The sequence below is a fragment of the Pseudoxanthomonas sangjuensis genome, assembly GCF_010211755.1.
In the GTDB taxonomy this organism is placed as follows: domain Bacteria; phylum Pseudomonadota; class Gammaproteobacteria; order Xanthomonadales; family Xanthomonadaceae; genus Pseudoxanthomonas_A; species Pseudoxanthomonas_A sangjuensis.
The window spans coordinates 1-81,232 of record NZ_PDWR01000015.1 but is presented as its reverse complement, the minus strand read 5'-3'; the positions used below and the strand labels follow the sequence as shown (position 1 = coordinate 81,232).

Below are 81,232 nucleotides of genomic sequence, written 5' to 3'. Positions count from 1 at the left end.
TATACATGCACATGCATTAAGATACACATCTGAGTATCATTTCACTGTCCACATGTGTGACTGGAGTCACTCTCACTGATACTCAAGCGTCTGGTTCTTTAATAAAGGCTCCGGCGCCAAAGTTGCTCTATCCTATCCTCTTCGGCGGCGTCGTCAGATGGTTTTAAGAGACAGCATCAAGACCCGCAAGTACGCGCCACGACGCACCGCCTCCCCGCTTTCCACCGCCACCCTCGCCGCCGGCCTGGCGCTGGCCCTGCCCGCCGCCGCCGCGGAGAACAGCGCCGCCACCGATGCCGATGCCGAGCCGCAGGCCAAGGAGCTGGACAAGGTCGAAGTGCGCGGCCTGCGCAGCTTCATCGTCTCGCCCAAGTTCACCCAGACCCTGCAGGACACGCCGCAGACCATCCAGGTCATCGACAAGGAGCTGTTCACCCAGCAGGGCGCCACCACCCTGACCGAGGCGCTGCGCAACAGCGCCGGCGTCGGCACCTTCTACGCCGGCGAGAACGGCGCCACCAGCACCGGCGACGCGCTGTACATGCGCGGCTTCGACAGCTCGTCGAGCCTCTTCGTCGACGGCGTGCGCGACCTCGGTTCGGTGTCGCGCGACCTGTTCAACATCGACCAGGTCGAAGTGGTGAAGGGCCCGGCCAGCACCGACACCGGCCGCACCGCGCCGACCGGCGCGATCAACATGGTCAGCAAGCAGGCGAACCTGCGCGCCGCGGCGTCCGGCAGCGCTTCCGTCGGCAGCGACGGCCAGCAGCGCGCCACCGCCGACTGGAACCAGGCGCTCGGCGACGCCAGCGCGTTGCGCCTGAACGCGATGTGGCAGGACAGCGACGTCGCCGGCCGCGACCATGTCGGCAACGGCCGCTGGGGCATCGCCCCGTCGCTGGGCTTCGGCCTGGGCGGCGACACCCGCTTCTTCGTCAACCTGCTGTACGTGGAGCAGGACAACGTGCCCGACGGCTTCGTGCCGACGATCGGCCTGCCCGGCTGGTCGCCGCAGCCCGGCCTGGAACAGCTGGCCGGCCATCCGGTCGACCCGGGGAACTTCTACGGCACCACCGCCGACCACGACGACGTGACCGCGCAGATGGCGACGCTGCGCTTCGAGCACGATTTCTCCGACACGCTGAAGCTGAGCAACACCCTGCGCTGGGGCAAGACCGAGCAGGACTACCTGCTGACGTCGTTCCGCTCCATGGCCGGCGAGATCGCCTGGACCGATCCGGCCGACCTTTCCACCTACACGGTCGCGCGCGGCCTGCCGACCTTCAAGGACCAGCGCAACGAGATCCTGACCGACCAGCTGAACCTGCGCGCCGACTTCGCCACCGGCGACGTGCTGCATTTCGTCAGCGCCGGCCTGGAATTCTCCCGCGAGGAATACGACTTCTACGGCCAGGCCGCGACCGACGGCAGTGCGTGGACGCCGGCCAACCTGTACGACCCGGACTGGAACGCGACCGGCCTGGCCTGGGCGCACAACGGCGCCGACCGCCACGGCCGGACCGACACGGTGGCCGCGTACGCGTTCGACACGCTGAAGTTCGGCGAAAGCTTCCTGCTGACCGCCGGCCTGCGCGCCGACCGCTACGAAACGCAGTTCCGCAGCGCGGCGGTGTGCAACAGCAATCCGAGCCGCGGCCCCGATTGCGCCGGCAACCCGGCCGGCACGGTGCTGCCGTTCCTCGACCTCGATGCCGAGGACACCCTGGTCAGCGGCAAGCTCGGCGCGGTGTACAAGTTCGGCGACGCGGTCAGCCTGTACGCGAACTGGGCGGTTTCGCAGCAGCCGCCGGGCGGCGCCACGATGGAACTCAGCGGCGCGGCGAACAACGCCAACAACCCGAAGTTCGATCCGCAAGTGGCCCGGACCCTCGAGGTCGGCACCAAGTGGAACCTGATCGACGAAGCGCTGGCGTTGAACCTGGCGCTGTTCCGGACCGAAGTCAGCAACGAGATCAACACCCAGTTGCTGGACGACGACGGCAACCCGACCCAGACCGGCGAGAAGCGGGTCGAAGGCATCGAGATCTCGGCGGTGGGCAACCTCACCGACAACTGGTCGGTTTCCGCCGGCTTCAGCCACCTCGATACCCGGGTCGTCGAAGGCGCCCCGGCCGCCGCCGACGGCACGCCCAACCTGACCTACACGCCCGACGACGCCTTCACCGGCTGGACCACCTACCGCTTCCCGTTCGGCCTGAACGTCGGTGGCGGCCTGCGCTACACCGCCGGCATGCACCGCGGCACCGACGGCGCGGTCGGCACGCCGGCGTTCACCAAGTCGTGGACGGTGTGGGACGCGGTGGCGTCGTACGCGATCAACGACCAGCTGACCCTGCGGTTGAACGGCTACAACCTGTTCGACAAGCGCTACGTCGCCGCGATCAACAAGAGCGGCTACCGCTACACGCCGGGGCAGCCGCGCACCTTCCTGCTCAGCGCCGACTTCCGCTTCTGAGGTTCCGTCTGTTGTAGGAGCTGCGCGAGCAGCGACGCTTTTCGCGGCTTACGCCGTTCCTACAATAGCACCGCCATCCTGCGAGACATCCCCATGCTGCTGCACATCCCCGAAGTGCTGACCCGCGACGAACTGGCGCGCATCCGTCGGGCGCTCGACGCCGCGGACTGGACCGACGGCCGCGAGACCGTCGGCGTGCAGGGCGCGCAGGTCAAGCGCAACGAACAACTGCCCGACGCCTCGCCGCTGAAGGCCGAGCTCGGCAAGATCGTGCTCGCGGCACTGGAACGCAACCCGCTGTTCTTCGCCGCGGCGTTGCCGCTGAAGATCCTGCCGCCGCGCTTCAACCGCTACGCCGGCGGCGGCGAGTACGGCTTCCATGTCGACGGCGCGGTCATGCGCCTCGGCGGCAGGGAGCAGCTGCGTTCGGACGTGTCGTGCACCCTGTTCCTCGCCGAACCGGACGAATACGACGGCGGCGAACTGATCGTCAGCGACACCTACGGCGAGCACGAGGCGAAGCTGCCGGCCGGCGACCTGATCGTCTACCCGTCCAGCAGCCTGCACCGGGTCGCGCCGGTGACGCGCGGCGCGCGGCTGGCTTCGTTCTTCTGGGTGCAGAGCATGGTCCGCGACGACGCGCGCCGGCGGATGCTGTTCGAAATGGATACCGCGATCGAAACCCTGCGCCGCGACGGCGCCGATGCGCAGGCCGTGCTGCAGCTCACCGGCGTGTACCACAACCTGCTGCGGCAATGGTCCGAAGTCTGAGTCAACCCGCGCGCCGCACAGGCGTTCCCTTTCCGCCCTCCCCCCACCACCACCACCGCACGTCCGCATGAACGCAACCGCCAACCGCCCGTTCTTCCGGTTTCCCCGCACCACTTACGCCTGGGTCCGGCAAATCCACCTGTGGATCGGCGCGTGGGGTGCATTGGCCACGATCGTGTACGGCTTCACCGGGCTGCTGCTGAACCATCGCACGGGCGAAAACCCGTGGCCGCAGGGCAAGACCACGCCGATCGGCGAGAACGTGGTGCAGATCCCGGCCGACGCCCGCGCCACGCCCGAAGCGCTCTCGCTGTGGTTGCAGCAGGCGCAGAAGCTCGAAGTCACCATGATCCGCAAGGGCGGTCCCGGCGGTCCCGGCGGCAAGGCCCCGCCGCGCGGCGAAGGCCGCGGCGAAGGCGGCCCGCGTGGCGAAACCGCGCGCGGCCCGGGCGGAGGCGGCGAACGCTGGACCCTCAGCGGCGGCACGCCCGGCAATTCGTGGTCGATGGCCTACACGCCGGGCAGCGACAGCGCCGAAATCAAGTACACGAAGTCCGATTTCCTCGCCGCGCTCAACAAGCTGCACAAGGGCATCGGCGGCGGCTGGTGGGTATTCCTGGCCGACACGCTGGCCATCGGCATGCTGTTGCTGGGCATCTCCGGCATCTGGATGTGGGCCAAGGGCCGCAGCCGGAGGGAGTTGCTGGTCAGCGTGATGAGCATCGGCACCCTCGTTTTCGCCATCACCATCGGCCTGCTCAGCTTCGGCTGAACCACCCGCCAGCCGGGACCAGGAACGCCGGGGCCTCCCGGCGTTTTTGTTTCCGTCGCCGCTCAGGGCAATGGGCTTGTCGCGTCGATGGCAGCGGTATAACATCGGTTATAACGTCAACCAGCCCCCGAGACCGCCATGAAGCTGAAGATCACCGCCATCGGCAATTCCGCCGGCGTCATCCTGCCCAAGGAGTTGCTGGCGCGCCTGCGCGTGGACAAGGGCGACGAGCTGTACGCGCTGGAAACCCCGGACGGCATCCGCCTGACCACCTACGACCCGAAGCTGGCCGCACAGATGGAAGTGGCGGAGAAGATCATGCGCGACCGCCGCGATCTGCTGCGCAAGCTGGCCGAATAGGGCGTTCCAATGATCGTCTGGATCGAACGCGCGCTCGCGCTAGCCATCCACGAGCGCCAATTGGCCGAGCACGGCGGCGGCATTGGCGTGCGCGACGAAACCTTGCTGGAATCCGCGCTCGCACGACCACAACAGTTGTGGGCCTGCGGCGATCCGCCGCCCGATCTGGCGGCGTTGGCCGCTAGCCTGGCCTTCGGCTTGGCACGCAACCATCCCTTCGTCGACGGCAACAAGCGCACCGCTGCCGTGGCCTGCGAACTTTTCCTCGCCCTGAACAGCGCAACACTGCAGGCCAGCAACATCGAGCTGTACCCGGTCTACCTGTCGCTGGCCGAAGGCTCGCTGGCCGAAGCCGACTTCGCCGACTGGCTGCGCCCGCACCTGCGTCTGGAACCCGGCGACGCGGTGAACGAACCACGGGCGAAGTACCGCCGCGCCCGATGATCCCTGTCCGGTACCGTTCGCCCTGAGCGTAGGGCCGACGGCCCGGAGTCGAAGGGCCCCAGGCCAGTCCTTCGACTCCGCTTCGCTACGCTCAGGCCAAGCGGGGAAATTTCACTTGTCGCCGCCCTGCCCCAACGCGGCAACCACTTCCCCGACCAGTTCCCTCCGCTTGGGCGGCAGCGCCAGGAAAGCATCGATGACCTGCCGCTCGCGTGCGCCCACGCCGGCGGGCCAGGCGGCCTGTGCTTCGCCGATCCTGCCCTTCCCTGCCTTGCCGTAACGCAGGGCGTGCGGCTCCACGCCGAACAGGTCGGCCAACACCTGCAACTTGTCCTGCGCGGGGATCGCCTTGCCGCTGAGCCAGCGCGAGGCAGTCATTTCCGAAACGGAAGCGCCGTTGTACTTGCTGTTGAACACCTTGTGCAGCTCGCCGGGCCGGGGCTTGTAGCCGGCCCTTTCCATGGCGTCGGCCAGTCTTTGCGAAAACGCTTGGCGCTCGTCGTTCATGGCCCGGGAAGTTACGTAGGCCGCCGGCGCTCTATTAACGTTTTGGGTTCATTGTGTTTAACTTATCGGGTTAGTTTCAAACCCGATACGTTAGATGCCCACGCCAGCGCTGGACGCCCTGCCCTACAACGCCCCGGCCGTCGGTCGGACGGCGTGGCGCGTGGGGCAATCGTGCGAGCACGTGGAGCGGCGCTAGATGCCGCTGCTGTCGTGGTTCAACCGGGAGGCGGACCTGACACGGGCGGCGTTGGCGCCGTATCGGTTGCTGGAGCCGGTGGCCGGGCTGTCGTACGGCGAAGCCGATTCCCCGAACATGCTGATCGAGGGCGACAACCTCGAGGCGCTGAAGGCGTTGCTGCCGTACTACGCGGGCCAGGTGAAGTGCATCTTCATCGATCCGCCGTACAACACGGGCAGTGCGTTCGAGCATTACGACGACAACGTCGAGCATTCGCAGTGGCTGTCGTTAATGTATCCGCGGCTGGAACTGCTGCGCGAGCTGCTGGCCGAGGACGGATCGCTCTGGGTCACGCTCGACGACAACGAGGCACACTACTTCAAGGTCGTCTGCGACGAGATATTCGGCCGCAAGAACTTCGTCGCCAATGCTCTGTGGCAGAAGCGGACATCACCAGATGCACGCATCCAGATGGGTGCAGCTCATGATCATCTCATTATCTACGGCAAGAACTCAGAGAAGTTAGCGTTAAACCTCCTGCCGGTCAGCGAGGAACAGCGCAGCCGCTATAAGAATCCTGACAACGATCCTCGTGGTCCTTGGGTCTCGTCCGACTTCTCCGCACAGGGTTATCGACCCAACCAGATGTATGCAATCACCTCGCCGTCGGGGAAGGTTCATCTCCCTCCTACGGGAATGTGCTGGAAAAACACGGAGGAAAAGTTTCTTCAGCAAGTCGCCGAAGGACGCTTCTGGTTTGGCAAGAACGGAGACGGCGTTCCACGACGGAAAAACTACCTGTCGGAAACAGATGGACGCAGTTCGTGGACGTGGTGGACGAACGCCGAGGTCGGCCACAACCAGGAAGCCAAGAAAGAGATCAATGTGTTATTCGGCGCCGAAAACGCTTTTGATACGCCGAAACCGGAACGACTACTCCAACGAGTGCTCCAGATTTCGACCAACTCCGGCGACCTCATCCTCGACAGCTTCCTCGGCAGCGGCACGACGGCGGCGGTCGCCCACAAGATGGGCCGCCGCTGGATCGGCATCGAGATGGGCGAACACGCCCGCAGCCACTGCCAACCGCGCCTGAAGAAAGTCGTCGACGGCGAACAGGGCGGCATCTCCGAAGCCGTCGGCTGGCAGGGCGGTGGCGGCTTCCGCTACTACAAACTCGGCGTGCCTGTCTTCGATGAAAACGGCCATATCCGCGATGGCATCAAGTTCGAACACCTCGCCGCCCACGTCTGGTTCGCCGAAACCGGCACCGCCCGTTCGACGCGCGCGAAGAAAGAGGCCTTCCTCGGCGAACACAACGGCATCGGCTACTACCTGCTCTACAACGGCATCCTCGGCGATGACAGCAAGGCCGGCGGCAACGTCCTTACCCGCCGCATCCTGCGCTCGCTGCCGAAGTTCGACGGCCCCAAGGTGATCTACGGCGAAGCCTGCGCACTGCCCGAAGAACAACTGCGCGAACTCGACATCACCTTCCGGCAAACGCCTTACGACCTCAAGGCACGCTGACATGGCCCTCGCCCTCAAGCTCTACCAGCGCCGCGCACTCGAAAGCCTCGAGCGCTTCCTCGACGCCGCGCGACTGGGCAACCCGGACGAAGCCTTCGCCAAGACCGTCGACAAGGGACTGTTCGACCAATACAAGCCGATGCCCGGCTTGCCGCACGTTCCCTACGCCTGCCTGCGCATCCCCACCGGCGGTGGCAAGACCGTGATGGGCGCGCACATCATCCAGGCCGCCGGCCGCACCCTGCTCGACCGCGAATTCCCGCTGGTCATGTGGATGGTGCCGACCACGCAGATCAAGACGCAGACGCTGGAAGCCTTCCGCGACCCGCGCCACCCGTACCGGCAGGAACTGGACGACGCCTTCAACGGCCAGGTCGCCGTGTTCGACGTCGCCGACTTCGCGCAAATCCGCCCTGCCGACCTCGGCACCAAGGTCTGCATCGTCATTTCCACCGTCGCCGCCCTGCGCGTGGAGAACCAGGAAGGCCGCAAGGTCTACGAACACCATGAAGACATGGAGCCGCACTTCGCCGGCAGCACGAAGGAGCTCGACTACCTGGAGAAAGGCGCCGACGGCAAGGCGCTCGCATCCTTCGCCAACCTGCTGAAACTGCATGGCCCGCTGGTGATCATGGACGAGGCGCACAATGCGACCACGCCGTTGTCCTACACCGTGTACGAGCGGCTCGGCCCGCGCGCCGTGGTCGAACTCACCGCCACGCCCGACACCACCAGCTCCAACGTGCTGGTCAGCGTCTCCGCCTTCGAGCTGAAGGCCGAGAACATGATCAAGTTCCCGGTGGTACTGAAGGAACACAACGGCGAATGGCAAGCCGCGGTCAGCAGCGCGGTGGCGCGGCGCAAGTCGCTGGCGCAGACCGCGCTGGGCGAACCGGAATACATCCGGCCGATCCTGCTCGTCCAGGCCGAGAACGCCCGCGGTGTCGCCACGGTCGAGGAAGTGAAGCGCCATTTGATCGACGTCGACGGCATCGACCCGAAGGCGATAGCCATCGCCACCGGCGACGCCCGCGAGATCGACGGCATCGACCTGTTCGCCAAGGATTGCCCCATCGAGGCGATCATCACCAAGCAGGCGCTGAAGGAAGGCTGGGACTGTTCCTTCGCCTACGTGTTCTGCTCGGTGGCGCAGGTGCACAGCGACAAGGACATCCAGCAGCTGCTCGGCCGCGTGCTGCGCATGCCCTACGCGAGCCCGCGCCGGCAGGGGGCGATGAACAAGGCGTACGCCCACGTCGTCACCGACAGTTTCGGCCGCGCCGCGGGCGAACTGACCCAATCGCTGGTCAACATCGGCTTCAACCCAATGGAAGCCGCCAACGCGATTCGCCGCGAAAATGCGGAAACCGAACCGCTGCCGCTCCAGGGCGGCGGCATCGTTGCGCCGGAACTGCCGAAGACGCGCATCGAGGTGCGCAAGGCGCCGGACTTCACGGATGCGCCCGAACGCGACAAGGAACGGGTGGCATTCATTCCCGATCCCGAAGGCGGGCCGGGCGGCACCGTGGAGATCTCCGACGAGATCGACGTCGCCACGGTCGAAGCCATCGTCCTCACCGCGCCGCCGAGCAAGCGCGACGAGATCGCGGGGCAGGTGGAACGACACCAGCTTGCGGTCGTCGCGGCCAAGGCACCGAGCGAGCGTGGCGTCGCGTTCCGGGTGCCGCGCCTTTGCCTGATGGAACAGGGCGAATTGGAGCTGATCGACCGCGGCATGGTTTCCGCCGACTTCAAGTGGGACCTGCTGGCAAGTCCGCCGGATTTGTCGAGCTTCCGCGCCAGCGACGACAGCATGACTTTCGAGGTCTATCTCGAGGACCACACGGTGCAGTACCACCACGTCAAGGACGACGTAGCGACCTATTTGCCGGGTTTCGCCCAGGACCGTACCGTGACCGACCTCATCGGCTGGCTCGACCACGAAATCCGCGACCCGTCGGTCAAGCAGCCGGTGCTGCGCGAATGGGTGCGGCGCGCGGTCGACAGCCTCCTGAACGATCGCGGCTTCTCGCTGGCGCAGTTGCTGCGCGGGCAGTTCGTCCTCCGCCGCAAGCTGGAGGAACAACTGCTGCTCGCCAAGGACAATGCCTACCGGGGCGGCTTCGAGCAGTTGCTGTTCGGGCAAGGCAACGACATCGTCGCCAGCGACGCACCCGACCACACCTTCACCTACCCGGCCGACATGTCGCGCTATCCGGCGCACTGGTATTACCGGGGCGCGTACCGTTTCCGCAAGCACTACTACCCGGTACCGGGCGACCTCAGCTGGAAAACGCCCGGCGGCGCCGTCACCGAAGAATTCGAATGCGCGCAGGCCATCGACACGCTGGACGAAGTCGAGTTCTGGGTGCGCAACCTCGTCCATCCCACCCAGTTCTGGATGCCAACCTCCAGCCAGCGCACCTATCCCGACTTCGTCGCGAAGCTGAAGGATGGCCGCCTGCTGGTCGTCGAATACAAGGGCGGCGACCGCTTCACTGCCGATCAGGAAAAGGAGAAGCGCATGGTCGGCGAGCTATGGGCGAAGCGCAGCGGGGGCAAGGGGCTGTACCTCATGGCACGCAAAATCGACGACAGCGGCCACAACGTGCGCGAACAATTGTCGGCCGTGCTTTCGTAGAAGCGAAATCGGGCGCTCCTACACACCTACAGGGCTGACAGCTTCACCGCCAGCAACTCCCCGCCCCCGTCCAGCGCATAACGCCTGCGACCTTCTTCGCCGCACAGGATCGCGGTATCGCCGGCGAACAACGGCGGCAGTCCGCTTTCCGCATCGAACGTCGCCTGGCCGGCGAGCAGGTGGATGGCCCATTGCGTGCCCGGTTCGGCGAAGAACACCATCGAGCCGACCAGCGGGCGGTGCAGCAGTTCGGCGCTGATCGCATCACGCCGCCACATCAGGTTGAAGTCGTGGGTGGGTCCGTCGATCAGCTCGCCGACCAGGGCGCGTTCGCCGGCGAAGCGATGGCGCGCACAAGGCTGGTCCAGTTCGCGTACCTCGCCGTCGTCGAAGCGCAGGCGCAGGCCGTTGCCGCGCAGCAGCACCAGTTCGCGCTCGACGCCGGGGAACGACGAGAACGCCGCGTCCTGTTCGACTTCGGCGATCGACAGGCGCCAGTTCCAATCGTCGCTGTCCGGGGTGCGCAGAATCTCGCGCGTCCAGCCGAGGCGGTTCTTCCAGCGCACGCGCCGGTATTCGTTGGCCGGGATGACCCGTGAGACGTCGTCCACTGGTGGCACGCTTCCGCCGCGAGGATATCGCGCGGAGTTTAACCATCCGGGGAAAACCCGGGAACACGTGGGGACCGCTTGCCCTGAGCGTAGCCCGCGCCGCGGGCGGAGTCGAAGGGCGCCCTTCGACTCCGGCGCTACGCGCCTACGCTCAGGACGAACGGTGGCTGGTTGGACGAAATCGCCCGGCCGCATCGCTGCGGCCGGGCGGCGTGCCCACTGGCGGACGCGATCAGCGGCGCGCGACCGGCTTCGGCGCGGCGGCGGCGGCCGGCTTCTTCGCCGCCGGCGCGGTGCCGCGGCCCAGCTCGATGCGGCCGCGGTTCTTCTCCACGGTCTTCAGGCCGATGCCCTTGACCATGGCCAGTTCCTCGGCGCTCTTGAACGGGCCGTGGGCCTTGCGGTATTCGACGATGGCCGCGGCCTTGGCCGGGCCGACGTTGAGCAGCGCTTCGTCGATCGCGGCGGCGCTGGCGGTGTTGATGTTGACCTTGTCGGCGGCGAAGGCGCTGCCGGCGAGCAGCAACGACAGGGCGGCGGACTTCAGGACGGTGGCGAAAATCTTCATGGTCGGTGCTCCTTGGTTGGCGAAGTTCGGTGGTGGGTCCGGGCCGTCGCGGACGTCGCGTCCCGGTGTGCACAGTCTCCGCAGCCGGGCCGGGCCGGGTTATCGCCGCGATGCCCGCCGCGATGCGGGGGAAAACCGCCGCAGCCTGTAGGAAAAGCCCTATCCCGCCGCCGGGGGTAAAATGGCGGGCACGAATTCCCCCGGAGCCGCCATGGACAACGCACGCATCGACCGCTACGTATCGGAGAAATGGGACGACGACATCGTCCCGCAGCTGGTCGAATACATCCGCATCCCGAACAAGTCGCCGATGTTCGACGCCGACTGGGTCGCGCACGGCTACATGGACGCGGCGGTGAAGCTGATGGAAGACTGGGCGCGCGCGCAGCCGATCAAGGGCCTGCAGGTCGAAGTGGTGCGGCTGGAAGGCCGCACGCCGCTGATCTACCTCGAAATCCCCGCGACCGACGCCGCCACCGGCGAGGACACCGTGCTGCTGTACGGCCACCTCGACAAGCAGCCGGAGATGACCGGCTGGGACGACGACCTGGGCCCGTGGACGCCGGTGCTGCGCGGCGACAAGCTGTTCGGCCGCGGCGGCGCCGACGACGGCTATGCGATCTTCGGCTCGCTGGCCGCGATCCAGGCGCTGCAGGACCAGGGCATCCCGCACGCGCGCTGCGTGGTGCTGATCGAGGCCTGCGAGGAATCCGGCAGCTACGACCTGCCCGCCTACGTCGACCACCTGGCCGCGCGCATCGGCAAGCCCTCGCTGGTGGTGTGCCTGGATTCGGGCTGCGGCAACTACGAGCAGCTGTGGTGCACCACCTCGCTGCGCGGCCTCGCCGGCGGCAACTTCAGCGTCAAGGTGTTTAGCGAAGGCGTGCATTCCGGCGACGCGTCCGGCATCGTGCCGTCGAGCTTCCGCGTGCTGCGCCAGCTGCTGTCGCGGCTGGAGGACGAGAACACCGGCAGGATCAAGGTCGACGGCCTGCACGCCGACATTCCCGCCGAACGCCTCGAACAGGCGAAGAAGGTCGCCGGCGTGCTCGGCAGCGCGGTCTACGACAAGTTCCCGTTCCTGCCCGGCATGCGGCCGATGAACGACGACCTGGCCGAACTGGTGCTCAACCGCACCTGGCGCCCGGCGCTGTCGGTGCCCGGCGTCGACGGCATGCCGCCGCTGTCGTCGGCCGGCAACGTGTTGCGCCCGCACACCGCGGTGAAGCTGTCGCTGCGCCTGCCGCCGACGCTGGACGGCAAGCAGGCCGGCGAACTGCTGCAGGAAACGCTGCTGCGCGACCCGCCGTGCGGCGCGCAGGTCGAATTGAAGCTGGAAAAGGCCTCGACCGGCTGGAACGCGCCGGCGCAGTCGCCGTGGCTGTCCCGGGCGATCGAGGACGCTTCGCAGGCCGCGTTCGGCAAGCCGGCGATGTACATGGGCGAAGGCGGCACGATCCCGTTCATGGGCATGCTCGGCGAGAAGTTCCCCGGCGCGCAGTTCATGATCACCGGCGTGCTCGGCCCGCACTCCAACGCGCACGGCCCGAACGAGTTCCTGCACATCCCGATGGGCAAGCGCGTGACCGCCTGCGTGGCGCACGTGATCGCCGAACACCGCGCCGCCAGCCTGCGCGGCGAGACCACCGGCGTGGCCGCGGCGGCCGGCGGCGAGCACCACGGCGAGCACGGCTGCTGCTGAGGCCGCCTGCGACTCCGGCGGATCCTTCGACTCCGGGCCTGTGGCCCTACGCCCAGGACGAACGGTTGCGACTGATCCCGTTCGCCCTGGGCGCAGGCGCGCAGCGCCGCAGTCGAAGGGCCGGCCCGCCGGCATGCGATGCTGCTAGGATGGGCCTTCCCCCGCACCACCAGACAGAGGCAGAACGTATGGTTCTCAGCGGAATCTTCGGTTATCTGATCGGCGGTGCCGTGATCGGCATCCTCGCCCGCTTCCTCAAGCCGGGCGCCGACCCGATGGGCTGGATCCTGACCATCGTGCTCGGCATCGCCGGCGCTTTCGTCGGCAGCTGGATCTCGACCACGCTCGGCATCGCCAGCGGCTGGCTGAAGTGGGTCGTCGCCATCGCCGCCGCGGTCGTGCTGTTGTTCATCTACGAAGCGCTGCGCAAGAAGAAGTCCTGACGCTTCCCGTTCCCATGCAACGAAAAACGCCCCGGCAACGGGGCGTTTTTCGTGCTCCCGTCCCCGTCCGCAGCGGTGGAGACGGCGGGTAAACCCCGAAGGGGCGGCGTACATGGACGTACGCCGCTTACGTAGCCGCAGGATGCGGCTTACGAAAGTTCCCGCCGGCTCCACGAACCCGCTGCGAAGCAGCGGGCGCGAGGAAGGGCGTGCCTTCTTTTGCTTACTTTTCTTTGCACAAGCAAAGAAAAGCAAGTCGCTGCAGGCGAAATGCCTTCATGGCAGCAGCAAGAGAAGAAGCAGATCCCTCACTGCATTCGGGGTGACAAACAACAACTAGAGCTGGTTCCAGCTCAGCACCAGGAGCTCGCTTCAACTATCGCCCGTACACGTCCTCGAAGCGGACGATGTCGTCCTCGCCCAGGTAGCTGCCGGACTGCACCTCGATCAGTTCCAGCGGCACCTTGCCGGGATTCTCCAGGCGATGGGTCACGCCCAGCGGGATGTAGGTGCTCTGGTTCTCCGACAGCAGCAGCGTCTCGTCGCCGCGCGTCACCTTCGCGGTGCCGCTGACCACGATCCAGTGCTCGGCGCGGTGGTGGTGCATCTGCAGGCTCAGCGCCGCGCCCGGCTTCACGGTGATGCGCTTGACCTGGAAGCGCTCGCCCATGTCGATCGAATCGTAGGCGCCCCACGGCCGGTAGACCTTGCGGTGCAGGACCGCCTGGCTGCGCCGGTCGCCCTTCAGCCTGGCGACGACCTGTTTCACTTCCTGCACCTGGTCCTTGGCCGCGACCAGCACCGCGTCGTCGGTTTCGACCACGACCAGGTTGTCCACGCCGACCAGCGCGACCAGGCGCTGCGCGTAGGCGTAGCTGTTGCGCGAATCGACCGCGATCACGTCGCCGTGGTGCGCGTTGCCGTTGCCGTCCTGCTCGCTCACCTGCCACAGCGCCGACCACGAGCCGACGTCGTTCCAGCCGATGTCGACCGGCAGCACCTTCGCGTGCTGCGTCTTCTCCATCACCGCGTAGTCGATGGAATCGGACGGGCTGGCGGCGAACGCTTCCCTGTCCAGGCGAACGAAGTCGCCGTCGCGCCTGGCCGCGTCGAAGGCCTTCTTCGTCGCTTCGAGGATGTCGGGGCGGAACCGCTGCAGTTCCTCGAGGTAGCGGCTGGCGCGGAACAGGAACATGCCGCTGTTCCAGTAATAGCCGCCGGCGTCGAGGTACGACTGCGCGGTGGCGGCGCCCGGCTTCTCGACGAAGCGCAGCACCTTGCGGATGCCGTCGCCTGCCTCCGCCTGGATGTAGCCGAAGCCGGTCTCCGGCGCATCGGGAACGATGCCGAAGGTGACGAGGGCGCCCGCGTCGGCGGCCTCCGACGCCGCCAGCACCGCCTTGCGGAAGCCTTCGGCATCGCGCACCACGTGGTCGGAAGGCAACACCAGCAGCAGCGGGTCTTCCCCGCCGGCGGCGGCCTGCAGCGCGGCGGCGGCGATGGCCGGCGCGGTATTGCGGCCGACCGGTTCCAGCACGATGGCCGGGGTCGGCGCGCCGATTTCGCGGAGCTGCTCGCCGACCAGGAAACGGTGGTCCTCGTTCGCCACCACGATCGGCGCGGCGCCGGCGATCGGCGCGACGCGCAACCAGGTGGCCTGGACCATGGTGTCGTCGCCGGCCAGCGGCAGGAACTGCTTCGGGTAGGCCTCGCGCGACAGCGGCCACAGCCGGGTGCCGGAGCCGCCAGACAGCAGGACGGGCTGCAGTTTCGACATGCCTTCCTCGCAATTGAATCGGGCGGCAGTTTAACCTGTCCGGCGCAATCGACCCGCCCAGGGCCTGTTAACGCTATTGGGACAGGCCACGCCGTGCTTGGGTACGTGCGGGGCAAGGAAGTAAGGAGAGAGCTTATGTCGATAAGTGACCGAGTGATGACGCCGCACCGCGCGCACCCAGGCGCGGCCTTCCGGGTTACCGCGTCCGGCCGGCTGGCGGCCGCACGCGGCTTGGACAGGCGGCCAGCCTGCCGCTGCGCCACGCACTACCCCCTGGCGGCCGGGCACGGCAACGTGGTCTGTCCCAATAGCGTTAACAGGCCCTAGAGACGCATGACCCCCGACGTTCAGGACGCCCCCCGTGCCACCGCCCGCCTCGACTGGACCCGCCGGGTTCTCGGCGATCCGTCGGCACGGCTGGTGCGCGCCTCGGTCGACGCCGGCTTCCGCAGCTACTGGCGCAGCGCCGGCGGCGGCCCGAGCCGGATCGTCATGGACTCGCCGCCGGGACTGGAAGACGTGCGTCCGTGGCTGCGCATCCGCGACCTGCTCGAAGGCGGCGGCGTGCGCGTGCCGGCGGTGCTGGCGCGCGACGTCGATGCCGGTTTCCTGCTGCTGGAGGACCTCGGCGGGCCGACGCTGGCGCAGGTCATCGACGCGGACAGCGCCGATGCGCATTTCGAGGCCGCCATCGGCCAGTTGCTGAAACTGCAGCGGATCGCGCCGCCGGAAGGCATGGGCGAATTCGGCGAGGCGCTGCTGCAACGCGACGCCGGCCTGTTCGAGGAATGGTTCCTGCGCCGCCACCTCGGCATCGAACCCGATTGCGGGATGAGCGACCGGCTCGAACTCGTGCAGCGGCGGCTGATGGACAACGCGCTGTCGCAGAAGAAGGTGCTGACCCACCGCGACTTCATGCCGCGCAACCTGATGCCGGTGGCGGACGGCCCGGCGGTGCTCGACTTCCAGGACTGCGTGCGCGGCCCGGTCGCCTACGACGCGGTCAGCCTGTTCAAGGACGCGTTCCTCAGCTGGCCGCTGGCACGCGTCGACGGCTGGCTGGCGCAATACCATCGCCGCGCGCTGGATGCGGGGCTGCCGGTTCCGCCATTCGCGACGTTCCTGCGCGACGCCGACTGGCTGGGCGTGCAGCGGCACCTGAAGATCCTCGGCATCTTCTGCCGCCTGCACTATCGCGACGGCAAGAGCCGGTACATCGCCGACCTGCCGCGCTTCATCGCCTACCTCGACGAAGTGCTGCCGCGCCACCGCGAACTCGAGCCGCTCGCCGGGCTGCTCGAGAACGCGATCAAGCCGGCGCTGCGCGCGAAGGAGTCCGCGTGAAAGCCCTGATCTTCGCCGCGGGCCTGGGCGAGCGCATGCGCCCGCTGACCGACCGCACGCCGAAGCCGCTGCTCGTCGCCGGCGGCAAGCCGCTGATCGCGTGGCACCTGGAGAAGCTCGCGGCGATCGGCGTGAAGGAAGTCGTGGTCAACACGTCGTGGCTGGCGGAGCAGTTTCCGCAGGCGCTCGGCGATGGCGGGCGCTGGGGCCTGAAGATCCGTTATTCCCACGAAGGCCCGTTTCCGCTGGAAACCGGCGGCGGCATGTGGAACGCGCTGCCGCTGCTGGAAGACGCGCTCGGCGCCGACGAGCCCTTCATCGCGGTCAACGGCGACATCTGGACCGACTACGATTTCGCGCGACTGCCGCGCGATCCGGTCGGCGACGCGCACCTGGTGCTGGTGGACAACCCGGCGCACCATCCGGAGGGGGATTTTGTCTTCAAGTCCCTCTCCCTCCGGGAGAGGGGTCGGGGTGAGGGTTCGGCGAAGCCAGCCGCGGTTGAACCATTGCGAACTTCGCCGAACCCTCATCCGCCCTTCGGGCACCTTCTCCCGGAGGGAGAAGGAGAAAAACTGACCTTCAGCGGCATCGGCGTCTACCGCCCAGCGCTGTTCGACGACTGGCGCGACATCGTCGGCAACGCGCCCGGCACCAACGAAACCCCGCCGCGCTTCAAGCTGGCGCCGTTGCTGCGCGCGGCGATGGCGCGCGGCGAGGTGACCGGCGAGCACCATCGCGGCGCGTGGACGGACGTGGGGACGCCGGAGCGGCTGGCCCGGCTGAACGACGCGTTGCTGTGAAACTCTCCGCCGTCATCTCCGATTGCGGGCGATACCGCTACGAACTCCGGCGAGCGTGGGATCCATCGAAACCTGCCGTGGCGTTCATCGGGCTGAACCCCTCCACCGCGGATGCGGAAGTCGAGGACAACACGTCCCGCGTGTGCATCAACTATGCAAGACGCTGGGGCTTCGGCAGCCTCCTTCTCGCGAATCTGTTCGCCTACAGATCGACCGACCCGTCCCTCCTGCGCCAGGTCGCCGATCCGGTGGGCCCGGGCAATGACCGGTGGCTCGAGCGCATGGCGTCGGAGGCCGAATTGGTCGTGTGCGCATGGGGCGATGCCGGCGCACTGAATGGCCGCGACCTCGAGGTGCTCTCGATCCTCAAGAATCCACACTGCCTGACCAGGCTGAAAAGCGGGCGCACGGGCCATCCCCTGTACAAGCCCGCCAATCTCCGTCCCGTCCCGCTCCGCTAGGCAAAACGCCGCGGCCCGGTCAGGTTCCCGTCTCGATCACCTTGCGCAGGAACGGCACGGTCCCCCGCCGCTGCGCCGCCAGCGAAGCGCGGTCGAGCTTGTCGAGCAGGCCGACCAGTGCGCCGAGGTCGCGGTCGGTGCGCGTGAGCAACCAGTCGATCGCCGCGTCTTCCAGCACCAGCCCGCGCCGCTGCGCGCGGTCGCGCAGCACCTCGGCGCGGCCGGCGTCGTCCAGCGGCGACAACGCGATGCGCGCGCATTGCTGCAGGCGCGAGCGCAAATCCGGCAGCGCCAGCGCCAGTTCGTCCGGCGCCGCCTGCGCCGTGTACAGGACGCCCAGGCCGAGGCTGCGCGCGCGATTGTGGAAATCGAACAGCGCGATTTCCTCGTCGCGGTCGCCCGCGATCCTTTCCACGCCGTCCAGCGCGACCACGTCGTTGCCGTCCAGCGCATCGAGCGCCTCGCGCAGGCGCCCCGCGGCGGCGGCCAGCGGCAGGAGCGCGGCGCGGCGACCCGCCTGTTCCGCCGCCGCGCACAGCGCCAGCGCAAGATGGGTCTTGCCGGTCCTGCCCGCGCCGGCGAGGAACAGCCAGTCCGCGCCCGGCCGTTCCGCCAGCGCGCGCAATCGCGCCAGTGCGCCGGCGGGCGCGGCGACGTAGCTTTCGAAGCGCTGGTCGGGCGGATAGCGCAGCGCCAGCGGCATCTGCGGCGTAAGACCGGCGGGCGGGGAAGGATTGCTCACGAAGACAGGCTCAACGGGTCGGTGCGGGACATTGTAGGAGCGGCGTGTGCCGCGACCGGGAACCATCCGGCTGGCGGAATTGCCGGCGGGCACTGGAGGATGGCGGTCGCGGCTCGCGCCGTTCCTACGAATCGGTGCTGTTCGACGGCTCTTCCGCCACGTCCTTGTCGATGAAGCCGTCTAGCAGGATCGCCGGGCGTTCGCCCGCGTACAGGTGGCTTTGCGTGTAGCGCTCGTGCGCGTAGCGCAGCAGCACGTTGGACACCGCCGCCAGCGGCAGCGCCAGCAGCATGCCGAGGAAGCCGAACAACTGGCCGCCGGCCAGCACCGCGAAGATCACCGCCACCGGGTGCAGGCCGATGCGGTCGCCGACCAGCTTCGGCGTCAGCCAGTAGCTTTCGATCACCTGGCCGATGCCGAACACCGCCAGCACGCCGGCGACGTGCTTCCAGTCGCCGTACTGGAACAGCGCCGCCAGCACGCCCAGCACCACGCCGCTGGCCGGGCCCAGGTAGGGCACGAAGGTCAGCAGGCCGGCGATGATGCCGATCAGGATGCCCAGGTCCAGCCCCACCGCCCACAGGCCGAGGCCGTAGAGCACGCCCAGCACGATCATCACCAGCAGCTGCCCGCGCAGGAAGCCGCCGAGCACGTCGCTGGATTCGCGCGCCAGCCGGTTGATCGTGGCGACATGGTCGCGCGGCACGATCGACTGCACGCGCGCGACCAGCAGGTCCCAGTCGCGCAGGAAGTAGAAGGTGATGATCGGGATCAGCAGCACGTTGGCGACCCAGCCGAACACCGCGAAACCCGAGCGCGAGACGTAGCCGAGCACGGTGGTGGCGACGCCGCTGGCGCCCTGCCAGTGGCCGCGCAGGAATTCGACCGCGCGGTCCATGTCCAGCCATTCGCGCAATTGCAGGCCGCTGCGCTGCTCGAACCACGGCAGCGCGACGCCGAGCAGCCAGTCGCGGTAGCGCGGCAGCGAACTGACCAGGGTGGCGATCTGGCTTTCGATCAACGGCACCAGGATCAGCGCCACCAGCACCACCACCAGCACCATCAGGGTGAACACCAGGGTCACCGCGACATTGCGCGAACGCCCCTTGGCCTGCAGCCAGTCCACCAGCGGATCGCCCAGCCAGCCCAGCAACGCGGCGCAGACGAACGGGGTCAGCACCGGCGCCAGCAGCCACAGCAGCCAGCACGCGCCCAGGCCCAGCGCCGCCCATTGCAGGCGGCGCAGGAACCTGGCGATTTCGCGCTGCGCTTCGTCCTGTCCGGTCGACGTACCCATCGTCATCGCCTCACTTCATCCGGTACAACGGCGCGTCGCCTTCGACGCGGGCGAAGGGGGCATCGTCGCCGGCCAGGCGCTCGAAACCGGGCAGGCCGCTGAGCAGGTCCAGGTCGACCTCGTAGCTGTCCCCGGCCACGCGCACCGGCACGATCTTGCGCACCACCGACATCTTCTGCAGCGCCGCGGACAGGCGCAGGTAGTCGTCGGTGTTGCGGATGCCGGTGAAGGTGACCCGGTAGGTCCCCGCCTCGCCCAGCGTCGCGCCGGCCTTGGCGTAGCGCTTGACCAGCGCGTCGGCGGCGCCGTCGGCGCCCGCGGCCATCGCCTGGCGCGCGTCGGCGTGGCTGTTGGACCAGGTCGACAGCACCTTGCCGCGGTCGACGAACGTCCAGTCCGCCTTCCAGCCGCCGCCGCTGCGGTACAGCTTGCCGACCAGTTGCATCGGCGGCTGGTAGCGCGACGAGGCGCGCGCCACCGCGGCGACGTCCTGGCGCCAGATCGCGCCGACCAGCGCCTGTTCGGCGGCATTGCCGGCAGGCAGGCCGAGCTTGTAGCCGCGTTCGACCGCGCGGTTCAGCAGCGGACGCGCCGCATTGACCTGCGCCAGGCCGACCAGGCGCGGGCCGCTGCCGTCGTCGATCGCCAGCCACACCACCGGTTTCGGCCGCGGTTGCGGCCATACCGGCAGGCCCAGCACCGAGGCGAGCGCATCGACCTCGGCCGGCCGGAAACGCGCCACCAGCATGGTGCGGAAGGTCGGCGCGCCGCCCGGCGACGTGCCCTGGTCCTGGCGATAGTCGTAACTGGCCGCGTAGTCCTTGGCCTTGCGCAGCTCGGCCAGCACGCCGGGGCGGTTCATCACGTCGCGGTCGCCACTGAGTTGCGCCAGCACCTTGCCCAGGGCGCGGGCCAGGCCGGCGTTGCGGTCGGCCTCGGACTGGCTGTTGACCGGCACTTCGGCCTCGTAGATGCCGCGCGCGCCGGCCACGTCGCCCTCGGTGCGCAGGCCGGACTGGGCCGCGGCCGGCAGGGCCAGCAACGCCAGCAGCGCGCCGCAGAGGAAAGCGTGGATCCTGCGCATCGATCGTCCTTCGGAAAGCCCGGCAATGGGCGAATTGTTGCCCGAACCGGCCGCGGGCGCCAATCCGCCGCTGCCTGAACGCGCGGCACGGGGCCGTATTCCTTTAAAATCGCGCGCTCCGTCCCGCACCGGCCCGCCCGTGACCACTACCCCCCTCACCTACCGCGACGCGGGCGTCGACATCGACGCCGGCAACGAAGTCGTCGAGCGCATCAAGCCGGCGGTCAAGCGCACCCTGCGCCCGGAAGTACTGGGCGGCGTGGGCCTGTTCGGCGGCCTGTTCGACCTGTCCGGCAAGTACCGGGAGCCGGTGCTGGTCTCCGGCACCGACGGCGTCGGCACCAAGCTGATCCTGGCCAAGCAGCTGGACCGCCACGACAGCATCGGCATCGACCTGGTCGCGATGTGCGTCAACGACGTGCTGGTGCAGGGCGCCGAGCCGCTGTTCTTCCTCGACTACTTCGCCACCGGCAAGCTCGACGTGGTCACCACGGTGGACGTGGTCGCCGGCATCGCCAGGGGCTGCGAGATCGCCGGCTGCGCGCTGATCGGCGGCGAGACCGCGGAGATGCCCGACATGTACCCGCCGGGCGAATACGACCTGGCCGGCTTCACCGTCGGCGCGGTGGAGAAGTCGCGGCTCATCGACGGCAGCAAGGTGCGCGCAGGCGATGTGCTGGTCGGCATCGCCTCCAGCGGCCCGCATTCGAACGGCTATTCGCTGATCCGCAAGATCCTGGCGCGCGCCGGCAACCCGCTGGACCTCGACCTCGGCGGCGTCAAGCTGGCCGACGCGCTGATGGAGCCGACCCGCATCTACGTCAAGCCGGTGCTGGAACTGCTGGCCGCGCACGACATCCACGCGATGGCCCACGTCACCGGCGGCGCGCTGGTCGAGAAGATCATCCGCGTGGTGCCGAAGGAACTGGGCCTGGAAATCGACGTTTCGTCGTGGCCGCTGCCGCCGGTGTTCGACTGGCTGCAGCGCGAAGGCAAGGTGCCGCGCCACGAGATGTGGCGCACCTTCAACTGCGGCATCGGCTTCGTGCTGATGCTGGCGCCTGCCGACGTCGCCGCGGTCGAAGCCGACCTCGACCGGCTGCAACTCGCGCACTGGCGCATCGGCCAGGTGGTGAAGCCGGACGGCGAAGAACGGCTGAAGATCGGCTGAGCCCGCCTTGTCGCCAGCCAAGAAGCTCGCGTTCCTGTCCACGCTGGCCGTGTTCGCGGCATCGTGGATCCACCCGCGCTGGCCGCTGGAACAGGCCATGCACAGCAGCCTGACCGTGCTCGGCCTGGCCTGGCTGTACCTGCACGACCGGCGCTGGCCGCTGCGCGGCATCCACTTCGCGCTGGTCTGCGGCTTCATCGTCATGCACAGCATCGGCGCGCGCTGGCTGTATTCCAACGTGCCGTACGAGGAATGGTTCCAGCGCCTGCTGGGCTGGTCGCCGGGCGCGGCCTTCGGCTGGCGGCGCAACCATTTCGACCGCCTGATCCACCTGCTCTACGGCCTGTGCCTGGCTCCGGCGGCCTGGCACTGGCTGCGCCAGCGCTGGCCGCTGGGCGCGCGGCAGTCGTTCGCCATCGCGCTGATGCTGGTCATGTGCAGCAGCCTGCTTTACGAATGGATGGAATGGGGCATCGCGCTGGCGCTGTCGCCGCAGGCGGCCGAGTCGTACAACGGCCAGCAGGGCGACGTCTGGGATGCGCACGCGGACATGTTGCTGGCCACGCTCGGCGCGCTGCTGGTGTGGCCGCTTTCGCCGGGCGAACGCAGGTGGCGGCCATGAGCGGACGCCTGGCGATCCTGGCTTCCGGGCGCGGCAGCAACCTGCAAGCCATCCTCGACGCGATCGCCGACGGTTCGCTCGGCGCCGGGATCGTCGGCGTGTTCTCCGACAGGCCGGATGCGGCCGCGTTGCAACGCGTGGCCGGGCCGTTGCGCTGGAGCGCCGACGCGAAATCCTTTCCCGACCGCGCCGGCTTCGACGCCGCGCTCGCCGACGCCGTCGACGCGCTGCGCCCCGACTGGGTGGTCTGCGCCGGCTACATGCGCATCCTCGGCGCCCCCTTCGTCGAGCGCTTCCGCGGCCGCCTGCTCAACATCCACCCGTCGCTGCTGCCGAAATACCGCGGCCTGCGCACCCACGCGCGCGCGCTGGCGGCCGGCGACGCCGAACACGGCGCCAGCGTCCATTTCGTCGTACCTGAACTGGATGCCGGCACGGTCATCGCCCAGGCGCGCATCCCGATCGAGCCCGGCGATACCCCGGAAAGCCTTGCGCACCGCCTGTTGCCGCGCGAACACGCCCTGTATCTCGCCGTGCTGCGACTGGCCGCGGCCGGCCGCCTGGCTGAACGCGACGGCCACGTCGTCCTCGACGGTCAGCCGATATTTAGCCCGCTGCTTCTAGATTCCACCGGGAAACTGCTGCCCGTCCCCACGGAACCGAAATGACCTTTCCGACGACCCGCCTCGCGCTGGCCGTATTCCTTGCCGCGACCGCCCTGCCGGCGATGGCGCTGGAGCCGTTCGTCGCCAGCTACCAGGCCTACAGCAAGGGCAAGCTGGTCGGCACCGCGAAGATGCAGGTGGCGGCGACCGAGGGCGGCCGCTGGCGCATGGACCTGGGCATCAAGGCCGACCGCGGTTTCGCCGGCCTGCTCGGCCTGAACGTCGACCAGAGCACGGTGTTCGCGGTCGAAGGCGACCACTACCGCCCGCTCAGCCAGAGCACGGTCAAGCACGCCCTGTTCACCGGCAAGAAGGCCGTCGGCACCTACGACTGGAACGCGCTGGCCGCGCGCTGGCAGGGCGACGTGAAGAAGGAGCGCCGCGCGCCCGTGCCGTTGCGCGAAGGCGACCTCAGCGCCCTGCTGGTCGACCTGGCGGTGATCCGCGACGCCGAACCGGGCAAGGACCTGAGCTACCGCGTGGTCGACGGCGGCCGCGCGCGCGAACATCGGTATACGGTGGCCGCGCAGACCGAGGTCGTCGACGTCGACGACCTCAGCTACGATGCCATGCGCGTGCAGCGCAGCAACGGCGGCAACGACGAGACCATCCTCTGGGTGGCCGGCGGCGTGCCGACGCCGGTGCGCATCCTGCAGCGCGAGGACGGCCAGGACGGCATCGATCTGAGACTGGTCGAATACCAGGGAGTGCAACGACAATGAACGAACGAACCACGGATTTCCGCAAACTCGCCGTTCGCTCGTTCGGCGCCGCCATCGCCGCGCTGGCCGTCGTCGCGCCGGCGCAGGCGATCGAAGCCTTCACCGCCCACTACCAGGCCAGCGCGCTGGGCATGCAGGGCGAAGGCCAGATGGTGCTGGCCCGGCAGGCCGGCAACCGCTGGCAGTACAGCCTGAGCATCCGCAACTCGCTGGTCGACTTGAGCCAGCAGACCGTGTTCGACGTGCAGGGCGACTGGCTGCGCCCGCTGTCCAGCAGCGACGTCAGCCGCATGCTGGTCAAGCGCAAGTCGGTCAACACCAGCTACGACTGGGACAAGCGTCAGGCGCGCTGGAGCGGCGACGTCAAGCCCGGGCGCGCCGGCCCGGCCGCGATTCGGGAAGGCGACATGGACGCGCTGCTGCTCAACCTGGCCATCGTCCAGGACGTGGCCGCCGGCAAGACGCCGAGCTACCGCCTGGTCGAGAACGGCGAAGTGAAGATGCTGAACTACAAGCTGGCCGGCAAGGAAAAGATCACCGTCGCCGGCAAGACCTACAACGCCACCAAGGCGATCCGCGACACCGGCAAGCGCCAGATGATCGTCTGGATCGTCCCGGAGATGCCGGTGCCGGCGCGCATCCTGCAGCGCGAGAACGGCCGGGACGCGATCGACCTGCAGATCAAGTCGTGGCGCTGAGCGCGACCGACCTGCGCCGCCCCCGACGAAAAACCCGGCAACGCCGGGTTTTTCGTCATTTCGCTTCCGCCGGCTGGAACTCGGTGCGGCAGTCCACGCGGATCGATTCGCCGGTATGCCAGGCGTATTCGGTGCAGGTGCGGTTGCCCGCCACGGTCTTCACCGCCTCCACCGCATAGAACGCCTGCGCGATCTCGCGGCCGCTGACCGTGCCGTCGCCGTCCCAGTCCATTTCCTTCACCTGCATGCCGCTGATCGCCGCGGCCTTGGTGACGTACAGCCAGCCCAGGACCAGCAACAGGGCGAAGACCAGGCCCAGCGCGCTGCGGCGGGTCGAGGAGAACTTGCCGGTCTTGTTCTGCAGCAGCGCCATCACGCTACCCTCCTGATCTTCGCGCCGAGCGCGCCGAGCTTCTCCTCGATGTTCTCGTAGCCGCGGTCGAGGTGGTAGATGCGGTCGACGGTGGTCTCGCCCTCCGCGACCAGGCCGGCGAGGATCAGCGACGCCGACGCGCGCAGGTCGGTGGCCATCACCGGCGCGCCGCCCAGCTTCTCCACGCCGCGGACGATCGCGGTGTGGCCTTCGACGCGGATGTCGGCGCCCAGGCGCAGCAGTTCGTTGACGTGCATGAAGCGGTTTTCGAAGATCGTCTCGTTGATCACGCCGACGCCATCGGCGATGCAGTTCATCGCCATGAATTGCGCCTGCATGTCGGTGGGGAACGCCGGGTGCGGCGCGGTGGTGATGTTCACCGCCTTCGGCCGCTTGCCCTGCATGTCGAGGACGATGCTGTCCTCGGCGATCTCGACCGCGGCGCCGGCTTCGCGCAGCTTTTCCAGCACCGCGTCCAGCGTGTCCGGCCGGGCCTTGCGCGCGACCACGCGGCCGCCGGTCATCGCCGCGGCGACGAGGAAGGTGCCGGTTTCGATGCGGTCCGGCACCACCGAATGGCGGCCGCCGCCCAGGCGCTCGACGCCGTGGATGACGATGCGCGAGGTGCCGGCGCCTTCGATCCTGGCGCCCAGCGCGTTGAGGCATTCGGCCAGGTCGGTGACTTCCGGCTCCATCGCGGCGTTCTCGAGGATCGTGGTGCCTTCGGCCAGCGTGGCCGCGGCCATGACGTTCTCGGTGCCGGTCACGGTGACCATGTCGAACACGAAGCGCGCGCCCTTCAGCCGCGCGGCGCGGGCCTTGATGTAGCCGTTCTCGACCGTGATGTCCGCGCCGAGCGCCTGCAGGCCCTTGATGTGCTGGTCGACCGGGCGCGAGCCGATCGCGCAGCCTCCGGGCAGCGACACCACCGCGGCGCCGTGGCGGGCGACCAGCGGGCCGAGCACGAGGATCGAGGCGCGCATGGTCTTGACCAGTTCGTACGGCGCGACGAAGCGGCTGACCGTGGTCGGGTCGACGGTGATGCCGCGGCCCTTGGCCAGCGTGCCTTCGTCGATGGTGATGCCGGCGCCGAGCTCGCCCAGCAGCTTCACCGTGGTGATCACATCGTGCAGGTGCGGCACGTTGACGATCTCCACCGGCGCATCGGCCAGCAGCGTGGCGCACAGGATCGGCAGCACCGCGTTCTTGGCGCCGGAGATGACGACTTCGCCGTTGAGGGTCTGGCCGCCGGTGACGATGATTTTCTGCATGTTCTTCTTCTGGTCTTGGGTGGGTGGCTGGCAGTCGATGGAAACGGAAGCCGCTGATCCGCCTTGCGCGAACCTCGACCGCCAGCTACGAACCGGCTTCTTCCGGCGTCACCGTCTTCAGCTGCAAGGCATGGATCGCGCCGCCCATCAGCTCGCCGAGGGTCGCATAGACCAGCCGGTGCCGGGCCAGCGGCAGCTTGCCGCGGAAGGCATCGCTGACCACGGTGGCCTCGAAATGCACGCCGTCGTCGCCCCGTACCTGCGCGGTGGCGCCGGGCAGGCCGGCTTTTTCGAAGCCGGTTTCGATCAATTTACGGATGGTTTCGGCGTCCACCGGGCTTTCCTAATAAAATGCCCGGTCATTCTACCTTGCGCCCGGCGCCCCCGATGTCCCGTCCGCTCCCCAAAACCCATGCGCCCAGCGACGCCGCCCTGGCCGACAGCGGCCGGCGCACGATCGGGATCGAAGCCGCCGGCCTGCAGGCGCTGGCCGAGCGCGTCGGCGGCGCATTCTCGGCGGCGTGCCGGCTGATCCTCGGCTCGCGCGGCCGCGTGGTCGCCACCGGCATGGGCAAGTCCGGGCACGTCGCGCGCAAGATCGCCGCGACCCTGGCCTCGACCGGCACCCCGGCCTTCTACGTGCACCCGGGTGAAGCCGGCCACGGCGACCTCGGCATGATCACCGACGCCGACGTGGTGCTGGCGCTGTCGTACTCGGGCGAATCCGACGAAGTGCTGACCCTGCTGCCGGTGCTGCGCCGCCAGGGCAACAAGCTGATCGCGATGACCGGCCGGCCGAATTCCAGCCTGGCGCGCGAGGCCGACGTGCACCTCGACGTCAGCGTGCCGGCCGAAGCCTGTCCGCTGGATCTGGCGCCGACCAGCAGCACCACGGCATCGCTGGCGATGGGCGACGCGCTGGCGGTGGCGTTGCTGGAAGCGCGCGGTTTCACCGCCGACGATTTCGCCCGCTCGCATCCGGCCGGCAGCCTCGGCCGCCGGCTGCTGCTGCACGTGTCCGACGTGATGCACGCCGGCGACGGCATCCCGGCCGTGCGCTCCGGCGCGATGCTGGCCGAGGCGCTGGTCGAAATGAGCCGCAAGCGCCTTGGCCTGACCGCGGTCGTCGATGCGGACAACCGCCTGATCGGCATCTTCACCGACGGCGACCTGCGCCGCACCCTCGACGCCGGCAACGTCGACGTGCGCGCCACCGCGATCGACGCGGTGATGACCCGCGATCCGGTCACGATTTCCGCCCGCGCCCTCGCCGCCGAGGCCGCGCACCTGCTCGAGGAGCGCAAGATCGGCAGCGGCCTGGTCGTGGTCGACGATGAAGGCAAGGTGATCGGCGCGCTCAACGTTCACGACCTGTTGCGCGCGAGAGTGGTGTAAAAGCTCCAGGTTCCTGGTTGTTGGATCTTGGTTGTTGGAACAGACCACCGGGCGCCTTTCCACGGACCAACAACCCAGAACCCGCAACCACCAACCGGCCCCATGCCCCACGCCCATCTCGCCAACCTGACCGACGACCTGCTTGCCCGCGCCGCCGGCATCCGCCTGGCCTGCTTCGACGTCGACGGCACGCTGACCGACGGCCGCCTGTACTTCGACAGCGAGGGGCGCGAGAGCAAGACCTTCCACGTGCGCGACGGGCTGGGCATCAGCCTGCTGCGCAAGTCCGGCGTGCACGTGGTCTTCATCACCGCGCGCGCCGGCAGCGTCGCCGAGCACCGCGGCCGCGACCTCGGCGTCGACGTGCACATCACCAAGGACAAGCTGGGCAAGGTGCACGAACTGTGCGCGGCGCTCGGCATCGGCCTGCCGCAGGTCGCCTTCATGGGCGACGACCTCGCCGACCTGCCGGCGTTCCGCGCAGTCGGGCTGGCGGCGGCCCCGGCCGACGCGCATCCGTGGACCGCGCGCTTCGCGCACTGGCGGACGCAACACGCCGGCGGCAAGGGCGCGGCGCGCGAGCTGTGCGACCTGCTGCTTTCGGCGCAGGGCCATGCCGAAGCCTTGCTCGAACGCGGCCTGATGGGGCCCAGCCCGTGAACTGGCGCACAGGCCTGGGCGCGGGGCTGGCAGTGGCGGCCGCGCTGTTCGGCTGGTCGGCGTGGCGCCAGCGCGACACCGGCCCGGCGCCGGCGGGGAACGGGCTGCGCCCGGACTACGTGATGCGCGACTTCGAACTGATCGGGCTGGACGACGATGGCAAGGAATCGCTGGCGTTGCGCGCGCCGATGCTGGAACGCAGCGCCACCGACCAGACCATGACCGTGACCACGCCGCTGTTCCTGCTGCCCGATGCCGACGGCAATTACTGGCAACTGCGTTCGAAAACCGGCTGGATCGACGCCAGGGGCGACGAACTGCGGCTGCGCGACGACGTGGTCGGCACCAGCCCGGAAGGCATCGGCGTGCCGACCCGCTTCGAAACCACCCGCCTGAACGTATTCCCCGACCGCAACCTCGCCAGCAGCGACGCCAGGGTCACCATCACCCAGCCGGGTTCTATACTCAGCGGGGTCGGCTTCGAAACCAACACCAAGACCAAGCACTACGTCTTCAAATCGCAGGTCAAATCCCGCTATGTACCCAAATCCGCGCGCTAGCGCCCTGCTCGTCCTGACGCTGGTCGCGGCGTCCGCCGCCTGGGCGAAGACGTCGGACCGCAACCAGGAAATGATCATCGACGCGGGCCACCAGGAAGCCGACTACAGCGACAACGGCCAGGTCGTGTGGACCCAGGGCGTCGTGGTCAAGCAGGGCACCCTGACCATCAGCGCCGACGGCGGCACCCTGCGCATGCGCAACGGCGACCCGTCGCAGGCCAGCTTCACCGGCAAGCCGGTCAAGCTGCGCCAGCAGCTCGACGACGGCACCTGGATGGACGCGCAGGCCGACCGCATCGACTACGACATGTCGAACGAAACGCTCACCCTGACCGGCAACTACACGGTCACTTCGCCGAAGGGCTCCAACAGCGGGCAGAAGATGGTCTACAACACCAAGACCGGCGGCATGCAGGCCGGCGGCGACGGCAGCCGCGTGCGCACCGTGATCAAGCCCAAGTCCGCGCAAGGCAACGCCGCGCCGGCCGCATCCAACGAATCGGACGAACGCTGATGCTGGTCGCCCGGGGACTGCGCAAGCGCTACAGGCAACGCGAGGTGGTGAAGGACTTCGGCCTGAGCCTGCAGGCGGGCGAAGTGGTCGGCCTGCTCGGCCCCAACGGCGCCGGCAAGACCACCTGCTTCTACATGATCGTCGGCCTGGTCTCGGCCGACGCCGGCGCGATCGAGCTGGACGGCCAGGACATCACCGCCGAACCGATGTACCGCCGCGCCAAGCTCGGCGTCGGCTACCTGCCGCAGGAACCGTCGGTGTTCCGCAAGCTGAGCGTGGCCGACAACATCCGCCTGGTGCTGGAGCTGCGCGACGACCTCTCCGACGCCGGCGCGGAAAAGGAACTGGACTCGCTGCTGGACGAACTGCAGATCGGCCACGTCGCCGACCAGATCGGCGCCAGCCTCTCGGGCGGCGAGCGGCGCCGGGTCGAGATCGCCCGCGCGCTGGCCGCCAAGCCGCGGCTGATGCTGCTGGACGAACCCTTCGCCGGCGTCGACCCGATTTCGGTCGGCGAGATCCAGCGGATCGTGAAGCACCTCAAGGATCGCGGCATCGGCGTGCTGATTACCGACCACAACGTGCGCGAAACCTTGGGAATTTGCGACCGGGCGTATATCCTCAACGAAGGCAGCGTGCTCGCGCAGGGGGCTCCGGACGCGCTGCTGGCCAATCCGGACGTGCGCCGCGTGTACCTGGGGGAAACCTTCCGTCTCTGATACGCGGCGGCGCGTGGCCGGCGGCCACGTCCATTTGCGTTTATCCGGACACGGAATGAAGCCTCGCCTGCAGACATCGCTGGGTCAGCAGTTGGTGATGACGCCACAGTTGCGTCAGGCCATCCGCCTGCTGCAGATGTCGGCCGCGGAACTCGAGACCGAGATCGCCGAGGCGGTGGAAACCAACCCCCTGCTGGACTGGGCCGACGACGCGGCCGGCGGCGACCCGGCTGCCACCGACGCCGCGCCCGGCGACGAGCCGCGCGAAGTCGATCCCGACGCGTCCGGCGCCGACGACACCTGGGCGCCGGACGGCGAATCCTGGGCCATGGAAGGCGGCCGCAGCGGCTCCTTCGACGACGAGGACGACGCCGGCAGCGCCGCGGAGCGCGTCGCCGAAGCCGAGACGCTGCAGGACCACCTGCTGTGGCAGTTGCACCTGTCGCACCTGTCGCCGCGCGACCGCCGCATCGGCGCGGCGCTGATCGACGCGCTGGACGACGACGGCTACCTGCGCGAGCCGCTGTCCGGCATCGCCGAAACCCTGCGTCCGGACATCGAGGCCGGCGAGGAGGAAATCCTCACCGTGCTGCACCAGTTGCAGCGCTTCGACCCGGTCGGCGTGGCCGCGCGCGACCTCGGCGAATGCCTGCGACTGCAGTTGGAGACGCTGTCCGACGACACCGCCGGCAAGACCCTCGCGCTGCGCATCGCCGCCGATACCGCGATCCTGGAACGCCTGCCGCGCAGCGGCGCGACGGGGCTGGCCGCCGAATTCAGGCGTCCGGTCGCGGAACTGGAGGCAGCGATCCAGCTGTTGCGCACCCTCGACCCCCGCCCCGGCGCCCAGATCGGCGAACTGGGCCACGACACCTACGTCGTGCCGGACTGCGTGGTGTGGCGCCAGCGCGGGGTCTGGCGCGTGGCCCTGTCCGGCAACGCGGTGCCGAAGGTCGGCATCCACCGCGGCTACGAACGGATGATCCGCCAGTGCGGCGAAAGCGACGCCGGCTACCTGCGCGGCCAGCTCCAGGAAGCCCGCTGGCTGCTGAAGAGCCTGGAAGCGCGCGGCGACACCCTGCTCAAGGTCGTGCGCTGCCTGCTGCGCCAGCAGGCGGCCTTCCTCGAGTTCGGCGAACAGGCCCTGCGCCCGCTGACCCTGCGCGAGGTCGCGGTCGAGGTCGGCCTGCACGAATCGACGGTTTCACGCGCCATCGCCCGCAAATACGTGCGCACCCCGCGTGGAACCCTGCCACTGCGCGACTTCTTCGCTTCCGGGGTGGGCACCGAGGGCGGCGGCGAGGCCTCCAGCACCGCCATCCAGTCGATGATCCGCAAGCTGATCGAAGGCGAAAACCCGCGCAAGCCCCTGTCCGACGCCAAGCTGGCCGACCTGCTCAAGGCCAGCGGCATACCGGTGGCGCGGCGTACCGTGGCGAAGTATCGTGAGGCCATGGACATCCTGTCCTCGCACGAACGCGTGCGGATGGGCTGACGCCCCCGGCGGCCGGTTTCCGCGGCAGCGGAACCGGCCCCGCCCAGACATTCCGTATCCCTGCCACGAGGAGAAGCCCGGAACCCACGCCCAGAACCGTTGTCCCAGACCATACCGCGCCCTGCGCGCGGCCGTTCACCCGTCAGGAGACATAGCAATGCGCATCGAGACCCATGGCCAGCAAATCGAAGTCACCCCCGCGCTGCGGGAATACGTGGAGACCAAGTTCCAGCGCCTCGGAAGGCATTTCGATCAGCCGCTCGATGTGCGCACGCAACTGGGCGTGCGCAAACCGGACTACGTGGCCGAAGCCACGGTCTCGCTCGCCGGCCGCACCCTGCACGCCGACGCCGGCGCGCAGACCATGTACGCGGCGATCGACATCCTCGCCGACAAGCTCGACCGGCTGGTGCTGAAGCACAAGGGCAAGCGGATCGCCCAGCGCACTTCGCACGAGGACGAGTAGGCGCGCGGCGCCGGCCTTCCCGCTCGCGCCGGGAAGGCCGGGAAACGACGCGGGCTGGCGACGGAACGGCCGCGCTCCGGCGCCCGGCCCGCGCGCGGGATCCTCGTTCTGCCCCATACTTGTCGCATCGACGCCGACGTCGCCGAAGCGCAGCCACGATGAGTACCCGCATCTCCGCCCGCGAACTGTTCGAACAACAGAAGGAAAAACTGGCCCTGCGCTGGCTGGCCGGGCAGAAGGGCGCCAGCCGCGAGATCGAGGCCGGCGACACCCGTTCGCGCCGCCCCTCGCTGGCCGGCTACCTCAACGTCATCTATCCCAACCGCGTGCAGATCCTCGGCACCGAGGAACTGGCCTGGCTGGACACGCTGGATTCGCGCCAGCGCTGGGAAACCATCGAAAAGGTCATCGACAACCGCCCGCTGGCGCTGGTGATCAGCAAGAACCAGAGCTGCCCGGAAGACCTGCGCGCCGCCGCCGAGGAAACCGATACCCCGCTATGGGTTTCGCCCAAGCGCGGCCACGAGCTGTTCAACCACCTTTCCTACCACCTCGCCCGCACCCTCGCGCCCAGCGTGACCCTGCACGGGGTGTTCATGGAGATCTACTCGATCGGCGTGCTGATCACCGGCGAGGCCGGGTCGGGCAAGAGCGAGCTGGCGCTGGAACTGCTCAGCCGCGGCCACCGCCTGGTGGCCGACGACGCGCCGGAGTTCACCCAGATCGCGCCGGACGTGCTCGACGGCACCTGTCCCGAACTGCTGCAGGACCTGCTGGAAGTGCGCGGCCTGGGCGTGCTGAACGTGCGCGAGATGTTCGGCGACACCGCGGTGAAGAAGAACAAGTACCTGCGCCTGATCGTGCACCTGACCCGGCCGATGACCGAGCCGACCGCGCACGGCTACGAACGCCTGACCGGCGATTCCGGCACTCGCCACGTGCTCGACCTGGACGTGCCGCTGATCACCCTGCCGGTGATGCCCGGCCGCAACCTCGCGGTGCTGACCGAGGCGGCGACGCGCCTGCACATCCTGCGCACCAAGGGGATCGATCCGGCGGCGATGTTCATCGCCCGCCACAGCAACCTGCTCGAGCGCAGCACGCCATGAGCCCGCCCCCCGGCCACCACGACGACCCTGCGCCGAGCGTGGTCATCGTCAGCGGCCTGTCCGGTTCGGGCAAGTCGGTGGTGCTGAAGACGTTCGAGGACCTGGACTACTACTGCATCGACAACCTGCCGGTGGAACTGCTGCCGGTCTTCGTCCGCAGCCAGCTGCGCGACGGCAACCTGCCGTCGAAGATCGCCATCGGCATCGACGTGCGCAGCCGCCGCAGCGACCTGAGCAAGCTGGCCGAATGGCGCGCCGCCGCCGAGGCCGAACTGGGCGTGCGCGGCCAGCTGCTTTTCTTCGAGGCCGACGACGAAACCCTGCTGCGGCGCTTCTCCGACACCCGCCGCAAGCATCCGCTGAGCCACCAGAAGCTGGCGCTGGCCGACGCCATCGCGCTGGAACGCAGGCTGGTGCAGCCGCTGCGCGATGCCGCCGACGTCATCATCGACACCAGCCACCTCAACGTGCACCAGCTGCGGCGGCGGATCCTGGGCGAATTCGTCCGCGACGGGCACCCCGCCCTGTCGCTGCTGTTCGAATCCTTCGCCTACAAGCGCGGCGTGCCGGCCGATGCCGACTTCGTGTTCGACGCACGGGTCCTGCCGAACCCGCACTGGCTGCCTGAGCTGCGCCCGCTGACCGGCCGCGACGCCGCGGTGCGCAGGCATCTGGAAGCGCAGCCGGAAGTGGCCGAGTACGTGCGCCAGGTCAGCGCCTTCCTCGACACCTGGCTGCCGAAGCTGCGCGGCGAGACCCGCAGCTACGTGACCATCGCCTTCGGCTGCACCGGCGGCAAGCACCGCTCGGTGTACCTGGCCGAAACCCTGGCCGGCCACGCGCGCGAGCAGGGCTGGGAGGACGTCTCGACCTTCCACCGCGAACTGGAATGAACCCGCCGGCGCGACGGGCCGTTGCGCCGGCGCGCTTCCGGGTCGTCATGCCGGTCTGCTAACTTCTACGGCATGGCCTGTGGCATCCTGCTCATCACCCACCCCGGCGTGGGCGCGTCGATCCTCGGCGTCGCCGGCAGCCTGCTGCGCACGTTGCCCCTGAAGGCCGAGGCCTTCGAGGTGCCGCTGGACGCCGAGCTGGACGCGCTGCTGCCGCAAGCCTCCGCGGCGCTGCGGCGCGTCGACGGCGGCGACGGCGTGCTGGTGCTGACCGACCTGTACGGCGCCAGCCCCAGCAACCTGGCCAGGCGACTGGCCCAGCTGGGCACGCCGGTGCGGCGCGTGTCGGCGCTGAGTTTGCCGATGCTGCTGCGGGTGATGAACTATCCGGAACAGGGACTGGACCAATTGCCGGCCACCGCCGCGGCCGGCACGCGCAATGGGGCGATCATCGACGATGCTTGAACGCGAACTCACCGTTTCCAACCGCCTGGGACTGCACGCCCGCGCCACCGCCAAGCTGGTGCAGGTGCTGGCGCCGTTCCGCTGCAACGCCACGCTGGCGGCGAAGGGGCGCGAGGTCAACGCCAAGAGCATCATGGGGGTGATGCTGCTGGCCGCCGGCCAGGGCACGCCGGTGACGATGCGCATCGACGGCGACGACGAGCAGGCGGCGATGGACGCGGTCGCGGCGCTGTTCGAGCGACGATTCGACGAGGACAGTTGATGAGGACGCTGCTCGCCGGCCATGGCGCATCGCGCGGCAGCGCACTGGGACGCGCCCGGGTTCGCCTGCCGCACGCGCTGGACGTCGCCGAGCAGCGCATCACCGCCGCCGAGGTCGAAGCCGAACTGCAGCGCCTGCACGCCGCGGTCGACGCCACCCGCGCCGAGATGCACGACCTGCGCACGCGCCTGCACGGCGCGCTGGCCAGGGAAGTCGGCGAATTCCTCGACCTGCATGCGCTGCTGCTGGACGACCCCGAACTGCTGCACGGCCTCGACGAACTGATCCGGGTCGCCCGTTACGGCGCCGACTATGCGCTGCGCCTGCAGCGCGACCGCCTGGCCGCGGTGTTCGAGGGCATGGACGACGCCTACCTGAAGAGCCGCCTGGACGACCTCGACCACGTGATCGGCCGCATCCACGCGCACCTGCACAAGCGCGCGACGGCGCCGAAGGGCGTGGCCGGCGAGATCCTGGTCAGCGACAACGTGGCGCCGTCGGAAATGGCGCAGCTGCAGGCGCAGGGCGTGGTCGCGATCGTCACCGCCGGCGGCAGCGCGCTGTCGCACAGCGCGATCCTCGCGCGCAGCCTGCACCTGCCGCTGGTGGTCGGCGCCGCGCACGTGCTGCAGAAGATCAACGACGGCGACGTGCTGATCGTCGACGGCGACAGCGGCGAGATCGTGGTCGAGCCGAGCGCCGAGGACCTGCGCGCCTACCGGTCGCGCAAGCGCGAGGCGGCGAAGGAGCAGCGCGAGCTGGGCCGCCTGCGCAGCAAGCCCACCCGCACCCGCGACGGCGAGGACATCGTGCTGCTGGCCAACGCCGAGTCGCGCGAGGACATCGCCCGCGCGCATGCGCTCGGCGCCGCCGGGCTGGGCCTGTTCCGCACCGAATTCCTGTTCCTGCAGCGCCGGGAGCTGCCGGACGAGGAAGAGCAGTTCCGCGTCTACCGCGACGCGGTGCTGGGCATGAGCGGGCGGCCGGTGACGATCCGCACGCTCGACCTGGGCGCGGACAAGGCCGATCGCACCGGCCTGGCCCTGGACAACGAGGACAACCCGGCGCTGGGCCTGCGCGGCGTGCGCCTGTCGCTGGTCCGCGACGGCATTTTCGACACCCAGTTGCGCGCGATCGCCCGCGCCTCCGGCTACGGCCCGGTGCGCGTGCTGGTGCCGATGGTCAGCGGCCGCGAGGAAATCCTCGCGGTGCGGCGCCGGCTCAAGCGCGTGGTCGGGCAGTTGCGCAAGCAGAAGCGCGAGGTCGCCGACGAAATCCCGTTCGGGGTGATGATCGAGGTTCCCGCCGCCGCGTTCGCGGTGCACGGCTTCGTCGACCTGGTCGACTTCCTGTCGATCGGCACCAACGACCTGGTGCAGTACCTGCTCGCCGCCGATCGCAACAACGAGGCATTGGGCGAACTGTATTCGCCGCTGCACCCGGGCGTGCTGCGGCTGCTGCACAGCGTGATCGAGACCGGCTGGCAGGCGCGGAAGCCGGTGGCGGTATGCGGCGAGATCGCCGCCGATCCGCGTTTCGTCCCACTGCTGCTGGCGCTGGGGCTGAACGAGTTCAGCCTGCACCCGTCGACCTTGCTGGAAGTGCGCCGCGCCATCCGCAACAGCGACCGCGCCGCCCTGCTGTCGCAGACCTACAAGCTGCTGCAGGCGCGCGACCGCGCCGGCATCGAACGCTGGATGGAATCGGCGTCGTAGTACGCGGGGTACTCATCGCCCCGCCCGCGGGACATAATCCGTGGCCATCGGGCGAACCGCAGTCCCGTCCCCATCGACACGACAGAGCGAGCCGCCGCATGGACTTGATCGCGCGCGAAGTGCAGGAACGCAGGAAGCAGTACAACGCCGGGTTCGAATCGGCCCTGCCGTTCCGCCATTGCGTCATCGACGGCTTCCTCGCGCCCGACTTCGCCGCGCGCCTGCTCGCGCAGTTCCCGCCCTTCGAGCGGGGCGACTACCTCAACGAGGACGGCAAGCCCGGCGGCAAATCCACCATCGAACGGCTGCGCGGGTTGGGCGACGCCTACCGGCAGCTGGACGATCTGGTGCAGTCGCCGGAATTCCTGCGCCTGATCGGCGACATCACCGGCATCCCCGGCCTGCTGTACGACCCGATGTATTTCGGCGGCGGCACCCACGAGAACCGCAGCGGGCAAGGCCTCGACAACCACATCGATTTCAACTACCACCCCGCCACGCTCTGGCACCGCCGGCTGAACCTCATCGTGTACCTGAACCCGGAATGGGAAACGGCCTGGGGCGGTTCGCTGGAACTGCACCGCGACCCCTACGATCCGGAGAACGACGAGACGGTCGTCGTGCCGCCGCTGTTCAACCGCTGCGTGATCTTCGAAACCACCGAGCACAGCTGGCACGGCTTCGGCAAGATCAGCCTGCCGGCCGCGAAGGCGCACTTGAGCCGCAAGTCGATCGCGCTGTACTTCTACACGGAAACGCGGCCCGAGGCCCAGACCGCGCGTACCCACTCGACGGTGTACGTGGATCGGCAGCTGCCCGCCCACCTCCGGCCCGGCCACGTGCTGACCGAACAGGACTGCACCGAGCTGCGCGAGCTGTTTTCCAGCCGCGCCGACCACAACCGCCGCCTCTATGCCGAAATCGAGCGCCTGCAGGCCGACCTCGAAATGACCGCGCTCGGCCGGGTCGTGAACATCATCCGCCGGCGCATCGCCCGTTTCCGCCTGCGTCGCGCTTCGGCAGGGTAGGCATTGCCCGTTCCGCGGGCGATAATGCCGCGATGAACGCCTGACCCGCCGCGGCTCACTGGGCCCATGCCCACGGACGCGGCTCACGCCACCACCGGAGCCGCGCATGGCCGAAGCCGCCCGCCACGACAAGACCGCGCGCCAACTGCGGCTGCTGTCCGATGCGCTGGACAGCGGCCGGCTCGGCCCCGTGCGCCGCCTGGTCAACACGCTGTCGCCGGCGGAAATCGGCAACCTGCTCGAGTCGCTGCCGCCGGGCAAGCGCGAGGTGGTGTGGGGGCTGGTCGACGCCGAGGACGACGGCGAGGTGCTGGTGCACGTCGGCGACGAGGTGCGCGAGAGCCTGCTCGCCGACATGGACCCCGACGAGATCGTGGCGGCGGTCGAGGACCTCGACATCGACGACCTCGCCGACCTGGTCGAGGACCTGCCGGACACGGTCATCGACGAAGTGCTCAAGTCGATGGACCGCGAGAACCGCGAGCGGCTGGAGCAGGTGCTGTCGTATCCGGAGGATACCGCCGGCCGCCTGATGAACCCCGACGTGGTGACGGTGCGCGGCGACGTCACCGTCGACGTGGTGCTGCGCTTCCTGCGCCTGCGCGGCGAACTGCCCGACCACACCGACCACCTGTACGTGGTCAGCCGCCGCCACCAGTACCTGGGCCGGGTGTCGCTGGCCGCGCTGGTGACCCACGAGGACGGCACGCCGATCAACAAGCTGGTCGACGACCAGCAACCGGCGATCGACGTCGGCGAGAGCGCCGACGAGGTCGCGCGCCAGTTCTCCGACCACGACTGGATCTCGGCGCCGGTGGTCGACGGGAACAACATTCTGCTCGGCCGCATCACCGTCGACGACGTGGTCGACATCATCCGCGGCCAGGCCGAGCACCAGGCGCTGGGCGCGGCCGGCCTCGACGAGGACGAGGACCTGTTCTCGCCGGTGCGGCGCGCGTTCCGCCGCCGCCTGATCTGGCTCTCGGTCAACCTCGCCACCGCCTTCCTCGCCGCCAGCGTGGTCGGCCAGTTCGAGGGCACCATCGACAAGCTGGTGGCGCTGGCGGTGCTGATGCCGATCGTCGCCGGCATGGGCGGCAACGCCGGCACCCAGGTGCTGGCGCTGATGGTGCGCGGCCTGGCGCTGGGCCAGGTCGGCGCGTCGAACGCGCGCACGCTGCTGTGGAAGGAAGTGCGCGTGGCGCTGTTCAACGGCGTGGTGCTGGGCGCGATCCTGGGGCTGATCGTGCTGCTGTGGTTCCACAACCCCGGCCTGTCGCTGGTCATCGCGATCGCGCTGACCTGCAACCTGCTGTTCGCCGCGCTGTCCGGGGTACTGGTGCCGCTGACGCTGAAGCGCTTCGGCTTCGACCCGGCGCTGGCCAGCGGCATCTTCCTGACCACCGTCACCGACGTGATGGGCTTCTTCACCTTCCTCGGCCTGGCAACGCTGGTGTTGCTGCGCTGATCGCGGAGGCACCGATGAAAACCGCGCCCGCCATCCTGTTCGCCCTGCTGTCGTTGCTGGCAACGGCCTGCTCGACCGTTTCGCCGCTGCGCGGCACGAGCGGCCGGTTCGTGCCGCGCGAGATCGTGGTCAATGGCGCGTCGCACCGTTACCAGGTGTTCGTGCCGGCGAAGGACGCGGGCGGGGACCATCCGCCGGTGATCCTGTTCCTGCACGGCGCCGGCGAACGCGGCGGCGACAACCGGGCGCAATTGAGCGCCGGCCTGGGGCCCTACCTGCGCGCGCATGCGAACGACTTCCCGGCGATCGTGGTGTTGCCGCAGGTGCCTGCAGGCGAATTCTGGCTGGAGGCCAACCCGCGCATCGCGCTGGCGGCGCTCGACGCAGCCTCGCGCGAGTTCCGTGGCGATCCGAAGCGCACCTACCTGACGGGCTTGTCGATGGGCGGCTACGGCACGTGGGAAACCGCGCTGGCCAATCCGCGGAAATCCGCCGCGCTGGTGCCGATCTGCGGCGCGATCGAGCCGCCGCCGAACCCCGAGTACGCGCGCCTGCGGGTCGCCGGCGTGGCGGACGCGCCCGATCCGTATGCCGCACCCGCCGCGCGGTTGCGCGACAAGCCGATCTGGATGTTCCATGGCGCCAGGGACGACGTCGTGCCGCCCGGCGACGACCGCAAGATCTTCGCGGCACTGAAGGCCGCCGGCGCCGACGTGCGCTACACGGAGTTCCCGGACGCCAACCACAACGCGTGGGACCCGGCTTACAACACGCCGGAATTGTGGGTCTGGCTGTTCGCGCAGAAGCTGCGCTGAGCGCGCCTGCCGGGCAGATCGACCAAAGAAGCAATCCGGCCGGCATACGAATCACGCGACCAATGGACACGAGGAATCCGCGGACGTGAAGACATTATTGCTTTCCGGCCTGGTCCTGCTGGCTTGCGCCCCGATGACGAACGAGGCGTTCGCCCAGTCCACCGTGACCGAAACTTTCTATGCGATCCCTCCGATGGAGCGGAAAGTCGGCCACCAGTACCGGGAAGACCTCGATGCGATCTGGCTGGAGATGCAACGGGGCGACACCGATTCCGCCGACGAACGACTGGAGCCGGTACTCGCATATTGCGAGGCCCAGCACCGCCAAGGCCTCCGCCTGGTCAGTGTCGCCACCGTGCAGGAATACGAACAGTACATGGCCGAAAACGCCGATGGCGAGCCGACAGAATGGATCGACGTTGCCTGCCCGATGGCTTACAAGTTGAAAGGTTTCCTGCTGGCCGGAGCAAAAGACAACGCCGAAGCCATCCGCTGGCTCGACAAAGCCATCGCGCTGGCCCCGTATTTCGCCGACGCCCATGTCGAACGCGGCTTCGCCTTGGGTCAGAGTGGCAATCTTGACGGGGCCCTGGCCGCGTACCAGCGCGCATTGGCACTTGCGAACGAGCACCCAAGCGCAGCGCACGCCAAACCGCTTGCGCTGCGCGGTACCGGTTGGGTACTGGTGGAAATGGGCGACCTGGACGGTGCGCAGCACGCCTACGAGGCGTCGCTTGAAGTCGATCCCGGCAGCAATCTCGCGAAGAGCGAGCTCGAATACATCGCCCAGTTGCGCAAAGCCGGCCGCTAGGCCAGCAACGTCTCCAGCACCGCCATGCGCACCGCCACGCCGTTGCTGACCTGTCGCAATACCAGCGACCACGGGCCGTCGGCGACCTCGTCGGTCATTTCCACGCCGCGGTTGATCGGGCCGGGGTGCAGCACCACCGCGTCCGGCGCGGCGCGGCGCAGGCGCGCGGCGGTCAGGCCGTAGTCGCGGTGGTAGTCGTCGAGCGACGCCACCAACCCCTCCTCCATGCGTTCGCGTTGCAGGCGCAGCATCATCACCACGTCGACGCCCTCGAGCATCGCGTCGAAATCGGCGCCAACCTCGCAGCCCGCCAGCGTACCGTCGCCGGGCAGCAGTGCATCCGGCCCGCAGACGCGCACCTCGCCCGCGCCCAGCGTGTGCAGCGCGTGCAGGTCGCTGCGCGCCACGCGCGAATGCTTGACGTCGCCGACGATCAGGAACTTCAGCCTCGAGAAGTCCGGGCCCTTGGCCTGGCGCACGGTCAGCATGTCGAGCAGGCCCTGGGTCGGATGCGCGCTGCGGCCGTCGCCGGCGTTGATCACCGTGGTGCCTTCGCCGGTGTGCTCGGCCAGCATCTCCGCGGCGCCGTCCTCGGGGTGGCGCACGACGAAACCGCGCACGCCCATGGCCTCCAGGTTCCTCATCGTGTCCAGCGCGGTCTCGCCCTTGCGCGCCGACGAGGTCGACGCATCGAAATTGACCACGTCGGCGCCGAGCCGCTGCGCGGCGATCTGGAACGAGCTGCGCGTGCGCGTCGAAGGCTCGAAGAACAGCGTGCAGATCGTGGTGCCGACCAGCGAATCGCGCTTGTGCGTGCGCCCCAGCGCAGCGTCGCGGATCTGCCCGGCGCGGTCGAGCAGGCGGCACAGGGTTTCCTTCGGCAACCCGTCGAGGGTCAGCAGGTGGTGCAGGCGTCCGTTCGAATCGAGTTGCAGGCTCATGCGTTTCCCAAGGCGAGTTTGGTGAATTGTCGTGCTTGGATCCCCCTCCCCGCTAGCGGGCAGAAGGCGTCTTCGTTCTTCAAATGCGCGTCGCGTCCTGCGGCGCCGCCAGCCAGCGCTCGATGATGACCGCCGCGGCCACCGCGTCGAGCGCGGCGGCGTCGCGGCGGCGCTTGCGGCCTTCGGCGCGGTCCAGCGCGAAACGCTGCGCGGCCTCGACCGAACTGGAGCGCTCGTCCACCAGCACCACCGGCAGCTTGTAGCGCGCCTGCAACGCGCGGGCGAAGGCGTGCGCGCGCTTGCGCGCCGGCTGGTCGTCGCCTTCCAGCGTCATCGGATCGCCGACCACCAGGCCGTCGGGCCGCCATTCGTCGCGCAGCTTGTCGAGCGCCGGCCAGTCGGGCGTGTTGCCGTGCACGTCGACCACCGCCAGGGCGCGCGCGCCGCTGCCGAACGCGCTGCCGACCGCGACGCCGATGCGCCGCGCACCGACGTCGAAACCCAGCACGGTGCCGTCGAGCTTCATGTCAGGCGTGGCCGCTGTAGTCGGTCAGCCGGCTCATGTCCACGCCGATGCGCCCGCCCGCGGCCTGCCAGCGCTGCTCCAGCGGCAGCGCGAACAGCAGTTCGGCATCGGCCGGCGCGGTCAGCCAGCTGTTCTCGCCCAGTTCGTATTCCAGCTGGCCGGCGCCCCAGCCGGCGCAACCCAGCGCGACGACCGCGTGACGCGGCCCTGTGCCGGCGGCCATCGCCTCGAGCACGTCGCGCGACGTGGTCAGGTACAGGCCGTCGCCGATTTCCAGGGTGGACTCCCATTCGCCGCCGCCGTCGTGCAGCACGAAGCCGCGCTCCGGGTGCACCGGCCCGCCCGACAGCACGATCCGGTTGCGCAGTTCCTCGTTGCCGGTCTCCAGCTGCATCTGCTGCAGCACCTCGCCCAGCGTGTAGTCGGAGGCGCGGTTGACCACCACGCCCATCGCCCCGTCCTCGTCGTGCTGGCAGATCAGGGCCACGCTGCGGGCGAAATTCGGATCGTCCAGCGCGGGCAGCGCGATCAGCAGCTGGTTGGTCAGGTTGGGGGATGGCTGCGGCATGCGGTCATTCTAGGGCCTGTCGCCGACGGTGGCAGGCCGGCCGCTTCCTTCCGGCATTCGCGTTGTTTCAAGCGACGGCCGGAAATGCGCAAGCCTCGCGCCGGACGCGCGGGGACGGACCGGAATCGGGATCCAGCCACCGACCGTCCTGGCAGGAGCGCGGCGGGCCCTCGCCGGCAACGGCCCGTCGCGCTGCCGCGAACACTGGGTTGCGCGAACTCGCCCGATGAACGGCAAGCGGTTTATTTATTCCAGGGAAAACAGTCGTTTGCGAATGGAAGCTGACGACGCATGAGTCACGTTCAGATTTAATCGAATGTGAATTACGCACGTTTTTCACGTGATCGCCGCCATCCACCGTCGTATGTTTGCGCTGCACGTTCGCGGTGACCCGGACCCGCCCCCGGCGAACCCGCGGACCTGCCTTGGGAGGACACCGGAAGCAGTAGCAGTCCCACATCGGAACGGAGGATTAGGTCATGAATCTGCTGCATCTCTCATTCACCGGCGGCCTGAAGCCCCACCAGTCTCCGCCGATCCCGCCGACCGCCGAAGAACGGCTCAGTGCATTCCGCGCGGTTTACCCGTCGGTCCGTGGCAACAGCTACCAGTGGAAGTGGCTGGACGATCCGATGGCCGCCGAGCGCGAGGCCGAGCGTCGCGCCGCGGCCCTGCCCAGCATCGCGGCCGTGCGCCTGTCGCGCGAGATGCTGCACCGGATCGCCGACGGCACGCGCCCGGCGCCGAGGATCGCCGCCTGATCCGGCGCAGGTCCCGGCAGGGACCTGGCGAGGCCAGGACGAAGCCCGGCCAGCGGCCGGGCTTTTTCTTTCGCCCCGGCCGCGCCGGGGACATGGAAAAGGGCGGGACGACCCGCCCTTTCCGGTTCCCGCCGGCAGCGTGGCAGAACGGAACGGTCAGTGCGCTTCCGCGACTTCCACGCCGTCCAGGCCCTGCGCCAGGGTCTTGGCGTCGCCGCCCTGCGCCAGCTTGATCTTCAGGCGCACCTCGTTCTGCGAGTCGGCGTAGCGCAGCGCGTCCTCGTAGCTGATCTCGCCGGCCTGGTACAGCTCGAACAGCGCCTGGTCGAAGGTCTTCATGCCCAGGTTGGTCGATTCCTTCATCACTTCCTTGAGCTTGTGGATCTCGCCGTCGCGGATGTAGTCCTGCACCAGCGGCGTGCCGAGCAGGATTTCCATCGCCACGCGGCGGCCCTTGCCGTCCGGGGTCGGGATCAGCTGCTGCGCGACCACGCCCTTCAGGTTCAGCGACAGGTCCATCAGCAGCTGGCCGCGGCGGTCTTCCGGGAAGAAGTTGATGATGCGGTCCATCGCCTGGTTGGCGTTGTTGGCGTGCAGCGTGCACAGCACCAGGTGGCCGGTTTCGGCGAACGAGATTGCGTAGTCCATGCCCTCGCGGGTGCGCACCTCGCCGATCATGATCACGTCCGGCGCCTGGCGCAGGGTGTTCTTCAGCGCGTTCTCCCAGCTGTCGGTGTCGATGCCGACCTCGCGCTGGGTGATGATGCAGCCCTCGTGCTTGTGCACGAACTCGATCGGGTCCTCGATGGTGATGATGTGGCCGGTCGAATTCTGGTTGCGGTAGCCGATCATCGCCGCCAGCGAGGTCGACTTGCCGGTGCCGGTGGCGCCGACGAAGATGATGATGCCGCGCTTGGTCATCGCCAGGGTCTTGATGATCGGCGGCAGGTTCAGCTCTTCGATGGTCGGGATGCGCGCCTCGATCCGGCGCAGCACCATGCCCACCTGGTTGCGCTGGTAGAAGCACGACACGCGGAAGCGGCCCACGCCGGCGACGCCGATCGCGAAATTGCACTCGTGGGTCTTCTCGAATTCCTCGCGCTGCGACGGAGTCATCACGTTCAGCACCAGGTCGCGCGACTGCTGGCCGGTGAGCGGCGTCTGCGTGATCGGCGAGAGCTTGCCGTGCACTTTCATCGCCGGCGGCATGCCCGCGGTGATGAACAGGTCCGACGCCTTCTGGTGCGCCATCAGTTTGAGGAAGCTGGTGAAGTCGATGCTGCTCATGGCTGAACTCCGGGGGACTGGAGGCGGGAGGCAGGAGACGCTGGTCGCGGAAACCGGGGATGCCGGCCCCGCGCCGTCCGCCTGCCTTTCCCGAAATTACTCGAACAACCGCTTGTCCTTCGCGTACTCCCTGGCCTGCTGGCGGCTGACCAGGTTGCGCTTGACCATGTCCTGCAGGTGCTGGTCCAGCGTCATCATGCCCAGTTGCTGGCCGGTCTGGATGGCCGAATACATCTGCGCGACCTTGTCCTCGCGGATCAGGTTGCGGATGGCGGGCGTGCCGACCATGATCTCCCACGCCGCCGTGCGGCCGCCGCCGACCTTCTTCAGCAGCGCCTGCGAGATCACCGCGCGCAGCGATTCGGACAGCATCGAGCGCACCATCGGCTTCTCGCCGGCGGGGAACACGTCGATGATGCGGTCGATGGTCTTGGCCGCCGAGCTGGTGTGCAGGGTGCCGAACACCAGGTGGCCGGTTTCCGCCGCGGTCAGCGCCAGGCGGATGGTCTCGAGGTCGCGCAACTCGCCGACCAGGATGTAGTCGGGGTCCTCGCGCAGCGCCGAGCGCAGCGCCTCGTTGAAGCCGTGGGTGTCGCGGTGCACCTCGCGCTGGTTGATCAGGCACTTCTGCGAGGTGTGGACGAACTCGATCGGGTCCTCGACCGAGAGGATGTGCGCGTATTCGTTCTTGTTGATGTGGTCGAGCATCGCCGCCAGGGTGGTCGACTTGCCCGAACCGGTCGGACCGGTGACCAGGATCAGGCCCTGCGGCTGCTGGATCAGTTCGCGGAAGATCGGCGGGCAGTTCAGGTCCTCGAGGGTCAGCACTTCCGACGGAATGGTGCGGAACACCGCGCCGGCGCCGCGGTTCTGGTTGAACGCGTTGACGCGGAAGCGCGCCAGCGACGGGATCTCGAACGAGAAGTCGACCTCGAGGAATTCCTCGTAATCGCGGCGCTGCTTGTCCGACATGATGTCGTAGATCAGCGCATGCACCTGCTTGTGGTCGAGCGCGGGGATGTTGATCCGGCGCACGTCGCCGTCCACCCGGATCATCGGCGGCAACCCGGCCGACAGGTGGAGGTCGGAGGCCTTGTTCTTGACCGAGAACGCCAGTAGTTCGGCGATATCCATAACGCTGCTTCCCCACGAAGATGTGCTGCGACTGGAACGATACTTCCCCTGCAGGCAGTATAGCGCGCCATCAGCAGTCGCCAATGGTTGGACGATGATCCTCGCCAGCACCCTCAGCGAGACCCTGCAACGCATTGAAAACGCAGCCAAAGCCGCGGGGCGGCCAGTGCCGCGCCTGCTTGCGGTGTCCAAGTTGCAACCGTCCGCGGCCATCGCGCAACTCGCCGCGGACGGACAGCACGCTTTCGGCGAGAACTACGTCCAGGAAGCGCAGGCCAAGGCGCGCGAGCTGGCCGGGCTGGGCCTGGAATGGCACCTGATCGGGCACCTGCAATCGAACAAGGCCGAGGCCGCCGCGACCTTGTTCGATTGGGTGCAGACCGTCGACCGGGGCAAGCTGGTGGCGGCGCTGGCGCGATTCCGGCCGGCCGGCCGGCCGCCGCTGAACGTACTGGTGCAGGTCAACGTCGACGACGAAACCAGCAAGCACGGCTGCCGCCCGGGCGAGGTCGACGCACTCGCCGCCGCCATCGCCGCCGAGCCGGGCCTGGCACTGCGCGGGCTGATGGCGATCCCGACGCCGCACGCGGACATCGAACTGCGCCGCCCGGCGTTCCGGCGCATGCGCGAACTGTTCGACGGCCTCGCCGCCCGCTACCCGTCGGTCGATACCCTGTCGATGGGCATGAGCGACGACTTCGCCCTCGCGATCGGGGAAGGCGCGACCATGGTGCGCATCGGCACCGCGCTGTTCGGCGCGCGCCCACCCAAAACCTGAGGACACATCGATGGATGCAACACGGCACATCGCCTTCGTCGGCGGCGGCAACATGGCGCGCAGCCTGATCGGCGGGCTGGTCGGCCGCGGCTACGAGCCGTCGCAATTGCACGTGGCCGAACCGGTCGAAGCGCTGCGCGAGGCGCTGGCGCGCGATTTCGGCGTGAACACCTACGCCGACGCGACGCAGGCCGTCGCGCGGGCCCCGTTGTGGCTGTTCGCGGTCAAACCGCAGGTGCTGCACAGCGTCTGCGAATCGCTGGCGGATGCGGCACGGGAACGGAACCCGCTGGTCGTCTCCATCGCCGCCGGCATCACGTCCGCGCAACTGCAGCGTTGGCTCGGCGCGGAACCGCCGGTGATCCGCGCGATGCCGAACACCCCCGCCCTGCTCGGCGCCGGCGTGACCGGGCTGTTCGCGACCGGCAACGTCGACGCCGGCGGACGCGAACGCGCGGAGCAGTTGCTCGCCGCCGCCGGCCCGACCGTGTGGGTCGCCGACGAAACGCTGATGGATTCGGTCACCGCGGTCTCCGGCAGCGGTCCGGCCTACGTGTTCCTGCTGGCCGAGGCGATGGAAACGGCCGCCATCGCCGAAGGCCTGCCCGCCGATGCGGCCCGCACGCTGGTCCTGCAAACCCTCCTCGGCGCGGCGCGGATGCTGACCGAAACCGGCGAAGTGCCGGCCGAACTGCGCCGCCGCGTCACCTCGCCGAACGGCACCACGCAGGCGGCGATCGAAACCTTCCAGGCCGGCGGCTTCGAAGCGCTGGTCGGCAAGGCGATCCATGCCGCGCGCATGCGCGGCGCGGCGCTGTCCGCCGCCAACGACTGACGCTACGCGTGGAGTAGAGCCTGCCCCCGCTGCCTGCCGGCATCGGCGGGAGTGCCTTCAGAGCAAGCCGCCGCCTAGCGCGCCGGCAACGCCAGCTTCGCGCAATCGGCCGCGGGGCGCGCCTTCGCCGCTTCCACTTCCCCGCGCGTGCGCAACAGCTGTTCGCGCCACGTCGACGTTCCGTCGTCGCGCACGCCGTCCAGCGCCCGCAAGGCCTGCGCCCGGCAACCCAGTTCGCCCATCACCGACGCGTAGTTGTTCGCCAGCACCGGATCCCCGGGCGCATGCGCCAGCCCCTCGCGGTAGTGCGCGACGGCGGCACGCTTGTCGCCGCCGGCATAGGCCTGGTTGCCCAGCGCCATGTGCACCCGGCCGTCTTCCGGCCAGCGCCGCTGTGCGGCCAGGTACGCGGGCCGCGCGGCCGCGGCGCCGGCGACCGCCTCGAAATCGGCCACGGCGGCCAGGTACGCGGCCGGATCGGCGGCGCTGGCCGGCAATTCGCCGGGCTTCAGCGCCACCAGTGCCCAGCGCCCACCCCAGTCCCAGGTGCGCATGAACTTCGGCGCCGGCATTGGCAGGCCGCGCCTGTCGCCGCTGTTCAGGCGGATGCGATTGCGGCCGGCATCGGCGCCGACGAGCACGGCGTAGTGCCATTTCGGCACGCTGCGGACCAGCAGGTTCTGCAGCACCAGCACCGGGCGCCCGGCCTGCAGTTCGGCGAACAGCGCCTCGGGCTCGCGTGGCAGGAGGTACGGAATGCGGCCGGCGCGGCGGGTGGCGCCGATCAGTTCGACCTGCAGGCTGCCATGGCGCCCCGGCAGGTAGACCTGCGGCGCCAGGCTTTCCGGTGTGGCGGGCACGCCGCTGCTGCCAAGCACCGTGGCCAGCGCGGCCGGGCCGCACTGGTACTCCGTTTGCGGATGGAATGGCACGCGCCGGGTCAGGTCGATGCCCGCGGCGGGAACCATGCCGTCCACCCGCAGCGGCGGATTGATCGCGCAGCCGGCGCACGCCATGGCGCCCCCCGCGAGGATCGCCCGGCGCAGCAGGTGGCGCGCGGTCACACGCGGTTGAAGATGTTGGTGACGCCTACCAGTTCCAGGATCAGCAGCACCAGGAACACGACGCCGATCACCGCCAGGGCACCGCCGCCCGCCGGCAGGCGGTCGACTTCGCCCTGCAGGCGCAGCAGTTCGGCGTCGCTCAGCGAGGCGATACGCGCGTCGACGTCGGCCGGGGCCACGCCGTAGCTCTGCATGGCCTTGCGCACATCCTCGCGTGCCAGTGCGGTCCGGATCTGTTGCTCGGTGGTGGCGCGCGCTTCGGCGGACAGCGCCTGCTGCGTGGTGATGACGCCGGCATAGGCGCTGGTGCAGGTACCGGACACCAGGGCGACGGCGAGCGTGGCGGCAAGAATCTGCTTCAGCAACATGAAGGCACCCTCACGAAAGTTTATGGGACTCACGCGGACTTGCCGCCGGACTATGCCATGCGCGGGCGTTTACGGCCGATGAAGGGTCACGCGTTGCGTGCCGCCCACGCGCGGACGATCCGCGCGATCCCGTCCACGCCGTCGGTCAGCGCCGCCGGGCCCGGCTGCAGGATCAGCGGCGACTTGATTTCGTGCAGTTCGCCGGCGCGCACCGCCGGGATCGCGTCCCAGCCGGCGCGGGCCGCGACCCTGTCGGGGCGGAATTTCTTGCCGCACCACGAGCCCAGGATGATGTCCGGCGCGCGCCGCACCACTTCGCACGGATCGGCAAGGATGCGCCGCTTCGCCAGCGGCTCGGCCGCGAGCTCGGGGAACACGTCGTCGCCGCCGGCAATGCGGATCAGTTCGGCGACCCAGCGGATGCCGCTGATCTGCGGCTCATCCCATTCCTCGAAATAGACGCGCGGCCGCCTCGGCAGCTTTGCCGATTCGCGCTCGATCCCGTCGAGCCCGCGGCGCAATCCGTCGGCATAGGCATTCGCCTTGCCGGCGACGCCGACCAGCGCGCCGAGGCGACGGATATAGTCGAGGATGCCGTCGACGCTGCGGTGGTTGGCGATCCACACTTCGACGCCGCGACCGATCAGTTCGGCCGCGATTTCCGCCTGGATGTCGGAGAAGCCGACGACGAAATCGGGGTCGAGCTTCAGGATCTCGTCGATCCTGGCGCTGGTGAAGGCGCTGACCTTCGGTTTTTCCTTGCGCGCGACGGCGGGACGCACGGTGAAGCCGCTGATGCCGACGATGCGGTCCTGCTCGCCGAGCGCGTACAGCGTTTCGGTCGGTTCCTCGGTCAGGCAGACGATGCGGCGCGGGCCGATCACGATGCCGCTTCCCGCGGGAGCGGCGCAAGCCGCGGCCGGACTTTCACGGGATGGCCCTGTCGCGGCTTACGCCGCTCCTACAGACGGGCAACGGCATGCTCACGGATACAGCATCCGCTTCGTCCAGCCACCGTCCGCTCCACGCTCGTAGCGCCAGCGCTCGTGCAGGCGGAACTGCGCGCCGTACCAGAATTCGAAGGCTTCGGGGACTACGCGGTAGCCGCTCCAGCCGTCCGGGCGCGGCACCTCGCGGCCCTCGAATTCGGCCTCGACCTGGGCGATGCGGTCCTCGAAATCCTCGCGCGTGGCCAGCGTGCGCGACTGCGCCGAAGCCCACGCGCCGATCTGGCTCAGGCGCGGGCGGCTGGCGAAGTAGGCGTCCGCCTCGGCGTCGGCGACGACTTCGACCGCCCCTTCGATCCGCACCTGCACCCCCGCTTCGCGCAGGCTGCGCCACAGGAACAGCAGCGCCGCGTGCGGGTTGGCCGCCAGTTCCCCGCCCTTGCGGCTGTCGAGGTGCGTGTAGAACACGAAGCCGCGCTCGTCGAACGACTTCAGCAGCACGATGCGCGCCGACGGCCGGCCGTCCGCCGTCGCCGTGGCCACGGTCATCGCATTGGCTTCCAGTTCCGCGGCGCTGGCCCTGGCTTCGTCGAACAGCGTGGCGAACGTGGAAAGGGCTTCGGCGTAGAGGTCGGTCATGGCATCACGGGCGGCACGGGCGTGCGCATCATTATGCCCGTTCATCCTGAGCGTAGCGCCGCAGGCGCGAAGTCGAAGGACCACGTGCGTCGCTTCGACTTCGCCCGCTGCGCGGGCTACGCTCAGCACGAACGGTTCCCGATATTTCCATGAACGAACTTCAGTCCCCCGGTTTCCCGGACGCACTCGTTGCCGAGGCGCTGGACGCGGCGCTTTCGATCCGGAACGGCCCTGTGCCGGCGTTCGGCATCAGCGGGCTGCAGGGCACGGGGAAGTCGACGCTGGCCGCGCAGGTCGCCGCGCTGGCGCGCTCGCGCGGGCTGCGCGCGGCCGTCGTCTCGATCGACGACTTCTACCTGCGCAAGGCCGAGCGCGAGACGCTGGCACGCGACGTGCACCCGCTGCTGGCCACGCGCGGCCCGCCGGGCACGCACGACATGGCGCTGGCGCTGCGCACGCTGGATGCGCTGCGCGCCGGCGAACCGGCCACCCTGCCCCGCTTCGACAAGCTGGGCGACGACCGCCTGCCGGAATCGCGTTGGGAGCGGATCGACGGACCCGCCGACGTCGTGGTTTTCGAAGGCTGGTTCCTGGCAACGCCGGCGGAGGACGAAGCCGCCCTGGCCGTACCGGTCAATGCGCTGGAACGCGGCGAGGACGCCGGCGGCACGTGGCGGCGCTGGTGCAACGCCGCGCTGGCGCGCGACTATCCGGCGCTGTGGTCGCGCATCGACGCATTGTGGTTCCTGCAGCCGCCCGGTTTCGAAGTGGTGCCGCAGTGGCGCTGGGAACAGGAGCAAGCGCTGCAGGCCGGCGATCCGTCGCGCAAGGCGATGGATCGCGCGCAGGTCGAACGCTTTGTTCAACACTACGAACGGACCAGCCGGCAGGCCCTGCGGACGCTGCCGGCGATCGCGGACCGGGTGGTGCCGCTGGACGCGCGGCGCCGGCCGTTTGCGTAGGGGCGGGCCCCGCCCCTGCGAAATCAAGCGACGACGAAGCTGATGCGCAGGTTGACCCGCCACTCGGTGATGTTGCCGCTGTCGTCGGTCACCACCTTGGTTTCGTTGACCCAAGCGCCCTTGATGTTCTTCACCGTCTCGGCGGTCTTCTTCAGCCCGACCTTGACCGCGTCCTCGACGCTGACCTTGGAGGAAGCGGTGACCTCGATGACTTTGGCGACGGACATGGGAACTCCTTTCTCACGTGATGGCGCGGCGCGCCGGGACCCGCAGACTAGGCCCGCCCGCGTTAAGTCTTCGCTATGAAGTGGTAGCATCGAACCCGATGAATCCCGCCGCAAACCTGATCCTGGTCGGCCCGATGGGCGCCGGCAAAACCTCGATCGGCAAGCGCCTGGCCGAGCGCTTCGGCCTGCGCTTCGTCGACGTGGACCACGCCATCGTCGAGCACAGCGGCGCCAGCATCCCGATGCTGTTCGAGCACGTCGGCGAGGCCGGCTTCCGCCAGCGCGAGCGCGAGATGCTGGCGCAGGTGCTCGCCGGCGAAGGCCAGCTGGTCGCCACCGGTGGCGGCGCGGTGCTCGACGCCGACAACCGCCGGCGCATGCGCGAACGCGGCTTCGTCGTGTACCTGCGGGTCGGCGTCGAATCCCAGCTCAAGCGCGTCGGCCGCGACCGCAACCGCCCGCTGCTGCAGGCCGCCGACCGCGAGCAGGTCCTGCGCGACCTGTCCGCGGCGCGCGAGCCGCTGTATCGCGAGATCGCCGACCTGACCCTGGACACCGACGGCCTGAACCCGCACGAAGCGACCTGCGCGCTGGTCGGGCAACTGGCGGCGCAGTGGCAGCGCGGCGGGCACGCCGCCGGGGAGCATGCCGCATGAACGCGGCGATGCGGCACGAAGCGATCCGCAGCGTCGAGGTCGGCGGCGCCGCGCCGTATCGCATCGACATCGGCCCCGGCCTGGTTTACGACGGCGCGCTGCTGGCGCAGCGGGTCCGCGGCCGCCACGTGCTGTTGGCCAGCGACTCCAACGTCGCCCCGCTGTACGCCGCCGGCGTGCGCGAAGCGCTGCACGCGGTGCGCCCGGAACTGCAGATCGGCACCTTCGTGCTGCCAGCCGGCGAGGAATCGAAGACGCTGGCGCACTTCGGCGACGCGATCGAAGCGCTGGCCGCACTCGGCGCCACCCGCGACGCCTGCGTGTTCGCGCTCGGCGGCGGCGTGGTCGGCGACCTCGCCGGCTTCGCCGCGGCGTGCTGGATGCGCGGTGTCGACTGCGTGCAACTGCCGACCACGCTGCTGGCGATGGTCGATTCGTCGGTCGGCGGCAAGACCGCGGTCGACATCCCGCAGGGCAAGAATCTGGTCGGCGCCTTCCATCCGCCGCGCGCGGTGCTGGCCGACACCGACCTGCTGCGCACGCTGCCGCCGCGCGAACTGCGCGCCGGGCTGGCCGAGGTAGCCAAGTACGGCGCGATCCGCGATCCGCTGTTCTTCGAATGGCTGCACGCCGAGCGCGCCGCGCTGCTGGCCGGCGACCCCGCGGCGCTGGCGCAGGCCATCGCCCGCAGCTGCGAGCACAAGGCCGAGATCGTCGAGCGCGACCCGCTGGAAAAGGGCGAGCGCGCCCTGCTCAACCTCGGCCACACCTTCGGCCACGCGATCGAGGCCGAGCAGGGCTACGGCGGCATGGGCAACGACAACCTCAACCACGGCGAAGCGGTGGCGGTGGGCATGGTGCTGGCGGCGAAGCTGTCCGCCGACCTGGGCCTGGCTTCCGCCGAAGACGCGGCGCGGCTCGCCGCATTGCTGGGCGCCTACGGCCTGCCGACGCGCATTCCCGCGGGCCTGGCGCCGGAAGCCCTGCTGGCGCGGATGCGGCTGGACAAGAAGAACGTCGCCGGCCGCCTGCGCCTGGTGCTGTGGCGGGGCATCGGCCGCGCCGAAGTGGTGCCGGACGTGGACGAGGCGGCGGTGCTGGCGGTGCTGAAAAACTGAGCCCCCTCCCCCTCGACGGGGGAGGGCCGGGATGGGGGTGAAGCGGAGCCGGCAATCATTCCGCTGTTGTACCAACGTCGAGCGCGACAACGCTGCACTCGAAATGATGCAGGTACTTTCTTGTTCGCCAGCTCCATCGCACCCCCATCCCAACCCTTCCCCCGCCAAAGGGGGAAGGGCTCAAAACCGCTACAATTCGCCCCATGCGCGTCTTCCTGCAACAACGCCCGGCGGCCGGCGAATCGCCCCGCTACCTCCAGCTGACCCTGCAGCCCGACCTGTTCGGCGGCTGGGAGCTGTTGCGCGAGAGCGGGCAGATCGGCGGCCGTTCGCAGTTCAAGCGCGAGCAGTACCTGCTGCAGGACGAAGCGACGGCGGCGTTCGAGAAGGTCCGCGATACGCACCTGAAGCGCGGGTTCCAGATGACTTTCGTGCAGGGTGCGGAGCCGCCGAAGGGCTGACTATGCCTCTCTACCGATGCTTCATCCGTGGTGACAACTTTCCCGGCAAACTGGCTGGCCAAAAAAAGGCCGTCGGTTTTTATACAACCCGCTTCGTTGAAGCAGATTCGCCAGAACAAGCCGAATTGCTTGCAGTAGAACTCCTGCGCAACGATCCGGACTTGGAAGTGACACCAAAATACCGAACACCAGAGGCAAGGGTTATCTTCGAGGATATTGACGAAGTTCCTGCCGAAACGAAGAGAGTGCCCAATAAGGGATTCACTTTCTTCACGATGGGCACCTAAAGACTTTACTCGAAGAGAACCTCCTTTTGTCCGCTACTCTCAAAAACGACCGCTTCCTCCGCGCCCTGCGCCGCGAACCCACCGACTGCACGCCCGTGTGGCTGATGCGCCAGGCCGGTCGCTACCTGCCGGAATACCGCGCCACGCGCGCCAGGGCCGGCAGCTTCCTCGGCATGGCCAAGAACCCCGAGATCGCCTGCGAAGTGACGCTGCAGCCGCTGCGCCGCTTCGACCTGGACGCCGCGATCCTGTTTTCCGACATCCTCACCGTGCCCGACGCGATGGGCCTGGGCCTGTACTTCGTCGAAGGCGAAGGCCCGAAGTTCGAGCGCACCGTGCGCACGATGGCCGACGCGGAAAAACTGGCCGTGCCGGACATGGAAACCGAACTGCGCTACGTGATGGACGCGGTGCGGCTGATCCGCAAGGAACTGGACGGCAAGGCGCCGCTGATCGGCTTCTCCGGCAGCCCGTGGACGCTGGCCTGCTACATGGTCGAAGGCGGCGGCAGCGACAACTACGCGAAGATCAAGGCGCTGGCGCTCAACGACCCGGCCACGCTGCACCGGCTGCTGTCGGTCAACACCGATGCGGTGATCGCCTACCTGTCGGCGCAGCGCGCCGCCGGCGCGCAGGCGTTGCAGGTATTCGACACCTGGGGCGGCGTGCTGTCGCCGGCGATGTACCGCGAATTCTCGCTGCCCTACCTGCAGCGCATCGCGAAGGAACTCGACCGCGGCAACGGCGACGAACGCACGCCGCTGATCCTGTTCGGCAAGGGCAACGCGCCGCACCTGGAAGAACTGGCCGCCTCCGGCACCGATGCGGTCGGCGTCGACTGGCTGGTCGAACTGTCCGAAGCGGCGCGCCACACGGGCGGCAAGGTCGCGCTGCAGGGCAACCTGGACCCGGCGACCCTGTACGGTTCGCCCGATGCGATCCGCGCGCAGGTCAGGGCCGCGCTGGACAGCTATGCCGCGGGCAACGGCGGCTCGCGCGACGGCCACGTGTTCAACCTCGGCCACGGCATGTCGCCGGACATGAACCCCGACCACGTCGCCGTGCTGGTCGACGCGGTGCACGAATACAGCCGACGCTGAGCGAAGTTGCGCCCTTGCTGCGGCGGGGCTAGTCTCGCCGCATCAAGTCGGGGGGGCGCTGCGATGAAACGTTGGCTGCTTCTGGTTCTGGCCCTGCTGGCGGGCAGCCCCGTCCATGCGGGCGACACGAAGGCGCAATACTTCGACAACACCGGGCGCGACGACGTGCTGTCCGGCGGCGTCAGGATGATCCCCATCCACACCCCGTCGGGCGATTTCCGCGTGTGGACCAAGCGCGTCGGCAACAACCCGAAGCTCAAGGTGTTGCTGCTGCACGGCGGGCCGGGCGCGACACACGAATACTTCGAGGCGTTCGACAGCTGGTTCCCCGGCGCCGGCATCGAGTACTACTACTACGACCAGCTCGGCTCGGCCTACAGCGACCAGCCCGAGGACATGACGCCGTTCCTCAGCATCGACCACTACGTCGACGAGGTGGAGCAGGTCCGCCAGGCATTGCGCCTGGACAAGGAGAACTTCTGCCTGCTCGGCCATTCCTGGGGCGGCATCCTCGCGATCGAATACGCACTGAAATACCAGCAGAACCTCAAGTGCCTGGTGATCTCGAACATGATGTCGAGCATCCCGGCCTACAACGACTACGCGCACGAGGTCCTGATGCCGCGGATGGACCCGGCCGCACTGCGGGAAATCCTCGCACTGGAAGCGGCGAAGCGATACGACGACCCGCGCTACGAGGAACTGCTGCTGCCGTACTACGAGGCGCACATCCTGCACATGCCGGCGGCGCAATGGCCCGACCCCGTGCTGCGCGCCTTCGCCAGGATCAACAAGAAGGTCTACGTGCCGATGCAGGGCCCCAGCGAGATGGGCGCCAGCGGCATCCTCGAACACTGGGACCGCACCGACGACCTTGCGAGGATCGCCGTGCCGACGCTGGTGATCGGCGCGGGGCGCGACACGATGGACCCGGCGTTCATGGAGAAGATGTCGAAGCTGCTGCCGCACGGGCAATACCTGTACTGCCCGGACGGCGGCCACATGGCGATGTACGACGACCAGGCCACCTACATGCGCGGCCTGATCGATTTCCTCGCCGCCGCCGGCAAGACCGCCGACTGAGCCGCGCGGCGTTCACGCGGCCGGCCCGGCGGCGAGCGCCTGTTCGATCGCCTCGGCCAGCATCGCGCCGGTCACCGGTTTGCGCAGGAACCCGTCGAAGCCGGCCGCGCGCGCGGCCGGTTCGGCATCGGCGTCGGCGCGCGCGGTGACCGCCAGCAGCGGCGCGGCGAAACCCTGCGCACGCAGTTGCCGCGCCAGCGCCAGGCCGTCGAGGCCCGGCAGGTCGAGGTCGAGCAAGGCGATGTCGAACCCGTCGCCGGACACTTCGGCCAGCGCCGCCAGGCCGTGCGGCGCATGGCGCACCGCGTGGCCCTGCGCCTGCAGCAGGCCGGCCATCACTTCGGCCACGGTGGGATCGTCCTCGACCAGCAGGACCGACAACGCGCGCGACGCCGGCGCGGCGACGGTGGCCGTCGCGGCCTCGGGCACCGCCGCCGCATGCGTCGCTTCCGGCAACGGCAAGTCGACGATGAAGCGCGTCCCCGCGCCCGGCGCGCTGTCGATGCGGACGCTCCCGCCCATCGCCAGCGCCAGCTCCTGGCAAATCGCCAGGCCCAAGCCGCTGCCGCCGTAGCGTGCCGTGGTGCGCGCGCCGTCGGCCTGCTCGAAGCGTTGGAACAACCGCGCCTGCTGCTCGACGCTGATGCCCGGCCCGGTATCGCTGACCACGAAGCGCACGCCGCCGCCTTCGCGCGGCTGCGCCCGCAGGCCGATGCCGCCGCGTTCGGTGAACTTGACCGCGTTGTTGAGCAGGTTCAGCAGGATCTGCCGCACCCGCATCGGGTCGCCGCGCAGCATGCGCGGCGACCCGGCGGCGCTGTCGCTGTCGAAGCGCAAGCCCCGCCGTTGCGCGTTCGGCGCGACCAGCGCGGCCACGCCGGCGACCAGTTCGCGCAGGTCGAATTCCTGCTCGTCCAGTTCCAGCTTGCCGGCCTCGATGCGCGCCAGGTCCAGCGCGTCGTTGACCAGGCGCAGCAGGTGCTTGCCGGCCCCCTGGATCGCGGCGGTGTAGCCGCGCTGCTTCTCGTCCAGGTCCGTCCCCAGCAGCAGTTCGCTCATGCCCAGCACCCCGGTCATCGGCGTGCGCACTTCGTGCCCGAGCGTGGCGAGGAAGCGGGTCTTGGCCAGCGAAGCCTGTTCGGCCAGCTCGCGCTTGTGCTCGGCCAGTTGCCACGCGGCACGACGCCGAATCCGGCGCCGGTACGCGGCGGCGGCGGCCCAGGCCAGCAACACGGCAAGCACGGCGAAGCCCGCCAGCGCCCACCATGTCCGCCACCACGGCGGCGCGACCTCGAACGCGACGATCCGGGTCCGCGACCACACGTCGTCGGCGGTGCGTCCGGCGATTTCCAGCCGGTAACGGCCCGGCGCCAGCCGCGCGAAACTGCGCTCGCCCTTGGCGCCGACTTCCACCCAGTCGTCGTCGAAGCCGGAAAGCCGGAAGCGGTAGCGGTTGCCGGCGACGTTGTCGAACGCCAGCAGGCGCGCGACCACGCGCAGGTCGCGGTTGCCGTGGTCGATGCGGAACGCCGCATCGGTCGGCAACGCCACCGCGCCGGCGCCGTGCCCGAGGGTGATCGAATCGATGGCCAGCCGCGGCTGCGCGGTCGAAGGCCGGACCACCACCGGATCGAACACCGCCAGGCCGTGCGAAGCGCTGACGATCAGCCGTCCGTCCTGCGGGCGCGGCACCGGCGGCAACTGGATTTCCTGCCCCGGCAGGCCGTCGTTGATGCCGTAGACGCGCGCCGCGCCCTGTTGCGGATCCACCCGCACCAGTCCGCGATTGCTGGCCAGCCACAGAATGCCGTGGCGGTCGGCGGTGATGCCGCGGAACGCCACCTGCGGCATGCCTTGCGCCGGTACGCGCCGCAGCAGGCGCAGTCCGCCGCGCTCGAAACGATAGGCTTCGACCGTGCCGAAACGGGCCAGCCACAGCGTGCCGTCCGGGGCCAGGTCGAAGCCGTCCACGGCGCCGTCCGGTGCGCCCGGCACCGGCGCGAAGCGCCGCGCCTGCGGATCCCAGCCCAGCAGTCCCTGGCTGCCGGCCAGCCAGATGCGCCCTTCCGGCCCCGGCTGCAATTGCCTGACGTTGAGACTGGACTCCAGCCCGCGCCCGTCGTCCAGGCGGATGGTGTCGACGACCCTGCCCGCCGCGGTGCGCACCTGCACGCCCGAACCGACCGACCACGTCCACAGCAGCCCGTCGCGGTCCTGCGCGATCCATTGCAGGTCGTCGGCGAGCACCGCGTCCGCGCCGCTGTCCAGCCCCCATTCGCGGATCTCGCCGCTGGCCGGATCGAAACGCGCCAGCCGATCGCTGGAGCCCATCCACACCTTGCCGTCGGCGCTCTCCAGCACCGAGTTGATCACCCGCCTGGGCACCGTGGAATAGGCGTGGCGGATTTCCCCGGTTTCCGGATCCAGCTCGTCGAGCACGCAACCGGTGCCGACCAGCCACATGCTGCCGCTGGCCGAAGGCGCGATGCCGAATACCTGCGGATTGCCCTGCGATGCCGGATCGGTCGCGTCGTGCATCAGCACCGAGAAGCGCCGCCAGTTCGACGGCAGGTGCCAGACCCCGGCATCCTGGCTGGTGAACCACAACCCGCCATCGCTGCCGAGCAGCGAACGCTCGAATTGCGGTATCACCGAGCCGCGGGTCAGGTTGCTGTACAACGAAGCCGGATGGGTGGCGCCGTCCTCGGCATGGGCCAGGCCCTTGGCCATGCTCAGCCAGTAGCTGCCGTCGCGGTCCTGCAGCAGCGCGCCGTAGGTCGGCGTATCCGCGGGCAGCCCGGCCGGCAGCGGCAGGCGGCGGCCATCCGGGCCGAAGTAACGGCCGCGGGTGATCGTGCGCGTCCACGCGTTGCCCGCGCGGTCGGCCAGTAGGCCGACCGTGTATTCGCTGTCCGGCATGCGCAGGAAATCCTTGCCGGTCCAGCGTGCCGCGCCGCCGCTGGTGGCGATCCACAGGCTGCCGTCGGCGCCCAGTTCCAGCCCGGTCACGATCAGCCCCGGCAGGCTGCGCGGATCGCCCTCCTTCGGCAGGAACTGGTCGAGCTTGCCGTCGGTACGCAGGCGGTACAGGCCCGCGCCCGCGGTGCCGAACCAGTACGCGCCATCCGCCGTGCGGACGATGTCCCACACCGGGCTGGCGTCGAGGCGCACGCCGCCGACCTGGCGCAGCGACTGGAACCGCCGTCGCGCGGCGTCCAGCACCACCACGCCCGCGGTTTCGGTGCCGATCCACAGGCGGTTGTCGGTGTCGACGAACAGCGCATCGATTTCGTTGTCGCCCAGCCCGTCCTCGCGCCGCCAGATGCGGAAATCGAGGCCGTCGTAGCGCGCCAGCCCGTCCAGCGTGGCGAACCACAGGTAGCCATCGGCGTCCTCGGCGACGTCGTAGACGATGTTCGTGGGCAGGCCATTGGCGACCGACAACTGGTTCAGCCGCGGGATTTCCGGCAGGCCCGCCCATGCCGGAACGCAGGCCAACGCCGACAGCACCGCGATGCAGCGCCACCAGAAGCATCGCACCGTCAAGAATCGCACCGTCCCGCCCCCGAGCTTCCCTGTGCCGCCCGGAATCGTCGCAACGGACCGTTGCGGACGCAAGCGGCGTATCTTCAGCCAGCCTTGCCTAGAATCCACGGCCATGATTGCTTCCGCCCGACTGCTGTCCCTGTTGCTGGTTGCCGCCGCTGCGCCGGCGTCCGCGGGCACGGCGCATTACGCCCTGGACCCGGTGCACACGCGGGTCGTGTTCGCGATCGACCATGCCGGCTACTCGAAGTCGCTGGGCAGCGTGTCCGGCAGCAGCGGCACGCTGGAATTCGATCCGGACGACTGGACCACGGCGAAGCTGGAGGCGACGGTGCCGCTGCAGCGCCTGGACCTGGGCGACGCCGACTGGAACCGCGCCGCGCTGGACATGCTCGACGCGAAGGAATTCCCCGAGGCGCGCTTCGTTTCCACCCGCGTCGAACCGGTCGACGCGGAGCACGCCAGCGTGTTCGGCGACCTGACCCTGCACGGGGTGACGCGGGAAGTGAAGCTGGACGTGGCCTTCAACCAGCTCAAGCGCCTCGGCCTGCCGCCGTTCCACCGCATCGCCGGCTTTTCCGCGACCGCCACGCTCAGCCGCGCCGAATTCGGCATCGACGCCTGGAAGTCGATGGTCGGCGACGAGGTGCAGCTGCGATTCGAAGTGGAAGCGGTGCGCAAGCGCCGCAACGGCGACGGGACGCCGGCGGAGGATGCGGAACCAGCCGCCCCCGAAACACCCGAACCCGCCGACCCCACGATGCCGGAGCCGACCCCATGACCCTGAAGAACACCACCGAGCGCTGGGGCGGGGTCAGCCAGAGCCTGCACTGGCTGATCGCGCTGCTGATCCTCGGCATGGGCACGGTCGGCCTGGTGATGGGCGAGCTGCCGCGCACGCCGAAATACTTCTGGGTGTACACGCTGCACAAGTCGCTCGGCGTCACCGTGCTCGCGCTGATGCTGCTGCGCCTGGGCTGGCGCGCGTACGCCGGCGCGCCGGCGCCGCTGCCCGGCCCGCGCTGGCAGCGATGGGCCGCCAATGCCACGCACGCGCTGATCTACGTGCTGGCCTTCGCGATTCCGCTGTCGGGCTGGCTGTACGACTCGGCCAGCGGCCTGCGCCCGTTCAAGTTCTTCGGCCTGTTCAATATGCCCAAGCTGGTGGCGCCGGACGATGCGCTGAAGGCGCTGACCCACGAACTGCACGAGTGGGGTTTCTGGGCGCTGATCGCGCTGGTGCTGGTGCATGCCGGCGCCGCGCTCTGGCACCACCTGTTCCGGCGCGACGACACGCTGGCGCGGATGCTGCCGCGCGGCTGGCTGAAGAACACCGCCTGACCCCCCCGGATCCACACGAGGAACCACGCATGTCCCGTCCCTTCCTTCCCCCCGCGTTGACCGCCGCCGCGCTGGTCGCCGCCTTTTCCGCCGCTCCCGTCCGCGCCGCCGATTACGTGCAGGCGCCCGGCTCCACGCTGGTCTTCGCCAGCAGCTACGACGGCGAAGTCTTCACCGGCAAGTTCGGCAGCTTCGCGACCACGCTCAGCTTCGACCCGGCCAGGCTGGACGCCGCGAAGCTCGACGTGACCATCAACCTGGCCGGCACCGCGACCGGCAACAACGATCGCGATTCGACGCTTTCCAGCAGCGACTTCTTCAACGTCGCGAAGTTCGCGCAGGCGACCTACACCGCCACCAGGTTCCGCGCGCTCGGCGACAACCGCTACGCCGCCGACGGCAGCCTGACCCTGCGCGGCGTGACCCGGCCGGTCACGCTGACCTTCACCTGGACTCCGGGCGCGCAACCGGTGTTGAGCGGCAAGGCCACGGTGAAACGCCTCGACTTCGGCGTCGGCGGCGGCGACTGGGCCGACACCAAGACGCTCCCGAACGAGGTGGCGGTCAGCACCAGGGTCGTGTTCAAGGCGAAGTGACGCCTCCCTCCCTCACCCCGGCGGGGGAAGGGCCAGAAGGCGCCGCACCCCGTCCACGTCGAACGGCCAGTCGAGTTCCGCCCCGCCGGCCGTTCGGCGCAGCACCGGCACGCGCGCCCCGTAGCGCTCCTCCAGCCGTTCGTCGCCGTCGATGAAAACGCTGTCGAACTCCGGCACGCGCGCCGCCGCCAGCACTTCCAGTGCCAGGTCGCACAGGTGGCAGTCGTCGCGCTGGTAAAGGATCAGGCCCAAAAATCCGCTCCCGTATCGTTGCGTCGCGCAACGGCGAAAACCGGCGCGCGAGTAGAATACGCAAATGTCAGTCAGCGTATTCGACCTGTTCAAGATCGGCATCGGGCCGAGCTCCTCCCACACCGTCGGGCCGATGCGCGCGGCCGAGCGTTTCGTGCACCGGCGCCTGCTCGACGCCGGCCTGCTGGAAAAGACCGCGCGCGTCCGCGCCGAAGTGTTCGGCTCGCTGGCGCTGACCGGGCGCGGCCACGGCACCGACAAAGCGGTGCTGCTCGGCCTCGAGGGCCAGCGCCCGAACCTGATCGACCCCGACATCATCCCCGCCGCGCTGGAACGCATCCGCGGCAGCAAGCGCATCAGCCTGATGGGCCGGCACGAAATCGGCTTCGACGAGAAACGCGACCTGCTGATGAACAAGCGGCAGAAGCTGCCCTACCACACCAACGGCATGCGCTTCACCGCCTACGACGCGAACGACGAAGTCGTCGCCACGCGCGACTACTACTCGGTCGGCGGCGGCTTCGTGGTCAACCAGGACGACGCGGCGGAAGACCGCATCGTCGCCGACACCACGCCCCTTCCCCACCCGTTCCGCAGCGGCGAGGAAATGCTGGCGCGCTGCGCGGCAACCGGGCTGAGCATCGCCCAACTGATGTTCGAGAACGAGAAGGCGTGGCGCGACGAAGGGGAAATCCACGCCGGCCTGCGCGAGATCTGGAACGCGATGCAGAGCTGCGTCGCGCGCGGCATCCGCGAGGAAGGCACCCTGCCCGGCGGCCTGCATGTGGCGCGGCGCGCGCCGGCGCTGCACCACGAACTGTCGGCGCGGCCGGAAGCCGCCATGCGCGATCCGCTGACCGTGCTCGACTGGGTCAACCTGTACGCGCTGGCGGTCAACGAGGAAAACGCCGCCGGCGGGCGCGTGGTCACCGCGCCGACCAACGGCGCCGCCGGCATCATCCCGGCGGTGCTGCACTACTACGACCGGTTCTGCGCCGGTGCGAGCGAAGCGAAGGTGTTCGACTTCCTGCTGACCGCGGCGGCAGTCGGCATCCTCTACAAGGAAAACGCATCGATTTCCGGCGCCGAAGTCGGTTGCCAGGGCGAAGTCGGCGTGGCCTGCTCGATGGCGGCGGCGGGCCTGGTCGCGGCACTCGGCGGCACGTCGAGCCAGGTCGAGAACGCGGCCGAGATCGGCATGGAACACAACCTGGGCCTGACCTGCGACCCGATCGGCGGGCTGGTGCAGATCCCGTGCATCGAACGCAACGCGATGGGCGCGGTGAAGGCGATCAACGCCGCGCGCATGGCGATGCGCGGCGACGGCAAGCACAAGGTATCGCTGGACAAGGTCATCAAGACCATGCGCGACACCGGCCGCGACATGCAGGACAAATACAAGGAAACCAGCCGCGGCGGGCTGGCGGTGAACGTCATCGAGTGCTGAGCCGGTGCGCGCCCTGATCCTTCCGGGACTGGACGGAACGGGCGAGCTGCTGGCCGAATTCGTCGGGGCGTTGGAACCCGGCATCCTGGCGGATGTCGTCGCCTACCCGTCCGTCACCCGCATGGATTACGACGAACTGGCGGAATTCGTCGAAAGATCGTTGCCGGACGAAAGGCTCCTGCTGGTCGCCGAGTCGTTTTCGGGACCGGTCGCCATCAAGCTCGCCGCGAAGGCCCCCGGCAGGTTCGTCGGCCTGGTTTTGTGCGCATCCTTCGCGGCGCCGCCGCGCGCGCCGCTCAGCCTGTTCCGTCGCTTCCTGCGCTTGCCCTTACCCGTGCCGGGCAGCGGCCTGGTCGGCCGCGTCGCGATGGGCCGCTGGCTCACGGAACCCTGGAAAGACCGGATCGAATCCGTCATCCGCAAGCTCCGACCGGAAGTGGCGCGACATCGCCTTCATGCAATAGCGGGTATCGATGTCTCGGGAGAACTGCGAAGGATCCGCTGTCCGATCCTGTACCTGCAGGCGACCGGCGATCGGCTGGTTCCGGCAGGCGCATGGGCGCGCATCCAGGCCTGTGCGCCGGATGCGCGGCTGGCAATCATCGATGGCCCGCATTTCCTGCTGCAGGCAAATCCGCGCCTTGCGGCCGCAGCCATCGCGGAGTTCGCCCGCGGGATCGCGCATTGATTCCCGACAAGCGCTCGACCCGCAATGCGAAAACGCCGCCACTGCTGCATCTTTCGCGCCGCAGCATGTAATCGTTTACACATCGGACTAAGGTTCGGGCTCGCGATTCGTCTTCCCGGAGACAGGTCGCCGATTCCGTCGAACTTCAGGAGGACTCCTGATGAGCACGCGCATCGACCGTCGCCGCGCCCTGCAACTGCTCGGTGCCAGCGCCGCCGGCCTTTCGCTGCCGCCCGCCCTCGCCCGCATCGCCCGGGAAGGCGCCGGGCCGGTCGGCAAGGCGCGCAAGGACGCGCCGAACATCCTGTTCATCATGCCCGACGACCAGGCCAGGAGCACGCTGAGCATCTACGGCAACACCATTCTCAAGACCCCGAACATGGACCGGGTCGGCAACGAAGGCCTGCGCTTCGACCAGGCCTTCGTCACCACGTCGGTGTGCGCGCCCAGCCGCGCCAGCTTCCTCACCGGCCTCTACGCGCACAGCCACGGCGTCACCAGCAACGGCGAGGAACCGGGCTGGTACCAGCAGATGGGCCTGCGCCACGACCAGATCACCTATCCGATCCTGCTGCGGCAGGCCGGCTACCACACCGCCGTGGTCGGCAAGTGGCACATCAAGTCCGACCCGACCGGTTTCGACCACTGGGCGATCCTGCGCGGCCAGGGCAGCTATTTCGATCCGGAATTCATCGTCAACGGCGCGCCGGTGCGCTTCCGCGGCCACACCGACGACGTGATCGGCGACCAGGCCATGACCTACCTGCGGCAGCGGCCGAAGGACCGGCCGTTCTGCCTGTGCTACCAGTTCAAGGCGCCGCATGGCCCCTGGGAACCGGCCCCGCGCTTCAACGATGCGTTCAAGGACGTCGAGATCCCGTTGCCGCCGGGATTCGGCCAGCCGCAGCCGGAAGACGCGCCGGTCGCGTTCTCGAAGACCACGCAGGAAATCGCCAACATGCGCGATTTCTTCCACAAGGCCGAACGCCGCCCGCCGCAGGTCGACGAATCGCTGCCGGAGGACGAGCGCCTGCGCGCGGTCTACCAGGCCTTCGTCCGCAACTACTACCGCGTGCTGCTGGGCGTGGACGAGAACATCGGCCGCGTGCTCGACTTCCTCGACAAGCCGGGCCTGGCCGAGAACACCATCGTCGTCTACACCTCGGACAACGGCGCGTTCATGGGCGAGCACGGTTTCTACGACAAGCGCCTGATGCTGGAACCCTCGATCCGCATACCGATGCTGCTGCGCTGGCCCGGGCGCATCGAGCCCGGCCGCGTCGACGCGGACAACATGGTGTTGAACATCGACGTCGCGCCGACCTTCCTGGAGCTGGCCGGCGTCGCGGTACCGGACTGGATGCAGGGCCGCAGCTGGAAGCCCCTGCTCGACGGCAGGAACAAGGACTGGCGCGAGGATTTCCTCTACGAGTGGTACGAGTACCCCGCGGTCCACTGCGCGCGCAAGCACCACGGCGTGCGCACCAAGCGCTGGAAGCTGATCCACTTCTGGCAGGAGCCGGACGAATGGGCGCTGTACGACCTGGAGAACGATCCCGGCGAGACCGACAACCTGGTCGACGACCCGCGGCACGCCGACACCGTCGCGCGGCTGAAGCGCCGCATCGACGAACTGCGCGCCGAGACCGGCGACAGCGGCGAGCCGGAGCCGGGCAAGCCGTTGCCGAAACTGGAACCGGGCAAGTGTCCGGCTTGAGCGTCCACTACATGCAAGGAGGCTGCCGGTGAGCGCGCGCCTGCCGCGACGGACGCTGCTGAAGGGCCTGGCGGCCGGCGCCGCGGCCACGACGCTGCCGGGGCTGTTCGGCGGTTGCACGCGGCCGGGATCGCGCAACCGCGCCGCGCGCCGTCCGAACATCGTCTTCATCATGACCGACGACCATGCGCGTTCGGCGATGAGCCTGTACGGCAACCGCATCCTGCAAACGCCGAACCTGGACCGGATCGGCAACGAGGGCCTGCGCTTCGACCAGGCCTTCGTCACCAATGCGTTGTGCCTGCCCAGCCGCGCGACGTTCCTGACCGGCCAGTACTCGCACACCCACGGCATGCGCACCAACGGCGAGGAATCCGGATTCACCCGCGAGCCGCCGCTGCGCAACGCGCAGACCTGGCCGGTGCTGCTGCGCGCGCGCGGCTACCACACCGGCATGGTCGGCAAGTGGCACATCAACACCCTGCCCGAGGGCTACGACTACACGGCGATGATCAAGGGCCAGGGCACCTACTTCGATCCGCCGATGTGGGTGCAGGGCGAATGGCGCGCGCAGAAGGGCCACACCGACGACGTGATCGGCGAGCACGCACTGCACTTCCTGCGCAGCGCGCCGCGCGCCCGCCCCTTCGCCCTGCTCTACCAGTTCAAGGCCCCGCACCGCGAATGGCGCCCGGCGCCGCGCTTCCGCCAGCGCTTCGAGGACGTGGAGATCCCGCTGCCGCCGGACTTCGACGAGCCGCTGGCGGCGCGTTCGCGGGCGGTGCAGGGCACGATGATGCGCATCGCCGAGATGCCCGACTTCCGCAAGGGCGGCAAGCTCGGCGACGCCGAGGGCGAAGCGCTGGCGAAGGCGAACTTCCAGCAGTTCATGCGCAACTACTACCGCGTGCTGCTGGGCGTGGACGAGAACGTCGGCCGCGTGCTGGATTACCTGCAGCAGGCCGGACTGGCCGAGGACACGCTGGTGGTCTACACCACCGACAACGGCTTCTTCCTCGGCGAACACGGCCTGTTCGACAAGCGCCTGATGTACGAGCCGGCGATCCGCATCCCGCTGCTGTTGCGCTGGCCGGCCGGCATCGCCGCGGGACGCGTCGACGACGCGCACTTCGCGCTCAACATCGACCTGGCGCCGACCCTGCTGGAGCTTGGCGGCGCCGACGTGCCGGATGCGATGCAGGGCGAAAGCTGGAAACCGTTGATCGAAGACCGGCCGACGCGCTGGCGCGAGGATTTCCTGTACGAGTACTACGAATACCCGAGCGTGCACTGCGTGCGCCCGCATCGCGGCGTGCGCAACGCGCGCTGGAAGCTGATCGAGTTCTGGCGCGAGCCGCGCGAGTACGAACTGTACGACCTTGCCAACGACCCGCAGGAACGCCGCAACCTGGCCGCCGACCCGGCGCACGCGCCACGGCTGGCGCAACTGCGCCAGCGCCTGGCCGAACTGCGCACGCAGTACGGCGACCACGACCCCGACGACTACCTGCCGGAACAGCAGGTGCCGCAGAAGTGCAATTACGGCGGCTGAGCGCGTCCGGCGGCGTCAGGCGATCTTCAGCACGTCGTCCAGCAACGCCGCCGCGGTGACCTCCGCGCCGGCGCCGGGCCCCTGGATGACCAGCGGACTGGCGTCGTAGCGGTCGCTGAAGATCGCGACCTTGTTGTCGGTGCCGCTGCCGCCGCACAACGGATGGTCGGCAGGCAGCGAGGCCACGCCGACGCTGGCGTTGCCTTCGCAGTCGAAGCGGCCGAGGAAGCGCAGTTTCTCGCCGTTCCTGTACGCCGCACGGAAACGTTCGCCCAGCGGCGCGTCGAGCTGGCCGAGTTGCGCATCGACGCCATCCAGCGGCAGCGCGGCCAGTGACGTCGGCACCAGCGATTCGACGCGGATGTCCGCCGCCTGCAGCGGCAGGCCGGCGGCGCGGGCGAGGATCAGCAGCTTGCGGCGCACGTCCTCGCCGGACAGGTCGATGCGCGGGTCGGGCTCGGTGTAGCCGGCTTCGCGCGCCTGGCGCACGAAGCCGGAGAACGGGCGCATGCCGTCGTAGTGGTTGAACAGCCAGGCCAGCGAACCGGACAGCACGCCCTCGACGCGGCGGATGCGGTCGCCGCCGCGCACCAGTTCGCGGATCGAGCGGATCAGCGGCAGGCCGGCGCCGACCGTGGCGCTGTCGCCGTAGCACGCCCCGCCCTGCTCGCCTGCATCGCGGATCGCCTGCGCGCGCAGCCAGTCGGCGCCGTTGCCCAGCTTGTTCGCGGTGACCACGTGCACGCCGCGCAGCAGCCAGTTGGCGTGCTGGTCGGCCACCGCTTCGCTGGCGGTGGCGTCGACGACGATGTCGCCGGCGCGCAATGCGGTCGCTTCCGCCCATGGCGGCAATTCGGCATCGCGCGGGCCGGCCGCGCGCGCCTGCGCGAGCGCGTCGTGCTCGGTGCCGTCGCAATCGACCAGTACGCGCGAGTTGGACAGCCAGGCGATTTCCGGCAGACGCACGCCGCGTTCGCGCAAGCGCGCGTAGCGCGCGACGAAGGCGCTGCCGACCACGCCGGTGCCGAGCAACGCGATCCGCGCCGGCGCGGTTTCATGTGCGTTTGCAAGTTTGACCACTGCATTCATGCAACCACTCCAACCGTTCGTCCTGAGCGTAGGCGCGAAGCGCCGGAGTCGAAGGACATGCTTCGACTTCGCCCGCCACGCGGGCTACGCTCAGCACGAACGGGATATTTGTTCGATCATGCGTCGGCGAGCTTGCGTTTCGATGCGTCGGCCACCGCCTGCGCGCGTTGCAGCGCGGCGGACAGGTCGGCAAGCAGGTCTTCGGCGGATTCGATGCCGACCGACAGGCGCAGCAGGCCGTCGGAGATGCCGGCCTTGGCGCGCGCTTCCGCGGTCATCGCCGCGTGGGTCATCGACGCCGGGTGCGCGACCAGGCTTTCGACGCCGCCCAGCGACTCGGCCAGGGTGAAGTAGCGCAGGCCGTCGACGAAGGCGCGCACTTCGGCTTCGCCGCCATCGAGCTCGAAGCTGATCATCGCGCCGAAGCCCTTCTGCTGGCGCGCGGCGACGGCGTGGCCCGGGTGCGACTCCAGGCCGGGGAAATAGACCCTGGCGACGGCCGGATGGCTGTCGAGCAGGTTCGCGATCGCGGTCGCGTTCTCCTGGTGCACGCGCAGCCGCGCGTCGAGCGTGCGCAGGCCGCGCAGCGTGAGGAAGCTGTCGAACGGCGAGCCGGTCAGGCCCAGCGCGTTCGCCCACCACACCAGCTGCTCGTGGTGCTCCCGGGCCTTCGCCACGACCGCGCCGCCGACCACGTCGCTGTGGCCGTTGACGTACTTGGTGGTCGAATGCACGACGAAGTCGGCGCCGAACGCGATCGGCGTCTGCAGCGCCGGCGACAGGAAGGTGTTGTCGACCACGGCCAGCGCGCCGGCCTTGTGCGCGGCGTCGATGACGAAGCGCAGGTCGGTGATGCGCAGCAGCGGGTTCGACGGGGTTTCGACCAGCACCACGGCCGGCGACTGCGCCAGCGCGTCGGTCAGCGACTGCGGGTTGGTCAGGTCGGCGGTGATCAGTTCGAAATGTCCCTTCTTCGCCAGCGCGTTGAACAGGCGCCAGCTGCCGCCGTAAGCGTCGTGCGGCACCACCAGCCTGTCGCCCGGCTGCAGCAACGCATTGAGGATCAGGGTGATCGCGCCCATGCCGGTGGCGGTGACCACCGCGCCGGCGCCGCCCTCGAGTTCGGCCAGCGCCTCGGCCAGCAGGTCGCGGGTCGGGTTGCCGCTGCGGGTGTAGTCGTAGGGGCGCTTGTTGCCGAAGCCGTCGAAGCTGAAGTTCGACGACAGCACGATCGGCGGCGTGACCGCGCCGTAGGCGCTGTCGCGGTCGATGCCGGCGCGCACGGCGGCGGTGGCGGGGCTACACGAAGCGTCGGTGTTGTTGCTCATGGGGTTTCTCCGGCGTGGGGCGGGTCTGGACCCGCCATCGAATTCGTCTGGATGTCGCGGAAGGCGGGTCGGGGCCCGCCCTACTTCAGGGCGCTGGCGAGGATGGCGTCGATCTTGTCGGTTTCCTTCAAGAAGGCGTCGTGGCCGTACGGCGAGCGCACGATACGCAGGCTGCCGCGCGTGCCGAGGCCCTCGACCAGCGCGACGTGGTCGGCCAGCGGCACCAGGCGGTCGCCTTCCACCGCGACCACGACGGTCGGCACCGCGACCTGCGCCGGGTCGACGTTGTGCAGGTCGATCGATTCGGACAGGCGCAGGAAGGCGGTGACCGGGGTGCGCGCGACGTATTGCGCGCCGGCGGCGTCGAGGTAGTCCTCGGCGGCGACGCGGACCCGGCCGTTGACCACTTCCGGCAGCGCGTCGAAGCGTTCGCCGAATTCCTCCGGCGTGCGGTAGCTGAGCATCGCGAACTGGCGCGCCAGCGATAGGCCCTGCGCGTCGGCGCACTGCAGCTGGCCCAGCGCCACCGCCTTGCGCTGCAGCGCACGCCACGCGGCGGCATACGGATGCGGCTTGTGCGCGCCGCTGGCGACGACCAGCTTGCGCAGGCGCCGTGGGTGGCGCACGGCAAGGTGCAGGCCGACCAGCGCGCCGTAGGAATAGCCGACGAAGGCGTGCAGCGCGTCGATGTCGAGCGCGTCGAGCAACGCGACGATGGCGTCGGCCTGGTCGGCCGGATCGATCGGCGCGTCGAGCGTGCCGTCGGCGCCGACGAAATCGAACGCGAGGATGCGGCGCTTCGACGGATCCAGCGTGCGGCCTGCGGCGACCAGTTCGTTGGCCCAGCCCTTTTCCGGGAATTCGGTGCTGGCCGAAGCGTGGCGGTGCGCGGAAATGCCGCCGGCGATGAACACCACCGGCGCGTCGGCCGGGCCCTGCACTTCGTAGCGCAGCGTCAAGGTGCGGGTGCCGGCGTGGCGCAGCGCGAGGACGATCGGGAACTCTCCGCGAACGGTGCGCGCGAGGGCGGTCGCATCGGCACGGGCGGACGTCTGGGGGAGGGTCTGCGGCTTTTCGTTCACGAGGCTCATGGCATTCGACGGCGACGAAGAAACGGCCATCGAGCTTCGCGGAGCCCGCGTTCGCCACACCCGGGGGGCGTGCTGCGAACCATCTTTCGAAGACGCTGTCGGTCTCCGCAGGATTTGGCACCAATCACGGACGCTTGCGCATCCGCTGGTTGCCCCGGCTTCAAAGGGCCTGTCCCTCAGCCGGTCTCGATGGTGCGGGCATGATGCGCCCGGCCGCGGGCGATGTCAATCGCTTTATTCGGATAGAGCGATGGATTATTCCGAATCGCCATAAGACCTTGATCCGGAATTCGTTTCCATTGAAAACAAGCGCTGTTACCACCTTTTTCCGAATCCCGTTCCCGCATAATTCGCGGATGACAAGGAATCCGATGATCGGCGCGGTATGCGCCGGCCTGCTGGCGGCCTGCGCCAGCGTCCCCCGCCCGGATACGGGTACCCCCGCCGCCACGGCCAACCTGGACGACGCCGTGGTGGCCGAAACCTGGGTCTCGGACGGTGACCCCGCCGACGAAATCGATTCGCTGGCGGTGTGGCCGACCGAGGACGGCCAGGCCTGGCTGATCGCCACGGCCAAGGCCACGCACCGGCTGATCGTGTTCGACGCCGCCAGCGGCCGGCGCCTGCGCACGGTCGGCGAACGCGGCGACGGCCCGGGCCGGTTCAACCGGCCCAACGGCATCGCCGTGTTCGGCGACCTGCTGTTCGTGGTCGAACGCGACAACCATCGCGTGCAGGCGCTGCACCTGCCCGACTTCGCCCCGCTCGGCACCTTCGGCGCGGACGTGCTGCGCTCGCCGTACGGGCTGTGGGTCGACGAAACCTCGCCGCAGCAGCTGCAATTGTTCGTCACCGACAGTTTCATGGCCGACTACCGCACCGGCACGCTGCCGCCCGTGGAGGAAATGAGCCAGCGGGTGAAGCGCTTCCGCGTCGACCTCGACGAACAGGGACGGCCGCACGCGCAATACCAGGGCGCCTTCGGCGACACCTCGGCCGCCGGCATGCTGCGCATCGTCGAATCGATCGCCGGCGATCCGGCGCACGACCGCCTGCTGATCGCCGACGAGGACCGCCGCGTCGGCTCGACGCTGCGCGACTACGCGCTGGACGGCAAGTACCGCGACCGCGACCTGCCGGCGTTCGATGCCGAGGCCGAGGGCGTGTCGCTGTGGGCCTGCGACGCCGACACCGGCTACTGGATCGCCACCGACCAGGAGCGGCCGACCCGGTTCCGCGTGTTCGACCGCGAAACCCTGCAGCCGCGCGGGGTGTTCAGCGGCCGCACCGTCGCCAACACCGACGGCCAGGCGCTGTACGCCGCCGCGCTGCCGAACTTCCCGGCCGGCGCGCTGTTCGTGCAGCACGACGACCGCGCGGTGGCGGCGTTCGACCTGCGCGACATCGCGCAGGCGCTGCGGCTGGACCCCGGCTGCGTGGAATGAACGCAGCGCGCGCCATCGCCGTTTTCGCGGGCACGCTGCTGCTGGCGCTGGCGGCGTCCAGCGACGCGGGGCGGCTGTTCCGCTGGAAGGACCGCAACGGCGTCACCCATTACGGCGACCAGTTGCCGCCGGGGCAACGGGCCGAGGGCGAGATCGAGACGATCCACTTCCGCAATCCGTCCGGCGCGCCGGTGCGGCTGCGCGTGCAGCGGATGCAGACCAGCTACCAGGCCTGGGCCGACAACCAGTTGCCCGGGCCGATGGAAGTGCAGCTGTCGTTCAAGCGCAGCGAGAACGTGCTGGCCGCGCCGGCGCTGCCGAAGCGGGTGCTGGTGCCGGCGCGCGGCAGCCTGCTGGTGGCCACCCTGTACGCCAGCGACCCCTCGCGCGGCGGCGACTTCGAGCTGCTGATGGACGCGATCCCGGGCGACCCGCAGGCGCGGCCGTTCGACTACGCCTACCGGCTGCCGTTCGACGCCGACCGCGTGCGCGTCGACCAGGGCCCCGGCGGCAGCTTCAGCCACGCCGACGCGCAGAACCGCGACGCGATCGACTTCGCCATTCCCGAAGGCACGCCGGTACTGGCCGCGCGCGCCGGCGTGGTGATGCAGGTCGAGTCGGATTTCGACAAGGCCGGGCTGAACCGCGAGAAGTTCGGCGGCCGCGCCAATTTCGTCCGCATCCTGCACGACGACGGCAGCATGGCCGTGTACGCGCACCTGCAGCCGGATGGCGCGCAGGTGCGCGTGGGCCAGCGCGTGCGCCAGGGCGACCGGATCGGCCTGTCCGGCAACACCGGCTTCTCGACCGCGCCGCACCTGCACTTCGTCGTGCAGGTCAACCGCGGCATGCAACTGCGCTCGATCCCGGTGCGGGTGGTCGGGCCGCTCGGCGAGCTGAAGTTTCCCCGGCCCCGTTGACCGCAGGCGCGCACGCGGGGGGCGCGACGAGGCCCCGCCGGGAACGCCCCGTCGCCCCCGGCGATGCCGTGTCCCAGCGGTGCGCCCCTGCCGGGGCGGCTATAATTCGCCCATCCCCTCGCCTTCCCACGCCCACGCGGGCGCGTTTTCCATGTCCGAAGTCTCCACCGAAGCCGCGCGCCGCCGCACCTTCGCGATCATCTCCCACCCCGACGCCGGCAAGACCACGCTGACCGAGAAGCTGCTGCTGTTCGGCGGCGCGATCCAGATGGCCGGCTCGGTCAAGGGCCGCAAGGCCGCGCGCCATGCGACCTCGGACTGGATGGCGCTGGAAAAGGAGCGCGGCATCTCGGTGACCTCGTCGGTGATGCAGTTCCCGTACGAAGGCAAGATCGTCAACCTGCTCGACACCCCCGGCCACGCCGACTTCGGCGAGGACACCTACCGCGTGCTTACCGCGGTCGACAGCGCGCTGATGGTCATCGACGTCGCCAAGGGCGTCGAGGAGCGCACGATCAAGCTGATGGAAGTGTGCCGCCTGCGCGACACGCCGATCATGACCTTCATCAACAAGCTCGACCGCGAGGGCCGCGAGCCGATCGAACTGCTCGACGAGGTCGAGAGCGTGCTGAAGATCCAGTGCGCGCCGGTGACCTGGCCGATCGGCATGGGCTCGCGGCTGAAGGGCGTGGTCCACCTGATCAGCGGCGAGGTGCACCTGTACGAGGCCGGGCGCAACTTCACCCGCCAGGACTCGACGATCTTCGCGTCGATCGGCGATCCGGAACTGGAGAAGCGCATCGGCACCGACATGCTGTCGAACCTGCGGGACGAGCTGGAACTGGTGCAGGGCGCGAGCCATCCGTTCGACCTGCAGAAGTACCTGCGCGGCGAGCAGACCCCGGTGTTCTTCGGCTCGGCGGTCAACAACTTCGGCGTGCAGCCGCTGCTCGACTTCTTCGTCGAACACGCGCCGGCGCCGCAGCCGCGCGCGACCACCACGCGCGAAGTGCGGCCGACCGAAGAGAAGCTGAGCGGCTTCGTGTTCAAGATCCAGGCCAACATGGACCCGCAGCACCGCGACCGCGTCGCGTTCATGCGCGTGTGCTCGGGCGAGTTCACCGCCGGCATGAAGGCCTTCCACGTGCGCAGCGGCAAGGAGATGAAGCTGGCGAACGCGCTGACCTTCATGGCCAGCGACCGCGAGCTCGCCGAATCCGCCTTCCCCGGCGACGTGATCGGCATCCACAACCACGGCACGATCAGCATCGGCGACACCTTCACCGAGGGCGAATCGGTTTCCTTCACCGGCATCCCGAACTTCGCCCCGGAGCTGTTCCGCCGCGCACGCCTGCGCGATCCGCTGAAGCTCAAGCAACTGCAGAAGGGCCTGGCGCAGTTGTCGGAGGAAGGCGCGACCCAGTTCTTCCGCCCGCTGCTGAGCAACGACCTGATCCTCGGCGCGGTCGGCATGCTGCAGTTCGACGTGGTGGCGTACCGGCTGAAGGACGAATACGGCGTCGACGCGACGTTCGAACCGGTCGGCGTCGTGACCGCGCGCTGGGTCGGCTGCGACAACCCGAAGAAGCTGGAGGAGTTCCGCGAGAAGAACGCCAACAACCTCGCGGTCGACGCCGCCGGCGAGCTGGTCTACCTGGCCCCGACCCGGGTCAACCTGCAGCTGGCGGAAGAACGCGCGCCTGACGTAAAGTTCCGCGCAACGCGCGAGCATGCGCACAGCGTGGCGGTGGACTGAAATGGCACAAGCTCCGCAGGTCGCGACGCAAGCCGCCACGCGGTGGTACCTGCGCTCGCCGATGCGGATCCTGTATTTCGTCCTGCTGCTGGTCGCCTTCCATCTGCTGGCGCGGCTGGCCGGGCACGGCTTGGGCATCGTGCCGGACGACCTGAAGGCGATGCGGGTCAATCTCCCGTCCACCCTGCTCCGCCTGCTGCCGTTCGTGCTGGCCTACTGGGTGCTGGTGCGCCTGATCGAGCGCCGTCCGGTCGCCGAATTGTCCTGGCGCAAGCTGCCGCACCTGCTGTGGGGCCTGCTCGGCGCGCTGCTGCTGTTCTGCGTGGTGACCCTGGAATTGTGGGGCGCCGGAGCGTATCGGATCACCGGTTTCGGCGATTCGCCGCTATGGACGCTGTTCCTGCTCACCGCGGTGGTGCCCGGCGTCACCGAGGAAATCGTCACCCGCGGCGTCCTGTTCCGTCTGGTCGAGGAAGGCCTGGGCACGTGGATCGCGCTGGCGGTGTCGGCACTGCTCTTCGGCTTCGGCCACGCCGCCAACCCCGGCGCCAGCGCCTGGAGTTCGATCGCGATCGCGATCGAGGCCGGCCTGCTGTTCGGCCTGCTGTACCACGTGACCCGCTCGCTGTGGTGGTGCATCGGCCTGCACGCCGGCTGGAACTTCGTCCAGGGCGCGGTGTTCGGCATCCCGGTGTCCGGCATCGCCGTGGACGGCCTGGTCGATGCACAGCTGCAGGGACCGGACTGGCTGGATGGTGGCGGTTTCGGCGCGGAAGCGTCGGCGCTGACCGTACTTACCTGCAGCATCGTGACGCTGCTCCTGCTGCGCCGCATGTTGCGCGAGCGCAGTGTCATCGCTCCGTTCTGGAAGCGCGCAAGGCGTACGGAAGCAGCGGCTTGAGCGACCGGCCGCGGCCGGCGTCGTGACTGCGTTCTGAACATCGACCGCCTGCCGGGTGCGCCGGCGCACTCCGTACGCTAACGTACGCGCATGGAAACTTCCCCCTCCTCGTTCCGCGCCCTGCGCGAACGCCGTCGCGCCGACCACCTGATCGACATGCGCGACGAGATCGCCAGCGCGCTGACCCACGGCCTCGGCGCGGTGGCGGCGCTGGCCGGCGGCGCGGTGTTGATCACGCTGGCGGCGCTGTACGGCGACGGCTGGCAGTTGAGCGCGTCGATCGTGTTCGGCACGACGCTGCTGCTGCTGTACCTGGCCTCGACGCTGTACCACGCGGTCCAGCACCCGGTCGCGAAGGGCCGGCTGAAGGTGTTCGACCATTGCGCGATCTACCTGCTGATCGCCGGCACCTACACGCCGTTCACCCTGGTCGGCCTGCGCGGGCCGTGGGGCTGGGGGCTGTTCGCGGCGATCTGGACGCTGGCCGTCGCCGGCGTGGTGTTCAAGCTGTTCTACACCGGCCGCTTCAAGCTGCTGTCGACCGCGATCTACATCGCGATGGGCTGGCTGGTGGTCGTGGCGTTCAAGCCGATGCTGTCGTCGCTGGACGGCTGGACCATCGGCTGGTTGCTCGCGGGCGGCGTGTTCTACACGCTGGGCACGTATTTCTACCACCGCGAGAACATCCGCTACTCGCACGCGATCTGGCACATGTTCGTGATCGGCGGCAGCGTATGCCACTACGTCGCGGTGATGCGGCAGGTGCTGCCATAGGCACGAGCGCGGGGCGCCCGATGTCCCCCGCCTGCATGCCGCCCCTCGCGCTGGCCGCTGCCGCTACCGTCCTAACTGGCGATATACCGCTGCAACTGGTCCAGTTCGACCTGCTGGTCCTCGATCACCGCCTTGACCAGGTCGCCGATCGAGACCACGCCGACCACGTTGCCGCCGTCGAGCACCGGCAGGTGGCGAATGCGGTGCTCGGTGACCACCTGCATGCAATGCTGGGCCGTGTCGTTCGGGCCGACCGTGATCACCTTCGACGTCATGATCTCGCGCACCGGCGTGTCGCGCGACGACTTGTCGTGCAGCACCACCTTGCGCGCGTAGTCGCGTTCGGAAACGATGCCCGCCAGCCGCGGGCCTTCCATCACCAGCGTCGCGCCGATGCCCTTCTCGGCCATCAGGCGGATCGCCTGGTACACCGAATCGTCCGGCGCCACCGCGAAGATCTCAGGCGCCTTCGCCCCCAACAGCTGCCGCACCGTGCGCATGGCCGTCCTCCTCCGTGCCGGGATGCGGCAAGGATACTCTTCCCGCCGCGGGTTGCCACACGTCGACCAGGTACAGCGGACGCTGCTTCGCTTCTTCGTAGAGTCGCCCCAGGTATTCGCCGATCAACCCGAGCGCGACCAGCTGGATGCCACCGAGAAACAGAATCACCACCATCATCGTCGGCCAGCCCGCGACCGGGTCGCCCCACAGCAAGGCCTTGACGACGATGTAGACCGCGTATGCGAAAGCCAGCAGCGCGGTCAGCACGCCCAGGTAGGTGGCGACGCGCAGCGGCGCGGTGGAAAAGCTGGTAATGCCCTCCAGCGCGAAGTTCCACAATTTCCACAAACCGAACTTGCTGTGTCCGGCCAGTCGCGCCTCGCGGTGGTACGGGATCGCGACCTGGTTGAAGCCGACCCAGCCGAACAGGCCCTTCATGAAGCGGTGGCGCTCGCGCAGCTGTTTCAGCGCGGCCAGCGCGCGCGGCGACAACAGGCGGAAATCGCCGGTGTCGGCCGGGATCGGCGTCTTCGACAGGCGGCCGATGACGCGGTAGAACGCGTGCGCGGTGGCGCGCTTGACCCAGCCTTCGCCGTCGCGCTCGATGCGCGTCCCGTGCACGTCGTCGTAGCCTTCGCGCCACTTGTCGACGAACTGCGGGATCAGTTCCGGCGGGTCCTGGCCGTCGGCATCGAGGATCAGCACCGCGCCCTCGTCGACCTGGTCGAGGCCGGCGGTCAGCGCCAGTTCCTTGCCGAAGTTGCGCGACAGCTTCAGCAGCGACACGCGCGCGTCGGCTTGCGCCAGCCGCTGCATGACCGCCCAGGTCGCATCGGTGCTGCCGTCGTCGACGTACAGCACGCGGCCGTCGATGCCGTGCAGCCGGCGCAGCGCCGCGTCGAGGCGCGGATGCAGCTTCGGCAGCGCCTCGGCCTCGTTGCGCGCGGCCACCACCACGGTCAGTCGCTGCTGGGTTGCGTTCAATCGAGCCTCTCCAGGTAGGCGGGGCCGCCGATCTGGCGCGCCTGCCGCTGTATCCAGTTGGCGCGGCGCTGCACGAACGGACCGGGCCGCGCCGCACTGTAGCGCCTCGGCGCCGGCAGCACCGCGGCGAGGCGCGCGCTTTCGGCGGCGGTCAGCCGGCTGGCGTCCTTGCCCCAGTATTGCCGCGCCGCCGCCTGCGCGCCGTACACGCCGTCGCCGAGCTCGGCGACGTTGGCGTAGACCTCGAGGATGCGCCGCTTCGGCCACAGGGTTTCGATCAGCAGCGTGTACCAGACTTCGGCGCCCTTGCGCAGCGCGCGCGACGGCAGGCTGCGGCCCTGCCACAGGAACAGGTTCTTCGCGGTCTGCTGGCTGATGGTGCTGGCCCCGCGCAGCCTGCGCACCGGCGTGCCGCGCTTCTCCGCACGCTCGATCATGCGCTCGTTGTGCCGCTGCGCCTTCTCGATCGCGCGGAAATCGAAGCCGTCGTGCACGGCGAAGTTCTGGTCCTCGGCGGCGACCATCGACAGCGGCAACCACGGCGAGATCGCGTCGAGGTCGCGCCAGTCGTAGCGCGGATGGAACCTCCATTCGCCTTCGCCCCACGCTTCGAACTGCCGCCAGGCCATGAACGCGCTGAACGGCGGGTCGACGAAGCGCAGCGCCAGCACCTGCAGCGCGCTGCCGGCGGCGAACAGGAACGGGAACGCCAGCAGCCAACGCCACCAGCGGCGGCGCCTGGCCGGCGCGGCCACGGCGCCTGCGGCGGCGGCCGCGGACGGGAGTTCGCCAGGATTCGCTGAATCGATCTGGTTCATGTTTCCCCGGGCGGCTTGCGCAAGGCGCCGGCCGACCCCATCTGCATGGCTTCGAACAAGGGCGCATTATGCCAATTGCGCGGCGCCGCCCCGGGCAACGCCGGATTAGCCAGGCACTGCCCCGACTTCCCGACAGGATCCCGCCATGCCGAACCCCGCTTCCGACACGCAACTGCCGGATGTCCAACTGAGATTCCTGCTGCCCCACGCCGGCGTGCGCGGCATCCATGTGCGGCTGGAAGGCGCCTGGCGCGAGATCCTGTCGCATGCGCACTACCCGCCGGCGGCGCAGCAGTTGCTCGGCGAAGCCAGCGTGGCTGCCGCGCTGTTCACCGGCCACGTCAAGGTCGGCGGCCGCCTCTCGCTGCAGCTGCGCGCGGCCGGCCCGTTGCGCACCCTGTTCGCCGAATGCACCGCCGCGCACACCCTGCGCGGCATCGTGCGCTGGGACGACGGCACCGCACTGACCCGCGACCTGACCCGACTCGGCGACGACGCCGTGCTGGCGATCACCATCGAAAACCCCGGCCTGGACCCGCGCGAACCGCAGCGCTACCAGAGCCTGGTCGCGCTGCGCGCGCCGACCCTGGCCGAGGCCTTCGAGGATTACTTCCGCCAGTCCGAACAGTTGCCCACCCGCCTGCTGCTGGTCGCCGACGGCGAGGCCGCGGCCGGGCTGATGCTGCAAAAGCTGCCCGGCGATGCCGGCGACGACGACGGCTGGAACCGGATCGGCGCGCTGTTCGACACCCTGGGCGAGGCCGAGCTGCTGGCCACCCCGGCCGCGACCCTGCTGCAGCGACTGTTCCACGAGGAGGGCTTCGAGGTGCTGGCCGGGCAGCCGCTGCGCTTCGCCTGCTCGTGCTCGCGCGAGCGGGTGGCCGGGATGCTGCGCTCGCTGGGCCGCGCGGAAGCCGAAGCCGCGGCGATCGACGGCACGGCCGAAGTGCGTTGCGAGTTCTGCGGCCGCCGCTATCTGTTCAGCGAGACGGAAATCGTGGAACTTTTCGCCCCGGCCCCTGTCCAAGCCCAAGCTCCGGCCCACTTGCAATGAGCACCGGCCGGCACTTTCCCCCGCGGGAAGCGCCGATCGTCGTAAATGCCAAGCGGGTCACTTCCAAGCTGCCGTCGAACTTGTTAAATAGTCGTCAATTGGCTATTGTTCACGGCCCTCTGGGGGGAGGGGGAAATTGCCTCTGTAGTCGGGACATCCCAAGCCGGCCATGAAACTGCGTCGCCTCACATTGCCGTTCGCCCTGCTGCTGGCCCTCGCGCCCGCTGCCGGGGCCTTTGCGCAGGCCAAGCCGCAGTCTTCCGCGAAGAACGACACCACCGTACTCCCGGTCTGGAACAACGATGGCAAGGTCGAGGCCCTGCTGTTGCTGGATCCCACCGGCGAGGCGAGCGCCGGCGCCAAGTGGCGCCTCGGCAGCAATACCCTCAGCGCCGCCTTCGGCCTCGATGCCGGCGACTCCCTCGGCCTGGTCTGCAACCGCCAGACCGGCATCGCCAGCAGCATCGGCAGCCTGATCAGCCACTGCAACGTGGCCGCCTTCGACAATGATCGCGACCATGCCGGCCAGCACATTTCCGCCGGCGCCAGCCTGGGCCGCGGCGACAGCCGCATCGGCCTGGCCGCCGGCAGCGGCCGCGGCACCCTGCCCGCCTGGCTGACCCCGGGCAAGGGCAACACCCAGATCGAGCAGAACGACTTGGCCGTATTCGGCGAAAGCAGCGTCGGCCGGGAAGGCTTCGTCCGCATCGGCGGCACCGTGGCCCGTGCCCGCCTGGTGCCGGCCACCGACCTGTCGCCGGCCATCACCGACCATTGGGACAGCCGCAGCCTCAGCGTCGGCGGCGGCTACGGCCCGTTCAGCGCCGACATCATCGGCCGCGTGATCGACGTCCCCGGTCAGCCCGCGTGGAAGGGACTGGGCCTCGGCCTGACCTGGCGCACGCCGTGGAGCGGCCAGCTCACCGTCGGCGCCGAGAATGTCGTCACCCGCGGCAAGAACCCGTTCTCGCCCAACAACGACGGCACCGACGACGGCGCGGTGCCCTACGTTCGCTACGAGCAGGATCTCTAGGCGCGCCGCCGGCACGGCCGTCGCGCGGTCCGCATCCGGCCGGCAACCCGCCCATTTCCCCTAGCAAAAATATCGGGCTCCGCGCGGCCGCGCCTTGCCGTCATGCGTTCGGCAACGCGCGGATCAGCGGCTGCAGCCAGGTTTCGTACGGCGCCCACTTCGGCCGCTCGCGCCGCACCACTTCGCCGCGCACCTGGACCGCGCTGGCCGTGGCCACCGCGCGCGTGCTGGCGGCGGTGCTGCGCATGC

The 81,232-nt window shown here is 69.1% G+C and carries 85 protein-coding genes and 1 riboswitch; of the genes, 57 read left to right on the top strand and 28 right to left on the bottom strand.

Annotated features, from left to right (window positions below):
- Positions 1-157: 157 nt before the first annotated feature.
- From CSC71_RS09595 to CSC71_RS09575, 5 genes are all read left to right on the top strand, one after another.
- Positions 158-2,476 (top strand): catecholate siderophore receptor Fiu, encoded by a 2,319-nt coding sequence (locus CSC71_RS09595; RefSeq protein ID WP_162374146.1) that lies wholly within the window; start codon positions 158-160, stop codon positions 2,474-2,476.
- A 93-nt stretch (positions 2,477-2,569) separates the two neighbouring features.
- A complete protein-coding gene (locus CSC71_RS09590) occupies positions 2,570-3,247 on the top strand; it encodes a Fe2+-dependent dioxygenase (protein ID WP_162374145.1) in 678 nt (225 codons plus the stop codon).
- Between the two features lie 67 nt (positions 3,248-3,314).
- Positions 3,315-4,019, top strand: coding sequence for a PepSY-associated TM helix domain-containing protein (locus CSC71_RS09585; RefSeq protein WP_162374144.1), 705 nt, complete (start codon positions 3,315-3,317; stop codon positions 4,017-4,019).
- Positions 4,020-4,157: 138 nt separating this feature from the next.
- Positions 4,158-4,379, top strand: coding sequence for an AbrB/MazE/SpoVT family DNA-binding domain-containing protein (locus tag CSC71_RS09580; RefSeq protein ID WP_162374143.1), 222 nt, complete (start codon positions 4,158-4,160; stop codon positions 4,377-4,379).
- A gap of 9 nt (positions 4,380-4,388) precedes the next feature.
- Positions 4,389-4,823 carry a type II toxin-antitoxin system death-on-curing family toxin gene (locus CSC71_RS09575; RefSeq protein ID WP_162374142.1) on the top strand — a complete coding sequence of 145 codons (435 nt, stop codon included), beginning with the start codon at positions 4,389-4,391 and terminating at the stop codon, positions 4,821-4,823.
- A 111-nt stretch (positions 4,824-4,934) separates the two neighbouring features.
- On the opposite strand, the gene CSC71_RS09570 is transcribed toward CSC71_RS09575, so the two are convergent.
- Entirely contained in the window at positions 4,935-5,330 is a 396-nt protein-coding gene (locus CSC71_RS09570) for a transcriptional regulator (protein WP_162374141.1), read from the bottom strand.
- Positions 5,331-5,526: 196 nt separating this feature from the next.
- On the opposite strand from CSC71_RS09570, the gene CSC71_RS09565 reads away from it, so the two are divergent.
- Both CSC71_RS09565 and CSC71_RS09560 read left to right on the top strand, forming a co-directional pair.
- Entirely contained in the window at positions 5,527-7,038 is a 1,512-nt protein-coding gene (locus tag CSC71_RS09565) for a site-specific DNA-methyltransferase (protein ID WP_162374140.1), read from the top strand.
- A gap of 1 nt (position 7,039) precedes the next feature.
- A complete protein-coding gene (locus CSC71_RS09560) occupies positions 7,040-9,679 on the top strand; it encodes a DEAD/DEAH box helicase (RefSeq protein WP_162374139.1) in 2,640 nt (879 codons plus the stop codon).
- Positions 9,680-9,705: 26 nt separating this feature from the next.
- Here CSC71_RS09560 and CSC71_RS09555 read toward each other — a convergent pair whose 3' ends face one another.
- Together CSC71_RS09555 and CSC71_RS09550 are read right to left on the bottom strand one after the other, a co-directional pair.
- Positions 9,706-10,290 (bottom strand): HutD/Ves family protein, encoded by a 585-nt coding sequence (locus CSC71_RS09555; protein ID WP_246192125.1) that lies wholly within the window; start codon positions 10,288-10,290, stop codon positions 9,706-9,708.
- 232 nt (positions 10,291-10,522) lie between these two features.
- Entirely contained in the window at positions 10,523-10,858 is a 336-nt protein-coding gene (locus tag CSC71_RS09550; protein WP_162374137.1) for a ComEA family DNA-binding protein, read from the bottom strand.
- A gap of 211 nt (positions 10,859-11,069) precedes the next feature.
- On the opposite strand from CSC71_RS09550, the gene CSC71_RS09545 reads away from it, so the two are divergent.
- Together CSC71_RS09545 and CSC71_RS09540 are read left to right on the top strand one after the other, a co-directional pair.
- Positions 11,070-12,560 (top strand): M20 family metallopeptidase, encoded by a 1,491-nt coding sequence (locus CSC71_RS09545; protein ID WP_162374136.1) that lies wholly within the window; start codon positions 11,070-11,072, stop codon positions 12,558-12,560.
- 188 nt (positions 12,561-12,748) lie between these two features.
- Complete coding sequence (locus CSC71_RS09540; RefSeq protein WP_162374135.1) at positions 12,749-13,003, top strand: GlsB/YeaQ/YmgE family stress response membrane protein; 255 nt, start codon at positions 12,749-12,751, stop codon at positions 13,001-13,003.
- Between the two features lie 376 nt (positions 13,004-13,379).
- Here the strand turns inward: CSC71_RS09540 and CSC71_RS09535 are convergent, their stop codons facing one another.
- The gene (locus CSC71_RS09535; protein WP_162374134.1) at positions 13,380-14,780 is read right to left on the bottom strand and encodes a mannose-1-phosphate guanylyltransferase/mannose-6-phosphate isomerase; all 1,401 of its coding nucleotides are present in this window, start codon (positions 14,778-14,780) and stop codon (positions 13,380-13,382) included.
- A 333-nt stretch (positions 14,781-15,113) separates the two neighbouring features.
- Here CSC71_RS09535 and CSC71_RS09530 point away from each other — a divergent pair, with 333 nt between their 5' ends.
- From CSC71_RS09530 to CSC71_RS09520, 3 genes are read left to right on the top strand one after another with little or no spacing between them, the layout of a single operon-like run.
- Positions 15,114-16,124 (top strand): aminoglycoside phosphotransferase family protein, encoded by a 1,011-nt coding sequence (locus CSC71_RS09530; protein WP_162374133.1) that lies wholly within the window; start codon positions 15,114-15,116, stop codon positions 16,122-16,124.
- Positions 16,121-16,927 (top strand): nucleotidyltransferase family protein, encoded by an 807-nt coding sequence (locus CSC71_RS09525; protein ID WP_162374132.1) that lies wholly within the window; start codon positions 16,121-16,123, stop codon positions 16,925-16,927. Before CSC71_RS09530 ends, CSC71_RS09525 begins: the two co-directional genes overlap by 4 nt.
- A complete protein-coding gene (locus CSC71_RS09520; RefSeq protein ID WP_162374131.1) occupies positions 16,924-17,388 on the top strand; it encodes a DUF1643 domain-containing protein in 465 nt (154 codons plus the stop codon). Before CSC71_RS09525 ends, CSC71_RS09520 begins: the two co-directional genes overlap by 4 nt.
- 19 nt (positions 17,389-17,407) lie before the next feature.
- Here CSC71_RS09520 and hda read toward each other — a convergent pair whose 3' ends face one another.
- The 3 genes from hda to CSC71_RS09505 all read right to left on the bottom strand — a co-directional run bounded on the left by hda (position 17,408) and on the right by CSC71_RS09505 (position 20,574).
- Positions 17,408-18,091: a DnaA regulatory inactivator Hda gene (gene hda / locus CSC71_RS09515; RefSeq protein WP_162374154.1), complete on the bottom strand. Its 684-nt coding sequence runs from the start codon at positions 18,089-18,091 to the stop codon at positions 17,408-17,410.
- 163 nt (positions 18,092-18,254) lie between these two features.
- Positions 18,255-19,427, bottom strand: a complete 1,173-nt coding sequence (locus tag CSC71_RS09510; RefSeq protein ID WP_162374153.1) for an AI-2E family transporter — start codon at positions 19,425-19,427, stop codon at positions 18,255-18,257.
- A 10-nt stretch (positions 19,428-19,437) separates the two neighbouring features.
- On the bottom strand, positions 19,438-20,574 hold the full coding sequence (locus CSC71_RS09505) for a DUF2066 domain-containing protein (RefSeq protein WP_425501942.1): 1,137 nt from the start codon (positions 20,572-20,574) through the stop codon (positions 19,438-19,440).
- Between CSC71_RS09505 and purM the strand changes: the two genes are divergently transcribed.
- Genes purM through CSC71_RS09480 form a run of 5 tightly spaced genes read left to right on the top strand, consistent with a single transcriptional unit; the run spans position 20,537 to position 24,389 of the window.
- Positions 20,537-21,682: a phosphoribosylformylglycinamidine cyclo-ligase gene (purM, locus tag CSC71_RS09500; RefSeq protein ID WP_162374129.1), complete on the top strand. Its 1,146-nt coding sequence runs from the start codon at positions 20,537-20,539 to the stop codon at positions 21,680-21,682. The two genes, CSC71_RS09505 and purM, sit on opposite strands and share 38 nt — an antisense overlap.
- 7 nt (positions 21,683-21,689) lie before the next feature.
- Positions 21,690-22,304 carry a DUF2238 domain-containing protein gene (locus CSC71_RS09495; RefSeq protein WP_246192121.1) on the top strand — a complete coding sequence of 205 codons (615 nt, stop codon included), beginning with the start codon at positions 21,690-21,692 and terminating at the stop codon, positions 22,302-22,304.
- A complete protein-coding gene (gene purN, locus CSC71_RS09490) occupies positions 22,301-22,972 on the top strand; it encodes a phosphoribosylglycinamide formyltransferase (RefSeq protein ID WP_162374128.1) in 672 nt (223 codons plus the stop codon). Before CSC71_RS09495 ends, purN begins: the two co-directional genes overlap by 4 nt.
- On the top strand, positions 22,969-23,691 hold the full coding sequence (locus CSC71_RS09485; protein WP_162374127.1) for a DUF3108 domain-containing protein: 723 nt from the start codon (positions 22,969-22,971) through the stop codon (positions 23,689-23,691). The genes purN and CSC71_RS09485 overlap by 4 nt, the downstream gene beginning before the upstream one ends.
- Positions 23,688-24,389, top strand: a complete 702-nt coding sequence (locus CSC71_RS09480) for a DUF3108 domain-containing protein (protein ID WP_162374126.1) — start codon at positions 23,688-23,690, stop codon at positions 24,387-24,389. Before CSC71_RS09485 ends, CSC71_RS09480 begins: the two co-directional genes overlap by 4 nt.
- 55 nt (positions 24,390-24,444) lie before the next feature.
- Here the strand turns inward: CSC71_RS09480 and CSC71_RS09475 are convergent, their stop codons facing one another.
- From CSC71_RS09475 to CSC71_RS09465, 3 genes are all read right to left on the bottom strand, one after another.
- Entirely contained in the window at positions 24,445-24,762 is a 318-nt protein-coding gene (locus CSC71_RS09475) for a hypothetical protein (RefSeq protein WP_162374125.1), read from the bottom strand.
- Positions 24,762-26,033 carry a UDP-N-acetylglucosamine 1-carboxyvinyltransferase gene (gene murA / locus CSC71_RS09470; RefSeq protein ID WP_162374124.1) on the bottom strand — a complete coding sequence of 424 codons (1,272 nt, stop codon included), beginning with the start codon at positions 26,031-26,033 and terminating at the stop codon, positions 24,762-24,764. The genes CSC71_RS09475 and murA overlap by 1 nt, the downstream gene beginning before the upstream one ends.
- Before the next feature lie 85 nt (positions 26,034-26,118).
- Positions 26,119-26,367, bottom strand: coding sequence for a BolA family protein (locus CSC71_RS09465; RefSeq protein WP_162374123.1), 249 nt, complete (start codon positions 26,365-26,367; stop codon positions 26,119-26,121).
- Positions 26,368-26,420: 53 nt separating this feature from the next.
- Here CSC71_RS09465 and CSC71_RS09460 point away from each other — a divergent pair, with 53 nt between their 5' ends.
- The 16 genes from CSC71_RS09460 (at position 26,421) to CSC71_RS09385 (ending at position 40,408) form a co-directional block, all read left to right on the top strand.
- Complete coding sequence (locus CSC71_RS09460; RefSeq protein ID WP_162374122.1) at positions 26,421-27,428, top strand: KpsF/GutQ family sugar-phosphate isomerase; 1,008 nt, start codon at positions 26,421-26,423, stop codon at positions 27,426-27,428.
- A 102-nt stretch (positions 27,429-27,530) separates the two neighbouring features.
- Complete coding sequence (locus CSC71_RS09455; protein WP_162374121.1) at positions 27,531-28,088, top strand: KdsC family phosphatase; 558 nt, start codon at positions 27,531-27,533, stop codon at positions 28,086-28,088.
- Complete coding sequence (lptC, locus tag CSC71_RS09450; RefSeq protein WP_162374120.1) at positions 28,085-28,648, top strand: LPS export ABC transporter periplasmic protein LptC; 564 nt, start codon at positions 28,085-28,087, stop codon at positions 28,646-28,648. Before CSC71_RS09455 ends, lptC begins: the two co-directional genes overlap by 4 nt.
- On the top strand, positions 28,626-29,162 hold the full coding sequence (gene lptA, locus CSC71_RS09445) for a lipopolysaccharide transport periplasmic protein LptA (RefSeq protein ID WP_162374119.1): 537 nt from the start codon (positions 28,626-28,628) through the stop codon (positions 29,160-29,162). The genes lptC and lptA overlap by 23 nt, the downstream gene beginning before the upstream one ends.
- The gene (gene lptB, locus CSC71_RS09440) at positions 29,162-29,881 is read left to right on the top strand and encodes an LPS export ABC transporter ATP-binding protein (protein WP_162374118.1); all 720 of its coding nucleotides are present in this window, start codon (positions 29,162-29,164) and stop codon (positions 29,879-29,881) included. The genes lptA and lptB overlap by 1 nt, the downstream gene beginning before the upstream one ends.
- A gap of 55 nt (positions 29,882-29,936) precedes the next feature.
- Positions 29,937-31,376, top strand: a complete 1,440-nt coding sequence (locus CSC71_RS09435; protein ID WP_162374117.1) for an RNA polymerase factor sigma-54 — start codon at positions 29,937-29,939, stop codon at positions 31,374-31,376.
- A gap of 157 nt (positions 31,377-31,533) precedes the next feature.
- Positions 31,534-31,842, top strand: a complete 309-nt coding sequence (hpf, locus tag CSC71_RS09430) for a ribosome hibernation-promoting factor, HPF/YfiA family (RefSeq protein ID WP_162374116.1) — start codon at positions 31,534-31,536, stop codon at positions 31,840-31,842.
- Positions 31,843-32,000: 158 nt separating this feature from the next.
- Positions 32,001-32,951: an HPr(Ser) kinase/phosphatase gene (hprK, locus tag CSC71_RS09425; protein WP_162374115.1), complete on the top strand. Its 951-nt coding sequence runs from the start codon at positions 32,001-32,003 to the stop codon at positions 32,949-32,951.
- Positions 32,948-33,844, top strand: a complete 897-nt coding sequence (gene rapZ / locus CSC71_RS09420) for an RNase adapter RapZ (protein ID WP_162374114.1) — start codon at positions 32,948-32,950, stop codon at positions 33,842-33,844. Before hprK ends, rapZ begins: the two co-directional genes overlap by 4 nt.
- 72 nt (positions 33,845-33,916) lie before the next feature.
- Complete coding sequence (locus CSC71_RS09415) at positions 33,917-34,309, top strand: PTS sugar transporter subunit IIA (protein WP_162374113.1); 393 nt, start codon at positions 33,917-33,919, stop codon at positions 34,307-34,309.
- Positions 34,302-34,571, top strand: a complete 270-nt coding sequence (locus CSC71_RS09410) for an HPr family phosphocarrier protein (RefSeq protein ID WP_162374112.1) — start codon at positions 34,302-34,304, stop codon at positions 34,569-34,571. Before CSC71_RS09415 ends, CSC71_RS09410 begins: the two co-directional genes overlap by 8 nt.
- A complete protein-coding gene (gene ptsP, locus CSC71_RS09405; protein ID WP_162374111.1) occupies positions 34,571-36,286 on the top strand; it encodes a phosphoenolpyruvate--protein phosphotransferase in 1,716 nt (571 codons plus the stop codon). Before CSC71_RS09410 ends, ptsP begins: the two co-directional genes overlap by 1 nt.
- Before the next feature lie 98 nt (positions 36,287-36,384).
- Positions 36,385-37,314, top strand: coding sequence for a 2OG-Fe(II) oxygenase (locus tag CSC71_RS09400; RefSeq protein ID WP_162374110.1), 930 nt, complete (start codon positions 36,385-36,387; stop codon positions 37,312-37,314).
- Between the two features lie 106 nt (positions 37,315-37,420).
- A complete protein-coding gene (gene mgtE, locus CSC71_RS09395; protein ID WP_162374109.1) occupies positions 37,421-38,782 on the top strand; it encodes a magnesium transporter in 1,362 nt (453 codons plus the stop codon).
- 14 nt (positions 38,783-38,796) lie between these two features.
- Positions 38,797-39,597 carry a carboxylesterase family protein gene (locus CSC71_RS09390; RefSeq protein WP_162374108.1) on the top strand — a complete coding sequence of 267 codons (801 nt, stop codon included), beginning with the start codon at positions 38,797-38,799 and terminating at the stop codon, positions 39,595-39,597.
- Between the two features lie 85 nt (positions 39,598-39,682).
- Positions 39,683-40,408, top strand: coding sequence for a tetratricopeptide repeat protein (locus CSC71_RS09385; RefSeq protein ID WP_162374107.1), 726 nt, complete (start codon positions 39,683-39,685; stop codon positions 40,406-40,408).
- Here CSC71_RS09385 and CSC71_RS09380 read toward each other — a convergent pair.
- The 3 genes from CSC71_RS09380 to CSC71_RS09370 form a co-directional block, all read right to left on the bottom strand.
- Positions 40,405-41,349, bottom strand: coding sequence for an aspartate carbamoyltransferase catalytic subunit (locus tag CSC71_RS09380; protein WP_162374106.1), 945 nt, complete (start codon positions 41,347-41,349; stop codon positions 40,405-40,407). The genes CSC71_RS09385 and CSC71_RS09380 overlap by 4 nt on opposite strands.
- 79 nt (positions 41,350-41,428) lie before the next feature.
- Positions 41,429-41,875: a Holliday junction resolvase RuvX gene (ruvX, locus tag CSC71_RS09375; protein WP_162374105.1), complete on the bottom strand. Its 447-nt coding sequence runs from the start codon at positions 41,873-41,875 to the stop codon at positions 41,429-41,431.
- Between the two features lies 1 nt (position 41,876).
- Positions 41,877-42,443 carry a YqgE/AlgH family protein gene (locus tag CSC71_RS09370; RefSeq protein ID WP_162374104.1) on the bottom strand — a complete coding sequence of 189 codons (567 nt, stop codon included), beginning with the start codon at positions 42,441-42,443 and terminating at the stop codon, positions 41,877-41,879.
- 479 nt (positions 42,444-42,922) lie between these two features.
- On the opposite strand from CSC71_RS09370, the gene CSC71_RS09365 reads away from it, so the two are divergent.
- Complete coding sequence (locus CSC71_RS09365; protein WP_162374103.1) at positions 42,923-43,204, top strand: hypothetical protein; 282 nt, start codon at positions 42,923-42,925, stop codon at positions 43,202-43,204.
- Positions 43,205-43,360: 156 nt separating this feature from the next.
- Here the strand turns inward: CSC71_RS09365 and CSC71_RS09360 are convergent, their stop codons facing one another.
- Both CSC71_RS09360 and CSC71_RS09355 read right to left on the bottom strand, forming a co-directional pair.
- Entirely contained in the window at positions 43,361-44,491 is a 1,131-nt protein-coding gene (locus tag CSC71_RS09360) for a PilT/PilU family type 4a pilus ATPase (RefSeq protein ID WP_162374102.1), read from the bottom strand.
- A 96-nt stretch (positions 44,492-44,587) separates the two neighbouring features.
- On the bottom strand, positions 44,588-45,625 hold the full coding sequence (locus CSC71_RS09355; protein ID WP_162374101.1) for a type IV pilus twitching motility protein PilT: 1,038 nt from the start codon (positions 45,623-45,625) through the stop codon (positions 44,588-44,590).
- A 94-nt stretch (positions 45,626-45,719) separates the two neighbouring features.
- On the opposite strand from CSC71_RS09355, the gene CSC71_RS09350 reads away from it, so the two are divergent.
- Together CSC71_RS09350 and proC are read left to right on the top strand one after the other, a co-directional pair.
- Positions 45,720-46,403, top strand: a complete 684-nt coding sequence (locus CSC71_RS09350) for a YggS family pyridoxal phosphate-dependent enzyme (protein ID WP_162374151.1) — start codon at positions 45,720-45,722, stop codon at positions 46,401-46,403.
- A gap of 10 nt (positions 46,404-46,413) precedes the next feature.
- On the top strand, positions 46,414-47,238 hold the full coding sequence (proC, locus tag CSC71_RS09345) for a pyrroline-5-carboxylate reductase (protein ID WP_162374100.1): 825 nt from the start codon (positions 46,414-46,416) through the stop codon (positions 47,236-47,238).
- 74 nt (positions 47,239-47,312) lie between these two features.
- Here proC and CSC71_RS09340 read toward each other — a convergent pair whose 3' ends face one another.
- From CSC71_RS09340 to pdxH, 4 genes are all read right to left on the bottom strand, one after another.
- Positions 47,313-48,302 (bottom strand): PA2778 family cysteine peptidase, encoded by a 990-nt coding sequence (locus CSC71_RS09340; protein ID WP_162374099.1) that lies wholly within the window; start codon positions 48,300-48,302, stop codon positions 47,313-47,315.
- Entirely contained in the window at positions 48,299-48,670 is a 372-nt protein-coding gene (locus tag CSC71_RS09335; RefSeq protein ID WP_162374098.1) for a PA2779 family protein, read from the bottom strand. Before CSC71_RS09335 ends, CSC71_RS09340 begins: the two co-directional genes overlap by 4 nt.
- Before the next feature lie 86 nt (positions 48,671-48,756).
- Positions 48,757-49,551: an ABC transporter substrate-binding protein gene (locus tag CSC71_RS09330; protein WP_162374150.1), complete on the bottom strand. Its 795-nt coding sequence runs from the start codon at positions 49,549-49,551 to the stop codon at positions 48,757-48,759.
- A gap of 102 nt (positions 49,552-49,653) precedes the next feature.
- Entirely contained in the window at positions 49,654-50,256 is a 603-nt protein-coding gene (gene pdxH, locus CSC71_RS09325; RefSeq protein ID WP_162374097.1) for a pyridoxamine 5'-phosphate oxidase, read from the bottom strand.
- A 149-nt stretch (positions 50,257-50,405) separates the two neighbouring features.
- On the opposite strand from pdxH, the gene CSC71_RS09320 reads away from it, so the two are divergent.
- Entirely contained in the window at positions 50,406-51,218 is an 813-nt protein-coding gene (locus CSC71_RS09320; RefSeq protein ID WP_162374096.1) for a kinase, read from the top strand.
- A gap of 23 nt (positions 51,219-51,241) precedes the next feature.
- Here CSC71_RS09320 and CSC71_RS09315 read toward each other — a convergent pair whose 3' ends face one another.
- Positions 51,242-51,445, bottom strand: a complete 204-nt coding sequence (locus CSC71_RS09315; protein WP_162374095.1) for a dodecin family protein — start codon at positions 51,443-51,445, stop codon at positions 51,242-51,244.
- 98 nt (positions 51,446-51,543) lie between these two features.
- Between CSC71_RS09315 and CSC71_RS09310 the strand changes: the two genes are divergently transcribed.
- The 6 genes from CSC71_RS09310 to CSC71_RS09285 all read left to right on the top strand — a co-directional run bounded on the left by CSC71_RS09310 (position 51,544) and on the right by CSC71_RS09285 (position 56,150).
- Positions 51,544-52,101, top strand: a complete 558-nt coding sequence (locus tag CSC71_RS09310) for a shikimate kinase (protein WP_162374094.1) — start codon at positions 51,544-51,546, stop codon at positions 52,099-52,101.
- Between the two features lie 8 nt (positions 52,102-52,109).
- Positions 52,110-53,219, top strand: a complete 1,110-nt coding sequence (aroB, locus tag CSC71_RS09305; RefSeq protein ID WP_162374149.1) for a 3-dehydroquinate synthase — start codon at positions 52,110-52,112, stop codon at positions 53,217-53,219.
- A 203-nt stretch (positions 53,220-53,422) separates the two neighbouring features.
- Positions 53,423-53,680: a WGR domain-containing protein gene (locus tag CSC71_RS09300; protein ID WP_162374093.1), complete on the top strand. Its 258-nt coding sequence runs from the start codon at positions 53,423-53,425 to the stop codon at positions 53,678-53,680.
- A gap of 2 nt (positions 53,681-53,682) precedes the next feature.
- Positions 53,683-53,967: a hypothetical protein gene (locus CSC71_RS09295; RefSeq protein WP_162374092.1), complete on the top strand. Its 285-nt coding sequence runs from the start codon at positions 53,683-53,685 to the stop codon at positions 53,965-53,967.
- A gap of 26 nt (positions 53,968-53,993) precedes the next feature.
- Positions 53,994-55,067 carry a uroporphyrinogen decarboxylase gene (gene hemE, locus CSC71_RS09290; protein WP_162374091.1) on the top strand — a complete coding sequence of 358 codons (1,074 nt, stop codon included), beginning with the start codon at positions 53,994-53,996 and terminating at the stop codon, positions 55,065-55,067.
- Between the two features lie 63 nt (positions 55,068-55,130).
- Entirely contained in the window at positions 55,131-56,150 is a 1,020-nt protein-coding gene (locus CSC71_RS09285) for a proline iminopeptidase-family hydrolase (protein ID WP_162374090.1), read from the top strand.
- A 12-nt stretch (positions 56,151-56,162) separates the two neighbouring features.
- On the opposite strand, the gene CSC71_RS09280 is transcribed toward CSC71_RS09285, so the two are convergent.
- Complete coding sequence (locus CSC71_RS09280; RefSeq protein ID WP_246192119.1) at positions 56,163-59,705, bottom strand: hybrid sensor histidine kinase/response regulator; 3,543 nt, start codon at positions 59,703-59,705, stop codon at positions 56,163-56,165.
- 103 nt (positions 59,706-59,808) lie between these two features.
- On the opposite strand from CSC71_RS09280, the gene CSC71_RS09275 reads away from it, so the two are divergent.
- From CSC71_RS09275 to CSC71_RS09265, 3 genes are read left to right on the top strand one after another with little or no spacing between them, the layout of a single operon-like run.
- On the top strand, positions 59,809-60,477 hold the full coding sequence (locus CSC71_RS09275) for a YceI family protein (protein ID WP_162374088.1): 669 nt from the start codon (positions 59,809-59,811) through the stop codon (positions 60,475-60,477).
- Positions 60,474-61,037: a cytochrome b gene (locus CSC71_RS09270; protein ID WP_162374087.1), complete on the top strand. Its 564-nt coding sequence runs from the start codon at positions 60,474-60,476 to the stop codon at positions 61,035-61,037. Before CSC71_RS09275 ends, CSC71_RS09270 begins: the two co-directional genes overlap by 4 nt.
- A 29-nt stretch (positions 61,038-61,066) precedes the next feature.
- Positions 61,067-61,633 (top strand): YceI family protein, encoded by a 567-nt coding sequence (locus CSC71_RS09265; RefSeq protein ID WP_162374086.1) that lies wholly within the window; start codon positions 61,067-61,069, stop codon positions 61,631-61,633.
- Between the two features lie 12 nt (positions 61,634-61,645).
- Here the strand turns inward: CSC71_RS09265 and CSC71_RS09260 are convergent, their stop codons facing one another.
- Positions 61,646-61,885 (bottom strand): glutaredoxin family protein, encoded by a 240-nt coding sequence (locus CSC71_RS09260; protein WP_162374085.1) that lies wholly within the window; start codon positions 61,883-61,885, stop codon positions 61,646-61,648.
- A 64-nt stretch (positions 61,886-61,949) separates the two neighbouring features.
- Between CSC71_RS09260 and CSC71_RS09255 the strand changes: the two genes are divergently transcribed.
- The 4 genes from CSC71_RS09255 (at position 61,950) to CSC71_RS09240 (ending at position 67,289) form a co-directional block, all read left to right on the top strand.
- Positions 61,950-63,332: an L-serine ammonia-lyase gene (locus CSC71_RS09255; RefSeq protein WP_162374084.1), complete on the top strand. Its 1,383-nt coding sequence runs from the start codon at positions 61,950-61,952 to the stop codon at positions 63,330-63,332.
- Positions 63,333-63,336: 4 nt separating this feature from the next.
- Positions 63,337-64,020: an alpha/beta fold hydrolase gene (locus tag CSC71_RS09250; RefSeq protein WP_162374083.1), complete on the top strand. Its 684-nt coding sequence runs from the start codon at positions 63,337-63,339 to the stop codon at positions 64,018-64,020.
- Positions 64,021-64,180: 160 nt separating this feature from the next.
- Positions 64,181-65,737, top strand: coding sequence for a sulfatase family protein (locus CSC71_RS09245; protein ID WP_162374082.1), 1,557 nt, complete (start codon positions 64,181-64,183; stop codon positions 65,735-65,737).
- A gap of 28 nt (positions 65,738-65,765) precedes the next feature.
- A complete protein-coding gene (locus CSC71_RS09240) occupies positions 65,766-67,289 on the top strand; it encodes a sulfatase family protein (protein ID WP_162374081.1) in 1,524 nt (507 codons plus the stop codon).
- 15 nt (positions 67,290-67,304) lie between these two features.
- On the opposite strand, the gene CSC71_RS09235 is transcribed toward CSC71_RS09240, so the two are convergent.
- The 3 genes from CSC71_RS09235 to metX all read right to left on the bottom strand — a co-directional run bounded on the left by CSC71_RS09235 (position 67,305) and on the right by metX (position 70,797).
- Positions 67,305-68,378 (bottom strand): homoserine dehydrogenase family protein, encoded by a 1,074-nt coding sequence (locus CSC71_RS09235; protein ID WP_162374080.1) that lies wholly within the window; start codon positions 68,376-68,378, stop codon positions 67,305-67,307.
- Positions 68,379-68,494: 116 nt separating this feature from the next.
- On the bottom strand, positions 68,495-69,706 hold the full coding sequence (locus CSC71_RS09230) for an O-succinylhomoserine (thiol)-lyase (protein ID WP_162374079.1): 1,212 nt from the start codon (positions 69,704-69,706) through the stop codon (positions 68,495-68,497).
- A gap of 80 nt (positions 69,707-69,786) precedes the next feature.
- Entirely contained in the window at positions 69,787-70,797 is a 1,011-nt protein-coding gene (metX, locus tag CSC71_RS09225; protein ID WP_162374078.1) for a homoserine O-succinyltransferase MetX, read from the bottom strand.
- Positions 70,798-70,873: 76 nt separating this feature from the next.
- Positions 70,874-70,993: riboswitch (SAM riboswitch) on the bottom strand.
- Positions 70,994-71,153: 160 nt separating this feature from the next.
- On the opposite strand from metX, the gene CSC71_RS09220 reads away from it, so the two are divergent.
- The 5 genes from CSC71_RS09220 (at position 71,154) to trhA (ending at position 76,593) form a co-directional block, all read left to right on the top strand.
- On the top strand, positions 71,154-72,242 hold the full coding sequence (locus CSC71_RS09220) for an NHL repeat-containing protein (RefSeq protein WP_162374077.1): 1,089 nt from the start codon (positions 71,154-71,156) through the stop codon (positions 72,240-72,242).
- The gene (locus tag CSC71_RS09215; protein ID WP_162374076.1) at positions 72,239-73,162 is read left to right on the top strand and encodes a peptidoglycan DD-metalloendopeptidase family protein; all 924 of its coding nucleotides are present in this window, start codon (positions 72,239-72,241) and stop codon (positions 73,160-73,162) included. The genes CSC71_RS09220 and CSC71_RS09215 overlap by 4 nt, the downstream gene beginning before the upstream one ends.
- 151 nt (positions 73,163-73,313) lie before the next feature.
- Positions 73,314-74,918, top strand: coding sequence for a peptide chain release factor 3 (locus tag CSC71_RS09210; protein ID WP_162374075.1), 1,605 nt, complete (start codon positions 73,314-73,316; stop codon positions 74,916-74,918).
- 1 nt (position 74,919) lies between these two features.
- On the top strand, positions 74,920-75,819 hold the full coding sequence (locus CSC71_RS09205; protein ID WP_162374074.1) for a CPBP family intramembrane glutamic endopeptidase: 900 nt from the start codon (positions 74,920-74,922) through the stop codon (positions 75,817-75,819).
- Positions 75,820-75,975: 156 nt separating this feature from the next.
- Positions 75,976-76,593 carry a PAQR family membrane homeostasis protein TrhA gene (gene trhA / locus CSC71_RS09200; RefSeq protein WP_162374148.1) on the top strand — a complete coding sequence of 206 codons (618 nt, stop codon included), beginning with the start codon at positions 75,976-75,978 and terminating at the stop codon, positions 76,591-76,593.
- Positions 76,594-76,664: 71 nt separating this feature from the next.
- On the opposite strand, the gene CSC71_RS09195 is transcribed toward trhA, so the two are convergent.
- Genes CSC71_RS09195 through mtgA form a run of 3 tightly spaced genes read right to left on the bottom strand, consistent with a single transcriptional unit; the run spans position 76,665 to position 78,896 of the window.
- Positions 76,665-77,093, bottom strand: a complete 429-nt coding sequence (locus CSC71_RS09195) for a CBS domain-containing protein (RefSeq protein ID WP_162374073.1) — start codon at positions 77,091-77,093, stop codon at positions 76,665-76,667.
- On the bottom strand, positions 77,053-78,078 hold the full coding sequence (locus CSC71_RS09190) for a glycosyltransferase family 2 protein (RefSeq protein ID WP_162374072.1): 1,026 nt from the start codon (positions 78,076-78,078) through the stop codon (positions 77,053-77,055). The genes CSC71_RS09195 and CSC71_RS09190 overlap by 41 nt, the downstream gene beginning before the upstream one ends.
- Positions 78,075-78,896 carry a monofunctional biosynthetic peptidoglycan transglycosylase gene (gene mtgA / locus CSC71_RS09185; protein ID WP_162374071.1) on the bottom strand — a complete coding sequence of 274 codons (822 nt, stop codon included), beginning with the start codon at positions 78,894-78,896 and terminating at the stop codon, positions 78,075-78,077. The genes CSC71_RS09190 and mtgA overlap by 4 nt, the downstream gene beginning before the upstream one ends.
- Positions 78,897-79,041: 145 nt before the next feature.
- Here mtgA and hslO point away from each other — a divergent pair, with 145 nt between their 5' ends.
- Both hslO and CSC71_RS09175 read left to right on the top strand, forming a co-directional pair.
- Positions 79,042-79,950, top strand: coding sequence for an Hsp33 family molecular chaperone HslO (hslO, locus tag CSC71_RS09180; RefSeq protein WP_162374070.1), 909 nt, complete (start codon positions 79,042-79,044; stop codon positions 79,948-79,950).
- 205 nt (positions 79,951-80,155) lie between these two features.
- Positions 80,156-80,983, top strand: coding sequence for an XOO1806 family protein (locus CSC71_RS09175; protein WP_211367954.1), 828 nt, complete (start codon positions 80,156-80,158; stop codon positions 80,981-80,983).
- Positions 80,984-81,232 lie beyond the last annotated feature (249 nt).

Coding starts and splice junctions, on each gene's coding strand:
- CSC71_RS09595 (WP_162374146.1), top strand. CDS start 158: ATGGTTTTAAGAGACAGCATCAAGACCCGCAAGTACGCGCCACGACGC.
- CSC71_RS09590 (WP_162374145.1), top strand. CDS start 2,570: ATGCTGCTGCACATCCCCGAAGTGCTGACCCGCGACGAACTGGCGCGC.
- CSC71_RS09585 (WP_162374144.1), top strand. CDS start 3,315: ATGAACGCAACCGCCAACCGCCCGTTCTTCCGGTTTCCCCGCACCACT.
- CSC71_RS09580 (WP_162374143.1), top strand. CDS start 4,158: ATGAAGCTGAAGATCACCGCCATCGGCAATTCCGCCGGCGTCATCCTG.
- CSC71_RS09575 (WP_162374142.1), top strand. CDS start 4,389: ATGATCGTCTGGATCGAACGCGCGCTCGCGCTAGCCATCCACGAGCGC.
- CSC71_RS09570 (WP_162374141.1), bottom strand. CDS start 5,330: ATGAACGACGAGCGCCAAGCGTTTTCGCAAAGACTGGCCGACGCCATG.
- CSC71_RS09565 (WP_162374140.1), top strand. CDS start 5,527: ATGCCGCTGCTGTCGTGGTTCAACCGGGAGGCGGACCTGACACGGGCG.
- CSC71_RS09560 (WP_162374139.1), top strand. CDS start 7,040: ATGGCCCTCGCCCTCAAGCTCTACCAGCGCCGCGCACTCGAAAGCCTC.
- CSC71_RS09550 (WP_162374137.1), bottom strand. CDS start 10,858: ATGAAGATTTTCGCCACCGTCCTGAAGTCCGCCGCCCTGTCGTTGCTG.
- CSC71_RS09545 (WP_162374136.1), top strand. CDS start 11,070: ATGGACAACGCACGCATCGACCGCTACGTATCGGAGAAATGGGACGAC.
- CSC71_RS09540 (WP_162374135.1), top strand. CDS start 12,749: ATGGTTCTCAGCGGAATCTTCGGTTATCTGATCGGCGGTGCCGTGATC.
- CSC71_RS09535 (WP_162374134.1), bottom strand. CDS start 14,780: ATGTCGAAACTGCAGCCCGTCCTGCTGTCTGGCGGCTCCGGCACCCGG.
- CSC71_RS09530 (WP_162374133.1), top strand. CDS start 15,114: ATGACCCCCGACGTTCAGGACGCCCCCCGTGCCACCGCCCGCCTCGAC.
- hda (WP_162374154.1), bottom strand. CDS start 18,091: ATGCCGCTGGCGCTGCGCTATCCGCCCGACCAGCGCTTCGAAAGCTAC.
- CSC71_RS09510 (WP_162374153.1), bottom strand. CDS start 19,427: ATGGGTACGTCGACCGGACAGGACGAAGCGCAGCGCGAAATCGCCAGG.
- purM (WP_162374129.1), top strand. CDS start 20,537: ATGGGCGAATTGTTGCCCGAACCGGCCGCGGGCGCCAATCCGCCGCTG.
- purN (WP_162374128.1), top strand. CDS start 22,301: ATGAGCGGACGCCTGGCGATCCTGGCTTCCGGGCGCGGCAGCAACCTG.
- CSC71_RS09485 (WP_162374127.1), top strand. CDS start 22,969: ATGACCTTTCCGACGACCCGCCTCGCGCTGGCCGTATTCCTTGCCGCG.
- CSC71_RS09480 (WP_162374126.1), top strand. CDS start 23,688: ATGAACGAACGAACCACGGATTTCCGCAAACTCGCCGTTCGCTCGTTC.
- CSC71_RS09475 (WP_162374125.1), bottom strand. CDS start 24,762: ATGGCGCTGCTGCAGAACAAGACCGGCAAGTTCTCCTCGACCCGCCGC.
- murA (WP_162374124.1), bottom strand. CDS start 26,033: ATGCAGAAAATCATCGTCACCGGCGGCCAGACCCTCAACGGCGAAGTC.
- CSC71_RS09460 (WP_162374122.1), top strand. CDS start 26,421: ATGTCCCGTCCGCTCCCCAAAACCCATGCGCCCAGCGACGCCGCCCTG.
- CSC71_RS09455 (WP_162374121.1), top strand. CDS start 27,531: ATGCCCCACGCCCATCTCGCCAACCTGACCGACGACCTGCTTGCCCGC.
- lptA (WP_162374119.1), top strand. CDS start 28,626: ATGTACCCAAATCCGCGCGCTAGCGCCCTGCTCGTCCTGACGCTGGTC.
- lptB (WP_162374118.1), top strand. CDS start 29,162: ATGCTGGTCGCCCGGGGACTGCGCAAGCGCTACAGGCAACGCGAGGTG.
- CSC71_RS09435 (WP_162374117.1), top strand. CDS start 29,937: ATGAAGCCTCGCCTGCAGACATCGCTGGGTCAGCAGTTGGTGATGACG.
- hpf (WP_162374116.1), top strand. CDS start 31,534: ATGCGCATCGAGACCCATGGCCAGCAAATCGAAGTCACCCCCGCGCTG.
- hprK (WP_162374115.1), top strand. CDS start 32,001: ATGAGTACCCGCATCTCCGCCCGCGAACTGTTCGAACAACAGAAGGAA.
- rapZ (WP_162374114.1), top strand. CDS start 32,948: ATGAGCCCGCCCCCCGGCCACCACGACGACCCTGCGCCGAGCGTGGTC.
- CSC71_RS09415 (WP_162374113.1), top strand. CDS start 33,917: ATGGCCTGTGGCATCCTGCTCATCACCCACCCCGGCGTGGGCGCGTCG.
- CSC71_RS09410 (WP_162374112.1), top strand. CDS start 34,302: ATGCTTGAACGCGAACTCACCGTTTCCAACCGCCTGGGACTGCACGCC.
- ptsP (WP_162374111.1), top strand. CDS start 34,571: ATGAGGACGCTGCTCGCCGGCCATGGCGCATCGCGCGGCAGCGCACTG.
- CSC71_RS09400 (WP_162374110.1), top strand. CDS start 36,385: ATGGACTTGATCGCGCGCGAAGTGCAGGAACGCAGGAAGCAGTACAAC.
- mgtE (WP_162374109.1), top strand. CDS start 37,421: ATGGCCGAAGCCGCCCGCCACGACAAGACCGCGCGCCAACTGCGGCTG.
- CSC71_RS09390 (WP_162374108.1), top strand. CDS start 38,797: ATGAAAACCGCGCCCGCCATCCTGTTCGCCCTGCTGTCGTTGCTGGCA.
- CSC71_RS09380 (WP_162374106.1), bottom strand. CDS start 41,349: ATGAGCCTGCAACTCGATTCGAACGGACGCCTGCACCACCTGCTGACC.
- ruvX (WP_162374105.1), bottom strand. CDS start 41,875: ATGAAGCTCGACGGCACCGTGCTGGGTTTCGACGTCGGTGCGCGGCGC.
- CSC71_RS09370 (WP_162374104.1), bottom strand. CDS start 42,443: ATGCCGCAGCCATCCCCCAACCTGACCAACCAGCTGCTGATCGCGCTG.
- CSC71_RS09365 (WP_162374103.1), top strand. CDS start 42,923: ATGAATCTGCTGCATCTCTCATTCACCGGCGGCCTGAAGCCCCACCAG.
- CSC71_RS09360 (WP_162374102.1), bottom strand. CDS start 44,491: ATGAGCAGCATCGACTTCACCAGCTTCCTCAAACTGATGGCGCACCAG.
- CSC71_RS09355 (WP_162374101.1), bottom strand. CDS start 45,625: ATGGATATCGCCGAACTACTGGCGTTCTCGGTCAAGAACAAGGCCTCC.
- CSC71_RS09350 (WP_162374151.1), top strand. CDS start 45,720: ATGATCCTCGCCAGCACCCTCAGCGAGACCCTGCAACGCATTGAAAAC.
- proC (WP_162374100.1), top strand. CDS start 46,414: ATGGATGCAACACGGCACATCGCCTTCGTCGGCGGCGGCAACATGGCG.
- CSC71_RS09335 (WP_162374098.1), bottom strand. CDS start 48,670: ATGTTGCTGAAGCAGATTCTTGCCGCCACGCTCGCCGTCGCCCTGGTG.
- pdxH (WP_162374097.1), bottom strand. CDS start 50,256: ATGACCGACCTCTACGCCGAAGCCCTTTCCACGTTCGCCACGCTGTTC.
- CSC71_RS09320 (WP_162374096.1), top strand. CDS start 50,406: ATGAACGAACTTCAGTCCCCCGGTTTCCCGGACGCACTCGTTGCCGAG.
- CSC71_RS09315 (WP_162374095.1), bottom strand. CDS start 51,445: ATGTCCGTCGCCAAAGTCATCGAGGTCACCGCTTCCTCCAAGGTCAGC.
- CSC71_RS09310 (WP_162374094.1), top strand. CDS start 51,544: ATGAATCCCGCCGCAAACCTGATCCTGGTCGGCCCGATGGGCGCCGGC.
- aroB (WP_162374149.1), top strand. CDS start 52,110: ATGCGGCACGAAGCGATCCGCAGCGTCGAGGTCGGCGGCGCCGCGCCG.
- CSC71_RS09300 (WP_162374093.1), top strand. CDS start 53,423: ATGCGCGTCTTCCTGCAACAACGCCCGGCGGCCGGCGAATCGCCCCGC.
- CSC71_RS09295 (WP_162374092.1), top strand. CDS start 53,683: ATGCCTCTCTACCGATGCTTCATCCGTGGTGACAACTTTCCCGGCAAA.
- CSC71_RS09285 (WP_162374090.1), top strand. CDS start 55,131: ATGAAACGTTGGCTGCTTCTGGTTCTGGCCCTGCTGGCGGGCAGCCCC.
- CSC71_RS09275 (WP_162374088.1), top strand. CDS start 59,809: ATGATTGCTTCCGCCCGACTGCTGTCCCTGTTGCTGGTTGCCGCCGCT.
- CSC71_RS09270 (WP_162374087.1), top strand. CDS start 60,474: ATGACCCTGAAGAACACCACCGAGCGCTGGGGCGGGGTCAGCCAGAGC.
- CSC71_RS09265 (WP_162374086.1), top strand. CDS start 61,067: ATGTCCCGTCCCTTCCTTCCCCCCGCGTTGACCGCCGCCGCGCTGGTC.
- CSC71_RS09255 (WP_162374084.1), top strand. CDS start 61,950: ATGTCAGTCAGCGTATTCGACCTGTTCAAGATCGGCATCGGGCCGAGC.
- CSC71_RS09245 (WP_162374082.1), top strand. CDS start 64,181: ATGAGCACGCGCATCGACCGTCGCCGCGCCCTGCAACTGCTCGGTGCC.
- CSC71_RS09235 (WP_162374080.1), bottom strand. CDS start 68,378: ATGAATGCAGTGGTCAAACTTGCAAACGCACATGAAACCGCGCCGGCG.
- CSC71_RS09230 (WP_162374079.1), bottom strand. CDS start 69,706: ATGAGCAACAACACCGACGCTTCGTGTAGCCCCGCCACCGCCGCCGTG.
- metX (WP_162374078.1), bottom strand. CDS start 70,797: ATGAGCCTCGTGAACGAAAAGCCGCAGACCCTCCCCCAGACGTCCGCC.
- CSC71_RS09220 (WP_162374077.1), top strand. CDS start 71,154: ATGACAAGGAATCCGATGATCGGCGCGGTATGCGCCGGCCTGCTGGCG.
- CSC71_RS09215 (WP_162374076.1), top strand. CDS start 72,239: ATGAACGCAGCGCGCGCCATCGCCGTTTTCGCGGGCACGCTGCTGCTG.
- CSC71_RS09210 (WP_162374075.1), top strand. CDS start 73,314: ATGTCCGAAGTCTCCACCGAAGCCGCGCGCCGCCGCACCTTCGCGATC.
- CSC71_RS09205 (WP_162374074.1), top strand. CDS start 74,920: ATGGCACAAGCTCCGCAGGTCGCGACGCAAGCCGCCACGCGGTGGTAC.
- trhA (WP_162374148.1), top strand. CDS start 75,976: ATGCGCGACGAGATCGCCAGCGCGCTGACCCACGGCCTCGGCGCGGTG.
- CSC71_RS09195 (WP_162374073.1), bottom strand. CDS start 77,093: ATGCGCACGGTGCGGCAGCTGTTGGGGGCGAAGGCGCCTGAGATCTTC.
- mtgA (WP_162374071.1), bottom strand. CDS start 78,896: ATGAACCAGATCGATTCAGCGAATCCTGGCGAACTCCCGTCCGCGGCC.
- hslO (WP_162374070.1), top strand. CDS start 79,042: ATGCCGAACCCCGCTTCCGACACGCAACTGCCGGATGTCCAACTGAGA.